The organism is Brucella lupini (genome assembly GCF_002252535.1).
GTDB classification, from domain to species: Bacteria; Pseudomonadota; Alphaproteobacteria; order Rhizobiales; family Rhizobiaceae; genus Brucella; species Brucella anthropi.
Window position 1 is genome coordinate 1 of the sequence record NZ_NNRN01000047.1, and the last position, 115,343, is coordinate 115,343.

Here is a 115,343-nt window from a genome sequence, read left to right on the forward strand (position 1 = left end):
CAAACGGGAATCCCGAATCCGGTTAACAGCGACATGCTTTAGCCAGTTCCAATCCTTGTTCAGCCGATTGCATGGACAGGATGTCCAGTTCGACCGAAGCAGTACAGATTCAGTGCTACGCGACGATGACAGAAGCATGTCACCAATGTGTCAATTCGGATGACTGGACCTTATCCTCTTCAAAAAGCTTTTAATTTTAAGAGATCAAATTATGCGAAAGGCAGGGACTGTTCAACCCGGCGGGTTAGCGGGCAGCCCGTTCGCGCCGCCAGCCGAGGAATTCCTCCAGAATTATGAGACCTGCACCGATTGTAATGAAGGTGTCGGCGAGGTTGAAAACTGCAAATGACCAGGTTGGCAGGTGAAACAGAATATAATCCACGACGTAACCGTGCATCACGCGGTCGATAAGATTGCCGATGGCGCCGCCAACGACAAGTGCAAAACCGTAGCGTGCGAAGATGCGGTCCGGCGCGTTGGTCCACCACAGATAAAGTACGAACAAAATAACTGCTGCGGTGATTGCGACCAGTCCCCAATCATGCAGCCATGCCAGCATGGAAAAGGCGATGCCCTCATTGTGCGTACGAAACAAGGCAAGGAACGGCAGCAGGTCGATCTGCTGGCCGTAGCCCATCCGAGTTTCCACCAGATGTTTGACACCCTGATCGATCAGCATGGTGAGAACAACGACGAACAGTGAGGACCAGACTGCGTGTCGCTTCATCCGGAAACCCTTTCATCGAGCGTGAGTGCGTCGCGACGAATTTCGTAGAGCATGACGCCGGTGGCAATTGCAAGATTGAGGGAATCTGCACGGCCTGCCTGCGGAATGCGAGCAAGCTTGTCGCAAGTATCGGCCAGACTGTCCGGCAGGCCCTGCTGTTCGTTGCCCATCATCAGCACGACCGGCTTGTTGGCATAGGGAATGGTGCGATAGTCGACCGCACCTTTCAGATGGGTGCCGACGACAAGGCCTGAAATGCCCTTGCGCCAGTTGAGGAAGTCGGCTTCCGTCACTTTATAGAGCGGCATGGAAAAGACCGAGCCCATCGTGGCGCGCACGGTTTCCAGCGAATAGGGGTCGGTGGTGTCGCCGATCAAAATGATGCCCTTGGCGCCGACCGCATCGGCGGTACGGATGACAGTGCCCAGATTGCCGGGATCGCGCACGCGGTCGAGCGCGATATAAACATCGTTGTTCTTCGGCTTGAGGTTTGCGAGCGGGCGATATTGCTGTTCGAAAACACCGACCACCATTTGCGGGTTGTCGCGGCGGGTAATGGCAGCCATGATCTTTTCAGTCACTTCCAGCACCAGCCCGCCCTTGGCGAAGGTGCGGGCGGCAACCTGCTCGACCATCTTGTTGCCCTTGCCGGACTTGGCGAAGACCAGCGTCTTGATGCGCCAGTCCTGTTCGAGCGCGTCGATGACGAGCTTCAGCCCTTCGGCCAGAAACACGCCCTGCTGGTCGCGGAATTTTTTCAGCGCCAGCGAGCGGAGATCTTTCACGATAGGGTTGGTGAGGCTGGTGACTTCCTTCACCTGACCTACCTTGGAATATTCGGCACGAGAGCCGCCTTTGGAAAAATCGTCGTCACGGCTCATTTTGCTACCCAGCGGCTGAACATGGATGTGGAAAGCGCGCGTCCTCCCGACTGATCGGCGGACCGTTCGCGCAGAATAAGTTCGCCCGATTCGACTGTACCACCAAGGCCGGTGAAACGGTCGCGCATCAGTTCGTGAATGGCGAAGAAGGATGCGCGGATCGAATAGGCAGTCAGTATGACGGCGAGCGGTTTTGGCGTCAGGATGGACCGGCATGTATCCACCATTGCGGGCAGATGCTCGAACAACTGCCAAACCTCGCCGCTCGGTCCGCGCCCATAGGCAGGCGGATCAAGCAGGATGATGTCATAGAAACTGCCGCGCCGTTCCTCACGCTGAACGAATTTCATCGCGTCTTCACAGATCCATCGGATTGGCTTGTCCGAAAGCCCGGCCATTTCCTGATTTTCACGCGCCCAGAGAATGGCCTTCTTGGAGGCATCCACATGGGTCACTTCCGCACCTGCACGTGCCGCTACCAGCGAGGCGACGCCCGTATAGCCGAAAAGATTGAGCACCTTAACGCTGCGTCCGGACTTTACCCCATCTCGGATAAGCCCATCCATATAAGACCAATGCGCGGCCTGCTCTGGGAACACGCCGACATGGCGAAACGAGGTGAAACGGCCATGAAAGGAAATGCCATCGTGCTGCATTGGCCATGTTTCGCCGAGCGGCACTTTCGGAAAGGCCCAGCGTCCCATGCCTTCCTCGTCGGTGTTGCCGGTGAAGACGGCATCGGCCTGGTCCCATTCCTTCTGCGGCAGGCTCGGCAACCAGATTGCCTGACCTTCCGGGCGGACGATCCGATAGGGACCATATTGCTCGAGCTTCAACCCGTTGCCGCTGTCGAGAAGCGCATAATCGGGCGAGGGTTCCGTTTCGAGAATGAGCGGCAGTCGTTCTCCCGGGCGTGCACCGGCATAAGGCTTGATTTCGCGAAGCGGAGTAGCGGGCTTGTCGTCTAAGGGCTTGGGTGCGGTCTTGGCGAATTGGGGACGCGGCTTTTTGAAAGACGAGCCTTTATTGTCAGACTTGCCATCAAATCGGCCTTCAAATTTGCTTTCTGAACGCGGCGCATCATGTCTTGCGCGCTCGAAACCACGGTCCTGTTTGCCGCCCGACGGCTTTTTGCCTTTTCCCTTTGGCGCTTTCACCCGAAACTCCAATCATCATGATTGGGGTCTAGGTAGGATAAACAGGGCCGGTGTGAAAGGGGAAAACGACGTTCAATCGCGCTTCGACCATGAAAACCCGGAAGTTTTGCCTCCGGGTTTGAGAATAGCAGGTGTTTCAGGAGTTCACGACCGGCATATTGCGCTTTTCGGCGGCGGTGCTCCGTTCAAGCAGGCGCGCAGCTTCCTGCTTGTACATGCGCTCCTTGCGGCGGTGCTTGCCTTGTGTGAGCCACGTCACCAGTGAGCCGATGACAACGCCGAGAAGAAGCGCGCCGAACAGCCACAGAAACAGAGGCGCATTATAGGACAGAGCGGGATTGCCCGGATTGAACGGATCGATCGTAAACTGCACCGATGCGCGATTGGCAACCGACAACGCAATCAGAGCCACTGCAAGCGGCACGAGAACGATGATGGCGATGATGCGTTTTGCCGCCATGATGTTTATCAGACTGCGCCGTTGAGACGGTCGCGCAGTTCCTTGCCGGTCTTGAAGAAGGGAACCCACTTTTCTTCCACGTCCACCGTTTCGCCGGTGCGCGGATTGCGACCGCTGCGAGCAGGGCGGTTCTTCACCGAAAAGGCGCCGAAGCCGCGCAGCTCAACACGATTGCCTTCGGCAAGGGCGTTTGTGATCTCGTCGAATACCGCGCCCACGATGTTTTCGACATCGCGCTGAAAGAGATGCGGATTACGGCTGGCGATAATCTGAACGAGTTCCGATTTGATCACGGCTTTAAACCCCTGTTCTTCTGTTTGTTTCATCCGGTATCTACCGGATATTGTGTAAGTTTACCTAGCTGGCGTCAATTCGCTTCAGGCGTACCGTCAACGTGCCAAACCGAGAGAAGTCCGTCAAGAAAGATGCGTTCCTTGGCGATCTGCTTCAACATGCCGTCTGCTTCCTGCGGCACGCCAAGAAGGCGTGCACCGGCATGAATGATAAGATCGCGCAGCGAGAAACCCGTTTCACTGCTGACCGGCTTCCATTCCAGACGCGGCAAATCTTTGGAAAGCCCCTTGCTCGCAAGCCAGGCGACCGCTTCCTCTTCACCGCCCAATCCGTCGATCAATTTTTTATCGAGTGCCTGTCGCCCTGTAAAAACCGCGCCATTGGCGAGGGCCAGCGCCTGTTCATGTGTGAACGAACGGCGTTTTTCGACAATGTCCACGAACCACGCATAGGAATCCATGATCATATTGCGGATCATGCCCTTGGCTTCTTCGCTGGCCGGGCTGAAATAATTGGGTTCCGCCTTGAGTGGCGAGGATTTGATGGTTTCGACCTTCACACCGATCGTATCGAGAAGCTTTGAAACATCTGGATACTGGAACAGGACACCAATCGAGCCGACGATGGATGTCTGTCGTGCCACGATGTGGTCCGAAGCGCTGGCAATCATGTAACCGGCGGAAGCTGCAAGGGTTCCTACCTGCGTGACGACCGGCTTTTTCTCGGCAATCTTGCGCACGGCTTCGAAAATCGCTTCGCCGCCCACCGTCGTTCCACCGGGCGAATCGAGAACCAGAATCACGCCTTTGACGGCGTCATCCTTGGCGATCTTGTCGAGACGCTTCAGCAATTCCTCATTCTCGAAGATGGTGCCTTCGATACGAACCTTGGCAATGTGCGGCTGGTTGAAGTTGGTGCCGCGCATGGACCATGAAGCGAAGACGGCAATCAGGGCGGCGATCAGAAGCAGGAAGGCCCCACGCCAGATCGTCAGCTTTCTGCGCAATTTCCGGCGTTCGATAATTGCTTCGGCGTCTTGAGCCATTCCCGTCCATCCGTTCGTTCAAATCGCGCGGCTTGCGCCCCGCAGTTCACCTTGTGCCCCGAATGAGGGCACGCGGCAAGTATCTTCGAAAAATAGGTCTGGTTAGAGATAGTGCCTGAAATACATATTGTAATGAAGCTGTCCGAGATTCTTATGTTCGTTGCCAGATCAGCTTTGGCGGCTGCAATACGCACAGCTGTAATTTGACCGAGTTTTGTGGTATCAAAGAGTTGAATAGCATCCTGCTTAATTCGGTGGGGTGTCAATTGGGCTGAATTATCAAAGGCATAGGCCGTTCCTGCTTGCTGTTTGCGAGGCGGGTGCGGTATTTTGCGCGGTATAAAGCTATTGAGCGACCGATTATTTCACCCCAAATAAACCTTATTGAAATGAAAAAGCGCGACACACACGCGCTGATTATCGAGTTTTACGAAAGCCGTTGAGGAATTGAACGCCACATGACCGCCGACACCACAGATAGCCATGCGCCGCAGAACGCGACTGCTCAAGGTCGCGGCACGGGTGGCATGCGTTTTGGTGCGTCGGAGAAGGCCGAGACGCTTTTTCATGCTGCACAGCGCCATTCGATCCGCGTTCGCGTTCTGAAGACAGCCCTCCCTGTCGCCGCAATCATCGTGGGAGCGGTATTCTCTTGGTACACGTTCCTTGCGACGCCGAACGCGCCCGTTAAGGTCGAAGTGAACAATGGCGGCGAAAGCGGAAAGCTTGTCATGACGAGCCCGCACCTGAATGGATATACCAAGGATAACCGCCCCTATTCAATGACCGCTTCCAAGGCGACGCAGGATGCAAAGAACAGCGGTGCGATTTCGCTTGAAGGCATTTCCGCGGAGCTGCCGGTTGGTGACAAGGGCACGGCCAAGGTCGAGGCAACGTCCGGTGTTTACGACAATGCCAATGGGCGTTTGCAACTTGATAAGGACTTTACTGTTACGACAGACGACGGTTTACGTGCGGTGCTGCGTTCTGCGGACGTAAATCTCAAGAGCGGGCAGATCACCACTGACAAGCCCGTGGATATCCGCAGCGGCAGCACGCATATTCTGGCCGACAGCATGCAGGTCAAGGACAACGGCAAGGTTCTGATTTTCGAGAACAAGGTTCGAATGACTGTTGACGGCAGCGTTGTTTCGCCCAACAAGGCTCCCTGAAAAGGGCGCCTGATTTGAGGATAGGGGAAGCGTTCGGACCGATTCATATCTGTGCGACGCGGTTGAGTACAGTCTGAAGCCGGTCCTCGGATCGAAATGTGCTCGAAAACAGATTGTTAGAGCGTGATTCTGATGCAATCGGAATGGTACAGGCTCTAAGCCGCTTTTTTGATCGCATTTTGCGATGCTGAATGTTCCCATTTGGCCGCAAAGTGCTTAATGTTGCGTCTGACCGCATGTCGACCCAGGGATGGTCGAATGCTTCGGGGAGCTGAAATTATATGGAACGCGAGACGGGCAAGATGAACAAGGGTACGATGGCCCGCACTTTGCGGATGGGATTTGCAGTTCTGGCGCTCGGCATTGTCGCGGCTCCGACAGTTTCACTGGCGCAGGAAGGCGCAGCCGTGAACGGGCTGAAGCTTTCCAACAGCAAGGCGCCCGTCAAGATCGACGCTGACAAGCTGGAAATGCGCGACAAGGAAGGCATTGCCATATTCACCGGTAATGTTGCCGTTTCGCAGGGCGACGCCCTGCTGAAGGCAGGCCAGATGACAGTCTATTACAACAAGGCCAAGAAAGACGGCGAAGCACCGGCCCCGGAACCGACAAGTGCTGGCGTGGGCGGCCTCGATTCATCGAGCATCGATCACATCGACATTTCGGGGAAAGTCTATCTCAAGTCCGGGACGCAGGTCGCAACTGGTGATACCGGGCGTTATGATGCGAAAAACCAGGTTATGGTTCTTCAGGGGCAGAAAGTGGTTCTGACCGATGGCGACAATGTCGTGACCGGTTGCAAGCTGACGGCGCATCTCGATACGGGCCGCGCCAATGTCGAAAGCTGCAAGGGCCAGACCAAGGGTCGCGTATCGATCATCATGGCCCCGAAAGATCAACAGCAGGGCGGTGCTGCGCCCAAGCAGAACTGACCGGAGCAGGCGTGGGATTGTTCTGGAACAAGAAGGCCGACGGGCCGCAAGACGCATCGCACAATGTGAACGCACCATCCGATGTCGCGGGCGCTATGCCCGGCCAGCCGGGTAAGTCGACGCGTCTCAAGGGGACGCTGGTGGCACGCGGTCTCTGCAAGAGCTATCGCGGCCGGCAGGTCGTCAATGGCGTGTCGTTCGGTGTGCGTGCTGGCGAAGCTGTCGGTATTCTGGGGCCGAACGGTGCAGGCAAGACCACTTGCTTCTATATGGTGACAGGCCTCGTTCCGGCTGATGCCGGTTCCATCGAGATCGACGGTTTCGACGTCACGTCTATGCCGATGTATCGCCGTTCTCGTCTTGGCATCGGCTATCTGCCACAGGAAGCATCCATTTTCCGTGGCCTTTCGGTAGAAAACAACATCAAGGCTGTGCTGGAAGTTGTGGAGAAAGATCGCTCCAAACGCGCTTCCGAGCTGGATGCGTTGTTGGAAGAATTTCACATCGCTCATCTGCGCAAAGCGCCTGCCATTTCGCTGTCCGGCGGCGAGCGCCGTCGTCTCGAAATTGCGCGTGCGCTGGCATCACGCCCAAACTTCATGCTGCTCGATGAGCCTTTTGCTGGTGTCGATCCGATTGCCGTTTCGGATATCCAGCAACTCGTTCGCCATCTGACAAGCCGCGGCATCGGTGTTCTGATTACCGACCATAATGTGCGTGAGACGCTCGGCCTTATCGACCGCGCCTACATCATTCACGCCGGTCAGGTGCTGACACATGGTCGTCCTGCCGAAATCGTCGCCAATCCCGACGTACGCCGGCTTTATCTCGGCGACCAATTCACACTTTGATATTCGGCATTTTCATATCGTCTCAGGCTCCTATGGAAATGCCTTCATTCTGACCAGCCATCGGTTTGAGCCTGTTATGTTCTGTACAAAGTTACAGAAAGTGCCGCTGAACCGCGACTATTTCCCCTTTTGTCCCCAAACCGCACATTCTGAATTGACAAGCAAGGTTCATACCAGTTTTCATTCAAATGCGCTTTCAGCCTGAAACGGTTGCGAGCGCACGGCTTATTCCTCTGTATGGACTCAGGTCCCATGTCGATGAGTGCCGTCTGAAGGCCAGATTGCTGTCAAGGATATCTCGCGCGTTGACCATGTGTTCCGCGGTTATTGACAGGGTTTAACGGGGGAGAATAACGCGTCGCATGGCTCTGTCGCCCAAGCTTGATTTCCGTCAATCGCAATCGCTGGTGATGACCCCCCAGCTGATGCAGTCGATCAAGCTGCTGCAGATGACGCATATGGAGCTGGAGCAATTTCTCGACATTGAAATTGAAAAAAATCCGCTGCTGGATCGAATTGAGGCAGCGAATGATGATTTTTCGGGCGCTGAATCAGCACGAGACGGTGCTGAAACCGGCGGAGAGGATGCGGCGTCGGACGACTTTTCGGATCGCGACTGGTTCAAAACAGGCGCTTCGGATAATGCCGAAAACCTCTCATCCACCTTCGACAGCTCGCTTGAAAATATCTTTCCGGATGATCCGGGTCGCTTCGACGAGATCGGTCCCGATCTTGCCGCGCAATGGAAATCGTCCGTCGGTGACGGATATGTTTCAGGTGGCAGTTACGACATCGATCAGGTTACGGCCAGCCGGATTTCATTGAGCGAGCACGTGGCGGAACAGATCGCGCTGACTTTTTCCAAAGCGGCAGACCGGTTCATTGCGACGGCGCTCGCCGATGCACTGGACGAGAGCGGCTATCTGCGTGTCGATATTGTCGGTCTGGCCCAGAATCTTGGCGTGGAAACCGTCGAGATCGAGCGCGTTCTTGGAGCGATGCAAGGCTTTGATCCGGCAGGCCTTTTTGCCCGTGATCTGCGGGAGTGTCTGGCGATACAGTTGCGTCTCAAGGATCGGTTCGATCCGGCCATGGAGGCGTTGATCGACAATCTCGATCTTCTTGCACGGCGGGATTTCGCGACGCTCAAGAAGCTGTGCGGTGTCGATCAGGCCGATATTCTCGATATGCTGACCGAAATCCGTATGCTCGATCCAAAGCCCGGTGCTTTGTTCGAAATCTCCGTGGCCGATGCCATCGTGCCGGACGCGCTGGTTACACCGTCGCGTGACGGTGGCTGGACTATTGAACTCAACGCAGCCGCAATGCCACGTCTTATCGTCAACAATGAATATTATGCAGAGGTGAGCATCTCGGTCAAAGCCGAAGAGAAAGCATTTCTCTCGGATTGCATGCAGACCGCGAACTGGCTCGTACGCAGTCTCGACCAGCGCGCGCGCACCATTCTCAAGGTAACGCAGGAAATCGTCCGGCAGCAGGACGGCTTTCTGCGCCACGGCGTGACCCACTTGAAGCCGCTCAACCTGCGCACGGTTGCCGACGCGGTCGGTATGCATGAATCGACCATCAGCCGCGTGACGGCGAACAAATTCATGGCCACGCCGCGTGGCGTGTTTGAACTGCGCTATTTCTTTACGGCCTCCATTGCCTCATCCGAAGGCGGCGACGCTCATTCGTCGGAGAGCGTGCGCCATCGTATTCGGCAGATGATCGACGCCGAAAAGTCCGACGACGTACTGTCTGATGATGCCATCGTGGATGCTCTGAAGAAGGACGGTGTGGATATCGCGCGAAGAACGGTCGCAAAATATCGGGAATCGATGAATATTGCTTCATCGGTTCAGCGCAGGCGTGAAAAGAAGGCAAGATTGTCAGCTTCCTGATTGCGTAGAGCATTTTGCAGTCAGGTGGCATCACCTGACGTTGCATAAATGCGGTAATACAGACAGATAGAGCGGAAGCGCGAACGAATGTGAGCGCATTTCGCTCTAGCCAAAATGGTTCCACAGATTGCGCTGAGAAGGGACCGTTTTAAATCACCGATTGTACCTCTAGGGCCTTATTCCCGTATTCGAATAGGGGAGAATGCTCTAAAATTTTGGATCTGTAGCGCTGCTCTTTCAGAAAAATTCGATCTCGATTTGTGGAAAGATCAGCATTGCAAGAGGACCAACTGGCAGGAGGACCAATTGACAAGCGCCATTTCACCCAATAGAAGCCCGGCTCGCGTTGCGGCACGTGTCTGGACGCCCTCATTTCCAGGGCTTCCTGATAAGTCGTCAGCGTGAATTGGCGAGATGTCAGCAGAAGCACTTGTGTTTCTACGATCGAAAATACGCCAAAGCAGAATTGAAGCATGTCTCCTCAAAGTAGAACCGGTTTGGGGAGGAAGACATGGGTTGGACGTTTCCGCCGAATGCGTTTTGCAGACAACGTCCGATAATATCGCTGTAATTTCTGGAAGAAATTGCGGTTGTCCATATGTTTGAAGGAAGGGCAATGTGGCGTTCCGGGAAAATCGGGCCAGGAAAACCAGGCCAGGAAAACCGGGCCGGAAAAATCCGGGCAACGGACCAGCTACTGGGGCGTTACTTAAAAGAGCAATGTGCGGCAACCATCCCGTAAAGGGGCTATTGATTGGAGCAGTCACGACTTCGACGGCTTTTTGGAAGGTGTTTCAACGCCTCATCGGAAAGTGCGCCTGGCAAGCGTGCATGCACCATGAATTTAGTTGGAAAACGCACAGGACGAAAAGCATCTTTGATGCTGGTTCGCTTTGCGCTTCGCTCGCCTTGTGATTAGACTGAGTCCTGTGGTGTAACGCAAATGAGGTGTGCCAAATGACTCTGCGTGTATCTGGAAAGCATATGGACGTCGGTGAAGCTTTCACAACCCGGATCATTGATCGGGTGAATGAAGCAGTCGGCAAATATTTCGATCATGGCTTTTCCGGACAGGTTACGGTCACCAAGTCCGGTTCGCGTTACAGTGCGGATTGCACCTTGCACCTCGATAGTGGTGCAACTCTGCAAAGCACTGGCGACGCGCAGGATCCGCAGCTGGCTTTTGAAGCGGCCGCGGACAAGATCGAAACCCGCCTTCGCCGCTATAAGCGTCGTCTGAAATCGCGCCCGGCTACGCAGCCAGATGCGATCTATGATGACGTTGCATATCGTGTTATGGCACCGCTGTCGGAGGAAGAGGAGGATCTTCCGGCGGATTACGCGCCGACAATTGTTGCGGAATCGTCCGTCGCCCTGCGCACCATGTCGGTGGCGTCGGCGGTCGTGGAACTGGATCTGATCGAGAACCCGGTTCTGGTATTCCGCAATGCCGGCAATGATGAAGTTAACATCGTCTACCGTCGCGCGGACGGCAATATCGGCTGGGTCGATCCATCGATGGTCACCCGCCAGGCCGCGCCACGCGCCTGACGGCAAACCTGAAGCGCACGCAGCAGATCGCGATTAGGCGGCCGCGTGCGCTTCCCAAAACCGGGCCGCAAAGGCCTGATTGAAGAAGGAACGGAGAGAATGGATCTTAGTGATCTGATTCAGCCTGGGGCGATTATCCCGGCGCTGAAAGCCAGCTCCAAAAAACAGCTTTTGCAGATTCTGTCTGAAAAGGCTGCGGAACTGACCGGTCTCCCTGAGCGTGAAGTTTTCGAAACAATTCTCCAGCGTGAGCGCCTCGGTTCTACCGGGGTGGGCAATGGCGTTGCCATTCCGCACGGCAAGCTGGCGAACATCAACAAAATAGCCGGAATCTTCGCTCGTCTGGAAACCCCGGTCGATTTCGAGGCGCTGGACGATCAACCCGTCGATCTTGTTTTTCTGCTTCTCGCGCCGGAGAATGCCGGCGCGGATCACCTGAAGGCACTCTCGCGCATCGCCCGTATGCTGCGCGATGCCGATACGGTTGCCAAATTGCGCGGCACACATGACGCGCAGGCGCTCTATTCATTCCTGACAGCTCAGCCTGCTTCCAACGCCGCCTGAGTTCAAATAGTTTCTCGTAGACAAAACCGCCGTTCAGCTTGAACGGCGGTTTTGTTTGTTTGCTCGCAGAAACGAATTGGCAGGGAAGGAAAAAACAGTCCGAGCAGAAGCATATTTCTTCTGCCTCAAGACGACTTGCGGCATTTGTATACGCCACGATCTTCCGTACTGATTTCATACGGAAGCGCGATACCGGCGATGGCCGGTATCGCGTCTATCCTTAGTGCAGCATTACCGTGCGCAGTTCATGGTCTTGCGCGCCTTGTAGCGCGGTGGCGCGGACATCGGAGAGCACGATTGGCTCACCGCTGGCGCCAAAAAGCGCCCAGAGCTCAAGGCCCGGCTCTATCGGTGGGAGGGCAGGGAAGCTGCGGGCAAGGTCATCTGAACGGATCTTGCGCACATAGGCAACTTCACCTTCGCCGAGATGGGCGAATTCATTTTCGGTGAATATATGTCTGTTCATGGTCTTAGCCTCCATTTCGTCGGCATGTCATTTGCGACCATGCCGCATCAGAGCTTCACATTTTCAGTATAGCGGTATTGTGCTGAACAAAAACTGAACAAGCTCAGTCTTTCACCGCTATGCTGATTCGTTTAACCAGCCGTTCGGGTTCGGGGCGGTCGAGATCGATGGCCAAAAGGCCGTTTTTCAGGTCGCAACCGAGAACCCGCATACCGTCTGCCAGGACGAAAACGCGCTGGAACTGTCGGGCAGCGATGCCACGATGCAGAAATTCCCGTTCGGTATCGTCGGTCTGGCGTCCGCGGATGACGAGCTGATTGTCTTCCGTCATGACTTCGAGGTCTTCGCTGGCAAAACCGGCCACCGCCAAAGTGATGCGCAGACGTTCGGAACCCGTCTCGCCGCGCAGGCGTTCAATATTGTAGGGCGGATAACCGTCGCCGGATTTTGCGATCCGTTCCAGCGTTTTTTCCATCGTGTCGAATCCGAGCAGCAAAGGGCTCGAAAACGGTGTCATTCTTGTCATTGCATCAGTCCTTGATGAGAAGCGACCGTTATGAAGAGAACCCTTACGGCGTATCTCCTCGCTAACTGATATGGCTTGTGAAAAGCCTGACTTCAAGGGCCAATCCGGATTCCTTCGTTTCAACTTAAAACGAAGGAGAAGTTCAGGATACCCGGCAATATTAGGGTCAGGACCGATTAATTTGATGGAAATGGCACCTGAAATGACAAGGGCTGCTAGGAGAGACGCGAAGAACGGGGTGGTTTCCCCGGTCAAGCGGTTCGACGCAGCAGATCGCCAGTCATTTCGGTGTCCAGAGGATGTGGTCCATCCACCCGGCTACTTTGTCGAAAAAGCTCGAAAATGAACCACATTTCCTTCGTCTTTTCTCCTCGTATCCGAATGGATGGCCTCACACCATTTTCACCAAATTAATAGGTCCTGACCCCAGGGTGTTGCTATCGGCGTGCTTCTGAAAGCGCTGCACCGAAAGCGGTTGCGAAACTTTCGCGATCATCCTGGGAGAGGAAGTTTCCGATCGCGACACTCGCTTCACGGCTCTCCACGCTCATACCGGTAATTCCGATATCCGGCTTTCGTGCAACCTTGAACCGTATCCAGAACGGATTGAAACGATGCGCAGTCATCTTGCCGGACGCTGCATATTTGCGAATATGCAGGGCAGAGCGGGACACGGAGATTTCCTCACGCGCGCGAGCAGACCGGTAATTCCAGCGAAAAGCCAGATAGATCAGCAGTACATCGAGACCGAAAAATCCGAAGATCGGCCATGCGCCGATGGACCAGAAAAGAATACCGACGAACATCCAGCAGCCGATCAGAGCGCTCATCAATATGGTGAAGCCCGTACGTCCCAGCGAACGATAGGGGGTGAGGAGAGCTTCGAAAATGGGTTTGTCGAACCGATCAGGTTCTGCGCCGTCTGGGTGATGCATAGCATTCAGGTCGTCTGGCAGATTGTCCCGGCCTATACTGGCCTGCGGCAAGCTGCTGATTGTTTTGTCGATCAAGAAACTATTATAGAGACGGAATGGAAAAGGCCAAAATCAAATCGCCTGTGAACGTTTCTGCCGCCACCCGCCCTCAACGTCGGGTGCGTGGTACGCTTTATACGGCCGATGAAATCCATGAGATATTTCGCCGTTTCTCCATTCAGAGACCGGAGCCGAAGGGCGAGCTTGAGCATGTGAATGCCTTTACGCTTCTTGTCGCCGTGGTTTTGTCGGCACAGGCCACCGATGCCGGGGTCAACAAGGCGACGCGCGGGCTCTTCGCAATTGCCGATACGCCGCAGAAAATGCTGGCGCTGGGCGAAGAGAAAGTCGGCGACCACATTCGCACCATTGGTCTTTGGCGGAACAAGGCAAAGAACGTCATTCTCCTGTCCGAAGCCTTGATCCGCGATCATGACGGAGAAGTGCCGGGGGACCGGGACGAACTGGTAAAGCTGCCGGGTGTTGGCCGCAAGACGGCCAATGTGGTGCTGAATATGGCTTTCGGCCAGCCGACAATGGCGGTGGACACGCATATCCTGCGCATCGGCAATCGGATTGGTCTTGCTCCGGGAAAAACGCCAGAGGCCGTGGAAGCCATCCTCGTCCGGGTCATCCCCGCAGAATACATGCTTCATGCGCATCACTGGCTGATCTTGCATGGGCGTTACGTGTGCAAGGCGCGCAAGCCGGAATGCGAGAAATGTGTGATTGCCGATATCTGCAAATATCCGGCGAAAACCTGCGACATTCCTGCGCCGCTTATCCCCTTGCCGCCGCAGGCGTGAGCCGGGCTTCGCGTTGCGAGACAGCCTTGTGCAGATGGACCATCATCGTTGCCGCAAAAAGCGGTGTCAGCAGATTGACGATGGGGATAGCCATGAAGCCTGCAATCAGCAGCCCGGCCAGGAAGACGGTTACGCTATAATGTGACCGCAGCGCCTTGGCCTCGGCTTCGGAATGATAACGCATAGCGGCAAACTCGAAGAATTCCCGCCCGAGCAGATAGGCATTGATGACGAAGAAGGCGATCAGATTGACGCCGGGTATGAACAGCATGAACAGGGCGACGATGTTGCCGAGGATGACGATACCGAGGAATTTCAGCGAGACAACGATAGAGCGGCCGGTCGGCAAAGGCGTACCGGGTGGATCGTTCGGATAGTCTTCGCGTTCGACCACTTCGGCGACGTCATCGAGAAAGAGACCTGCCACAAGTGCAGTGACAGGTGCGATCATCAATGCGAGAACAAGCGCCAGACCAAGGCCTGCGACAATAGCGGCAACGATACCAAACCAGCCCGCCCATTCCGGCATGCCGGGCAGTATCTGCTCCATCCACGGCCAGGCAAAAGTAAAAAAGATTTGACGAACTGCCGCCCAAAGACCGATCAGCAGCAACAGCGTCAAACCGAGAGTTTTCCAGAAAACTGCACGCAATTCTGGCGTGGTCAGGCGTTTCAGAGCTTTCAATGCAGCATCTAAGATCATTTTCGACCCAATTCCGACTGTAGACGAAGATGGAAATAGGTATGCCTTCATCTTGGCGCAAGCTGCACTACCCACAATGTGGGAGGCTTGCAGGGTAGCCAAAGGGGTTTCAAACCGCTAAACCGGCACCCACATGACTGCCGCATATCCGGCCCAACGCATGTCGCGGAAAAGTGCATAGCGACTTTTCTGATGACGATCTGTTTTGCCGGATAGGAGACTAATCAAAAGGGGAGCTTCTCGCGCTCATGGCCACATTCGACGTTCTTTGCATCGGCAATGCCATTGTCGATATTCTTTCGCGCACTGATGACTCTTTTCTGGAAACGAATGGAATCGTCAAAGGCGCGATGAACCTGATCGATGCAGAGCGTGCTGAATTGCTCTATGGCCGGATTGCAGGTCCGGCAACAGAAATGTCGGGTGGCAGTGCCGGAAATACCGCAGCAGGTGTGGCAAGCCTTGGCGGACGCTCGGCCTATTTCGGCAAGGTTGCGACCGATCATCTGGGCCGTGTTTTCGCGCATGATATCCGCGCGCAAGGCGTTGCATTCGACACCCGTCCGCTGGAAAAGGGATCGCCGACTGCTCGCTCCATGATTTTCGTGACGCCGGATGGCGAACGCTCGATGAACACCTATCTCGGTGCCTGCGTGGAACTCGGACCGGAAGATGTCGAAACCTCCAAGGTGTCCGATGCGAAGGTGACCTATTTCGAAGGCTATCTGTGGGACCCGCCGCGCGCGAAGGAAGCCATCGTCATGGCATCGAAGATCGCGCACGAAAAGAAGCGCCAGATGGCGATGACGCTTTCCGATCCGTTTTGTGTCGACCGGTATCGCGAAGAGTTTCTGGAACTCATGCGCTCGCGCACTGTCGATATCGTTTTCGCCAATGAGGATGAGGCCAAGTCGCTCTATAAGACGAAGTCGCTTGAAACGGCGATTGCCTCCATGCGTATGGACTGCGCGCTTTCGATCATCACCCGTTCGGAAAAAGGTGCGGTCGTCGTCACACCTGACCAGACCTTGACCGTCCCAGCTATTGAAATCGACGCGCTGGTCGATACGACCGGCGCAGGCGATCTCTACGCAGCTGGTTTCCTTTACGGTTATACGAACGAGCGTTCACTGGAAGATTGCGCCCGTCTTGGTTCATTGGCGGCGGGGCTTATTATCCAGCAGATGGGGCCGCGTCCGCAGCTCAGCCTGCAGGCCGCTGCAGGCCAGGCTGGCCTTGTTTAAGATTTATTCCGGCCTGATGATCCGGTCGCGCTGAAGCTCTTCTTCAGTGCGTCCGGGGCGGCTTTTATAGACGGGCAATGTCCAGCCGAAATAAAGTGCGCCGCCGCGAATGAGAAACGCGGTCAGAGCCGCTGCAATCGCACATATAGCTGGCTCGACCTGCAACCAGGCAAGCAGGACATAGAGACACGCACCGGCAAGCGAAGCCGTGACATAGATTTCGCGACGCATTAGCACGGAAGGCTCGCCCGCCACCATATCGCGCAATATGCCGCCCAGAGTGGCTGTTGAAATGCCGGTCACAATGGCGACGGATGGTCCGAAACCGAGCGCCAGTCCCTTGGCTGCACCTATTACGGTATAGGCGGCCATACCAATGGCATCGAGCCAGAGCAGGACTCGATAGCGCGACTCGACCATGTGTGCGGTGAAATAGACAAAGATAGCCGCCAGCGTACCCGCCAGCAGATAAGTCGGCTCGACAACCCAGAAAACCGGTGCACCGAGGACGAGATCGCGGAACGTTCCGCCGCCAATACCGGTGATATTGGCAAGGAACAGAAAACCGATGATATCGAGCTGGCGTCGCGATGCTGCAAGAGCGCCGGTCGCAGCGAAAACGAAAACGCCTGCGAAGTTCAAAAACTCAGGAATCGTCACGCTGCAGCTCTCCTCCACACTTCCAGTGACAATTTTTCACCGGTTCGCGCCAATAGCAATATGCACCTTAGAGCATAATCCGACCGGAGTGAAACGAGGATCGATAAGATTATGATTAAAATAGAATAGGTTAGACCGCTGATCCGATCCAGTCAGATCGAAATGCGCTCTATCGCAAACTGGACTGCAGATATGAAAAGAGCGGCAGACAAAGCCGCCGCTCCAATACTCATCCGTTATTGCTGATATAATCAGCCATTGCCTTCGGAAGCGCCGTTGTCGGCAGTCGCCTTCGGGCCGCCTTTGGACACACCGACCATGGCCGGGCGCAGAACACGGTCGCCGATGGCGTAACCATCTTGCACGACCTGCACGACGGTGTTGTTCGGCAAATCCGGATTAGGCACTTCGAACATGGCCTGATGGAAGTTCGGATCGAACTTCTCGCCTTCCGGTTCAAGTTTCTTGACGCCGTGACGCTCCAGAGCCTGCAGCATGGCGCGTTCGGTCATTTCGACGCCGTCTGCGAGCGACTTCAGGCTGGCATCGGTCGCCAGAGCATCAGCAGGAATAGCGTCGAGCGCGCGGCGGAGATTGTCAGAGACCGACAGCATGTCGCGAGCGAAGTTGGTCACGGCATAGGTGCGCGCATCTTGCACATCGCGCTGGGTGCGCTTGCGAAGGTTTTCCATCTCGGCTGCAGCACGCAGGAGCTGATCCTTCAGCTCGCCATTGTCAGCTTCGAGCATCGCGATCCGGTTTGCGGTTTCATCTACTGCCGCTTCGGCTTCGTCTTCGGCAACTTCCGCACGAGCTTCAGCCTTGCGCGCTTTCAGAAAATCGTCGGCAGCTCGGTTCAGCGCCTCACGATCCCGGGGATTGTTGATGTCGCGCTGCTCAAGATCGGGGTTCTGGGATTTGTTTTTTTCGTCAGCCATAATGCTACTTCCGTCTTGAATATCTTCTGGGGCGGATATCGAGTTTCATGCCAGTAAAATCAAGGTCTATTTTCAGGGACTTGGTTTGTCCCGGCAAATCTCACAGTTACCGCAGGAGCCGGGAAACGATCTGAGCGGTGTAGTCCACCATGGGAACGATCCGCGCATAGTTGAGCCGTGTGGGCCCAATGACTCCCAGAGCACCAATAACCCTTTGCTCGCTGTCGCGATAGGGGGCGACCACCAGCGATGAGCCGGAAAGGGAGAAAAGCTTGTTCTCCGAACCAATGAAGATGCGGACACCCGAACCGGCTTCGGCGAGATCGAGAAGCTGGACCATGCCGTCCTTGGTCTCAAGATCATCGAACAGATGGCGCAGGCGCTCGATGTCTTCCTGCGCATGGATGTTTTCCAGAAGATTGGCGCGACCGCGAACGATCAGCCGCGCCGGTTGATCCGTTCCAGCCCCGCTCCAGACCGCCAGCCCTTGGGCAACAAGTTCCTGCGATAGCTGATCGAGTTCCTGCCGTGTTTCTTCCGTCAGCTTTTTCAATTCGGCTTTGGCTTCGGAAAGCGTGTGGCCATGGATGTGTGCGTTGAGAAAGTTCGATGCCTCGACCAGCTGCGAATTGCTGATGCCGACGGGCAGATTGACGACGCGGTTTTCGACATCGCCGTTCTGCATGACAAGAACAGCCAGTGCCCGTGTCGGTTCGAGACGAACGAATTCGATGTGCTTGAGTGCCCCTTCCGCTTTGGTGGCAAGCACGAGGCCCGCGCCGCGCGACAGACCTGAAAGAACTTGGCTTGCCTCGGTAAGAACGCTTTCGACCGAATTGTTCATTCCGGCGGAACGAACCTGCGCCTCAATGGAGGAGCGTTCCTCCGGCGGCAGATCGCCCACTTCGAGAAACGCATCGACAAAGAAGCGTAGCCCGATCTGGGTCGGCAGGCGTCCGGCTGAGACATGCGGTGCGTAGATGAGACCCAGATGCTCGAGATCGCTCATCACATTGCGGATCGTGGCAGGTGAAAGCGTGTGTGGCAGCAGTCGTGAGAGATTGCGCGAGCCAAGCGGATCGCCATCGTTCAGATAGGTTTCCACAATCAGCCGGAAAATATCGCGCGAACGCTGGTCGAGCGAACTCAAAAGCTGGTGTTCCGGCGTTTTCATCATAATATGGTCGCGAACCCTAGTGTGGCTTTGAATCCGAAATTCGTTCACAGCGCTGTTCCCAGATGATGCGAATTTCGGATTCGCCACACTGGAAATAGCATACGCCAAATATAAGGTCGCAAGTCAAAGCGTCAAAGCCTTTAGGCTATAGTGACAGGCCTCTCAACATCTCTGACGGTTTTTCGGGCAGAATGGCTTTCTATTTGCGACCGGGAAGCCTAAAAAGCCGCACCGGAAAAATGAATCGAGGAAATTTCTATGCGTCCATCCAAGCGTGCGGCTGACGAAATGCGTGCCGTTTCTTTCGAACGCGGCATCTCCAAACATGCCGAGGGCTCCTGCCTCGTCAAGTTTGGCGATACGCATGTGTTGTGCACCGCAAGCCTTGAGGAAAAGGTGCCGGGCTGGATGCGCAATACGGGCAAGGGCTGGGTCACGGCGGAATACGGCATGCTGCCGCGTTCGACCGGCGACCGCATGCGCCGCGAAGCCGCTGCCGGTAAGCAGGGCGGACGCACGCAGGAAATCCAGCGTCTGATTGGACGCTCCTTGCGCGCCGTCGTGGACATGCAGGCACTCGGCGAAGTACAGATCACGGTAGATTGCGATGTCATTCAGGCCGATGGCGGCACGCGGACGGCAGCCATCACCGGCGGCTGGGTAGCGCTTCATGAATGCCTGCGCTGGATGGAAGCGCGCCAGATGGTGCGCGTCGAGAAGGTTCTGAAAGATCATATCGCGGCGATTTCCTGCGGCATCTACGAGGGCGAGCCGGTGCTTGATCTGGACTACGCCGAAGACTCTGTCGCCGAGACCGACAGCAATTTCGTGATGACCGGCAAGGGCGGAATTGTTGAAATTCAGGGAACGGCGGAAGGTGCACCTTTCTCGGAAGAAGAGTTTGCCAATCTGATGAAGCTGGCTCGCGGCGGCATTGATCGCCTTGTGTCCTTGCAGAAGATGGCCGTCGCCTGATAGGAACGAGGTCTGCTCCATACACCGAGGAGACTTCATCCATGCGCGCAGCACGCATCCTTGAAACGGCGCTCTATGTCCGCGATGTCGCGGAGGCTATAGGGTTCTATCACGGCATTATGGGTCTGGAGCCGGTCGGGAAAGTGAGCGAGCGCAACGCATTTTTCCGGTGCGGCGACGGCATATTGCTTCTCTTCAAGGCCGAAGAGACGTTGAAGCCGCCATTGCCAGAGCACTTGCCCGTGCCGTCCCATGGCACAAGCGGTCCCGGCCATGTATGTTTTGCTGCAAGCCGCGAGGAGATGGAACGCTGGCGCAACCATCTGGCAAAACATGGCATAGCAATCGAGGCCGAGTTCGACTGGCCGAATGGTGCGCATTCGATCTACTTCCGTGATCCATCCGGCAATTCATTGGAGATTGCCGAACCCAAACTGTGGAACTGAAAATGAGAAAACTGGAACAGGGCAAGCTGATCGTCGCTTCGCACAATGCGGGCAAGCTGAAGGAGTTCGACGGTCTGATCGGCCCGTTCGGCTTTGAGGTCAGTTCGGTTGCCGCTCTTGGCCTGCCGGAGCCGGATGAAACCGGTACCACGTTTGAGGAAAACGCCTATATCAAAGCGCTTGCAGCAGCTGAAGCAACGGGGCTGCCAGCACTTTCGGATGATTCCGGCATGATGGTCGATGCGCTCGATGGCGATCCGGGAGTCTACACGGCAAACTGGGCCGAGACGGAAGACGGCACACGCGATTTCGACATGGCGATGCAGAAGGTCGAGAACCTGCTGCAAGAAAAGGCTGCCGTTGCGCCACAGCAGCGCAAGGCGCGTTTCGTATCCGTAATCTGCCTTGCCTGGCCGGATGGGGAGGCTGAATATTTCCGTGGCGAAGTCGAGGGCGCTATTGTCTGGCCGCCGCGTGGCACTACGGGTTTCGGTTTCGACCCGATTTTCCTGCCCGATGGCTATGAAAAGACGTTCGGCGAAATGACTGCCGATGAGAAGCACGGCTGGAAGCCAGGTGATGCTTCGGCCCTGTCGCACCGTGCCCGTGCTTTCAAGCTTTTCGCCGAAAAAGTGCTTAATGTGGAGCCGGCATCCGCAAAATGAACAAGCTGTTTCCCCCTTTGCAGGCAATAGATGCTGCTCGCGCAAATGCCGCCGGGTCGATCCCAATCGCGCGTGCAAATGGGGAAAATGCGTTTGGCGTTTACCTGCATTGGCCATTCTGTCTGGCCAAATGCCCTTATTGTGACTTCAACAGCCATGTTCGTCACAAGCCGGTCGATCAGGCGCGTTTTTCGGAAGCATTTCTTCGCGAGATGGAAACCTTGCGTGAGCGCACCGGCCCACGCACGATCACCAGCATATTCCTGGGTGGCGGCACGCCGTCGCTGATGCAGCCGGAAACCGTGGGTGCACTTCTCAATGGGATCGCGTCCCATTGGTCGGTAGCGCCGGACATTGAGGTGACGCTGGAAGCCAACCCGACCAGTGTGGAGGCTGATCGTTTTCGCGGCTATCGCGCGGCAGGCGTTAACCGCGTGTCGCTTGGCATTCAGGCACTCAACGATCCCGATTTGCGCCGTCTCGGACGCATGCATTCGGTCGAGGAAGCCAAGGCGGCCATTCGGCTGGCACGCGAGATTTTCCCGCGCCTGTCCTTCGATCTGATCTACGCACGCCCGAACCAGACAATCGAGGCCTGGCGGGAGGAACTGAAAGAGGCCATCGGGCTTGCTGCCGATCATCTGTCGCTCTATCAGCTGACGATCGAGGAAGGCACGCAGTTCTATAATCTCTGGAAGGCTGGCAAGCTGACGACGCCCGAGCCGGATCACGCTGCAGCCCTTTATGAGGAAACGCAAAGGGTAACGGCAGAGCACGGCCTTCCTGCCTATGAAATCTCCAACCACGCGGTGCCGGGGCGCGAGTCACAGCACAATCTCGTCTATTGGCGTTACGGGCAATATGTCGGCATTGGTCCCGGCGCGCATGGGCGTTTCGTGGAAAATGATATTCGTACCGTCACCATGACCGAAAAACATCCGGAAACCTGGCTGGATAAGGTCGAGCGCAATGGCCACGGCATTATCGAAGAAGAATATCTCGATGGCGGACAGGAAGGCGACGAATTCCTGATGATGGGCTTGCGTTTACGCGAAGGCATCGATCTTGCCCGCTATGAGCGACTTTCTGGCCATGCAGTTGATGAAAAGCGACTTGCGAAACTGATCGCGGAAGGCATGATCGAACCGATGAGCGGCAGCATCATTCGCGCAACGCCAGATGGTGCGCTGGTGCTCGACGCGCTGGTTGCCGACTTGGCGGCATAAGGAACTTATAATGACGGACGAAGCAGGCGAGGGGCGACGGGAATATGTGGTTGGCGGCACGACAATGCGCGCCCGGCCACTGGAACCTGCTCTTTATATCGTCTCGACCCCCATCGGAAATCTCGGCGATATGACGCTGCGCGGTATCGAAACGCTGGCGTCCGTCGATATTCTGGCTTGCGAAGATACGCGCGTAACCCGCGTTCTGCTCGACCGCTATGGTATAGCGCGCCGCCCCATCAGCTATCACGAACACAATGCCGCCGAAGCCGGTGAAAAGCTGATAGCGGCTCTGTCAGCGGGCAAAAGCGTTGCGCTGGTGTCCGATGCCGGAACGCCGCTCGTCTCCGATCCCGGTTTCCGTCTGGTGGGCGAAGCGCGCGAGGCGGGCATTCGTGTCGTACCTATTCCGGGTGCTTCCGCCGTTCTGGCCGCACTTGCCGCTTCGGGCCTGCCGACCGACGCCTTCATGTTCTGCGGCTTTCTGCCCTCCAAGCATGGGCAAAAACAGTCGAAGCTCGAAAGCCTCAAAGGCATCGACGCAACGCTGGTGTTCTATGAATCGCCAAACCGGACAGCGGCAACGCTGGCGGAAATGGCTGAAGTGTTCGGGCCGGATCGTATGGGCGCGCTCTGCCGCGAACTGACCAAGGCCTACGAGACCATTCGCACTGCACCGCTGGGCGAGCTTGCAGCCGAGTTTGACGGCGAAGATCGCATTCGCGGTGAAGTCGTTCTGCTAGTGGGGCCGCCAACGGGCAATGCCGTTCCGCAAAGCGAGGAAGACATCGACAAGCTGCTGCTGTCGCTTGTCGCAGAGTTGCCGCCATCCAAGGCCGCAGGCGAGGCAGCACGTATGACCGGCGGACAGAAATCGGTTCTCTATCAGCGTCTCATGCAATTGAAATCGGATCAGCGATGACAGACCTCCGCGAGAAGAAGCGAACTGCTTTCTTTCGCGGACACAGTGCCGAACGTTTTGCTTCCGTGCTTCTTCTTCTGAAAGGTTTTCGGATCGTCGCCCGGCGCTATCGAACACGGCTCGGCGAAATCGATCTGATCGCCCGGCGTGGCAATCTGATTTTGATCGTTGAGGTCAAGGCGCGGAGCAGTCTGGAAGCAGCGCACCTCGCTGTCACGCCGCAGGCCATGCGCCGCATCGAAGCCGCAGCCGATCTCTGGCTGCAACGCCAGCCCGACCATGCCCGCCTGTCGCTGCGTTTCGATCTGATTGCCGTGCTGCCGCGACGGTGGCCAAAACATGTTCCGGCATTCTTCACGAGCGGCAACTACTGATAAGTCTATGTAAATCCTATAAAAATTGTGGGGTATATTTCCGGCATTACGGGAAATTAAAATCCCGTATTCCTCTGTTTTGAGGAAAAGTGATGCTCGCCGTCATTTTCACGCGCAAGCCCATTTCTTATAAAATCACGCCGCTCAACGGATAATGGCACCAACTTTTACAAGACGCATTTCCGCACGCGAAACCAGTATCCACTTTCGCTGGAAATGCTCCCAAGGATGGTGCCGTGTCTCTATCGCAAAAGCGTTTACTGGCTGATTTTCCTGCCTTCTTCCGGGTCTCGGAAGAGGTGGTTGTCGTCGTTGGCGGCGGCGAGGAAGCTTTGAACAAGGCGCGCCTCGTGGCGCAGACGTCAGCACGCCTTCGCATCGTTGCTGAAGAAACAGAACATCATCTGGCCGATTTCATTGCAAACCATGGCGCGGAGCATGTGGCTGTACCTTTTGCGCCCGAACACGTTGAAGGCGCAAAGCTTGTTTTCGTGGCGACTGGCGATGAGGCGCAGGATCGCGCCATTGCTGCCGTGGTCAAGGCCGAGAGGGTTCCGGTCAATGTTGTCGACCGTCCCGCACTTTGCGATTTCCTGACACCCGCCATTGTCAATCGTGCGCCGCTGACGATTGCGATTGGTTCGGAAGGGACGGCCCCCGTTCTGGCACAGATGGTTCGCGCGCGTATCGATGCCGCGTTCTCGCCGCGTCTGGGTGAGCTTGCGCATTTTGCCGAAAGCTGGCGTCCGCTGGTCGAGCGCGCCTTGCCGAAGGGGCTGGCGCGCCGCAGCTTCTGGCGCGGGTTCTTTTCGGGCCGCGTCGCCCATGCCATCGAGAATGGCGACCGGGAGGAAGCACAGAAAGCCGCGAGCGACCTGATCAAGCAGCGCGACAATGCCGCCGGTTATGTCTGGCTGGTCGGTGCCGGTCCGGGTGCCGAAGACCTGCTGACCCTGCGCGCCCATCGCGCCTTGATGGAAGCCGATGTGATTGTGCATGATGCGCTGGTGCCGGAAGGCGTCATCGCCATGGGGCGCCGCGATGCCGAGCGTCTTGCCGTCGGCAAGCGCAAAGGCTGCCATTCCAAGAGCCAGGAAGAGATCAACCGCCTGCTGGTAACGCTCGGGCGGGAAGGCAAGCGCGTTGTGCGGCTGAAATCCGGCGATCCGCTGGTGTTCGGACGCGCAGGTGAAGAAATGGCCGCACTGCGTGCCGCCGGTATCGGGTTCGAAATCGTGCCCGGCATCACTTCTGCCTTTGCCGCCGCAGCCGACATGGAACTGCCGCTGACGCTGCGCGGTGTCGCCTCGTCGCTGGTGTTCACCACCGGCCATGACATGACCGGCGACGTGCTACCGGGCTGGGCGAAGCTCGCCGTCTCCGGCGCAACCATTGCCGTCTATATGGGCTCGACCGTCGCGGCATCGGTTGCCGCGCGGCTGATTGGTGCGGGCCTGCACGAAGATACCGCCGTGGCGGTGGTGGAAAATGCGAGCCGGCAGGACAAGCGCCTGTTCCACGGCACGCTGAAAGATTTGCCGGATCTGGAAAGCCGCAAGGAACTTTCCGGTCCGGTCATGGTGATCATTGGCGATGCGGTCGCCGGTGCCGCCATCGACAAAGCCGAAGCGCTGGCCCTCAGGCCGGTTTCCGTCGCAGCCTAAACCCGCAGGATGCGCGGTTAACAAAAGTTTGGAGTTTGGAAATGGTTGTAAAAGTTCTCACTGCAAACCGGCTGATCGACGGGCAGGCTGTATGGCTCGGTGCCGACGGCTCCTGGCAGGAAACCATCGACGGCGCGCTGGTCGCTCGTCACGTAGAGGCCGTCGAAGCGCTTGAAGACGCGGGCAAGGTTGCAGCAAAAGCCAATCTGGTTGTCGATGTGAACGTGATCGATGTCGAGGAGCGCGAGGAGGGACTTTACCCCATCCGTCTGCGCGAGCGCATCCGTCTTTCCGGCCCGACCATCGTGACCTTTGGCGATTTGCCCCTCGAAAAGCCTGAATTGAAGCGCGCCTCCTGATTGTGGATTTGGACCTAGCCTATGTATCGTTACGATGAATTCGACCGCGATTTTGTTGCGGCCCGCGTTGCCCAGTTCAAGGATCAGGTCGAGCGCCGTTTGACCGGGGAGCTGACCGAAGACCAGTTCAAGCCGCTGCGTCTGATGAATGGCCTCTATCTGCAACTGCACGCCTATATGCTGCGCGTGGCAATTCCCTATGGCACGCTTTCGAGCCGCCAGCTTCGGAAGCTCGGCCACATTGCCCGCGTCTATGACCGCGGCTTCGGCCATTTCACAACACGCCAGAATATCCAGTATAACTGGCCAGCATTGAAGGACGTTCCGCGTATTCTGGAAGAGCTGGCAGAAGTCGAGATGCACGCCATCCAGACCTCCGGCAATTGCATTCGCAATGTGACGGCCGATCATTTCGCGGGCGCTGCCGCCGACGAAGTGGCCGATCCGCGCCCATTCGCCGAAATTTTGCGCCAGTGGTCGTCGCTGCATCCGGAGTTTTCCTATCTGCCGCGCAAGTTCAAGATTGCCATCGTCGGCTCGGACCATGACCGCGCCGCCATTCAGGTGCATGACATCGGCTTGCAGTTGAAGAAGAACGAGGCGGGCGATCTGGGGCTGGCTGTCTATATTGGCGGCGGTCAGGGCCGCACGCCGATGGTGGCCAAGAAAATCCGCGACTTCCTGCCCATCGAGGACATGCTGACCTATGTGACGGCCATCGTGCGCGTTTATAATCTGCATGGCCGTCGCGACAACAAATACAAGGCGCGCATCAAGATTCTCGTCCATGAAACGGGCGTTGAAGAGCTGACCCGCGAGATCGATGCCGAGTGGGACGAAATCCGCAATGGCGAATTGAAGCTGCCGCAGCGCGATATCGACGCCATCGAAAGCTATTTCCGCATGCCGAACCTGCCGCAACGGCCGGAAGGCTGGGAAGTGCTGGCCGTCACGCAGAAGGCCGATGCGGAATTTGCAAGCTGGGTGGCGCGCAATGTCACGCCGCACAAGAACCCGGATTATGCCGTCGTCACCATTTCGCTCAAGCCCATTGGTGGCATTCCGGGCGATGCGAGCGCCGAGCAGATGGAACTGGTGGCGGATATTGCCGAGACCTATTCCTTTGATGAAATCCGCGTCAGCCACGAGCAGAATCTGGTTCTGCCGCATGTGGCCAAGGCCGATCTCGCAGCCGTGTACGATCTGCTGCAATCGGACGGTCTGGTGACGCCGAATGCCGGTCTCATCACCGATATCATCGCCTGTCCCGGTCTCGATTATTGCGCCCTTGCCAATGCACGCTCCATTCCGGTGGCGCAGCGCATTTCCGAGCGCTTCGGCGACCAGCAGCGCCAGCTTGAGATCGGCGATCTCAAGATCAAGATTTCCGGCTGCATCAATGCCTGCGGTCATCACCATGTCGGCCATATCGGCATTCTGGGTGTCGAGAAGAAGGGCGAAGAGCTTTATCAGATCACGCTTGGCGGTTCGGCGGACGAGCATTCGACCATCGGTGACATCACCGGTCGCGGCTTCTCCTCGGAAGAAGTGGTGGATGCCATCGAAACGGTCGTGGATACCTATCTGGGCTTGCGCGAAAGTCCGGAGGAAAACTTCCTCGCCGCCTATCGCCGGGTTGGCATGGAGCCGTTCAAACGCGCGCTTTATGGAGAAATAAGCCGTGCAGCTTGATGCTGAAGAAAGCGCTGCCGCCGAAGCCCGCCTTTTGGAGGCAAGCCACGGTGCGTCTTCCCCGCAGGATGTGATCGCGCTCGTCACGCGTGAACTCTATGAGGGGCAGATCGCGGTCGTGTCTTCCTTTGGCGCGGAATCGGCTGTGCTTTTGCATATGATTTCGCAAATCGATCCGGCGACGCCGGTTCTGTTTCTCGATACGGGCAAGCATTTCCGGGCGACACTTGATTATCGTCATGATCTGGTGGACCGGCTGGGATTGACCGATGTGCAGGATATTCTGCCGCTGGAAGACAGTGTCAGGACGGAAGACCCGTTTGGCGCTTTGTCGATGACCGATAAGGATCGCTGCTGCTTCATCCGCAAGGTCGAGCCGATGGCGCGCGCCGTGGCCCCTTATCGGGCCTGGATGACGGGCCGCAAGCAGTTTCAGGCATCGACCCGCGAAAGCCTGCCGGTATTCGAATCGGTCGGTTCGCGCATTCGTATCAATCCGCTGGCGCGTTTGCAGGCAGCCGATCTCAAGGCCTATGCCGAAAAACACGACCTGCCGCCGCATCCGCTGATCGCGCAGGGCTATCGTTCCATTGGCTGCATGCCCTGCACACGGCCCGTGAGCGAGGGCGAGGATCAGCGAGCCGGACGCTGGGCCGGATCGGAAAAGACAGAATGCGGCATCCATCTGTCGGGTCTGTCCGATAGTTTGAAGAATTTGGGAGCAGGTGACCGGAAATGAGCGATATCAACGAAACCAAACTCTGGTCTGCCGAGGGCTTTCGCGAAGACGACTATGTCTTTGCCGACGATCTTGAAACGGCGGGCGATGCCCCGGCAATCATCATTCCGCTGGCCGTCTGGCTCGGACTGGATGAGGAGCGCCGCCGCGCCTCCAATCGCCGGATCGGCGTTTCGGTGGCGCCGGGCGAAGCCATTGATCCGCTTCGGGATGATCTGGGCAGCGTGCCGCTGATCGCCTTGCAGTTTCCGGCCTTTAATGACGGGCGTTCCTATTCCAAGGCGGAGATTTTGCGCCGCGAAGGCTTTGCGGGCGAGTTGCGCGCCGTTGGCGACGTGCTGATCGATCAGGCCGCCCTGATGCTGCGCACCGGTTTCGACAGCCTTCAGGTGAGCAACAAGGTGGCGCAGGGCCGTCTTGGCGAAAATCGTCTGGTCGATACGCCCGGCTATTATCAGCCGGGACGTGGATCAGTACCGGAGGAAGCCGGGTTTGCCTGGCGGCGTGTCAAGGCAAGTTAGGCACATCGCTCAAATTTGCCATTTTTCTGCACGCCTTGATGCGCTAGACACGCCTCACCAAATTCAGGGAGTCGCGGCGTGATCCGGCATATTGTTTTCTTCAGCGTCAAAGAAGGTCAGGATATAGAGACTGTCAAAAAGGGATTGGAGCAACTTGGCACCATTCCCCATGCTGACCTTTTTGAAGTTCTGCCAAATTCCAGGGTCGATCCGATGTGCGACCGCATTGATCTCGTGGTTTATGCCGAGTTCAAAGATGAGGAAGCGCTTTTCGCTTTCAAGAAGCATCCGACCTATGACGCGACGACGCAACTGGTGCGTCCGATGCGCGAATTGCGCTTTTCAGCTGATGTTATGACAGACAAGCGCTAAAGCATTTCCAGCAAAAGCGCGAAGCGGTCTTGCGTGCGGAAATGCGTAAAATAACTACCAGTCGGCCTGTGGTCTTTCCTGTAGCGGCAGGCCGCCGAAAAGATCGGGCTCGCTGGACGTTTTTGCTCGCTCGATATTGAGAAGCTTCAGTTTGGTCGCCGTGCCACCTGCCGCCGAAAAGCCGCCGACCTTGCCATTGGCGCCGAGCACCCGGTGACAGGGCACAATGATCGGAAACGGGTTCTTGCCCAGTGCATAGCCGACAGCCTGTGAGAGACTCACATCGCCGATCCTTCGGGCAATCGCACCATAGGTCGTTGTCTCGCCCGGTTTCAGCTCAAGAATGATTTCATAGACCTGCCGGTTGAGATCTGGTTGGGCATCCAGCGCCAGCGGTGTACCTGAAAAATCGACATCGGCGCCTGCCAGAAGCGCGCGCACACCCTGGATTGCATTGCTGACGAAGGAGGGCATGTCGACTTCTTCGGCACCGGGGAACCGCTCACCGAGCCGATAGCGGGTTTCCTTCTCGTCAGCATCCCCGATCTCGACGCCCACAATCTTCTGGCCGCGCCAGGCAATGCCGCACGGTCCGATCTCTGTTTCGAAAATGGTGACGCCTGACGATTCCATGGAAGTCATATTAACATGGTTTTGAACGGGACAAATGCCGGTTATCGGGCAACGATAGGAACGTTCACGTGAAAAGTCGCAACAATTGCGAAAAATGGCGCAGCGAAATGGTTGAAGAACGACACGAATAATGATTGTGTGATGGCGACCGGCCAATGCCCTTAAATGGCCAAACGGATTGACGAGAGTTTCCGGCACCTGTCACGGCGGGAGCGGAACCAAGGAATTTAAATGGACGATTACGAGCGATATGCCACAGGGTTGATGATCGTTTTTGGCGCGCTGATTATCGGCGGCCTCATGGCGGCTAACCTGTACCACGGCGACAAGCCGGGCTTTTTATTCGCGCTGGGCGCTGCGGTTGTCAGCTGGTTCGCGGCCTTTGCCGTCCTGTTTGACAAGCCACGCGTTTATGGCGTGATGATTGCGGTTGCGATCGGTCTGGTCGCGGCTTCAATTGGTGCTTATGTAACCTGATTTTTGAACCGTATGATTAAGAAAAAAGCCCCGGTTTTCCGGGGCTTTTTCGTTTTAGAGATATGGCGAGTAGCACTGGCGCCGTGGCCCATAATTGGGCTGGAACGTATTATCGTAGGCTCGGTAGGAACGATAACGGTTGTAGCACCACCGCACATGCGGGTTGCCGCCGCGATAGACCGGTGCCGGACGGTAGCGATAAGCAGGCGGCGGTCCCCAGTAACGGCGATCATAGCGATAGTATGGGCGGTAACGCGGACGATCATGCCGCCAGTGTCGACGATGCTCCCGCCAATAGCGGCGGTCACCACGATAGTCGTAATACTGAACGTTCTGAACATTCGGTGCTGGAGCCTGGGCGGACGGTGTCGCCATCAAAGACGGCTGCGCCGCATTCGCAGTTCCGGCAGCAGCGGATAGTCCCATGCCGAGTGACAAACATGCGGCAAACAGGGAATAAGCAAACCTTTTCATCGGTCTCTCCTCACAGCGCATACCGAAAAATGTGAAACGGCTTTCGGATAAGATGCGCGTAAAAATAAACAACACATATCGTCCCTGCCGTTATTTTAGGCCGGACATTGTGGCGGAGCAGTGGCCCTGCGCAGTCACGATTTCTTCGTTGCGGCAACAGATGGGTGATGCTCTGATTTTGGGGTAGGAATTAGTCTCCCCGAATTGACATAAAGATATGTTTATGTCATTAAGCGACTTCCGTGATGTACGTATAAAGGGCGATTCAGGTTTATGTGTCCGAACAGACCTGCTGCCTGGTAACAGATTGAATATAGGCGGTGTTTTATGGCCTCTTCCCTCGATGGTCTTTTTGGTGCAACGGCTGCGCAGCCGGATGGCTCAGAAGTGCTCGCAGCTCTCACCAAGGCAGCGCGTGAGCGCATCCTGATCCTCGACGGCGCGATGGGAACCCAGATTCAGGGACTTGGTTTTCATGAAGAGCATTTCCGCGGCGAGCGCTTCGGCGCCTGCGACTGCCAGCTTCAGGGCAATAACGACCTTCTGACCCTGACGCAGCCCAAGGCTATCGAGGAAATCCATTATGCCTACGCCATTGCGGGCGCGGATATTCTCGAAACCAATACGTTTTCGTCCACGACAATTGCCCAGGCCGATTATGGCATGGAAGAGCAGGTCTATGAATTGAACCGCGACGGTGCGCGTCTGGCCCGTCGCGCCGCCTTGCGCGCCGAGCAGAAGGACGGTCGCCGCCGTTTCGTTGCGGGCGCTCTTGGACCGACAAACCGCACCGCTTCCCTGTCGCCGGATGTGAATAATCCTGGCTACCGCGCTGTTACCTTCGACGATCTGCGCATCGCCTATGCCGAGCAGATCCGGGGGCTGATCGACGGCGGTTCCGACATCATCCTGATTGAAACCATCTTCGATACGCTCAACGCCAAGGCTGCCGTCTTCGCCTCGGAACAAGTGTTCGAGGAAAAGGGCATCTTCCTGCCGGTGATGATTTCCGGCACGATCACCGATCTTTCCGGCCGCACCCTGTCCGGCCAGACGCCAACGGCATTCTGGCATTCGTTGCGTCACGCCAAACCATTTACCATCGGCCTCAATTGCGCGCTCGGCGCCAACGCTATGCGTGCGCATCTCGACGAATTGTCGACCATTGCCGACACCTTCATCTGCGCCTATCCGAATGCCGGTCTGCCGAACGAGTTTGGCCAGTATGACGAAACGCCGGAAGCGATGGCTGCCCAGATCGAAGGCTTTGCCCGCGACGGTATGGTCAATGTGGTCGGCGGCTGTTGCGGTTCCACGCCCGAACACATCCGCGCCATTGCCGAGGCCGTCGCAAAACATCCTCCGCGCAAGCCTGCCAAGGTCGCGCCGCTGATGCGCTTGTCGGGCCTTGAGCCCTTCACGCTGACCGAGGATATTCCTTTCGTCAATGTCGGCGAACGCACCAACGTGACCGGCTCGGCACGCTTCCGCAAGCTGATCAAGGCTGGCGATTTTGCTGCTGCACTCGACGTCGCGCGCGATCAGGTTGTCAACGGCGCCCAGATCATCGATATCAACATGGATGAAGGCCTGATCGATTCCGAAAAGGCCATGGTCGAATTCCTCAATCTGATTGCTGCCGAGCCGGATATCGCTCGCGTGCCGATCATGATTGACAGCTCCAAATGGGAAGTGATCGAGGCTGGCCTGAAATGCGTTCAGGGCAAGGCGGTGGTCAATTCCATCTCGATGAAGGAAGGCGAGGAGGCCTTTATTCATCATGCGAAGCTCGTCCGCGCCTATGGTGCGGCAGTTGTCGTGATGGCTTTCGATGAAACCGGGCAGGCCGATACCGAGGCGCGCAAGATCGAAATCTGTACCCGGGCCTACAAGATCCTGACCGAACAGGTCGGTTTCGCACCGGAAGACATCATCTTCGACCCGAACATTTTTGCGGTGGCGACCGGTATCGACGAGCACAATAATTACGGCGTCGATTTCATTGAAGCGACACGCAAGATCATGGCGACCTTGCCGCATGTCCATGTCTCGGGTGGCGTGTCGAACCTTTCCTTCTCGTTCCGCGGTAATGAGCCGGTGCGCGAGGCGATGCATGCCGTGTTTCTCTACCACGCCATTCAGGCGGGTATGGATATGGGCATCGTCAATGCCGGTCAGCTGGCGGTTTACGATGCCATCGATCCGGAACTGCGCGAGGCCTGCGAGGATGTGGTGTTGAACCGCCGCTCCGATGCGACCGAACGTTTGCTGGAAATCGCCGAACGTTTCCGCGACTCCGGCTCGAAAGAAGCCAAGGTGCAGGATCTGACCTGGCGCGAATGGCCGGTGGCAAAGCGCCTCGAACATGCGCTGGTCAACGGCATTACCGAATATATCGAAGCCGATACGGAAGAGGCGCGCCAGTCTGCCGAACGTCCGTTGCACGTCATCGAAGGCCCGCTGATGGCCGGTATGAACGTGGTTGGCGACCTGTTCGGTGCCGGCAAGATGTTCCTGCCACAGGTGGTCAAGTCGGCCCGTGTGATGAAGCAGGCCGTGGCCGTTCTCCTGCCATATATGGAAGAAGAAAAGCGCCTCAATGCTGAAAAAGGCATTGGCGGTGGTGAACGTCAGAGCGCCGGCAAGGTGCTGATGGCGACCGTGAAGGGCGACGTGCATGATATTGGCAAGAATATCGTTGGCGTTGTGCTGGCCTGCAACAATTACGAGATCATCGATCTCGGCGTCATGGTGCCATCGCAGAAGATTTTGCAGGTGGCGCGCGACGAAAAGGTGGATATCATTGGCCTTTCCGGCCTCATCACGCCTTCGCTGGATGAGATGGCGCATGTGGCAGCAGAAATGGAGCGCGAAGGTTTCGATATTCCGCTTCTGATCGGCGGCGCGACCACGAGCCGTGTCCATACGGCGGTGAAGATTCATCCGCGCTATGAACGCGGACAGGCAGTCTACGTCATCGATGCAAGCCGTGCCGTCGGTGTGGTTTCGAGCCTGCTGTCACCGGAAGGCAAGCAGGCCTATGTTGACGGTCTGCGCGGGGAATATGCCAAGGTGGCAGCCGCTCACGCGCGCAATGAAGCGGAAAAGCAGCGCCTGCCGATCGCTCGTGCTCGCGCCAATGCGCATAAGCTCGACTGGGATAATTTTGTTCCGGCAAAGCCGACATTCACCGGCACGAAGACCTTCGACGATTACGATCTGGCCGAAATCGCCCGCTATATCGACTGGACGCCGTTCTTCCAGACCTGGGAGTTGAAAGGCCGCTATCCGGCAATTCTTGAAGACGAGAAGCAGGGCGAGGCAGCCCGGCAACTCTGGGACGACGCTCAGGCGATGTTGAAAAAGATCATCGACGAAAAGTGGTTCACGCCGAAAGCTGTCGTCGGTTTCTGGCCCGCCAATGCGGTCGGCGACGATATTCGTCTTTTCACCGATGAAAGCCGGAACGAGGAACTTGCCACTTTCTTCACACTGCGCCAGCAATTGAGCAAGCGCGATGGTCGTCCGAATGTGGCGATGTCCGACTTCGTAGCACCTGCCGAAAGCGGAAAGCAGGATTATGTCGGTGGCTTCGTTGTGACGGCAGGTATTGGTGAAGTGGCCATAGCCGAACGTTTCGAACGCGCCAATGACGATTACTCGGCCATTCTGGTGAAGGCGCTGGCCGACCGTTTTGCCGAAGCCTTTGCGGAACTGATGCATGAGCGCGTGCGCAAGGAATTCTGGGCCTATGCGGCGAATGAGACCTATTCGCCGGAAGAACTGATCGGTGAGCCCTATCAGGGTATTCGTCCTGCGCCGGGCTATCCGGCACAGCCCGATCACACGGAAAAGACGACGCTGTTCCGCCTTCTGGACGCGACTGCGAATACGGGCGTGGAATTGACGGAAAGCTATGCGATGTGGCCCGGCTCTTCCGTATCGGGTCTCTATATCGGCCATCCGGAAAGCTATTATTTCGGCGTGGCCAAAGTCGAACGGGATCAGGTCGAGGATTACGCGAGCCGCAAGGGAATGACGATAGAGGAAGTCGAGCGCTGGCTCGCACCGATTCTTAATTATACCCCAGGTGCAGCTCCCGAAGAGGCTGCGGCGTGACAAATGCCGCAACTCGATTAGCTTAATCTCATATACTCGTATTTCTGACAGATGTATTGGGTGCGTTTGACTGGTTTGTAGTTGCTTGTTGACTACAAACCAGCAGACGTAACTGCATCGGCTCGGCATTCCATGTTCCAGAACCGTTGATTTATTTGGCGTTTTAGAGCTGGCCTTGCTTCATGTAATAATTAAGTATTTATTAAAGTAATTTATAATTTAGATTACTGTAATATTTAACCGGTGGAGATGTATGCATTTCTGATTAGTATATAGAGAAAAGTACATAGATGTGTTACTGATTTGTTGGCGTTTTATTTAAATGCTTCGAATTTCAATAATCATCAATAGTTATATTTTTCGTTGGGAAGTCTGCAATGAAATGGGAACAAATTTATGAATCCATGCAATCTGCTGACGATGCCGGACAGCTCCTTGAATATATAGGCACCTATGCCAGGCAGTGCGGATTTGCACATACGGCGTATGTCATGCGCGTTCCCTTGTTGAACGGCGTGGTCAAATGGCTCAGCTTTGGGTCGTTGCCGCAGGAATGGACCGATCACTATACAGCCCGAAAATATGCGGATGTTGACCCATTGGTTCGCAAGGCACTGAACAGCATAGAGCCATTGGTCTGGTCGTCGAAGCTCTTTGCGGAAGCACCACAGATATGGGCGGATGCACAGCGCTTCGGCCTCAAGGTCGGGATTTCCCAGCCGTGTTGGGCTGCTCAAGGCGTGTTCGGAATGCTGTCTTTCCTGAGAACTGGCCCGGCATTATCTTCCGGCGAGATTTCAATGTTGCGGCGCCAGATGCAGATCGCAGCCAATCTGCTGCATTTGTCCATGTATGAACATCTTGATGTTCCGACGATGAACTGCGTTTCTGAAGTGAACCTGACAATGCGCGAGCGGGAAATCCTGCGCTGGACGAGTGAGGGAAAGACTGCCGAGATCATCGGCACGATCCTCAATATTTCGACGCGCACGGTGAATTTCCATATCAGCAACGTGCTCACAAAGCTTGTTGCGGTGAATAAGGTTCAGGCCGTCGCCAAGGCCCGCACTTTCGGTCTTCTGTAAATATCTTCCAAGTCCCTCGGCGGTTTGATCCGAAGGGCATTTTTCAGCGGCTTTCCGGTTTGCGCTTTTTCTGAAACGGGCTACAAATTCATTATCTTTCCCGGAGGATCAATGAATGACTGCTCAGCCAAACTCTCTTGAAGCTCGCGATATCCGTTATCATCTCCATTCTTATACCGATGCTGTCCGCCTCGAAGCGGAAGGTCCGCTCGTCATCGAGCGTGGCGATGGCATTTACGTCGAAGATGTATCGGGCAAGCGCTATATCGAAGCGATGTCAGGACTGTGGAGTGTTGGCGTGGGCTTTTCCGAACCGCGTCTGGCCGAAGCAGCTGCACGACAGATGAAGAAGCTGCCTTTCTACCATACATTCTCCTACCGTTCGCATGGTCCTGTCATTGATCTGGCAGAAAAGCTTGTCTCAATGGCTCCTGTTCCGATGAGCAAGGCCTACTTCACAAATTCAGGTTCCGAAGCCAACGATACGGTCGTCAAGTTGATCTGGTATCGCTCCAATGCGCTGGGTGAACCGGAGCGCAAGAAAATCATCTCACGCAAGCGCGGCTATCACGGTGTGACGATTGCCTCTGCCAGCCTGACCGGCTTGCCCAACAATCACCGTTCTTTCGATCTGCCGATCGATCGTATCCTGCATACGGGCTGCCCGCATTTTTATCGCGAAGGACAGGCTGGCGAGAGTGAGGAACAATTCGCAACGCGGCTGGCGGATGAGCTGGAACAGTTGATCATCGCGGAAGGTCCTCACACCATCGCTGCTTTCATTGGCGAGCCGGTGATGGGGGCTGGCGGCGTAGTCGTGCCGCCCAAAACCTATTGGGAAAAAGTGCAGGCTGTTCTCAAGCGCTACGATATTCTGCTGATCGCCGACGAGGTTATTTGCGGCTTCGGACGGACAGGCAATCTGTTCGGCAGCCAGACTTTCGATATGAAACCGGACATTCTGGTGATGTCGAAGCAGCTTTCGTCATCCTATCTGCCGATTTCGGCCTTCCTCATCAACGAGCGTGTGTACGCGCCAATTGCCGAAGAAAGCCACAAGATCGGCACGCTTGGCACGGGCTTCACGGCATCTGGCCATCCGGTGGCGGCAGCGGTAGCGCTGGAAAACCTCGCCATTATTGAAGAGCGTGATCTGGTCGCCAATGCGCGCGACCGCGGCACCTATATGCAGAAGCGCCTGCGTGAGTTGCAGGATCATCCTCTGGTCGGCGAAGTGCGTGGCGTTGGTCTCATAGCCGGTGTCGAGCTTGTTACCGACAAGCAGGCCAAGACGGGCCTTGAACCAACCGGCGCTTTGGGCGCAAAGGCAAACGCCGTTCTTCAGGAGCGCGGCGTCATTTCCCGCGCAATGGGCGATACGCTTGCCTTCTGCCCGCCGCTCATCATCAACGATCAGCAGGTTGATACGATGGTGTCCGCGCTCGAGGCGACGCTGAACGATGTTCAGGCAAGCCTCACCAGGTAATAATTTGCTCTGGAGCTGTCCGAATAACGGGCAGCTTCAGAGCAAAACCCCGTTAAATATCACAAAAATTGTATGATTTTCCGTGACTTGGCCAAAAAGCGGCTTTTCCCGACGCGCGCAAGTTTGTTCCGGCCCCGCGCGCAAATACGGTAAGTTTTTCGCGCAAGCGAGTTGCAATACGCGATAGGTTTCTTTCACTTTTCCGCATCATTTCACGACAATGCGCGCATCGTGGCTTTTGCCACACCTGCGCCGGATGAAGGCATTCGCCATCTCTCCCGCCAGTATCGAGTCCCCATCCGGTTGCCGGGAGTAAGTAGTCGTGCATCATGCATCCCTGACCAAGAACCTGACGCATCTTCAGCGCCTTGAGGCGGAAGCTATCCATATTTTTCGCGAGGTTGCGGCAAGTTTTTCCAACCCGGTAATGCTTTATTCGGTCGGTAAGGATTCGTCGGTGATGCTGCATCTGGCGATGAAGGCATTCTATCCCGCTCCGCCGCCTTTTCCCTTTCTGCATGTTGATACGACATGGAAGTTTCGGGAGATGATTGAGTTTCGCGATGCGCAGGCGCGTGAAAAGGGTTTTGAGCTGCTCGTGCATATCAATGAGGATGGTGTGCGCGAGGGGGTTGGCCCCTTTAGCCATGGATCGAATGTCCACACTCATGTGATGAAGACGGTCGCCTTGCGGCAAGCGCTCGACAAGTACAGGTTCGATGCTGCTTTTGGTGGCGCCCGTCGCGACGAGGAGAAATCGCGCGCCAAGGAGCGCATCTTTTCCTTCCGTAACGCGCAGCATGGTTGGGACCCCAAGAACCAGCGTCCGGAAATGTGGAAGATCTACAATACGCGGGTTTCCGCAGGGGAATCGATCCGCGTCTTTCCGCTGTCGAACTGGACTGAACTCGATATCTGGCAATATATCCTGCAGGAGAATATCCCCATCGTCCCGCTTTATTTTGCAGCGCATCGTCCGGTGGTCGAACGTGACGGCATGCTGATCATGCTCGACGACGACCGCATGAAGTTGCGTCCGGGCGAAACGGTGGAAAACCGACTGGTGCGGTTCCGCACGCTTGGCTGCTATCCGTTGACCGGCGCTATTGAATCCAGTGCGGCTGACCTCTCCGATATTGTCGAAGAAATGCTGATTGCCCGTACATCCGAGCGGCAGGGCCGCGCCATTGACCGTGACGAAGCCGGATCGATGGAAAAAAAGAAGCGCGAGGGCTATTTCTGATGAATGCGATAATCAAGCCTGTTGCGACCAATGCTGTAGTCAGCGACTTCCTGGCCGATCAGGAGCGCAAGACACTCTTGCGCTTCCTTACTTGCGGATCGGTGGATGACGGCAAGTCAACGCTCATCGGACGCCTGCTCTATGACACGAAACTGATCTTCGAGGACCAGCTCGCATCGTTGAAGAACGACAGCCGCAAGTTCGGTACCACGGATGACGATTTCGATTTCGCATTGCTGGTTGACGGTCTGGAGGCTGAGCGGGAGCAGGGCATCACCATTGATGTCGCCTATCGCTTCTTTTCGACACCACGTCGCAAATTCATTGTCGCTGATACACCCGGTCATGCGCAATATACGCGCAACATGGCGACTGGTGCCTCGACAGCCGATCTTGCTATCGTGCTCATCGATGCTCGTCAGGGTGTACTGACCCAGACACGACGCCATTCCTTTATTGCCGCTGCACTTGGTATTCGTCACATCGTTCTGGCCGTGAACAAGATCGATCTGGTCGATTTTTCGCAAGAGGCTTTCGAGCGCATCGTTGCCGATTATATGAGTTTTGCCAATGAATTAGGCTTTGTCAGCATCCAGCCGATCCCGCTTTCGGCGCGTTTCGGCGACAATGTCACCCTGCCGTCGCCACGCATGGACTGGTATGAAGGGCCGCATCTGCTCGAACATCTGGAGACCGTGCGCATCGACACGGAGGCAGCGGCCAAGCCGTTTCGTTTTCCGGTGCAATATGTGAACCGGCCCAATCTCGATTTTCGCGGTTTCTCCGGCACTGTGGCATCCGGTTCGATCAGCGCTGGTGATGCCGTGGTGGTTGCCAAATCAGGCAAAACCTCCCGCGTAAAACGCATCGCCACCTATGACGGTGATCTGCCACGTGCTTCCGAAGGACAGGCTGTCACACTGGTGCTGGAGGACGAGATCGAGGTTTCACGCGGCAATATGCTGGTCGGGACAGAGGCCCGGCCTGAAGTTGCTGATCGGTTTTCAGCCAATATAGTCTGGTTCGGCGAGGAGGCATTGCATCCCGGCCGTTCCTATATCCTGCGTACCGAGACCGATCAGACGCCGGTAACGATCAACGAGATCGTATACAGAACCGATATTGACAGTTTCACCCGTCAGGAAGCATCCCGCCTCGACCTCAACGAAATTGGACTTTGCCATCTCCAGACGGTGGATCAGATTGCGTTCGATCCTTACGCGGATAATCGTGTAACCGGCGCGTTCGTCTTGATCGACCGGCTTACCAACGCGACTGTGGGCGCTGGGATGATCGATAGTGCTCTTCGTCAGGCGACGAATGTGCATCTGCAGTCCTTCGACCTCGACAAGCAGACACGCGCAGCGCAGAAATTCCAGAAACCGGCTGTGCTCTGGTTTACGGGGCTGTCAGGCTCCGGCAAATCCACCATCGCAAACCGGCTCGAACAGCGGCTCCACGCGCTTGGCAAGCACACCTACCTGCTGGACGGTGATAATGTCCGTCATGGCCTCAACAGCGATCTGGGCTTCTCCGATGAGGATAGGGCGGAGAATATCCGCCGTGTCGGCGAAGTCGCCCGATTGATGACCGATGCGGGGCTGGTGGTACTGGTCTCCTTCATCTCGCCATTTCAAGCTGAGCGTGATCGGATTCGCGCTCGCCTGCCTGAAGGCGAGTTTGTCGAGATTTTCGTGGATACACCGATAGAGGAATGCATCGCGCGTGACCCGAAGGGGCTCTATGCGCAGGCTTTGCGTGGCGAGATCAAGGCTTTCACCGGGATCGATTCTCCCTATGAGGCGCCAGTTTCACCGGAATTGCGCCTGAGCACGACAGGTCGTGACGTTGACGAACTCGTCGCAGAAGTAGAAAAGTATCTTGCCGAACGTGGTATCATCGGCAGTTATGGCAGCGATTCCTGGTCAATCTGAGCAATGAAGATTTCAGCCTCCCCGAAAGCCGATCCGAACGACGAAGCAATGCTGGCCGTCCTGCAGGAAGCTGCACTCGAGGCGGGGCGCGTTATCATGAAGCACTATGCCAATGGTTGCGCGGTTCAGAGCAAGAAAGATTCTTCCCCGGTCACGGAAGCAGATCGTGACGCGGAAGCCATCATTCTTGCGGCACTCGCTTCCGTTGTTCCGGATATTCCGGTTGTGGCTGAAGAAGAAGTGGCAGCGGGACGTTTGCCTTCACATTTGGGGCGGCGATTTTTATTGGTCGACCCTCTCGACGGCACCCGTGAGTTTCTGTTGCGAAACGGCGATTTCACAGTGAATATCGGCCTGATCGAGGATGGCGCTCCGGTTCTCGGCATCGTTTATGCACCAGTTCGCAATCGCTTGTTTATTGGAAACAGCAATGGTGCTGAAGAAATAACGACGACCAAAGATCATGCAATCGGAACAAGGCGCGGGATAGCGGTGCGTGTTCACGGGCCAGAGCGGGTGGCCGTCTGCAGCCGGTCACACAAGAACCCGGAAACGGAAAAGTTCCTGAACGACAACAGGATCAACAGCTGTGTTTCCATCGGTTCGTCGCTGAAATTCTGCCTGATTGCCAGTGGAGAGGCCGATATTTATCCACGTTTCGGCCCGACGATGGAATGGGATACGGCGGCGGGCGATGCCGTGTTACGCGCCGCTGGTGGCCTCACCACGACTTTCGAGGGAACGCCGCTCTCTTATGGTCAACGCGCCAATGAAGGTGTTGCGGGTTTTGCAAACCCCAATTTCGTGGCTTTTGGCGGTGGTACGAAGCCTGTTTTTGCTATGCTTTAATAGATTTTGGAAGCAAACGGATAGCGCCGTCCTGCTCTCATATGCAACTCGTCTGAAACCATTTCCAACTTTTGGGGTTAGGCATTAAAAAAACGACAGGATGCTCTTGCAGCTTGAAATTGGGGGCGTTATAAGCCGCCTCAATGGTCAAGACCACGTGGTCACGGAGTGTAGCGCAGCCTGGTAGCGCACCTCGTTCGGGACGAGGGGGTCGGAGGTTCGAATCCTCTCACTCCGACCATTTTCCTGAGAGCGAAGGCTCCTCTTTCATCCGATTTTTAGTATCAGACAGAGTATATCATCGCCGATGATGGGCAATTGCTTGTGTGTCAGGCGATGCTTTTTTCCTTCAGAACATCAGTATTGGCTACCTCCTAAACGGATACTGTGGTAAGTGCCTTTTCGAAGAGCATTGGCGCATTGAGGTAGACTTTGCCTAACTAATACCGGTCTCAACCCAGTTTCACCTACGCGACCTGACAGCAGAGAGCTGTCGGGCGTGTGAACTTGTTCATTGGGTGGCGGCTAGAGACCGGTTTGGCATTGTCAAATGTGCCGGAACAGCTTGCGCTGTCTCTGCTCTTCAGCCCCTTGAAATATCGCCATGCCGCGCCCGGATTGGGCACCTCATTCGCCATCTTGGTGAACTTCCAAAATGGAAGACCGAGATATTATGAGCGATACTCTTCGGGTGCGGTGGATGATCACACCGAATATTGCCCCCCAGCCTTGGATCGCGTGCAGCGGATGCGGCAAGCTGAAGCCTTTTCAATCAAGTGGAAAGGTTCGGTTGAATGCCAACGGTCGCAAGCTTGATGCGTGGCTGATCTATAAATGCCTGACATGCGACAAGACATGGAACCGGACGATCTTCGAACGACAGAATATCCGCGAGATCAATCCCAGGATACTGGAGGCACTTCATTCCAACGATCCGCAATGGATTTGGGTCGAGGCGTTTAATATGCAGGCACTGAAACGGAAATCGCAGCGCGTCGATGAGTTCCCGGAGTACGATGTTGCTAAACGTATCGTGTGTGGGGCTGCCAGCTGCAAGGCAATCGAGATCGAATTGCAAATTGCCCTGCCGGTCAGCATTCGCCTTGATCGTCTGCTTGCAGCTGAGCTTAAATTATCTCGTGCTCGCCTTCAGGCACTTAGCGATGGAGGTGTAATTCGGATTGTACCGGATGAAAACGACATGCTGCGACGACGCCTCAAAACCGGTGTCATGATCTCGATAAATCCGGGAGAACCGGGTCAAGAGACTGGTTGGCAGTCGCTGCTTACGGCAGTCACGTCCTGACATAAAAAGGAGGCCCGTTTTCGGGCCTTCTATCATCCTCAATGGGTCATGATTGAACGTTGTTGCGCTCACTTAGTCCGTTTTCCCGAAAACCGACATGCGCATGAACTCCCCATCATATTGGGCGAGGGCGACCACGCGTTTGCGATCCAGTATCTCCACTCGGTTTGAGCGAAACAGGATCAGCCCTTCCTCGCGCAGGTCACGCAGCATCCGATTGAGATGTATCGGTGTCAGCCCAAGAGCATCGGCAAGCTGATATTGCGTCAGCGGGCAGTAGAACGAATTCGGATCGCCCATTCCGCTCGATTTCACGCGGTCGGAAAGCTCCAGAAACAGATGCGCAGTTCGGACGAACGCCGCGCGGCATCCGATATTGGTGAGATGTTCGATCAACATCGACCGCTGCCGCGCCAGAAGTTCGATAAGGATCAGACTGAGACGTGGCGCGCGTTCGATAGAAGCTTCAAGTGAGGCAAGCGGAATCTCGAAAGCCGACATAGGCGTAATTGCCGCGATTGTGTTGTAGCTGTAGCCATCGGCGGTTCGGAGTCCGAGAAAATCGCTTCGCATGGGAAAGTCGATGATCTGCCGCTCGCCGCTTGAAAGATCGCGATATACGCACCCCCAACCGGACCGCACGAGATGGATGCTTCTGACACGTGCCCCCTGTTCAATGATGGTGGCATCGGCCGCATAATCGTTTTCGATAACAGTGAGAGAAGAAAGCGCATCTGTTTCCCGCGCTTCCAGCTTGGCAAGAATTGGAGGTGCCTCCAATAAACCAATAAGCGCTTCAATCGATGGGTCTGTGATCTGCTTGCCACTATGCATTTCTAACCCACTAGAGCGTATCCCGAAATTTGTGAAACAGCCTTTCGGAAAAGATGCGCGTCAACATGAACAGTTAGGGCGCTCGTTCGATTCAATCAAATCGATATGCAATTTAAAGCACTTCCACCATACCGCATGGCGGTTTTGCGCGGAAATCGAATAAACAACCAGTTGAACATTTCAGTTGGAAGTCTGAGTGCCCCTGAGCTTTGGAACGCGCAATTGCCCCCCTTTGCGCTGACGAATTCAGTAAAATCGAAAACCAACTAAACGAAAGATATAGAGGCTATATCCTACCTCTCTCCAAGTCGTTCTTATGGACGGTCATAAATTTTCTGCATTGCTAACATAAGTTAATGACACGATTATTTCCCGATAGCAATATTTACCCCAGTCAAGGCTACAGGTCTATCCAGACAAGCACCGGAAATCACTCGTCTCTGACGAAAGTAATAGTTGGATGCATAAACATAGAGCAACTTGAGTAGCGCCGGGAGTATCACATGTTGGAAACAAGAGGGGATAGCCTTTGGGCTGCTTCGGAAAGCATGGGCGACAGGGGAAACGCCGCAAGCATTGAGGCAACACGTGGTCGGCGTTTGTTGCTCGTATGCAAGAGCAATCTTGAGCGGCAGTGCCTTTATAACGGGCTTGTGCTGAACGGACTCAAGCTTCCCGTGGAAACACAAGCGGCGGTTGAACTCGCAGATCCAACGGACGATATTGCTGTTGTTCTGATCAATATCGGCTCAAAGCGTTTGGCCGATCCGTTTTTTTCGGAGAAGTTGCAGGCTGTGATCGAACTCTGGCGTCCGGTTCCGGTCGTTTTTCTCGCCGAACGCGAGGAGTGGTCCCAGGTTGTGCGCGCCATGGAAATCGGTGCTCGTGGCTACATTCCCACTTCAGTCGATATCAAAGTTTGTGTTGAAGCCATCCATCTTGCCACCGCTGGCGGTATGTATGTTCCGGCCTCCATGGTTTTCCAAACCGCGCCGACCGATATCGACGACGATGTTCTGGGTGAGTTGCTCACAGCACGAGAGATCGAGGTCGTCCATGCCATCCGAATTGGCAAATCGAACAAGATCATCGCGTTCGAACTCGGTATGAGCGAAGGCACGGTAAAGGCACACGTGCATAACATCATGAAGAAGATCGGTGCCGCGAACCGCACGGAAGTAGCGTGCAAACTGCACAGAATGTACGGCGAGAAGTTCGATTTCGACTGACTATTTCGATTTTCGTTGGTCTGGCTCAGCGCCTGTTGCCCACAAAATATGGAGGGGCGAACTGGTGATCCGCTCCTCCATAATAAGGATGGATGTTCTTTTGTTGGGCTCTCAGTCCAGTCTCCCCTGAAATACCAGCCTTCCAGAGCCCGATTACATGTTCGATCTGCTACGCTATAACGCTACTCATTCCCCACATTCTTCGACCAAAGCTAAACAACATCATTAAACGGCTCGATGGTTTTGTTTTTTAGTTACATCGAACCGGGATAAATGCGCTATGCGAAGTTTTTACCATACCAGTAACTCTTGCTTTGCTTCAGTCTTTCATGTGCAAGAGATGACTGAAAGAATACAACTGTTCGATTTTCAGTGAATATAGATATTGGATTCTCTATTAACGATTAGGTTTATGAGAGTTGCATCGGGCCGTTCGAAGGGGCGGTCGAGCTTTAGACATTGATCGGCGAAATATGCGTTTCGTTTGAAATGTAAACGAATGTTTATACTTGAATTTATGCTGTTTTTGTTGGCCATTGAGCGAAAGCGACAAATATCGAAAATTGCTGAAAAGCGAATGCTATTCGAAGCCATTCGAACTGAAATGGTTGCTTTCTATTGAAAAAACGCGAAATTACCCGAACGTAATCAGAATAATGCCAGATCCGGGATAAAAATGCAGCTCACTCCCCGTCACAACGCAATTCTTGAGCTCGCTCGCAAGCAAGGGCAGGTTCTGGTGGATGATCTGGCTGCGGCTTTCGAGGTGACGCCGCAGACGGTCCGCAAGGATTTGAATGATCTTTGCCGCGCCCGGATGTTGCGCCGCATCCATGGGGGTGCGCTCTATCCATCCGGCGTCGAGAACATGGAGTATGAAGCACGACGCCGCATCGCCGCGCATGAAAAGGAATCGATCGGGCGCGCTGCCGCAGAAATCATTCCGGACGGTGCTTCCTTGTTCATCAATATCGGCACCACAACCGAAGCCGTCAGTCAAGCGCTGGTCGACCACAACAATCTGATGGTCATCACCAATAATATCAATGTTGCCAATACGTTGCGTGTTCACCCCTCTATAGAGGTGGTGGTGGCAGGTGGCGTCGTGCGCCCGTCTGATGGAGGGATTGTTGGCGAGGCCGCCGTTGATTTCATCCGCCAGTTCAAGGTCGATTACGCAATCATCGGCGCTTCGGCTATGGACGAAGACGGTGCTTTGCTCGATTTCGATTTCCGCGAAGTGAAGGTGGCGCAGGCCATCATCGCCAATGCCCGGCACGTAATCCTTGTGACTGACGCCACAAAGCTGGAGCGGACAGCTCCGGTGCGTATCGGCCACATATCGCAGATCAATACCTTCATTACCGACCATTGTCCGTCGAACCAGTTGCGGGAGCTGTGCCACGAAAGTGAGGTAGAGCTGATTGAAACCCTTGGAGAAAGCCGGGCGGCAGAAAAACAAGCATAGTTTCGTTTATTTTCGATTTGCTTTCGTATGAAATGATTTATATTCGCTTTGGTTTTCGGAGAGTGGTCTTCGGGGTTCGCCATGGCGCAAGAGAAACTATTTGATATTTTTGTAATCGGCGGTGGCATCAACGGCTGCGGTATCGCACGTGATGCGGTTGGTCGGGGATTTTCAGTTGGCCTTGCCGAGATGAACGATCTGGCAAGTGGCACCTCATCGCGGGCAACCAAACTCATTCATGGTGGTTTGCGCTATCTGGAGCACTATGAATTTCGTCTGGTGCGCGAGGCGCTGATGGAGCGCGAGGTGTTGTGGGCCAATGCACCGCACATCATTCATCCGATGCGATTTGTGCTGCCTTATCATAAGGGCGGAATGCGCCCTGCATGGCTGTTGAGGCTCGGGCTGTTCCTCTATGACCATCTGGGCGGGCGTAAAAAGCTCCCCGCCACGCGTACGCTTGATATGCGCTCGGACCCGGCTGCGCAGTCCTTGAAACCGCTTTTTGCCAAGGCATTCGAATATTCGGACTGTTGGGTGGATGACGCGCGTTTCGTTGCCTTAACTGCCCGTGATGCAGCGGATCGCGGAGCGATAATCCAAACCCGAACCAAGGTCGTGGCGGCGCGCCGTGACAGGGAATACTGGACCATTACGCTCGAAGATACCGGTACACATGAGCGCGAGGAAGTTCGGGCTCGTCTGCTGGTCAATGCTGCTGGTCCCTGGGCAGACAAGGTTCTGCAGGGTGTCGAAGGAGATCGACAGCTTCACAATGTCCGGCTTGTTCAGGGCAGCCATATTGTGGTGCGCAAGAAGTTCTCCGATCCCCGTTCCTATTTCTTCCAGAACAATGACGGGCGTATCATATTCGCCATCCCCTACGAGGATGAGTTCACCCTGATTGGCACAACCGATCAGGACTATCAGGGGGACCCGGCCAAGGTTGCGATCACCGATGGTGAGACCGACTATCTCTGCGCGGCAGCCAGCGAATATTTCAAGGAGCCGGTCAGACGCGCGGATATCGTCTGGACCTATTCCGGTGTGCGCCCGCTTTATGATGACGGTGCAAGCAAGGCACAGGAAGCAACGCGCGATTATGTCCTGAAAGAAGATGCACCCGATGGGCTTGCACCTCTGATCAACGTTTTTGGCGGCAAGCTGACCACTGCGCGGCGACTTGCCGAACATATGCTGGAGAAGATCGAGCATAGGCTGGGACAAAAAGGTGCGCCGTGGACCCATGCTGCTCCGTTACCAGGTGGCGATTTCGTGGATGTCGAGTTCGAGCGTGAGCTGCAGAAGGTGAAAGTTGCATATCCTTTCCTGACGCCTGCTCATGCGCGGCGCCTGTTCCGGCAATATGGAACGCGTATTCGTGTTCTGCTTGGGGAAGCCACTTCACTTGCCGACCTTGGACAGCATTTCGGTGCCGATCTTTATGAAGCCGAAGTGCGGTATCTGCTTGAGAATGAATGGGCGGTGAGCGCCGAGGATATTTTGTGGCGGCGTACGAAACTTGGTCTTCGCCTGAATGCGGCGGATGTTTCCTCGCTTGAGGAATATCTGAAGCCTGCTCGCGTCGCCTAAGCCCTCTCAATCTGTAGCCGCACTTGCCAGTTGTGTTTTGAGCGGTCATTATCCTCCCAGACAGCGGGTTCCAGCCTTCCTGGGAGGAAAAGATGGGCACACCGCAAGACCGAACACATGCCGATCTGATTCAATCCGCGATCATGACAGCGGGAGGGGCAGCGCGATCTGCTCTGGTCGCCTCATGGCGACGCTCGTCGGAACTGCACGGGCTTGATCCTGCCGAATTGGGGTCGGTGCGCACCCTTTCCGATGGTGAATTCAGGACCGCTCATCAACGTATCGAACGTCTTGTCAGCATAGCGCAAGCCAGTATGGATCGCCTTTATCTGGCCGTCGGTGGTGTGGGTTGTTGCGTGCTTCTGGCTGACAGCGAGGGCGTTCCCGTTGAACGTCGTGGTGCGCCGGGCGATGATGATACATTCTATCGCTGGGGGCTTTGGACCGGTGCTGTCTGGAGCGAACAGAGCGAAGGCACGAACGGGATCGGCACCTGCATTGTTGAACAGCGCCCGCTGACAATTCATCGCGACCAGCATTTTCATACCCGTAATATCGGGCTTTCCTGTACGGTCGCCCCGATCCATGATCATCAAGGGCGTTTGATGGCAGCGCTTGATGTTTCCTCGTGCCGCGCCGATCTGACGGAGGCTTTTGCGCAGCTTATATCTGTCGCTGTGATCGATGCTGCACGGCGCATCGAGGCTGAAAATTTCCGTCAGGCTTTTCCCGAGGCTCGTATCATGCTGGCGCCAAGCCCCGACAGAACCGGCGGCGCACTGATCGCGGTCGACAAGGATGATCTGGTCATTGGCGCCACACGTGCGGCGCGTCTGGCAATGGGGCTTGACGATGCCGCTATTGCAGTTCCGTTGCCTGCAGCCGATCTTCTCGGCTGGCATGCTGACCCTCGTGAAGATATGGCAGAGTCAGAGCGCAGCGTTATTCTGCGCGCTCTTGCGCGCGCAGAAGGGAATATTTCGGCCGCAGCCGGCCTTTTGGGCATCAGTCGCGCCACGCTTCATCGCAAGCTCAATCGCCTGAAGATCATTCGTCCGCACTAATCAGCAATAAGCGGGCGCAACTGTCTCAATATTGCGACACATAACCTTGCGAGCTTGAATGCGCGGGATGACTCTTTCGTGCTGCCGCGCGATCCTCACTCATGAAACGCTGTAGGAGCAGCGTGGTTTTGGGAGGAATGTCATGAACAAGGTTGAATTCAGCCGGACCGTGAAGCCGGCTTTCGCAAAACGCTACGGAAACTTCATCGGGGGCAAATGGGTCGAGCCCAAATCGGGTCGCTATTTCGAAAACACTTCGCCGGTCAATGGTCAGGTGCTTTGCGAAGTAGCCCGCTCGGATGCCGCCGATGTCGAAGCGGCTCTTGATGCAGCGCATGCCGCCAAGGATGCCTGGGGCAAGACGAGCGCGGCTGAACGCGCGCTCATCCTCAATCGCATTGCTGACCGGATTGAGGAAAACCTGCCTGCGCTCGCTGCCGCCGAAACCTGGGACAACGGCAAGCCAATCCGCGAAACTACCGCTGCCGATCTTCCTCTGGCCATCGACCATTTCCGCTATTTCGCCGGTGTGATCCGCGCCCAGGAAGGCAGCATTTCCGAAATCGACCACGACACGGTCGCTTATCATTTCCATGAACCACTCGGTGTTGTCGGGCAGATCATTCCGTGGAACTTCCCGCTTCTCATGGCGACATGGAAGCTCGCTCCGGCCCTTGCGGCGGGCAACTGCGTCGTCCTGAAACCGGCTGAACAGACACCGGCATCGATCCTCGTGCTCATGGATCTGATCGGCGATCTTTTGCCCCCCGGTGTGATCAATGTCGTCAATGGTTTTGGTCTTGAGGCAGGCAAACCGCTCGCGTCGAGCCCGCGCATCGCCAAGATCGCCTTCACCGGCGAAACGACGACGGGTCGATTGATCATGCAATATGCCAGCCAGAACCTCATCCCGGTTACACTGGAACTCGGCGGCAAGTCGCCGAACATCTTCTTCAAGGATGTCGCAGCGGAAGACGACGATTTCCTCGACAAGGCCATCGAAGGCTTTGTGATGTTCGCACTCAATCAGGGCGAAGTCTGCACGTGCCCAAGTCGCGCGCTCATCCATGAATCGATTTACGACAAGTTCATGGAAAAGGCGCTCAAGCGCGTGAATGCAATCGTGCAGGGCGATCCCCTCGATCCTGCCACGATGATCGGTGCACAGGCTTCCAGTGAGCAGCTGGAAAAAATCCTGAGCTATCTCGATATCGGCCGCCAAGAAGGTGCTGAAGTGCTGGCAGGTGGCGAGCGCAATATTCTGCCGGGCGATCTGGCTGGCGGTTATTACGTCAAGCCAACCGTATTCAAGGGCACTAACAAGATGCGCATTTTCCAGGAGGAAATCTTCGGACCGGTCGTGTCTGTTGCAACCTTCAAGGACGATGCGGAAGCGCTATCGATTGCCAACGATACGCTTTACGGTCTGGGTGCCGGTATATGGACGCGTGATGGCACGCGTGCCTATCGCTTCGGGCGTGCCATTCAGGCCGGTCGTGTGTGGACCAATTGCTACCATGCCTATCCGGCACATGCGGCATTTGGCGGTTACAAGCAATCGGGTATCGGTCGCGAAAACCACCTCAAGATGCTGGATCACTATCAGAACACCAAGAACATGCTGGTGAGCTACAGCCCGAAGAAACTGGGTTTCTTCTAACCGAAGCTGACCCCGGAACTGCAATACGGAGAAAACATCTTCGTATTGCGCTCAATCAAGGGATGGAACCGTTCCTCATGCCAGTATTGCGTCGAGCATAACGGTTTCCAATACCCCTCCCAAGGGGGCCTGGGCGGAAACGCCCGGGCGACCTTCTTCTAGTGCCTCCGGAAAGCATTCAGTTTTCGACATTCATTTCTTCCCTCCCCCAGGAAGCCAGCTCAGTTCGACAACGAAGGAGAAACTTCATGGCAAAGACAATGAAAGCCGCTGTGGTGCGCGCATTCGGAAAGCCACTGACAATCGACGAAGTGCCGATACCCGAGCCCGGACCGGGACAGATACAGGTTGCCATCCATGCGTCCGGCGTTTGCCATACCGATCTGCATGCAGCCGAAGGCGACTGGCCGGTAAAGCCCAACCCGCCATTCATTCCGGGGCATGAAGGCGTCGGTTATGTTTCGGCTGTCGGTAGCGGTGTCAAACATGTGAAGGAAGGCGACCGCGTCGGCGTTCCATGGCTTTATACCGCATGTGGCCACTGTCGTCATTGCCTGGGCGGCTGGGAAACACTCTGCGAAGAGCAGCTTAATACAGGCTATTCGGTCAATGGTGGCTTTGCCGAATATGTCGTCGCCGATCCGAATTTTGTTGGTCACTTGCCGAAGAACATTGATTTCAACGAAATCGCGCCGGTTCTCTGTGCTGGCGTGACGGTCTACAAGGGTCTGAAGGTAACGGATACCAAACCCGGTGACTGGGTTGTGATCTCCGGTGTCGGTGGTCTCGGCCATATGGCGGTGCAATATGCCAAGGCAATGGGGCTTAACGTTGCCGCTGTCGACATCGACGACAGAAAGCTTGATCTCGCGCGGAAACTTGGCGCGACGGTTACCGTCAATGCCAAAACGCATAATGATCCGGCGGCCTATATCAAAAAAGAAACCGATGGCGGTGCGCAAGGCGTGCTGGTTACGGCTGTTTCGCCGATCGCATTCGAACAGGCCTTGGGCATGGTATCGCGTGGTGGGACTGTATCGCTGAACGGTCTGCCACCCGGTGACTTCCCGCTCTCTATATTCAACATGGTATTGAATGGCGTCACAGTACGCGGTTCGATTGTTGGTACGCGGCTTGATCTGCAGGAGTCGCTGGATTTTGCCGGTGATGGCAAGGTGCGCGCCACTATCCGAACCGAAAAGCTCGAAGATATCAATTCCATCTTCGATGATATGCGCCAAGGCAATATTGAAGGTCGCGTAGTCGTGGACCTGACTCAGTAATGTCCAGACGCTAGAGCAGCGCATCCCGAAAAGTGTGAAACGGCTTTCGGACAAGATGTGTGCTACAACATATAATCGAAGCGGGCATCCTATGAGCGCCCGCTCATTTTCTTGGGAGGAGAATGTGGAGGAGAAAATCCCGCATGAGGGCAGAGGTCAGGTTAGCGCCACGGCGGCAGCGCTTGACCTCATCCGTGAATTGCAGGCCGAATATGGGCCGATCATGTTCCACCAGTCGGGCGGTTGTTGTGACGGGTCATCACCGATGTGCTATCCGCAAGGAGAATTTATTGTCGGCGATACGGATGTAAAACTGGGCGAAATCGGTGACGCTCCGGTCTATATCAGCGGCCCGCAATATGAGGTCTGGAAGCATACCGAACTCATCATCGATGTCGTTCCGGGGCGCGGAGGCATGTTCTCCCTCGACAATGGGCGCGAAGTTCGGTTTCTGACGCGTTCGCGGGTCTGTTCGGTTCCCTGATTTCTCTTTTCGTTTTGTGGCGAAGCGGTTAGTTAGATCGGAGAGGGAGGGAGACGATCCAACATGGCCGCAGCAGGAAAACGAGCAACCATTCATGATGTGGCACGCCTTGCCGGTGTGTCGATCAAGACAGTTTCACGCGTCTACAATGACGAACCGAATGTGCGCGAAGCCATTCGCGAAAAAGTCAGGCAGGCGGGGAGTGAGCTCCGTTACCGCCCCAATGCTGCAGCGCGCAACCTTGTTGAACGGCGTTCTCACCTGATCGGACTTTTCTTCGAGAACCCCAGCGCCAGCTATGTCACCGAACTGCAGATGGGCGCACTGGAACGGCTGCGCGACACGCGATACCGGCTGCTGATCTTCCCCGTCGAAAATCGTGAAGACATCCGTGGTGCGCTGATCGAAACAGCCCACGCTTCCGGTCTCGACGGCATCATCGTGACGCCCCCCATGTCGGACGATCCTGAAATTCTGGCCGAACTGACGGCTTCCGCAATGCCATTTGCCCGTGTCGCGGGCGACGCGAACGTGCACCCGACCGATAGCGTCACGATCGATGACGAAGCGGCTGGCGTCGATCTGATGGAGTATCTTCTGAAACTCGGCCATCGCCGGATTGCGATCGTGATTGGCGATCCAACCCATCGCTCGGCAGAGCTGCGCCTCGCGGGCTATCGCCGCGCACTGGAAAAGGCAGGGATCAAGCGCAATCCCGATTATGAGGTGCAGGGTGGCTTCAGTTTTGCGAGCGGTCTCGCCGCCGGAAAGAAGCTGCTTTCGCTTGAGGGACCACCCACCGCTGTGTTTGCGTCAAACGACGATATGGCCGCCGCCGTCATGCAGGTCGCCTATGACCGCAACATTGCGATACCTGATCAGCTAACGGTGGTTGGCTTCGATGACAGCGCGATTGCCAGCATGGTTTCGCCGCAGATCACCACCGTCCGCCAGCCGATTTTCGAGATGACCCGCGATGCGGCGGACATGCTTCTCAACCAGATCGAAACCGGTCATTTGTCGGCTTCCCGGCGAATTGAGTATAAACTCATCATCCGCCAGTCATCGGGAAAAGCGCCGGTATAGGCCTGTCTAACTCTGTGCTGGACGCGAGGGGAAGAACCGCTCGCGGGCGAAATTGCTGCCGAAGATCATGTCATATTGCAGCATCTGATAGTCACGCAGGAGAGGAGGAAATGGCGGCCTCTGTTGCCAGCCTTCCTCGACTTTCTCCGAACGGTCGAAAACCGCATGATTGTCAACGACCTGGTAGCGCTCATGCAACTGACGCAGGAAGCCTGTGTAATAGGGATGCTGCATCCCTGCCATATCCAGAATGTGCAGGGGCAGGAAGGCAGGGCTGATCGTACCGGTTCCCCGCTCGGCGCCACGCTTATTCGACCAGAGAACAAGCGGCGTTTCGTGTTGCAGCATCATATCGGCGGCAGGCGCTGTGCGGCTCGCGACCCGGTTTGCCATGAACCCGGTCTCGACATAGACGGGGCCGAGTGGTGGCAGATGGTCACCGAAGAAGACGAGAATGGTTTCGCGGTCGCGCTTCGACGCCCACTCCATCAACCGTGCAAGGCTCGCATCGGCATCCATGGCGCCTTGCGAATAGGAACGGATCGACTGGCGCGTGTGCTCGCTGGCGTCAGTCTGCACCTCAAGTTTGGAATCCGGGTAACGATTGGCTTCGTAGGGGCCATGTCCCTGAAGTGAGACGGCAAAGAAGAAGAACGGCGCATCCATGGAATCTGCTTCGCGGATGATTTCGTCGGTCAAAGCAGCGTCGGAAGCCAATGAGCCGCGCTTTTCCAGCGGTGGCATGTTTTCTTCTGACATGAACTTGTCAAAGCCCATGCTTTCATAGACGGGGCCGCGGTTCCAGAACCATTGGCGATAGGGATGGATGGCGCGCGTCGCATAACCCTGATCCTTGAAAAAGCTTGCAAGCGAGGGAAGCGGGCGACGGATATATTGCTGATAAGGGATACTGCCGGAGGGCAGGAAGGCTTTGGAAAAACCGGTCAGAGCCTCGAACTCGACATTGGCAGTCATGCCACCGAATTCTGGCGAGAAGACATGGCCGGATTGTTCCGCCCGAACTGTCGGAATCGGGTCGGCGCTGAAAGCCACGCCCGGGAGGCGGGTCGGATCCCAGAAGGATTCGCTCATCACCATAATGACGTCAGGCTTGCTGGTATCGAATGCAGCAGGGATCAACTGCGCCGGCGGTTCGATGGCGGCAATTGCTTCGGAAGAATAGCCTTCCGGAGCGAAGACGGTAGCCATTGGTACATTCAGGATGAAGGCCATGGTAAAGCCGTTATGGGCGTAGTTTTCCTTTTGGTCCCACATGATCGGCAGGATGCGCAGACGGTCGCGCGCCAGCGAAAAACTGGCATAGTCGGAAATCACTGCGAACCAGGCGAGCAAGGGCAGCGCGAAGGCAATACGCAGCATCCGACCCTTCCATGGGATTGGGTCAAAGCGCCGCCACCAGAACAGCGTCACGGTGATCATCACCGCTGCCGAAGCGATGAGAAGCAGGGCTATGCCGACCGCACTCCACGGGCGGTCACGCACCAAAAGCGGCAGAAGATCGACGATCTGACGGGCATAGAGAAAATCGCTCGGATAAAGCGGGTCACCGAGATAAAGGCTCTTTTCGCGTGCAGTTGTGGCCGCAATCAGTGCCAGCGGGCCGACAACAAAGAAGCCATAGTGAATGCGTCCGAAAATAGCGTCGCTTGCTGTCAGGACCACGACGAAGAGCGCAACGGTCGTCCATGCAGGCTTATGCGGTGTGCGGAAGAACTGCATCGTGTCGGTGAACGAGCCGCGCACGATCCATTCGACAGCGAAAACCAGCAGCGTTGAAAGTACAATGGAAGCGAGCGCAATTGCGGCGAGGCGCAGCGGCCAGGCAACACGGGCAGGCCCGAAAATCGCGGCATCGCTCCAGCGACGCGCAGCGGTATTTTCCATCACACCCGGCATGTTTTACTCGCTAACTCCCGCACTTCTACAAAAAGCCTGTCACATTTCTGTCATGGAAATGTCAAGGCACGCTTGGGCCGCGAGTGATACGCACCGTGATCTGAATGGATGATGAATGGAGCATGTCTCCCGAAAGCGGGAACCGGTTTCGGGATAAAGACATGCCTGAAAACAAACAGATAGAGCATTTCTAATGATTCAATCAGAGCAGGGAATGCTCTAAAATGAAAACGGGGCCGGAACTAATCCGGCCCTGTCCATGGCATTATAGCGGATTGGATTACGAAAAGACGTCTTCCAGTCCCTTGGTCAGTTCCAGCGCCTGCCGCTCGAACAGGCGACGATAGATACCGCCCGGCTTGCGGATAAGCGCATCATGATCGCCTTCTTCAAGGATCTTGCCCTTGTCGAAAACCAGCAACCGGTCAAGCGCACGAACCGTCGAAAGCCGGTGCGCAATGACAAGCGTCGTACGACCGACCATCAGCCGTTCCATTGCCTGCTGGATCAGCACTTCCGATTCTGAATCGAGGCTCGATGTGGCCTCATCCAGAATAAGGACTGGTGCATCTGCCAGAAAGGCACGGGCAATCGCCACACGCTGACGCTCGCCGCCCGAAAGCTTCACACCCCGTTCACCGACAAGCGTTGCATAGCCTTTCGGCAGGCGGCTGATGAAGTCATGCGCGCTTGCGAGGCGTGCAGCCTCTTCGATTTCCGGCTGTGTCGCACCGGGGCGGGCATAGGCGATGTTCTCGGCCAGCGTCCGGTGAAACAGGATTGGCTCCTGCTGCACGATGGCGATCTGCGATCTGAGCGATGCCTGTGTGACTTCGGCAATGTTCTGTCCGTCAATCTTGATGGCGCCGCCACTGACATCGTAGAGACGCTGGATCAGCTTGACGAATGTCGTCTTGCCCGAGCCCGAATGACCGACCAGACCAACCCGCTCGCCTGCCTCGATCTTGACTGAAAAGTCGCGATAGAGGGCTGCTTCGTGGTTGCCATAGTGGAAAGTGACGTGATCGAAGGTGATCTCGCCATTTCCAATCTTGATCGCCGGTGCACCTGGCTTGTCGGCAATGCCGTAAGGCTGTGCCTCGATGTCGACCAGTTCTTCCATGTCGTTGACAGAACGCTGCAGGTTGCGGATATGCATTCCTACATCGCGCAGATAACCTTGCAGCATGAAGAAGGCTGTCAGGACGAAGGTGATATCACCCGCCGTTGCCTTGCCCTGGCTCCACAGATAGAGCGCAAAGGCGATGACCACGCCGCGCATCACCAGCAGGTTCGCGCCCTGAATGAAGCCATTCAGCGTACCGATCAGCCATGTGCGGCGTGTGCGACCGCGCCACTTGGAAACGACCTTTGCAAGACGTGCATCTTCACGGCTTTCCGCGCCAAATGCCTTGACAACGGCATTGCACGAAATGGCATCGGCCAAAGCGCCGCCCATGCGCGTGTCCCAGCTATTGGCAAGCGTTGCCGCAGGCGCAACAAAGCCAAGCGAAATCACGATCGTGCAGACGATGAACAGCACCGAACCGATTGCAACCAGCAACCCCATCAGCGGCCAGTACCACGATAGAAGTACCACCGAACCAACCAGCATCAGGATTGACGGCAACAGTGCCACGATCAGCGTATCGTTGAGCAGGTCGAGCGCCCACATGGCACGCGAGACCTTGCGCACGGTCGATCCGGCAAAGGCGTTGGCGTGCCAGTCTGTCGAAAACCGCTGCAGCTTACGGAACGAACTTGCTGCCATGTCGCTCATGATCTTCAAGGTGAAGTCCGTGATGACATAGAAGGTCAGCTGACGCGTAATCAACGCCAGCGCACCCAGCGCAAGCAGGATGATCAGGGCATGAATGGCGGCATCCCATCCACTGTCGCCGCCAAGCGACAATGCGTCGACCAACCGACCGGAATAGAGCGGTGTCAGAACATCTGCGGCTGTTGCAAGCAGCATGCCGATTATCATCAGCGTCAGCCGCAAGGGCTGACTTCGCCAATGGCCGAAAGTGTAGCCGAGGACGTTGCGGAAGGCAGGCCCCCGGAAATCTATGCGAAACCGAGTCATATCTATAATACCAGGCCGTGTTTAAACGGATTCTGGTTCCTTTAAAGAAGACAAAACAAGCAGCCGGTGAGGGCTGCGGCAAATTTGGAAGTTTTGGAATCTGCCCTTTTAGGGAGGGCGTTCAGGCCTCAGCCTGCAATGCGGGCCAAAGACTTAAAGCTTGGAAGCGCCCGCGCAAACACTGGGCACCATGGGGAATGGGTAATAGACACGCATCTCATACCTCTTGCCAGTGTTGCAGATGCGTGCACAATAAATGAGCAGAAAATTTTGCCAAGACGCAAAATGGCGATTTTGCCATCCAACCATTTGACTGTGATATATTTGCAAGCCTTGTTTAAAGGGCGTTGTTAGCTTTCAGCCCTTTGCCGACCGGATATTTTCACTTTTTCCGTTACAGGACGGCTCCGGCCTTGCAATTCTGCCGCTCATGGGTGAAGGGTCGTCCTGAGATATATCAGAGCCGTGCGGCGCACAGGGAGAGTTCATGACAGTCCATCAAAATCTGATCGCGGGCGAATGGGTCGGCGGTGACGGGATCGCCAACATCAATCCTTCGGATACGAATGATGTCGTTGGGACCTATGCGCGGGCAACTGCCGAAGACACCAAGGCAGCCATTGCCGCCGCGAAAGCCGCTTTCCCGGCCTGGTCGCGTTCCGGCATTCTGGAACGCCACGCCATCCTGCGCAAAACTGCCGATGAAATTCTGGCGCGCAAGGACGAGCTTGGCCGTCTCCTGTCGCGCGAAGAAGGCAAGACGCTGGCTGAAGGCATCGGCGAAACCATTCGCGCCAGCCAGATTTTTGATTTCTTCGCAGGCGAAGCCCTGCGTTTGGCTGGCGAAGTTCTGCCTTCTGCACGTCCGGGTATCGGTGTGGAAATCACCCGTGAGCCGATTGGTGTCGTGGGCATCATTACCCCATGGAATTTCCCGATCGCTATTCCGGCCTGGAAGATTGCGCCGGCACTTTGCTACGGCAACACGATTGTGTTCAAACCGGCTGATCTCGTGCCGGGCTGCTCCTGGGCGATTGTCGATATCCTGCACCGTGCGGGATTGCCAAAGGGCGTTCTCAATCTCGTCATGGGCAAGGGTTCGGTTGTCGGTCAGACCATTCTGGACAGTGCGGACGTTCAGGCCGTCACCTTCACCGGCTCGACCGGTACGGGCAAGCGCGTTGCGGCGGCATCCATCGAGCACAACCGCCGCTTCCAGCTCGAAATGGGCGGTAAGAACCCGGTTGTCGTCCTGGATGACGCCGATCTCGATGTCGCTGTCGAGTCCGTGGTCAATTCGTCCTTCTTCTCGACCGGCCAGCGCTGCACGGCATCGTCGCGTATCATCGTGACGGAAGGTATCCATGACAAGTTTGTCGCTGCTGCAATCGAAAAGCTGAAAAGCGTTGTGGTCGACAATGCCCTGAAGCAGGGCACGCATATCGGCCCGGTTGTTGATGAAAGCCAGCTTCAGCAGGACATGGATTATATCGAGATCGGCCGCAAGGAAGGCGCAAAGCTTGCTTTTGGCGGCGAACGTCTGAACCGCGAAACGCCGGGCTTCTACCTCCAGCCTGCGCTTTTCACTGAAGCCACCAACCAGATGCGGATCAGCCGCGAGGAAATCTTTGGCCCGGTCGCTTCGGTCATCCGCGTCAAGAATTATGAAGAAGCGCTTGCTACCGCCAACGATACGAGCTTCGGCCTGTCGTCTGGCATCTGCACGACGAGCCTGAAATACGCCACGCATTTCAAACGCAATTCGGAAGCGGGCATGGTGATGGTCAATCTGCCGACCGCCGGTGTCGATTTCCACGTGCCATTCGGCGGGCGCAAGGGTTCGAGCTACGGTCCGCGCGAGCAGGGCCGCTATGCCGCCGAGTTCTACACGACGGTCAAGACAGCCTATACGCTGGCCTGATAGCAATGTGAGTGGATGCAAAAACCGGCGGGAAACCGCCGGTTTTTTTATGCGGCTTTTTTAGGCCAGGCAGCAAGCTTGCGGGCGAAATGCGACACGGTGCCGTGCAGCAGCATGGTGAATGCCGCCAGCACGAACAGGCAGGCGAACATCAGATCCACCTTGGCGCGTCCATTGGCGAGCAGCATCAGATAGCCGAGACCTTTCGATGCGCCCACCCATTCGCCGACTACAGCGCCGATGGGCGCATAGACTGCGGCGAGGCTCAGACCCGACGCCAGCGAAGGAAAGGCGGATGGGATGCGGATGCGAAACAGGATCGCCATGCGTCCGGCACCGAGAATTTCCGCTGCGTCGATAAGGCTGCTGTCGGTCCGCCGCATGCCGTCGAAGAATGTCGAAACGACGGGAAAGAAGATCATCAGCACTGTGACTGCAATCTTCGATGCGGGACCGTAGCCAAGCCACAAAGTCAAAATGGGGGCGAGCGCGAAGATTGGGATCGCCTGACTGAACACCATGGCGGGCATGACGAGCCGCTGTGCTAGCGGTGACATCATCAGGCAAATGGCGGTTGCGATCCCAACCGCGCAGCCGAGCGCCAGACCGCCCAGAACTTCGCCGATAGTGGCGGCAGCGTTTTCGGCAATCAGCCCGGCATTGCCGATCAGTGACCGCACCACATCCAGCGGGCCGGGCAGGATGAAGCGCGGCATCTGGCCGATGCTCACCACCGCCTGCCAGATGGCAAGCGCTATGGCTGCCGACAGTAAACCGTCGGCAGCACGCTTTTTTCGACTTCGGTTCGGGAGTGCTTCGTTCACTATCCGGCCTTCAAGCCCATAGACCAGAAATCGGCTTCGAGCCTGCTTGCCGTCGCGAAAATCTGGCAGAGCCTTGGCCAGCGCGGGCTTTTCTCAAAGTCGTCGCCGATGCGGTCCTTTGCGGCTTGATCGAACAGCTTGCCGACCGTGTGGCACATGTCCTGATAGTCAGGCCCCGCATAGGTGTCGATCCATTCTTGATAAGGCGTACCGGGCAGGGCGGTCACGGCAAGGTTGAGGCCGATCTCGCCGTAGCCGTGTGCGCAGGGCACGAGCGCCGTCAGCAGGTCGAGGAAATCGCCCGCCTGTCCGCAGTCGAGCACATAGCGCGTATAAGCGAGGTTTTCCGGCTCCTCCCGCGTGGCGTAAAGCTCGTCCTCGCTGATCCCTTCGCGGGCACAAATGCCGACATGGAGCGGCAGTTCCGTGACGGCCAGACCATGCATGATTTGGGCGCAGAGCCGTGTTTCCTGCAGTGTGTTGGCCTTGACGACGCCGAGCGCAAAGGCGCGGGCATAGTGGTGCAGATAGACATAATCCTGACGGAGATAATGCAGGAAGGCCGCCTTGGGTAACGTGCCGTCACCCAATCCGCGCACGAATTCATGATCGATGTAGGGCTTCCAGTCATCAAGCGTCGCGGCGCGCAGGCGCGTGAACAGTTCGGATGAATAATGCGGTTGCGGCTGGCTCATGACTTGCTCCCTTCCGCGTTGACGTCGATGGCGAATTTTTCGACCGGAAGGACCGAAGGCACGAGACCGTTTTCCTTGAGATAGGTTTCGTAGCGGCTCCAGCGTCCGTAATCGAGACTTGCAGGCGAGCGGGAGAAACGGGCGACCGTGTCTTTCCAGGCGCGCTGGTTCAGCTCGTCCTTGAGTTCGGAACTATAGGATGCGAAGACGTCGTAGCTCTTCTCCGGGTGATTGACGATATACTGCGCGGCCTTCTCGGTAGCCGAGAGGAAGCGTGCGATCTTGTCCTTTTCCGCCGCGTCCAATTTGTCGGAAGCTGCGACATAGACGAGCTCGTCATAAACCGGCACGCCTTCTTCCTCGACGAAGAAGCATTTTCCGGGCACGCCTTCGACAGCCATCTGGTTCAGTTCGACATTGCGATAGGCACCCATTACCGCATCGACCTGCTTCGACATCAGCGATGGCGCGAGCGAGAAATTCACATTGATGAGCTCGACATCCGAGAGTTTGACGCCGTGCTGGCCGAGAATGGTGCCGAGCAATGTTTCCTCGGTTCCGGCGACCGAATAGCCGATCTTCTTGCCCTTGAGATCGGCGATGGAATTCACCGATCCATCGTCTCTGGTCATCAGGCAGTTGAGCGGCGAGTCGATCAACGTGCCGACGCGGATAAGCGGCAGGCCTTCATGCACCTGAAGATGCACCTGCTGCTGATAGGAAATGGCGAGATCCGCCTGTCCTGCCGCCACCATCTTGGTGGGCGTCGAGGCGTCAGCAGGTGCGACGATGTCCACATCCAACCCGGCATCCTTGAAGTAGCCAAGCTTGTCGGCGACGATGATGGGGCCGTGATCGGGGTTCACATACCAGTCGAGAATGAGCTTCAGCTTGTCGTCAGCGTGAGCCGAAGTGGCAGCCGTGAGGGCGAGGCCGAACAGGGCGGCGAAGGCGGTCTTTTTCATGTGGTCTGCTCCAGAGCATGGCCTGCATAAGCGCGCGTGGTTTCGATCCATTGGCGCAGGCGGCTTTCGGGGTCGGCATTGAGGGTGATGTCGGTGACGACGGAAACGATATCGGCGCCTGCTTCGAAAACACCGGGCGCGCGTTCAACGCTCATGCCACCGATGCCCACCAGCGGAATGTCGCCGATGCGCGCTTTCCATTGTCCAAGGCGCGGCAGGCCCTGCTCGTGCCACTTCATCTTTTTCAAAATGGTCGGATAGATGGGGCCGAGTGCGATATAGTCAGGCTTCACCGACAAGGCACGGTCCAGTTCGGCCTCGTCATGGCTTGAAACACCCAGTTTCAAGCCACCGTCGCGAATGGCACTGAGATCGGCATCGTCGAGGTCTTCCTGCCCGAGATGGATGAAGTCGCAGCCTTCCTCCAGCGCGAGCTTCCAATAGTCGTTGACGATCAATTGGCAGCCATGTGCAAGGCAGATTTCCCGTGCGGCACGGATTTCACTGCGCAGCTCCGGCTCGCTCTTATCCTTGACGCGCAGTTGCACCAGCTTGACGCCGAGCGGCACCATGCGCTCCAGCCATTTTGCGCTGTCGAAGATCGGGTAGAACGGATCGAGGGCCATCACAAAAATGCCTTTCCGAGAAGAGGGGTGGATGGCGCGGCCATGTCACGCGCCTCGATGGCGTCGGCTTCAAAGGCAAGCCGCCCGGCCTCGACTCCAAGCGCGAAACCGCGTGCCATGGCGACGGGATCACCAGCCTTGGCGACGGCGGTGTTGATGAGTACGGCGTCATAGCCCAACTCCATCGCCGCCGCCGCATGGGACGGCACCCCGATGCCTGCATCGACGACCAATGGAATATCGGGGAAATGCGCCCGCATAGTTTTCAGCGCATAAGGGTTGTTGAGGCCACGGCCTGAGCCGATGGGCGCGCCCCAGGGCATCAGCACCTTGCAACCGGCTTCAATGAGCCTTTCCGCGACGACCAGATCGTCATTCATATAGGGAAAGACCTCGAAGCCGTCGTCGCAGAGTGCACGCGCTGCCTCGACCAGTCCGAACGGGTCTGGCTGCAATGTGTCGGTATCACCGATCACCTCCAGCTTGATCCAGTTGGTGCCGAAGATTTCGCGCGCCATTTTTGCCGTGGTCACCGCTTCGCGCGGTGTGTGGCAGCCTGCCGTGTTGGGCAGAACGGCCACGCCCAGCTCCCGGATCAGCGCCCAGAAATCCTGTCCGGCGCGGGCCTCGCCACTTTCGCGCCGCAGCGAGACGGTGACGATATCGCTTTGCGAAGCGCGCACCGCATCGGCTAATATGGCCGGCGATGGATATTGCGCCGTGCCGAGCAGCAGGCGGCTTTCAAATTTTTGTCCGTAGAATTCCAGCATCTCAGCCTCCCTGCATCGGGGCCAGAACTTCGATGCGGTCGCCAGCCGACAGAGTCGCGGCTGCGCGCTCGTCGCTGGCCACGAATTCGCCGTTCAGCGCGGTTGCAACAACCGCTTCATCCAGTTCGATTTCGGCGAGCAGCGCCGCCAGATTGGCGGCTGCCGTGGTGATGACCTCACCGTTCAGCACGATCGTCATGCATAGTCCTCCACAAATTCTGGCATAGGTTCCGGCGCATCCTCCGGCATGGTCGCGCTCGCAACCGCCATGCGCGCTATCGCCGGCGAAAGCAGGAAGCCGTGGCGGTAAAGCCCGTTGACATAGACGGTTTTGCCCCGCCGTCTTACGCGGGGCAGATTGTCGGGAAAGGCCGGGCGCGCATCGACGCCGGTTTCGAGGATTTCCGCCTCGCCGAAGGCCGGATGCAAGGCATAAGCGGCGCTCAAGAGTTCCAGCGTCGAGCGCACGCTGATGCCGCCCCGCTCATCGCTTTCGATCATCGTCGCGCCGATCATGTGCACGCCGTCGCCGCGTGGCACGATGTAGAGCGGAATCCGCGGATGCAGGAGGCGTATGGGTCGCTTGAGATTGATATCGCGCGAGCGGACAACCAGCATTTCACCCTTGACGCCACGCAGGTCCTGCAACTGATCACGCGCTGCAAGACCGCGTGCATCGACGGTAATGTCGGCCTCGACTTTGACGTCTTTCGCATCTTGCCCCAGATGAAAGACCACGCCTTTCTTCTGCAGTTTTTCGGCGAGCTCGATCAGTGTCTGGCGCGGGTTGAGATGGCCTTCTGCCGCAAAGAAAAGTCCCTGCCGAAAACGGCCGGCAAGGTCTGGTTCCAGCGTATCGATCTGGTCTTGATCAATGGTGTCAAATGCTTCCGTCCGGCGGGCGAAGCGGCGCAGTTCGGTCGCATCGCGCGTGTGCGAGAGTACAAGCGTACCCTTGCGATGGACTGTCGAAACGTGCCGCTCCCACCAGCCGATCGCTTCCTGTCCCAAACGAACGACCGGCTCTTCCGCGCTCTCGCCTTCGCACCATGGTGCCAGCATTCCGCCTGCAAACCATGAGCAGCTGTCGGAACCGATCTCAGTGCTTTTGGCAATGACAGTGACGGCATGTCCCTGATCGTGAAATTCTGCCGCGCACACTAGACCGGCGACACCTGCTCCGATGATGGTGACGCGCATCACACGGCCTCCTCTGAGGGAACTTTCCAGAGATTATGGAAGTGATGAACAGGCCCATGGCCTTGTCCGATCTTCAACGCATCGGCGGCGCGGATTGCCCCTTGCAGATAGGCATGGGCTGCAATGACTGCTTTTTCGAGCGGCAGGTTCTTGGCAAGCTCTGCAGCAATGGCTGAGGAGAGCGTGCAGCCCGTGCCATGAGTGTTACCGGTCCGGATACGCGTCGCCTCGACACGCAACGTGGGCTGATCGCGGCGAACCAGCAGGTCGACGCAGATTTCGCCTTCCGCATGGCCGCCCTTCATCAAAACAGCTTTCGCGCCGAGTTCGAGCAAGGCACGCCCCTGTTCTTCGGCGTCTACATCGTCGCGAGCCAGATCGCTGTCGAGCAGGCAGGCCGCTTCAGGCCGGTTGGGCGTCAGCAGCGTGGCCAGCGGAACCAGTTTCTGGCGCAAAAGCGCAATGGCGTTTTCGCTCAAAAGCCGGTCGCCGGATTTTGCAACCATCACCGGGTCGAGTACGACAGGGCCGGAGAAATGCGCAAGGCCCCGCGCAATGGCCTCGATGGTTTCGGGCACGGAAACCATGCCGATCTTCACCGCCGCTACATCGAGATCGCTGAAGACGGCATCGATCTGCCCTGCGACGATGGCGGGCGGGATGTCGTGCACCGCGCTCACCGTGCAGGTGTTCTGCACGGTGACAGCGGCAATGACGCTCGCACCATAGACGCCGAGCGCCGAGAATGTCTTGAGGTCGGCCTGAATGCCAGCTCCGCCACCACTATCGGAACCGGCAATAGTCACGCATATGGGCACGAATGCCGCACTGCCGTTTGATGTGGTTCGGGAGAAACTGTTTTTTTGGTCCATCATCACGTCTCTCATTCCGAACGGAAAAATGAGACGTCATGAACCTGTTTGGAGCTTGAACTCCGATGAGGGAAACCCTCGGCTGCGACGCGTCAAACTCCGTTCCCTACGCAGGTATTACCCGGATCAGGTTCAATGGGTTAACGCGATCAGCGTCTCTCAGCCTTTTGTGTCGCAACATCGGACGGAAAACCGCTTGGCACTTTTCCTGATATTGCTTCGAAGGCACCCCAACGAATTTTGCGTCTTTAGGCATAGGCTGGAAGTTGAAGCCGGTCAAGCGATGGAAAAATGCAGTTTTAAAGAAAATCCTTAAATCGACCCTCAATTTGTATATGGTTTATTAAAATTCTCGGCTTTAATCTATGTTCGGGGTGCATCTTCCGCGTGTTACTCATGGTGCCATGAAACTTGACGGTCCACTTGTAGGGTGGATCGAGATTATCCAGTAGGATCAGTTGGATGAGGGATTTACGATGAGGAAGCGGAGGGGCGCTTCAGCTTCGACGGAAGGCACGATGGCGCGCACGTCCGAGCAGGACTTCCGCATCCTTTTCACAACCCATCCGACACCGATGTGGGTTTATGACCCGGAGACGCTGCATTTCATCGTGATGAATGACGCTGCCTATCGGCTCTATGGATACACTGCTGATGAAATTCCGGGCATGACAGTGCTCGATATTCGACCCCAGACAGAACGGGATCGAATGCTGGCTGCCATTCGTGATCGCAGCGACCTTGAACGACCGGAGCGCTGGCAGCATCTGCGCGCGAATGGTGAAATCATTGACGTTCTGACTTACGGACGTCAGGTGCTGTTTGACGGCAAGGAAGCGATTCTCGCCATTGTTCAGGACAGGACAGAGTTGGCAGAAGCCAATCGTCAGGCAAACCACGCCCAAACCTTGCTGGACAGCCTCGTCAACAATCTGCCGCTTGGTGTCTTCGTCAAGGATATGCACGATGACGGTCGGTATGTGCTCTACAATCAGGCCGCATCGGCGGCGAGCGGACAGCCGGTAGAGGAAGCCATCGGTTCGACCGACCTCGATCTTTTCCCTGAACGCGAGGCAACCGTCATCATCCAGCAAGATCGCACGGCGATGCGGCGTCGGGGCGTGTTGAACGTCGAACGCAAGATCGAGCGCAAGGACGGAACGTCACGAACGATGCGGATCATAAAATGTTCGATCCCACCGGTCGAGGGCAACGAGCCTCGCTATTTGATCGGGCTCGTTGAGGATATAACCGAAAGGCGTGAGATTGAGGAACGCATGGCACATATTGCCATGCATGACAGTCTGACAGGCTTGCCGAACCGCGCCTATTTTGCTCACCATGTAGAGAGTTTGTTGAAAAAGGGCGGGGATTCCGAGCCTTTTGCCTTGTTCTACCTTGATATCGATCATTTCAAGAACATCAACGACAATATCGGGCATCAGGCTGGCGATCAGCTTTTGCAGGAAGTGGCGCGTCGACTGAAGCAGATCACGACTTCGGATGAATTCATTGCCCGGCTGGGAGGCGACGAATTTGCCATTGTCTACCGGAGCGGGACACTGGCACAAATTGCAATGTTCGCTGACCGTATCCTTTCTGCTTTTCAGGATCCGTTCGAACTGGTGCGCAATTCAGAATTCGTCGCCTGCAGCATGGGCATCGCCCAGGCGCCATTGCATGGAGACAATCCCGACGTGCTGATGCGCAATGCCGATCTCGCGCTTTATGCTTCAAAATCAGGTGGACGCCGTACATTCCGGTTCTATCAGCACTCCCTGCGCCTGGCGGCGGAGAAGCGTTATGTCATGACCGGCGAACTTCGTCAGGCTCTGCTGGATGAACAGTTTGAACTGCATTATCAACCGATTTTCAATCTTGAGAGCGGCAAGATTTCCGGCTTTGAAGCGCTGATCCGCTGGCGTCATCCTGATCGCGGTATGGTTTCACCGGCGGAATTCATTCCACTGGCAGAAGAAACCGGGCTCATCGGACCGATCGGCGACTGGGTTTTAAGGACTGCATGTCGGGAAGCTGTGCTCTGGCCGGAGGACATAAAAGTCTCGGTCAATCTTTCACCGGTCCAGTTCAGTCAGACCACGCTCTTGCATTCCGTCACGGATGCGTTGGAAGCAGCGCGTCTTTCACCCGACCGGCTTGAGCTTGAAATCACGGAGTCGGTCTTCCTGTCGAACAGCAAGAACAATATCGAGTTGCTGTTCGAACTTCGCCGATTGGGTGTTCGTATCGCGATGGATGATTTCGGGACCGGCTATTCCTCTTTGAGCTATTTGCGATCATTCCCATTTGATAAGATCAAGATTGATCGCAGTTTCGTTTCAGGGATCGAAGTCGATACGCGCGATCTGGCCATCATTCAGGCTGTGGCAACGCTCGGTGCTGGCTTCAATATTGTCACGACGGCCGAGGGCGTGGAAACCGCACAACAGTTGGAACGTTTGAAGACCGAGCGTTTTGGCGAAGTGCAGGGTTTTCTGACCGGGCGGCCAATGCCTGCCGGAGACGTGCATTCCTTTATCCAGAATCGCAGCAATGTCGGTCTGGAAATGCCTGCAGCACACAACAGATTACCGATTTAGGGCATCGCCCACTTGTTATTGAGCGGCGCTCGAAAAGCCATAACACCAAACGAAAAGTCCAAATCGAACCTCGCCTTAAAAAGGGCTTGACCTTCCAACGGTGGGAAGGCCTATCTAAGGAGCAACTCTCGAATTATGCCCTTTCCGGGCGATGAAAGGGATTGCCATGAACAGGCCTGTTAATCACGAAACCATCAGTTTTCCAGTACCCGTCGAAGGGATGAGTTGCGCGTCTTGCGTGTCATCCGTTGAAAAAGCCGTGTCCAAAGTTCCGGGCGTCGACAAGGTTTCCGTCAATCTTGCAACGGAACGCGCCGACGTGACTTTCAAGGGCGAACCGGATTTGCCGTCGGTGATCGATGCCATTCGCAAGGCGGGTTATGATGTCCCGGCAGGGAGCATCGATCTCGCTATTGAAGGCATGACTTGCGCTTCCTGCGTCAGCAAGGTTGAGAAGGCGCTGAATGCTGTGCCGGGCGTAACACGCGCCAGTGTTAATCTCGCAACTGAACGTGCCCATGTGGAACTGGCCGGGCCGGTACAGTCATCCGAACTCATCAAGGCGGTTGAACAGGCAGGTTATGAGGCGCGTTCGCTGGATGACGCGCAGAGCGACGTCAAGCAGGAAACGCAGTCCGAGAAGCGGGATGCTGAAGCGGCAGAACTGAAGAAAAGCGTCATTCTCTCTGCCGTTTTGACCTTGCCTGTTTTCGTTATGGAAATGGGTTCGCATCTGATCCCGGCGGTTCATATGTTCGTCATGGACAGGATCGGTATGCAGAACAGCTGGTATCTGCAGCTTGTGCTCACCACGCTGGTTCTGTTCGGTCCGGGATTGCGCTTTTTCAAGAAAGGCATTCCGGCGCTGTTGCGCGGCACGCCTGACATGAATTCGCTCGTCGTGGTTGGCACGCTCGCGGCATGGGGCTATTCGGTGGTCGCGACTTTCCTTCCCGGTGTGCTGCCGGAAGGCACGGTGAATGTTTATTTCGAGGCCGCCGCCGTCATCGTCACATTGATCCTGATCGGGCGTTATCTGGAGGCGCGTGCCAAGGGACGCACCAGTGCGGCTATCAGCCGGCTGGTTGGCCTGCAGGCGAAATCGGCGCGTGTGGTGCGTAATGGCGAGACGATCGATGTGCCGCTGGAAGATGTTCGCGCTGGTGACGTCGTGCAAGTCCGCCCCGGCGAGAAAGTGCCGGTCGACGGCGAGGTGATCGAAGGTTCGTCCTATGTGGATGAATCGATGATTACCGGCGAGCCTGTGCCTGTTGCCAAGGAAAAAGGCGCGGAAGTGGTTGGCGGTACGATCAACAAAACCGGTGTCTTCACCTTCCGTGCCACCAAGGTTGGCCGCGATATGGTGATCTCGCAGATCATCCGCATGGTTGAGGACGCTCAGGCTGACAAGCTGCCAATTCAGGCAAAGGTCGACAAGGTGACCGGCTGGTTCGTACCCGCTGTGATGGCGGCTGCCGCTTTGACCTTTGCATTGTGGCTTGTGATCGGTGGCACGGGCATGCTGGGTTACGCGCTGGTGAACGCCATTGCGGTTCTCATCATCGCCTGCCCGTGTGCCATGGGCTTGGCCACACCAACGTCCATTATGGTTGGCACTGGCCGCGCAGCCGAGTTCGGCGTCCTGTTTCGCCGCGGTGACGCATTGCAGACCTTGCGCGATGCTTCCGTTATTGCCGTGGACAAAACGGGGACACTGACACAGGGAAAGCCCGCTTTGGCTCATTTCGCGACCGTCGAAGGCTTTGAGAAGGACGAACTTCTGGCGCTTGTCGCGGCTGTGGAGGCACGTTCCGAACACCCGATTGCCGACGCGATTGTGGAAGCAGCGAAAGAGAAGGGATTGAAGCTTGCGGATGTATCGGCTTTCGAAGCCGTTCCTGGATTTGGACTGAAGGCTCATGTGTCCGGCCATGAGATTGCCATCGGCGCTGATCGTTACATGGCAAAGCTTGGTCATGACGTTGCTGTCTTTGCCAATGATGCGAAGCGTCTCGGCGATGAGGGGCAGTCTCCGCTCTATGCAGCTGTCGATGGTAAGCTGGCAGCAATCCTGACTGTTGCCGACCCGATGAAGGAAACCACGCCAGCGGCGATTGCTGCCCTGCACGAGCAGGGGCTGAAGGTCGCCATGATCACCGGCGATAACCGCCGCACGGCGGAAGCCATCGCAAAACGTCTCGGCATCGATGAAGTCGTTGCAGAAGTGCTGCCGGACGGCAAGGTTGAAGCGTTGAAGCGGCTTTCGGCAGGTGGCAAGCGGATTGCCTTTGTCGGTGACGGTATCAACGATGCGCCTGCACTGGCTGCTGCCGATGTCGGTATTGCGATTGGCACCGGCACGGATATTGCGATCGAAAGCGCAGATGTGGTGTTGATGTCGGGCGATCTTCGCGGCGTGGTCAATGCCATTGCCATATCGAAGGCGACGATCCGTAATATCAGCGAAAACCTGTTCTGGGCCTTTGCCTATAACGTCGCGCTGATCCCTGTCGCGGCGGGTGTCCTCTATCCGTTCACTGGCACGTTGTTGTCACCGGTTCTGGCGGCAGGCGCCATGGCTTTCTCCAGCATCTTCGTGCTGAGCAATGCCTTGCGGCTCAAGGCTTTTAAAAGCCCGATAGAGGCCTGAGCAAAAGAAAGGCGCGGTGTTGACCGCGCCTTTTTGTTTCAGAGCATTTCCAGCAAAAGTGCGAAGCGGTTTTGCGTAGGATAATGCGTACAAACAAAGACATAGAGCGGTTCCGTTTCAACCGGAACCGCTCTAATGAGTTCCGACAGCCTTGCCGTATGTCCGGACCACATTGCGGACGGCCTCCACCATCAAGGCGTGGGGCGTCGCTTCAATCTCACCCGAGGCGACTGCTGGATAAAGCGTGCCCAGATACTGACTGATCAGCGTTTCCGGTATCTTGCGCCCTTCCAGACGGTTCAAAAGCGCATCGACGGCAGCAGTTGCGACCGGATGCGGCCAGTAATAGCGAATGCGGTCGCTATAGGAGAAATGGCGTTGCAGGCGCAGTTCTTCCGCATCACCGTGATAGTATTTTTCCCAGTTCTTCGGCTCTGCGAGAAGTAGCGCTTCCATCTTACCGCGCAGGGTTTCTTCTTCCGGCAGTTTGTCGAGGAAAGCTGCAATCTGGTCGAGACCGTAAAGCGCCTCGCGCAGTGCAAAAGTCAGGCCGGGGCCGACTTTCAGAACGGTGAAACCGTCATCAACCAGATCGGAAAGCGCTTCCACCGGCTGATAGTCGGTGGAGTGGGCTTCAAAGACGAATTGCGCCATTTCGCTGAGAACACCGCTTAACGCCGTCGCCTTTTCACTGTTGTAGAAGACGACATTTTCGTTGCCGAACTCGACGCCCGGCTGCACCACGACGCCGATGGCGCGGGCGAATGCGTCTTCCAGTCCGAGTGCTGCGAAAGCCTTGCGGTGAATGGCGACGGTTTCAACTGCCGCGCCCGGCTTGGTCAGCTCCAGCTCTTCGATTTCTTCCATCGCTCCGCCGGGGATAGGGACTTCCGTGCCGATGATATAGACCGGCAGGTCGTATCCGGCTTCGTGGGCTGCTGCTTCCGAAACCTTGGCCAGGCGCGCTGCGCGCTCGGCGGTCACGGCATCGGGCAGTGCGACCGGCTCGCCAGCACAGCCCATCGAGGTATCGAGATGGATTTTGGTGAAGCCAGCGCGCACGAAGGCGTCGATCATCACATCCGACTTCGCAAGGGCTTCTTCGGCGGGCAGATGCTTCCACGGGTTGGGGCCGAGATGGTCGCCGCCCAGAATAAGCCGCTTGGTGTCGAAGCCGACACGGGCGGCGATGTCTTCCACAAAGCGGCGGAAGTCGGCAGGCGTCATGCCTGTATAGCCGCCGTCCTGATTGACCTGATTGCAGGTGGCCTCAATCAGCACGTCCGTGCTGGTCGCGATGCCTTCAAGAAGCGCGGCCTCGATCACCAGCGGATGCGCAGAGCAGATCGACGTGATGCCGCCGCGAACGCCGCTTGCATAACGGGCGGGAAGTGCGCTCAGAACATTCGTGCTGCTCATGCTGGAACTCCGTTTTTCTGCAGGAAGGCTTCAATTTCGGCCATGGTCGAGGTGCCTTCCATCGGTCCCTTGACGCCGACGGCGCGTGCGCCGGTGGCGTTGGCGATGACGAGGGCTTCTTTCGGTGCCATGTCGCGCAGCCAGCAGGTGACGAATGCCGCGCCAAAACTATCGCCCGCTCCGGTCGGGTCGATCTCATCGACCTTGAAAGCAGGCGCGAAAACTTCGCCGGACTGATCGAAATAGCTTGCGCCTTCCGCGCCGCGCTTGACCACGACGGCCTTCACGCCCCGCGCCAGCAGTTCTTCCACGGCTGCCTTTTCCTCGGTCGCCTTGGTGAAGAGGAAAATTTCCGGGCCGCTCGGCATGAACAGGTCGGTGTTTTCCAGCGCATGGGCCAGTGCCTGGCGCATGCCCGGCAATTCCAGCATTTCCTTGCGGATATTCGGGTCGAAGGACACGGTGCCACCCTTCGCCTTGATACGGATCGTCGCCTCGTGGATTGCAGAAACAATGCCTTCGGAGAACAGGGCGGAGCCCATGATATGCAGGTGATCGGCGGTCTCGATCAGCATTTCAGCTTCCGGCGTCAGGCCGATGGCGCTGCATGCGCTGTGCTTGATGTTGAAGATGAAATCGCGATTGCCATCCGGGCGATAACGCACGAAAGCGCTGCCGGTGGCGGCTGTCGGATGTACGCCGATGGCCGAAATATCCACGCCGTCCTTCTGCAAGCGCTCGATATTGAGCGCGCCGAAGTCATCATTGCCGACCGCGCTGACCATGCCGCAAGACTGGCCCATCTTGGCGGCCTGATCGATGAAGATTGCGGGCGCGCCGGAGGCGAACGGCCCGATCAATGGGATGGCGGTCTTGAAACCGTTGCCGGTTTCCACGGCCATGATTTCGACGACGATCTCGCCGATGGTGATGATCTTTTTCATAAGGTGCACCGCGATTACGTACGCATGGATTTCGAGCGCACGTCCAGCCAGACGGCAACCAGAATGACCACGCCCTTGACGATGAGCTGATAGAAATAGGGCACCGACAGCATGTTCATGCCGTTGTTGATGACACCGATGATGAGCGCGCCCAGAATGGTGCCGACCATGGTGCCGACGCCGCCGGCAAGCGAGGTGCCCCCAAGCACGACCGCCGCAATGGCGTCGAGTTCATAGCCCATGCCTGCATTGGTCTGTGCTGAGGACAGGCGCGAGGAGAGGAGAATGCCGCTGATGGCTGCCATGACGCCGGAGAGCATGAAGACGATGATCTTGATGCGGTCGACGCGGATGCCCGAATAGATCGCTGCTTCCTTGTTGCCGCCCGACAGATAGATGCGGCGGCCGAAAACGGTCTTCGACAGCAGGATATAATTGAAGATGAACAGGATGCCGACGATCCAGATGATGATCGGCAGGCCGAGCCAGTTTTCCGAGCCGATGGCAAGCCAGGTATCGTTTTCGATGATTTCAGGCGCGCCATTGGTCGGCAGACTGACCATGCCGCGATAGATGCCCATTGTCGCAACGGTCACGATGAAGGATGGCAGCATCAGCTTTGCCGAAAGCACACCGTTCAGCCCGCCCATGATGGCGCCCGCCGCAAGGGTGAAAACGACGGTCGGCACGAAGCCGAAGCCCATGGCGAAGGCTTGCGCTGCCACCATGCCGGAAACTGCGATGATCGAACCGATGGACAGGTCGATTTCACCAAGCAGGATCACATAGGTCATGCCATAGGCGGCAACGGCAATCACCGCCACCTGCTGCATGATGTTCATGAAGTTGTTGAAGGCGAGAAAGCGCGGGTTCAGCACCGCAAAGACCACGCAGAGCACGGCCAGCGAGATGATGATACCGCCATACTGGCGAACCAGCGGGGAGCTGAAAAGCGAACGGCGGACTTCCGCGTCCACGGCTTTCTTCTGAATATTTTGTGCGTTGCTCATAGGTGCATTCCTGCTGCGTAGCTCATGACGGTTTCTGGCGTGAGGCCATCGGCATCGACAATGGCGGCGACATGCTTGTTATGCATGACGGCCACGCGGTCGCTCAGGCCCAGCACTTCCGGCAGTTCGGAGGAAACCATCAGGATCGCCGCGCCATTGGCGGCAAGTTCACGGATGATGCGATAGATTTCGAATTTCGCGCCGACATCGACGCCGCGTGTCGGCTCATCGAGAATGAGGATGCGCGGCTTTGTCTGCAGCCACTTTGCCAGCACGATCTTCTGCTGGTTGCCGCCGCTGAGTGACCCGGCAACCGTGTCGATGGATGCGGTCTTGATGGCCAGACGCAGCACTTCCGCCTTGGCGGCGGAGCGCTCCGCTTTCGAGCGCATGAGGCCGAAAGGCCCTGCAAGCTGGCCGAGCGCCACCATGTTGATATTGCGCTCAACGCTGTGTGGCAGAACGAGACCTTCTTCCTTGCGGTTCTCGGTCACGAAAGCAATGCCGTTGCGAATAGCATCGGTCGGTGAGGAGAGGGTGATGACCTCTCCGTCGAGCCTGATTTCACCCGTGGGCCGCAGCATACCGAACAATGCCTTCATCACGTCCGAACGGCCAGAACCGACCAACCCGAAAAGCCCCAGAACTTCGCCGGGTTTCACGTCGATGGAAACATCGTTGAATTTGCCCGCAACCGAGAGGTTCTTCGTTTCAAGTATGGGCGGCACGCTTGCCGATGGTCTCGGCGCTTCGCGCGGCGGATAGATGTCGTTCATCTCACGGCCGACCATCAGGGCGATCAGCCGCTCGATTGTGGTCTCGCTCTTTTCCGTGGTCGTTACATATTCGCCATCGCGAACGACCGTAATGTCGTCGGAAAGCCGCATGATTTCTTCCATGCGATGCGAAATATAAATAACGGCTGTGCCCCTGGCTTTCAGGCGCTCGATAATCGAAAACAGGATTTCCGCTTCGCTGTCGGAGAGCGATGAGGTCGGCTCATCCAGAATGACGACGTCAGCAGGCTGGCTCAGGCCCTTGGCGATTTCGACGAGCTGGCGCTGGGCAATCGACAGGTCGCCAACCTTTGCGCGTGCATCGACAGGCAGACCAAGCTCATCGATGAGCTTGTCGGCAGCGGCGTTCAGTTCGCGCTCCCGCACAAAACCGAAGCGGCTTGGCTCATGATTGGCGAAGATGTTCTCGGCCACGCTGAGATTGCGCGACAGGCTCAATTCCTGAAAGACGATGGCGATGCCATTTGCACGGGCATCGCGCGGGTCTTTCGGCGTATAGGTCGCGCCCTTGAGCAAAATGGTGCCGGAGGTTGGCTTGAAAACGCCAGCCAGAATCTTCATTAGGGTGGATTTTCCGGCGCCGTTTTCGCCAAGAAGCGTATGCACGCGGCCGCGACGCACGGTCAGGTTCATGCGCTTGAGCGCGATGACCGGGCCGAAGGATTTCGCCACATCGCGAATTTCAAGCACCGTATCCGGCAGGGCGTTTCGTTCGGATTTGGTGGCTGTCTCGGTATCTGTCACTTTGGGGGCCTCCACTCTCCGTTATTCAGTTTCGCAATGGATTTTAAGATCGATCCCGAGCGAAGTCTGCAATTCAAAAGGGTTGCGGCGGCGGCAAGGCGCGTGGTGTTCGCCGGGCCGCCGCACGCAGATAGGAAACAGCGACTGGGAGGAGTGTCGCTGTTTCACGCGGTGTTACTTGGTTTCGCCGTCCTTGGTGACGACGCCCGGAACGATTGGCTGCTTGGCTGGAACTTCCTCGCCCTTGATGACTTTGGCAGCGGTTTCAACTGCAACCTTGCCCATCTGGTCCGGGTACTGGGCGATAACGCCGACCATGACCGGGTCGTTTTTGACGGCATTGCGGGCTTCTTCCATGCCATCGAAGCCGATCACCTTGACCTGGTTTTCAAGCTTGGCCGACTTTACTGCCGAGGCAGCAGCCAGCGCAGCATCGTCACCGAAACCGAAGATGCCGACAATATCCGGATTGGCCTGAAGGATGTTCTGGGCAGCCGAAAGAGCTTCCGGACGGGTGATGCCCGGCTGGATCGCCACGATCTTGATGTCGGGATATTTGGCAATGCCCTTCTTGAAGCCTTCAATACGGTCCACAACCGACTGAACCGTCGGGTAATCGATCACAGCGACGTTGCCCTTCTCGCCGATGGACTTTGCCATCAGTTCGGCAGCCTTTTCGCCGCCTGCGAAGTTGTCCGTGCCCACAAAGGAGGTCACATCGACATTGTTGGCCGGTACGTCGACGGTAATGACCTTGATGCCAGCCTTTTCAGCCTTGTTGATGGCCGAGCGAACGCCCTTGCTGTCAACCGGCGAGATGATGATGACGTCAACGCCCTTGGTGATGAAATCTTCCACATCGGCAAGCTGCTTGCTCAGGTCCTGATTGGCGATGGAGACTTCCAGCGGCACATTCTCTGCCTGCGCTTCCTTTTTCATCGCGTCTGCGAGCGCGATGTAGAACGGATGCTGCTGGGTGAGAAGCGATGCGCCGATGCCTTCGGCAGATGCAGCACCTGCCATCATTGCCAGAGCTACACCGGAAAAGAGAATACGGCTGAGCGATTTGCGAAACATGATTTCCTCCGAATGACCGGCGCTCGCCGGGGCGTCCTTCTATGGGACATGAACAACGGTTTTCCTGCTGGTCCGTCAGTTGTCGCCAACTTCAAACCTCCCGAAGGGCAGGGCCTTCAGCTCGTGATTGAGCTCCCCTAGACATGCTAGAGCTTGTTCAGTGTGTCAATATAAAATTTTTCACGTGTAAAAATTATAACGATTGAATTTGGGCAGGTTACATAGGCGTGAACTGCATCAAGCACGTGAAGGCGTGGACTACTGATCACTGTTGTGTTGAAATTTGTTGCTTCTGGGCGGAAATAAATTTACGCATGAAAAGAAAAGTGGGTGGCGCCGAAAAATCGCTTCGATACCCCAATGGGAAAAGCAGGGCATGACCGAACAGAAGATCAGGACGATGGAAGAGTTCGCGGCGGCAAGCGGATTGTCTCGTCCTACGGTCTCGAAATATTTCGACAATCCTGAAAGCGTAAAGCCTTCCACGCGAGCTCGTATCGAAAAGGCGTTGAAAGACTATAATTATCAGCCCAACATTTTTGCAGTCAGCCTCAATCGCAAGAAGCCGAAGAACATCGGCGTTATCGTCCCGCATATATCCGATCCATTCTACGCGGAAATCATTCGCCAGATCGAGATGCGCTGTCTGGCGGAGGGCTACTGGACTATCGTGCTGTCATCTCATGGTGAGAGAAAACTCGAAGCGCGGGCGATGCGCACCTTGATGTCTCTCAAGATTGCGGGTGTTCTGATGGCTCCGCTCGGTTTCGATACGGATGAGAAGCTTCTTTCCAGTCTGTCGAACTCGACGCCTGCAGTTTTCCTGGACAGCCGTATCAGCGACGATCAGCCGTTCGTCGGCACGGATAATCGTCAGAGCATCGGGAATATCACCGAGTATCTCTATCGAACGGGGGAACACCCCTGTTTCCTCGAAATGCCGGCTGTAAACCAGAATGCGCTGGAACGGCGTTCGGCCTATATCGAAACCATGGAAAGGCTTGGCGTTGAACCAATCGTCCTTCCCATAGCCGCAAAGAACTGGAATTTCGAGGAACTGGGCTATCAGGAGGCAGGCCGGATTTTTGATCGCGGCGGGTTTCCGACGCGCACGGTTCTGTGTGCCAATGATCGTCTGGCTTTCGGCGTGATTTCCGCGGCATTCGAGCGTCGGCGCCATGTCGGGCGCGAGGAGGGCTGCGATCTCCGTGTCGCCGGTCATGACGACCATCCTCTCAGCCGCTTCACCTGTCCGCCGCTGACAACGGTTGCGCAGGATTATCGGCAAATCGCGCAACTGGGTCTCGATATGCTTTTCTCGCGGATCAATGCGCAGGAAAGCGGGGCAGCCGTCGAGAAGGAAATTCGCCGTCTCGATAGCCACCTCATCATGCGCGGCTCTGCGTGATGCCACCGAAAAGCCTCCTGAAAGCCGAAATATACACAGTTTTGCCATGCGTTCGCCGCAATTGATGGGCGAAAATACGCCTATTCGCGCAACGTTTCGCGTCTTCTGACGGCTCAAAGCTTCTTTTCGGCACTCTGCCTTAATTAAGGATGCCGTTTGGACTGAAACCAGTCCCTCCCGACCTTTCCGGCGAAAGAATTACTCTGCCGCTCCCTAGATTTTTTCCATGCTCGCCTATGTGGATATGTAGGCAGCAGGGAGTTGTGCGGCACACGGATTGCTGCAAGACTTGCAACCTATATCTGACCATATCTGGCCATATCTGGAATGCCTCGAAATTGGTGAGCGGTTAATCCGCCCGGCTTCCCTGCACATATGACGGGATGCCGGTTGTGCTAGAAGGGGGTAATGTCTTGCTTATCTGGTTAACTTCTATTGTTCTTTTCCTGATCGGGCTTGCGCTCGGCGCGGGAGGCATCTGGCTCGCCGCACTCGGCGGTAGCTGGTATTACATACTCGCAGCGATCGGCTTTCTGCTGACCGCCGTTTTGCTTTCCCGGCGCAGCGCTTCAGCATTATGGGTCTATGCGCTTGTCATTCTTGGATCGCTCGGCTGGGCCGTTTATGAAGTCGGCTTCGATTGGTGGCAGCTTGGCGCACGCGGCGGCATCATCGTGCTGCTCGGCTTCTGGATGCTGACGCCCTGGATCAGGAAACCATTGAATAACGGAGCAGGCGATAGCGGTCTGCCGCTGGCCGCAGCCTCGGTGATCGCAGTTGTGGTCGCAGGCTATGCGATAACACAGGATACCTACAATATTGCCGGAGACCTGCCGACGGAGAAGGTCGCTGCAACGCCCGATCTTGGCGGCAACATGCCCGATGGTGAATGGCATCAATATGGTCGAACGCCTTACGGTCAGCGCTATTCGCCACTGGCACAGATAACGCCGGAGAATGTCTCCAAGCTTCAGGTTGCCTGGCAGTATCAGACCGGCGATGTGAAGCAGCCGCAGGATGTGGGCGAAACGACCTATCAGGTCACGCCGCTCAAGATCGGCGATTCCCTTTATCTCTGCACGCCGCATAACTGGGCTATTGCGCTGGATGCGGCGACCGGCAAGGAAAAGTGGAAATTCGATCCCAAGGTCGGTTTCAATACAGACCGCCAGCACCAGACCTGCCGTGGTGTGAGCTACTGGAAAGATGCGACCGCAACAGCTGGAGCGAAATGCGCCGAGCGTGTCTATCTACCGACATCTGATGCACGATTGATTGCACTGGATACGGCCACCGGAGAAATCTGCACGGATTTCGCCAATGGTGGAACTCTCGATCTGAGCCACGGCATGAAATACAATCCGGCAGGGTATTACTACTCCACTTCGCCCCCTGCGGTCGTCGGCGACAAGATCATCGTTGGCGGTGCCGTCAACGATAATTATTCGACGGAAGAACAGTCCGGCGTCATTCGCGCATTCGATATCCGCACTGGCCAACTGCTGTGGAACTGGGATTCGGGCAATCCGGATGTCACCACGCCGCTGCCGGAGGGGGAGCACTACACGACCAACTCACCCAACAGCTGGTCCGTTTCAAGCGTCGATGAGAAGCTTGGGCTGATATTTGTTCCGCTCGGCAACAAGGTGCCCGACCAGCTTGGTATGGACCGCAGCGAGAATGTGGAGAAGTTTTCCTCGTCCATCGTCGCTCTCGATGTGAACACTGGACAGCTTCGCTGGGTGCGCCAGACTGTTCACCATGATCTGTGGGATATGGACGTTCCAGCCCAGCCGGTCCTGCTGGAAATCAACGGGGTTCCGGCACTGGTCGGACCGACGAAGCAGGGCGACCTCTATGTTCTGGATCGACGCACTGGCGAGCCGATCATTCCAGTCAGGGAAATTCCAGCTCCGACAGGCGCGATACCCGAGGACCATACTGCGCCGACGCAGCCGATCTCCGATCTTACTTTCAGTCCGCCGCCCTTGCGCGAAAGCGACATGTGGGGTGTGACGATGTTCGATCAGCTCGCTTGTCGTATCAAGTTCCACGAGCTGTTCTATGAAGGCCGATATACCCCGCCTTCGCTGCGCGGAACGATTGTCTATCCAGGCAATTTCGGTGTGTTCAACTGGGGCAGCGTTGCTGTCGATCCGGTGCGGCAAGTCATGTTCGGTATGCCGACCTATCTCGCCTTCACCTCGCGCCTCGTTCCACGCGCGGACATTCCGCCGAAAGGACAGGATGAAAAAGGAAGCGAGCAGGGCTTGAACCGCAACGACGGCGCGCCTTATGGCGTCTTCATGGGGCCGTTCCTGGGCCCGCTTGGCATTCCCTGCCAGACGCCGCCATGGGGTTATGTCGCTGGTGTTGACTTGCGAACCGGTAAGATTGCCTACAAACATCGGAATGGAACGATCCGCGATATGTCACCGGTTCCACTTCCGCTGAAGGTCGGCGTTCCGGGCATTGGCGGACCGATGATTACCGCAGGCGGCGTTGCCTTCCTTGGTGCAGCCGTGGATGATTATCTGCGCGCCTATGACCTGACTTCGGGCAAGCAGCTCTGGGAAGCACGGCTTCCTGCTGGCGGGCAGTCGACGCCAATGAGCTATACGGTCGGCGATCAGCAATTCGTTCTGATGGTTGCCGGCGGGCATGGTTCTGTTGGCACCAAGCCCGGCGATTATGTGATCGCCTATACTCTGCCGAAAGGCTGAGCTGGTGATGCGAAAGAAAAGCGCCGGGAGTGATCCCGGCGTTTTATTTGCAGACCTCAAATTTTACCGTGCAGCAATTCGCCTTTGCGTGGAGCCGGGCGTTTGCGGCTTTCCACGCTGTTTTCTGCAAGCTGGTGAATGATCGGGCAATCGGGGCGGTTGTCCCCGTGGCAGTTCTTCGCGAGGTAGCGCAGCGTATCAGCCATTTCCTGCAACTGACGCATCTTGGCTTCCAGCTCCTCGACATGGCCAAGCGCTACTTTCTTGACGTCAGCCGATGCGCGGTTGCGATCGCGCCAGAGCGTCAGCAGTTCCTTGATCTGTTCAACCTGAAAACCGAGATCGCGGCTGCGGCGGATGAAGCGCAGCGTCTCAACGTCTTTCTGCGTGTAGACGCGATAGCCCGAACCGGTTCTCTCGGCAGCTTCAATCAGTCCGATTGTTTCATAATGGCGGATCATCTTCGCCGATATGCCAGATGCTGCAGCTGCCTGCCCTATATTCATCCCGTTCCTCGCTGGCTGGTTATTTGCAAGGATATAGGGATGCAGAGACGTCTTTCAAAGAGGCTTATGCTGTCAGATGGCTCGTCCGGAACGTTTCATAAGGTAATGTTCAATTGCCTGAAACCCATCAAAGATGAGTATTGCAAGTGCGGCCACGACGAGCCCTCCTTGCAAAACAAAAGCAAGATTGTTGGAAATGAGCCCGGCGATGATGACCTCACCAAGCGTTCTGGCAGCGACAGTCGAGCCGATGGTAGCCGTTGCAAGGCCGATCACAACGGAAAGTCTGATACCCGCCAGAATAACCGGCATGGCAAGGGGAACCTCGACTTTCACGAGCCGTTGCGCGCTGGTCATCCCCATGCCGCGTGCAGCTTCGACAACCGGAGGCGGCAAAGTCGTTAGTCCCGTCAGCGTATTTTCAAAAATCGGAAGCAGACCATAGAGGAAGAGTGCAATCAGGGTCGGCTTGTCTCCGAAACCGAAGACCGGCACTGCAAGTGCCAGCACTGCAACGGGAGGAAAGGTCTGGCCGATATTCACAAGGCTGCGTGAGAGCGGCAGAAACTCCGCACCCTGCTTTCTGGTAACAAAGATTGCCATCGAGACGGCTACAATCGTGGATGCCAGTGCGGCCAGAGCGACCAGACCGAGATGCTGCAAAGTCAGTGTCACGAAATTTGCACGATCATAAATGACCGGGACGCCCTCATCGACAAGCGGTCGAAACAACGGCTCGAAAAGATGGGGCCGCCACAGAAATAGCAGCAGAACGCCCAGAAGCAGCGCACGCGGAACAAGGGACAGGAACAATTTCATGCCGGACGCTCTGCCTGATGCAGAAGCCTGTCGAGCGTGACTTGTCCAAGTGGCCTTCCATCATGGTCAAGAACGGGAAGGGCTTTGCGCCCTGACCACAGAAGCTCGGCAAGGGCATCGCGTTGCGACGCTGTTACCGGCATTGTTGCACCGCTTGCATCACCGGGCTGGAGCACGGTTTTAAGGTCCATGAGAGAGAGGAGGCGGAAAGGCCGTTCGCCCGTACCGACAAGACGTTCGACGAAATCGGTTGCCGGACGGGCAAGAATTTCTGCCGGTGGACCATATTGCAGCAATTTTCCGTCATCCATGACGGCGATACGATCACCCAGCGATATGGCTTCCTCCATGTCGTGCGTGACAAGGATTATGGTCGTGCCGAGCCGCTTCTGGATCGCCTTCAGATCTTCCTGCGCCTTGGCCCGGATTACCGGATCGAGTGCCCCGAATGGCTCGTCCATGAGAAGGATGTTCGGCCCGGCAGCGAGTGCGCGTGCCACACCGACGCGTTGCTGTTGCCCGCCGGAAAGTTCATGCGGGTAGCGGTCGCGATAGTCTGCCGGTTCAAGCTGGAAGAGGTCAAGCAGTTCATCCACGCGAGCATCGATGCGCTGTTTCTGCCATCCAAGCAGAAGGGGAACCGTCGCTATGTTTTCTGCGACAGTGCGATGCGGAAACAGTCCGTTCTGCTGGATGACGTAACCGATCCGCCGCCGCAGAACATGACCGGGTTCGTCCATGATGCTGCGGCCATCGATGCGGATTTCTCCGTCGGTCGGCTCGACCAGACGATTGACCATCCGCAGGAGGGTCGTCTTGCCGGAACCTGACGTCCCGACAATGGCAGCAATACTGTGGGGTTCGATGGTGAAGCTCACCGCGTCCACCGCTGCGCGTCCGTTATAGCGCTTCGTGATATGGTCGAATTCGATCATTGGGAGCTGCCTTTCCCGGTGATTTCTATCGCTGCATCGAGAATGACAGCAGCCGCAAAGGCGAGGAGAACGGTAGGCAAGGCACCCAGCAGAACAAGATCCATGGCCGTTTGCCCAATGCCCTGAAAGACGAATGTTCCGAAGCCGCCGCCACCAATCAATGCCGCGATGGTCGTCAGGCCGATATTCTGCACCATGACGATACGTATGCCGGTGAGAATAACGGGAAAAGCGAGCGGAAATTCCGTTTTGAAGAGGCGTTGCAGGCGCGTCATGCCCATGCCGCGGGCTGCGTCCGTTACCGGCTCCGGCACCTGTGCCAGCCCTGCGACGGTATTCGCCACGATAGGCAGCAGCGAATAGAGGAAAAGCGCAACGAATGCCGGTGCAGCGCCGATACCACGAATACCGATAGCACCCGCCCAGGGAAACTGCGTGGCGACCCAGCCGAGTGGCGCAATCAAAATACCGAACAGGGCCATTGACGGAATGGTCTGCACGATATTGAGGCTGTTAAGAACGAAAGCCCGCAACCCGGCCAAGCGATGGCAGACAAGCCCCAGCGGAATACCCACTGCGGTCGCCGCTGCAAGCGATCCCAATGCCAACGATATATGCCGCTCCGCTTCGTTCCAGAAGCTGTCCGCGCGGCTTTGATATTCCTTCATGAATGAGATGCTGTCCCAGAGGCCTGAGGAAAGCAGCGCGGCCAGGAGCAATCCTGCAATGACCAGCAGTCCGACCCGTAAAAACGGACCGGCACGCAGCCGGACCAGCCCATCCGCGACATAAAGTGCGCTCGCAAAAAACAACAGCCAAAAGCCGGAAGCCGGAGAAACGCGCGCATATCTGTTTCCTTCGGGCGACAGATATGACGCGGCCAGGCCGATTGCCAGCATGACGGATGCGAGGCAGAACAGAGCCGCGAACAGCCGCAACAAATTGTTGCTGCGGACAAAGCCGATCAGCAGTCCTGTCGCTACGACAGCGGCGAACAGCAGCGCCAATGAGGCCGGCAGGGCATCCAAAAGATAACGAGGCTCGCCTTGAACAATGCGGTTTGCCCGAAAGTTTGCGAATGGCAGAAGCAATCCCGATAAGGCGATTGCCGCAATGACCAGTCCGAGCTTGTCGATATATGCAAACAAGCCCCTCGTGCCATTTGCCTGGATCGTCTGGTGTGTTGCACTCATGCCCGGCAATTATCCGTTATCGCGCTCTCTACTTGAGAAATCCGTTGGCTTTAAGAAAATCCTCGGCAACCGCCTTTGCCGGTTCGCCACCCAGTTGCACGCGACCGTTGAGTTCCTGAAGGGTGGTCAGGTCGAGTTTCTCGAAGACGGGTTTCAGAAGTTCCTCGATCTTCGGATTTTTCTTCAAGACTTCCTCACGGATGATCGGGGCGGGCTGGTAAACCGGCTGCACATGCTTGTCGTCTTCGAGAACGACAAGTCCGGAAGGCGCGATGCCCCCATCGGTGCCATAGACCATGGCCGCGTTGGCGCCGCTGGTCTGGTTGGCAGCGGCAGCAATGGTTGCAGCCGTGTCCCCGCCGGAAAGTGTGATGAGCTGGTCGGGTTTCAGGGTGAAGCTATAGGCGGTCTGGAAAGCTGGCAGGGCTGCTGCCGAGTTCACGAATTCCGAGGATGCGGCCAGAATGACCTTTCCACCGCCTGAAATGTACTTTCCGAATTCGCTCAGGTTCGTAAGCTTGTTTTCGTCGGCGACATCCTTGCGCACTGCAATGCCCCAGGTGTTGTTTGCCGGTGAGGGCGCCAGCCAGACGATCTTGTTGGCATCGTAATCGAGCTGCTTTGCAGTCCCATAAGCTTTGGCTGGGTCTTTCCAGAGCGGATCGTCAGCCTTGTTGAAGAAGAAGGCGGCATTGCCCGTATATTCGGGATAGATGTCGATTTCGCCAGCGATGATCGCCTTGCGGACGACCGGCGTGGCGCCGAGCTGGATACGATCAGTGGTCTGGATACCATTCGCATTCAGAATGGCCAGAATGATGTTGCCAAGGACGCCGCCCTCAGTGTCGATCTTGGAAGACACGACCACCTGTGCCTGCGCGAGGCTGGAAAACTGAACTGCGCCTGCAAAGAGGGCAAGTGCGATGGCACTTCCCTTGAATAGGTTTCTGTACGACATGCTCATCATCCCATCGCGCTGGTTTTTCCTTGTGAAGGTAAACTATAGCGCCAACGGGAAAAGGAAACCGCCGTTCGACACCCCTCCTGACAGCAGGCTGGCAGGAGGGGTAATGTCAAAAGGCTGGATCAGGCAGCAAAATCGTTTTGCGTGCCGTGTGCTTCAATAGCCTGTGCAAGACGCTGCAGCGCATGGACATAAGCTGCCGAGCGAACCGTCACATTGTGCTGCTTGGCATGGTTCCAGATGGCGCGCCCTTCACGTTCCATGATGGTTTTCAGGCGCTCATGGATTTCTTCAAGCGTCCAGTAATAGCCCTGACGGTTCTGCACCCATTCGAAATAGGAAACCGTAACGCCGCCTGCATTGGCGAGAATATCCGGCAGAACGATGACGCCGTTATTTGCAAGGATTTCGTCTGCTTCCGGTGTCACTGGACCATTTGCAAGCTCGACAATAAGCTTGGCCTTGATGGAAGCTGCGTTGTCGGCATGGATCATGTTTTCCATGGCGCTCGGCACCAGAACATCGCAGTCGGCTGCAAGCAACTCATCGGGAGTGATGGCTTCATGGCCGTTCTTGCCAGCTGTCGAGACAACCGACTTGTTTTGTGCTTTCGCTTCCAGAAGCGCATCGAGATCAAGGCCGTTGGCGCAATAAACAGCACCGGACGAATCCGATACGGCAACGATCTTGTGACCATCGCTTGCCATCAGCTTGGCGATGAACTGACCGGCATTGCCGAAGCCCTGAACCGTGACGCGAAGCTGCGCAGCAAGGCCCAGATCGTGCGACAGATGGCGCACGAGATAGAAGCCGCCGCGCGCCGTGGCATCATTGCGTCCAAGCGAACCGCCAAGTGCCAGCGGCTTGCCGGTGATGACGGCAGGCGAGGATTGTCCGACGATCTGGGAATATTCGTCTGCCATCCAGCCCATGATCATGGAATTGGTATAGACATCCGGTGCCGGAATGTCGCGATCCGGCCCGATAATGCCGGAGAAAGCCTGGATATAGGCGCGCGAAAGACGCTCCAGCTCAGCCTTTGAAAGTTGACGTGGATCGACCTGAATTGCACCCTTTCCGCCGCCATAAGGCAGGTTCATGACGGCGCATTTGAAAGTCATCCAGAAGGCCAGCGTTTCAACCTCTTCCGCGGTCGATTCCGGATGATAGCGGATGCCGCCCTTCGTCGGTCCGCGCGTGTCGTCGTAGCGGCAGCGCCATGCAAGAAAGGATTTGCGCGAACCATCATCCATGCGGATCATCAGTCGCACTTTCATGGTCTCACGTGCATATTTCAGCTTCTCGATGACGTCCGCATCGATGTTGATGTGGCCTGCAGCCTCGTCCAGACGGACAAGTGCACTTTCGAGTAGATTCTCCTTAGTCACGGAATCACCTTTCTTGCGTTTCTTTTATTTTGGACGCGATTTTACGAAAGAATGCGTAGTCCTTTGCGCAATAAAAGAAAAGAGAAAAGGACAATAATGTTGTCCTATTTTACAGGGGCGATTTTTGAAACTGCTTTGCCGTCAGGTTGCAGACGCGGGCCCACTTGTATGAGGTGGGCGAGATGTCGCGAAATGGTGGGCATGTCGTATTTGTGGCGTCTTTTGACGCAAGCCTGCTGTCGGGTTTGAAACGGAAACAATAGAAATATCATCAAAGGCTTCGCTTGTGCCGACAGGGCGCTTGCGGTCGCGAAACTGGTGGTTGTCTATGTCCCGTTTTTCTGCAGCTTCTATTATTAAAAATGCGCTTTCCGGCAACAAGAACTGGAAGCCGCAATGGCCGAATGCCGAACCCAAGGCCGAATATGACGTGATCATCGTCGGCGCTGGCGGGCATGGTCTGGGTGCCGCCTATTATCTGGCCAAGGAACATGGCATCACCAATGTCGCGGTCATCGAAAAAGGCTGGCTTGGCGGCGGCAATACCGGGCGCAACACCACGATTATCCGCTCCAACTATCTCTATGATGAAAGCGCGCATCTTTACGAACATGCGATGAAGCTGTGGGAAGGCTTGAGCCAGGACCTCAACTACAATGTCATGTTCTCGCAGCGCGGCGTGATGATGCTGGCGCATACGGTGCATGATGTGCAGAGCTTCAAGCGTCACATCCATGCCAATCGCCTCAATGGCATCGACAATGAATGGCTGACCAAGGAGCAGGCGAAGGAATATTGCCCGCCGCTCGATATTTCAGCCAATGCGCGCTATCCGGTCGTCGGTGCCACCTTGCAGCGGCGCGGCGGCGTGGCCCGTCACGATGCGGTTGCATGGGGCTATGCGCGTGGTGCGACTGAGCGCGGCGTTGATATCATCCAGAACTGCCCGGTTACGGCCATCCGTCGCGATGTATCGGGCCGTGTGACCGGCGTTGATACGCCACGCGGTTTCATCAAGGCCAAGAAAGTGGCGGTCTCCGCTGCTGGCAGCACTTCCATTGTCATGGATACGGCAGGCGTGCGTATGCCGCTTGAAAGCTTCCCGCTACAGGCGCTGGTGTCCGAGCCGGTCAAGCCGATCTTCCCATGTGTGGTCATGTCCAACACGGTTCATGCCTATATCAGCCAGTCCGACAAGGGCGAGCTGGTGATCGGTTCCGGCACTGACCAATATGTGTCCTACAGCCAGCGCGGCGGCCTGCCGCTGATCGAGCATACGCTTGCGGCCATCTGCGAAGTCTTCCCGATCTTCACCCGTATGCGGATGCTGCGCAAATGGGGCGGTATTGTTGATGTCACGCCGGATCGTTCGCCGATTATCGGCAAGACGCCGGTGCCGGGCCTCTTCGTGAATTGCGGCTGGGGCACGGGCGGCTTCAAGGCGACACCGGGTTCGGCGCATGTTTTTGCGCATACAATTGCCTGCGACGAACCACACTGGATCAACGCACCGTTCACGCTTGAACGCTTCACCACCGGTCGCCTGATCGATGAAGCGGCTGCTGCCGCCGTGGCTCACTAAGGAAATAGGGGAAACACTAATGCTTCTTATCCGTTGCCCTTATTGCGAGATGGAACGCCCAGAGCTGGAATTCGCCTATGCGGGCGAAGCGCATATTGCGCGTCCAGCCGACCCATCGACACTGACCGATGATGAATGGCGCGACTTCCTGTTCACGCGCTCCAATCCACGCGGCACCCATTATGAACGCTGGCGGCATATCAATGGCTGCGGTCGCTTCTTCAATGCGGTGCGCGACACGGTGAGCGACAAGTTTGTCACCACCTACAAGGCCGGTGAACCCCGTCCTGCTTTGGCAGAAACTCCGGCTGCGGAGACAAAATAATGACCGATATGCGCATTCATAACAAAGGCCGTGTCAACAAGGCCAAGTCTGTTCGGTTCACCCTCAATGGCAAGACCTATTCCGGCTTTGAAGGCGACACGCTGGCTTCCGCCATGCTTGCCAATGGCGAACATCTGGCTGGTCGTTCATTCAAATATCACCGCCCGCGCGGCATTCTTTCTGCCGGTTCCGAAGAGCCAAATGCGCTGATGGGCGTCTCGCGTGGACCCGGCCGGTTTGAGCCGAACACCCGCGCAACGGTGCTGGAACTCTATGATGGCCTCAAGGCTGAAACCCAGAACCACTGGCCGTCGCTGAAGCACGATGTCGGCGCGATCAATGATGCGTTCTACATGTTCTTCTCGGCAGGCTTTTACTACAAGACCTTCATGTGGCCGAAAAGCTTCTGGAACAAGGTCTATGAGCCTTTCATCCGTGGCGCTGCCGGTCTTGGCAAATCGCCATCCGAACCGGACCCGGATACGTATGCCAGCCGCTATGCTTTCTGCGATGTGCTGGTTGCCGGTGGTGGACCTGCCGGTCTGGCCGCCGCCCTTGAAGCCGCAAAGAGTGGCGCGAAGGTCATCCTCGTCGACGAGCAGGCTGAATTTGGCGGCTCGCTTCTGTCGGAACCGGAGCCGGTCATCAATGGCCGCGCAAGCTGGGACTGGCTGAACGAAACCATAGAAGTGCTCAAGGCTAATCCGAATGTCACGCTTTTGCCGCGCACGACGGCCATTGGCTACTACCATCAAAACATGGTTGGCCTTTGCGAACGCCTGACCGATCATCAGGCCAAGCCTGCCTCCAATGCGCCGCGTGAGCGTATGTGGCGCGTGCGCGCAAAACAGGTGGTGCTGGCGCAGGGCGCGATTGAAAAGCCGCTGGTCTTTGCAGGCAATGACCGCCCCGGCGTGATGCTGGCATCGAGCGCACGCACCTATCTCAATCGCTATGGCGTCAAGGTCGGCAATCAGGCAGTCGTCGTCACCTCGCATGACAGCGCATGGCTTGCGGCTTTCGATCTCGCGGTCGCAGGCGTCAAAGTTCCAGCCATCATTGATGTGCGTTCAAACGTTGCGGACAGCCTCGTCAATCGCGCAAAAATGCTTGGCATTGAAACACTGACCGGCTGGACTGTGACGGATACTGGCGGGCGCCATCGCGTGTCGTCGGTTCGCGCTAATCCGGTTTCCAATGGCTCGGTCGGTGCTGCGCGCACGATTGCTTGCGATGTGCTGCTGATGTCCGGCGGCTGGAATCCGAGCGTGCATCTGTTCTCGCACACGAAAGGCTCTCTCGTCTGGGATGAGGCACGCCAGATTTATCTGCCGGGCGAACGCACCGAGGAAAGCCGCTGTGCCGGTGCAGGCAATGGCAATTTCGACCTGCAGGCTGCATTGCACGAGGGTGCGGAAGCGGGTGCCGCTGCTGCCAATGATTCCGGACACAAAGCCAAGGCGTCTGAATATGCGGTCGCCGGTGATTTTGTCTGCGACGGCGTAAGCTGTCGTGAACTGCCGACGGATCGGGATCCGGGCAAGGCCAAAGCTTTCATCGATTTCCAGAACGATGTGACTGCCAAGGATATTCGTCTGGCCGTGCGCGAGGGTTTCCATTCCATCGAGCACGTCAAGCGCTATACCACCAACGGCATGGCGACCGATCAGGGCAAGACCTCGAACATTAACGGTCTGGCGGTTGCAGCCGATGCGCTCAAGCGCCCAACGCCGCAGGTAGGTCTTACAACCTTCCGCCCGCCTTACACGCCGACGACCTTTGGCGCTTTCTGCGGTTACAATCGCGGCAAGCTGTTCGATGTCACGCGCAAGACACCGATCGATAGCTGGGCTGAACAGCATGGCGCAGCTTTTGAGCCGGTCTCACTGTGGCGTCGCGCATGGTACTTCCCGAAAACCGGCGAAGACATGCATCAGGCCGTGGCGCGTGAATGCAAGGCGACCCGCCAGTCGCTCGGCATGTTCGACGCTTCCACCCTTGGCAAGATCGAAGTGGTTGGCCCGGATGCCGCGGAATTCATGAACCGCATGTACACCAACCCATGGACGAAGCTTGGCATTGGGCGCTGCCGTTATGGTCTGCTGCTTGGCGAAGACGGCTTCATCCGCGATGACGGTGTTGTCGGTCGCCTGACGCAGGATCGCTTCCATGTGACGACCACAACCGGCGGCGCCGCGCGTGTTCTCAACATGATGGAAGACTATCTCCAGACCGAATGGCCTGACCTGAAAGTCTCATTGACCTCGACCACCGAACAGTGGGCCGTGGTGGCAATCAATGGTCCGAATGCGCGCAAGCTCATCGAGCCAATGGTTGAAGGTCTGGATATTTCCGATGAAGCCTTCCCGCATATGTCGGTGGCGGAATGCACATTCCTTGGCGTGCCAGCGCGTCTGTTCCGCATGAGCTTCACCGGCGAGCTGGGTTATGAAATCAACGTGCCTGCGCGGTATGGCCTGTCGCTCTGGAAGGCGCTCTATGAGGCCGGTCAGCAATATGACATCACGCCTTACGGCACCGAAACCATGCACGTTCTGCGCGCTGAAAAGGGCTATATCATCGTCGGTCAGGACACTGACGGCACGGTAACGCCGGATGATGCCAGCCTTGGCTGGGCTGTAGGCAAGCAGAAGCCGGATTTCGTCGGTAAGCGTTCGCTGGCGCGTCCAGATATGCTGAAATCGGATCGCAAGCATCTCGTGGGTCTGTTGACCAACGATCCGAAGCTGGTGCTGGAAGAAGGTGCGCAGATTGTTGCCGATCCAAAGCAGGCGCTGCCGATGACCATGCTCGGCCATGTCACCTCGTCCTATTGGAGCGAGGCGCTTGGTCGTTCCATCGCCATGGCTGTGGTATCAGGCGGCAAGGATCGTATGGGTGAAACGCTTTATATGCCGATGCCGGATGGCAGCGTACACGAAGCCACCGTTTCGGGCATGGTCTTCTATGATCCCGAAGGAAAGAAACTGAACGGATAAGTATTGAACCATGCTTGTTGAGACAAAACCTTATTCGAACCGCAAGGTCGTCATTCCCGGTCGTCTGGAAATCCATGCAGCGGATGACGCCGCCCGTTTCATCCTGCGCATTGCCCCGGCAAAACTCGCCTTGGCTGAAAAGGCGCTCGGCGCAAAAATCCCGGCCAAGATCGGTGGCCTTACGCGCACGGATGATATTGCTGTCAGCTGCATCGGACCGGATGAATGGTATATCTGGGCCGAGGAAGCCAAGGGCGCTGCCATCACGCAGGCCTTTGCCAAGCTTTATGAAACCGAACCGCACAGCCTGACGGAAGTCAGTCATCGCGAAACCGGCATCGACATTTCCGGCCCCCAGGCCGAATGGCTGTTGAATGCTGCTTCCCCGCTTGATCTTTCGCAGATGAGCTTTCCGGGTGCTGCCCGCACGATCTTCGATCATGCCCAGATCATTCTGTTGAAGTGGGATGCCGATCACTACCGGATCGAAGTGTGGAACTCATTCGCTGATCACGTCTGGACCTTGCTGGAACTGGCCAGCAATGAGGTCTAACACACCATTCCATTCATCAAATCGAGACTGAAAACGCCGCCCAACCGGGCGGCGTTTTTGCATTCAAAGCCCAAATTCGGTCTTGCCTTCCATAAATCCATATGTGAAGACTATATTCACATAAGAAATTCATGAGGAGGGAATTTCCCGATGTCGGAAAGCGAACTGCCGCTGAGCGGGCTTGTCGTTGTCGATATGAGCCAGTTTCTGTCGGGGCCTTATTGCTCGTTGCGTCTGATGGATCTGGGCGCGCGCGTCATCAAGATTGAACGGCCCGATGGTGGCGATCTCTCGCGCAGGCTTTATCTGAGCGACACGGAGATCGGCGGTGATTCCACGATTTTTCATGCGATCAATCGCGGCAAGGACAGCCTTGCGATCGACCTCAAAAATCCTGACGATCTGGCAGCATTGAAAAAGCTTCTCACACAGGCCGATGTGCTGATCCAGAATTTCCGCCCCGGTGTCATCAAGCGTCTTGGCCTTGATTACGAGGCAGCCAAAGAAATCAACCCGCGTCTCGTCTATGCATCGATCAGCGGCTATGGCGAAGAAGGGCCATGGGTCGGGCGGCCCGGGCAGGATTTGCTGGCGCAGGCGCGCTCGGGCCTCATGTGGCTCAATGGTGATGAGGGCCAAGGACCGGTGCCATTCGGTCTGGCGGTTGCCGATATGCTGGCGGGGGCTGCTGCGGCACAAGGCATTCTTGCAGCGCTGGTTCGCCGCGGCATCACCAATAAAGGCTCGCATGTCGAAACCAGCCTTCTCGAAGCGCTGGTTGATTTCCAGTTTGAAGTGCTGACCACCCACCTTAACGATGGTCGTCGCCTGCCAAAACGGTCCGATTTCCGAAGCGCCCACGCCTATCTTGCAGCGCCCTATGGCGTCTATCCGGCAGCGGACGGCTATCTGGCCATCGCCATGATGCCGATTGCGAAACTGGCGCCACTGTTGGAAGCGGACACGCTCGCCCCATTTGCGGATGATCCCAAAAGCGCCTTCGCAAAACGCGATGACATCAAGCGCCTGATCGCTGACCGCATTGCCGAGAAGACTGTCGATGAATGGCTCGCCATTCTGGAACCGGCTGATATCTGGTGCGCCCGCGTTCTCAACTGGGAAGAATTGCTCGCAAGCGAAGGTTTTTTGACCCTCGACATGCTCCAGACGGTGACGCGTGAAGATGATGTTTCCATCACCACGACACGTTCCCCACTGCGCATCAACGGACAACGCCCAAAGGTGGCACGTGCCGCACCGCGCATTGGCGAAAACAGCAAAGAAATTCGCGAGGAGTTCGGTCTATGAGCACGATCAAGCTTAAAGGCATGACCTGGAGCCATCCGCGCGGCTATGATCCGATGGTTGCAGGTGCCGCACAATGGCTCGCGGACAAAGGCGTCGAAATCGAGTGGGAAAAGCGGTCGCTACAGGATTTCGAGACCTTTCCGGTTGAGGAACTGGCACGCAATTTCGATATGATCGTGATTGACCATCCGCATGTGGGCCAGATCACCAAGGAAGGTTGTCTGCTGCCGCTTGATGTGCCGGGCCGCGAAACGGAACTGAAGGCGCTTGCCGATGGCTCTGTGGGCCAGTCCTTCCCAAGCTATAACTGGCAGGGGCGGCAATGGGCGTTTCCGCTCGATGCAGCAACACAGGTTCAAGCATGGCGTCCGGACCTGATGGATAAACCAGCCACTTCATGGAGCGAGGTGCTGCGTCTTGCCCGCGCCGGGAAAGTTCTGCTTCCACTGCGCTCGCCGCATTCGCTGATGTGCTTCTATACTCTCGTTGCCAATGCTGGAACGCCGTGCGCGGTCGAAGGCGAGCTGATCTCTGTTGAGGATGGTGTCAAAGCTTTCGAGCAACTGCGCGAGATCGCTTCGCTGGTAAAGCCGGAATGCTTCGGCATGGATCCGATTGCCGTGTTTGAAGAAATGGCAGAGCTGGAATCCGAAATCGCGTGCTCACCGCTGATCTACGGCTATGTGAATTATGCCATGCCGGGTTTCCGCGACCGCCTGATCCGCTTTGCCGATATTCCAGCGGGCGCGGCAGGTGTTGCGGGTTCGGCTCTGGGAGGCACGGGCATTGCCGTTTCAGCCTTCAGCAAGCATCCGGAAGCTGCTATCGATTTTGCCTATTGGATTGCAAGCGGTGACGTACAGAAGGGGCTTTATGCGGCTTCCAACGGTCAGCCGGGACATGCGGATGCATGGGAAGACGATGCTGTGAATTCGTCGACGTCTGACTTTTATCGCGACACGCGCGCGACGCTGGAAGGCGCATGGGTACGTCCGCGTCACGATGGCTATATGCCGTTTCAGGAAGCGGCGTCGGAACGCATCAACAAAGGCTTGCTGGACAATGAGAAGGCGGAAGATGTCGTTGCCGATCTCAACCGGCTTTTCCGCGAAAGCTTCTGATTTATATGGAAAGGCTGGCCGCTGCCGCCAGCCTGATGAATTTTACAGTTTCCAGAGGCGCGTTGCATTCTCGGAGAGAAGCAGCGCTTTTTCGTCTTCGCTGCATCCTTCAAGAAGCGCATGGGTTGTCGCCACCCATGTCGAAAGCCCGGCATCGACATTGCTTGCTAGCGTGCAGACGGGCCAGTCGCTGCCCCACACAATCCGCTCCCAACCGAAGGCCTGAATGACGTGCTCCACATAGGGGCGCACGGTGTCGACGGTCCAGCTTGTCTGCTCGGCATAGGCCACTACGCCGGAAATCTTTGCCGTCACATTGTCGCGCTGCGCAATCTCGGTAATGCCCTTCTGCCAGACTTCCAGCGCACCTGACTTGATGTCTGGAACGCCGCAGTGATCGAGCACGAATTGCACGTTCGGCGCTAGATCGGCCAGCGCAAGTACCTTGTCGATCTGATGTGGGAGTGTGCAGAGATCAAAGGTCAGGCCAGTGCCTTGCAACCGCTTGATATTCTCGCGGAAAAGAACACCCTCGGAAACGTCATCAGGTACGACATGCAGCACACGACGAAACCCTTTGACAAAAGGATTGCCAAGCTGCAATTCGAGATATTCCGCAAATCCCGGCTCTTCCGGGCGGCACGAGGCGATTGCACCCTTGATGAAACCGCCCGATCTTCTGGAAATCTCCTGAACGTGGTCCGTTTCAGCCTGAATGGCATCGGCTGCCACATCCACTTCCATATGCAGTGCTGCTGTAATGCCGCAGCGCTCAGCCTGCTTCCGATAGGTCTCGAACAGAAAGTCGTGGTTGAGCGCCGGGACATCCCCCAGCCATGGGTAAGTCAGTGCGCTTTTGTCTATCAGATGCAGATGGGTATCGATAATCATGAAAACTCTCCTCCATTGACATACTTTCAAAAAAGAAGAGAGTTTTCAAATAAGAATTACCGGCATTGCTTAGTCGGCTGTCCCTATGTCGGAGCCGACCAGTTTCGACAGGTCTTTGACGGTCTTTTGCAGTAAGCTGATGGTCTGCGTAATGTCGGGTGCTGAAGCCGAATTGACGAGTGTCACATAGGGACAGGTCAGTGATGCAATGCAAGTACCATCCGGGCCGAGAATCGGGGCCGAGAGATTGTAGACGCCTGCCACCTGAGCGCTGGGCATCATTTCATAGCCACGTTCGCGAATCTGGTCGAGGCGCTCGTAGAAACTCTCATCGAGCTTCACGCTTTCACCGTCTTTTGCATATTCGGCAATCATCATCTTGCGTTCTTCCGGTGACCGGAAGGCGAGAAGCACATGGCCGGAACCGGTATCGAACAGGCTGATATGCGAACCGACGCGGATTGAGATGCCCCAGTAATCCGGAGCCTCCTGCTGTGCAATGACAACGACGGAACCACGATCAAACACGGCAAGCTGGTTGGCCTGCTTTGAGCGGTCGGCAAGTTCACGCATGAAAGGCGTGGCAAAGGATGCAAGTCTGCGCACCGGTGCATGAAGGTGTGCAAGACCGAACAGCTTGAGCGTCAGTGAATAGCGGTCGCCCTCGAGCTTGGTCACGTAACCGCGCTTCACCAGGCGATCCAGCATCCGGTAAAACTCGTTGGGGCTGCGGTCGAGGTGTTTGGCAATTTCTGCCTGTGTCAGCCCGCCATCCACGCTCGCAAGCAGTTCCAGAATATCCAGTCCCTTGTCCAGCGCGGGGGCGCGGTAGCGATCGTCTGTTTCCAAGTTGGCTCCCCTCATGAATATCCCTCTTCATATACGAACAACCCGGAATGCGAAAGTCGCAAATGTGCGGAAACTCGCCTTGACCGGTTTTGAATAATATGTTTGCATATAAATACCAAATTCACAATTGGGGGCGGACCGGGGAAAAGTCCGTCGTGAGGAGGAGAAGCATGATGAGTTTCAAAACGTCCTGCCTGGCGGGAACGGCTCTATTGGCATTGGCAGTGGGTTCCGCTGGTGCGGCCGATTTGCCGGGTAAATTTGAAGGCGTGACGGTAAACGCCAAGCTGATCGGCGGTCAGCAGTATGAAGCGCTGTATTCGCGCATTGCCGAATGGGAAAAAGCGACCGGTGCCAAGGTCAACATCCTGTCCAAGAAGAACCACTTCGAACTGGACAAGGAAATCAAGTCGGACATCGCGTCGGGCTCGATCAACTGGTGCGTCGGCTCCAACCACTCGTCTTTTGCGCCGCAATATCCTGATCTCTATGCCGACCTCAATGGTTTGCTTCCGAAAGAAGAAATCGAAGGTTTCGTGCCATCGGTGATCAAGGCTTCGACGCTTAACGACAAGCTGGTCATGCTGCCGCGCGCGCAGTTCGACGTCTCGGCGCTCTACTATCAGAAGAGCCTTTACGAAGACGACGCCAAGAAGACTGCGTTCAAGGAAAAATACGGCTACGATCTGGCGCCGCCAAAGACCTGGAAAGAAGTTTCCGATCAGGCTGTGTTCTTTGCCGATCCACCGAATTTCTACGGCACGCAGTTTGCGGGCAAGGAAGAAGCCATCAATGGCCGCTTCTATGAAATGCTGGTCGCAGAAGGCGGCGAATATCTCAAGGACGGCAAGCCAGCTTTCAATTCCGAAGCCGGTGTCCGTGCGCTCGACTGGTTCGTCAATCTTTACAAGGCCAAGGCCGTTCCTGCAGGCACCACCAACTATCTGTGGGATGAGCTGGGCGCGGGCTTTGCATCCGGTACCATCGCAATCAATCTGGATTGGCCGGGCTGGGCGACCTATTTCAACGATCCAAAGTCGTCGAAGGTCGCAGGCAATGTCGGTATCGTTCCGCCTCCGACAGGTTCTTCCGGCAAGCGCACCGGCTGGTCGGGCCATCACGGCTTCTCGGTCACCGAATCCTGCGGCACCAAGGAAGCGGCTGCTTCGCTCGTCTGGTTCCTGACCAATGAGGATTCGCAGAAGCAGGAATCGGCTGCTGGCACGCTGCCAACCCGTACGGCTGTCTGGGATTATGTCATCGAACAGGCTGCTTCCGATCCATACAAGAAGGAAGTGCTCTCCGTGTTCCAGGAAACGGCAAAGACCGCTTTCCCTGTTCCGCAGACCCCATCCTGGATCGAGATTTCCAACGCTGTTTATCCCGAACTTCAGGCAGCTATTCTTGGCGACAAGACCTCGCAACAGGCGCTTGACGATGCAGCCAAGAAGGCAACGCAGATCCTTGAGGATGCTGGCGAACTCTAGTCTCGCTTTGTGACTTCATGGCCCGCCTTTGGGAAACCAATTGGCGGGCCGTTTTGACAGGTTTTCTGGCTGATCCACCGCTTCGGAAGAACAATGTTTAAACGAATTTCCCCGCCGGTTCTGCTTTTGCTTCCGGCCATTATCATCCTCGCAGCGGTGGTTCTGTTTCCCCTCGCGCTTTCGCTTTATTCAAGCTTCACGCCATTCCGGCTGACGCGCCCTGACAGCCTGTTCAACTTCATCGGCTTGCGCAACTATCAGCGCATCATGAGTGATTGGGTGTTCTGGGCTGCATTCATCCGCACGGTGATTTTCCTCACCATCGCGCTCAATCTGGAAATGCTGCTCGGCCTTGGCTTGGCGCTGCTCATCAATAAGGCCACCCACGGTCAGCGTGTTTTGCGCACGCTGATGATGTTCCCGATGATGTTTTCGCCGGTTCTCGTCGGCTTCCAGTTCAAGTTCATGTTCAACGACAATATCGGTCTCGTGAACAATGCGCTGCAATCTCTGGGCATCACCAGCCAGGCTATTCCATGGCTGATCGACGGCAATCTGGCGCTGTTTGCGATTTTGCTGGCAGAAGTCTGGATGTCGACCTCGGTGTTCGCGATCCTTATTCTGGGCGGTCTTCTGTCCATGCCGCAGGACCCGGTTGAAGCCGCGCGCGTCGATGGCTGCACGCCATGGCAGACATTCCGCTATGTCATCTGGCCTTATCTGATGCCGTTTGCTTTCATCGCAATGACTATCCGTTCGCTGGATGTGGCCCGTGCCTATGACATCGTGAAAATCATGACCGATGGTGGCCCGGCACGCCGAACCGAGCTGATCTGGACGCTGGTTGGACGCACCGCCTATTCGGATGCGCAGATGGGCTTGGCCAATGCCATGGCCTATGTCGCGATCCTGCTCTCGATCCTCTTCACCGTAATGTTCTTCCGCAAGCTTGCAGCCGCACGCGCGCAAATTGGAGCGGAGTGGTAATCATGGCATCAACAACGCTCTCCAATAACCAGCATCGCCTGCTGCGTCGCGTCAAGAAAGTCGCCTATCTTATCGGCCTGTTTCTCGCGATGGCGATCATTTGCCTGCCCGGTCTGTGGATCGTGCTGTCCTCGCTGCGTCCGCCGGTTGAAATCATGGCAAAGCCGCCGGTCTGGATTCCGCAGGAAATCACCTTCGAGGCTTATCGTGCGATGTTCTCAGGCGCAGGCGGCGGCGGTATTCCTGTCTGGGATTATTTCCGCAACTCGCTGATTATCTCGGTCACATCCACCATCATCGCACTGATTGTCGGCGTTTCGGGTGGCTATGCCTTCGCGCGCTTTCGCTTCTGGGGCAAGTCGACAACCTTCCTCGGCCTCATGCTGACGCGCTCGGTGCCGGGCATTGCCCTGTCGCTGCCGCTCTTCATGCTCTATTCGCGCATCGGCATCATCGACACGCATTTTGGTCTCATCGTCACCTATGTGGCGCTCAATGTGCCATTCACGATCTGGCTGATCGACGGTTTTTTCCGTCAGGTGCCGAAGGATCTGGCGGAAGCAGCCCAGATTGACGGCTGCACACGCTGGCAGGCCTTCTGGCAGGTGGAGTTTCCACTCGCTGGTCCCGGCATTGCGACCGCAGGCATCTTTGCCTTCCTCACTTCATGGAACGAATATGCGCTGGCTTCCCAGCTCACCCGCTCGGTCAATTCCAAGACCCTTCCTGTTGGTCTTCTTGATTACACCGCTGAATTCACCATCGACTGGCGCGGCATGTGTGCGCTGGCGGTCGTGATGATTATTCCGGCGCTGACCCTCACATTCATCGTCCAGAAGCATCTTGTTGCTGGTCTGACGTTCGGCGCGGTTAAAGGTTGATATAAAATGGCTCAGCTTTCCATCAAAAATCTCGTCAAGCGTTACGGCAATGTCGGCGTGGTGCATGGCATCAATCTCGAAATCGCCGACAAGGAATTTGTAGCGCTGGTCGGTCCGTCCGGCTGTGGCAAGTCCACGACGCTGCGCATGATCGCAGGTCTTGAAAGCATTTCCGACGGTGCGCTCGAAATCGGCGGCAAGGTGGTCAACGATCTGCCGCCGCGTGATCGCAATATCTCGATGGTGTTCCAGTCCTATGCGCTTTATCCGCATATGTCGGTGCGCGAGAACATGGGCTTCTCGCTCAAGATCGCCAAGCAGCCACAGGCGGAAATCGACCGACGCGTCAATGAAGCGTCAGCCATTCTTGGCCTTGAAGCCTTGATGGAGCGCCGTCCGGCACAGCTTTCAGGCGGTCAGCGCCAGCGCGTTGCCATGGGCCGCGCCATTGTGCGCAATCCGGAAGTGTTTCTGTTCGACGAACCGCTTTCCAATCTTGATGCGAAACTGCGCACACAGATGCGCACAGAGATCAAAAAGCTTCACGCCAAGGTGCAGTCCACCGTCGTTTACGTGACGCATGATCAGGTCGAAGCCATGACGCTGGCCGACCGCATCGTCATCATGCGCGATGGCCATATTGAACAGGTCGGAACGCCGGATGAAGTGTTCAAGCGTCCGGCTACGCAGTTTGTTGCTGGCTTCATTGGCTCGCCGCCGATGAATATGGCCGAGGCAACCGTGCAGGGTTCGGAACTGGTTTTTGCCAGTGGTGACCGTCTGCCAGTGCCTGCACAGTTCAAGGCCAAGGTCACGGATGGCTCCAAGGTCACGTTCGGCCTGCGCCCGGATGATCTGTTTCCGAAAGGCCATGGGCTTTCATCGGGAGACGCCGTTCATGAGGGCGAATTGCGCGTTTCGATCACCGAGCCACTTGGCAATGAAACGCTGGTCTTTGTCGAATTTGCCGGCAAGGAATGGGTGGCGCGTATGCTGAACCCACGTCACCTCAATTCCGGTGAAGCGATCTCCATGCATTTTGATCTGTCGCAGGCGCATCTGTTTGATGCAGCAAGTGGCAAGAGCTTGGCGGTGTAGTTATGGCACGGATTGAAAAAGTCGAACTGCGCATGGTCGACCTTCCACCGAAGGTCAAGCGCACCGATGCGATCCAGAGCTTTGTCAGTCAGGAAACGCCAATCGTCACCATCACCGACAGTGATGGTGCGGTGGGTACGGGCTACAGCTACACCATCGGCACCGGCGGCTCGTCCGTCATGCGCCTGTTGAGCGATCATCTGGTGCCGCTTATCCTGAATGAGGATGCGGATTGTATCGAGGCGATCTGGCGCAAGCTCGAATTTGCTACCCACGCTACAACCGTTGGCGCGATCACGGCTTTGGCGCTTGCTGCGATTGATACGGCGCTGTGGGATTTGCGTGCGAAAAGGCAAAACCTGCCGCTGTGGAAGCTTGCCGGTGGTGCCAAGGATCGCTGCCCGCTTTACACGACCGAAGGTGGCTGGCTGCATATCGAGAAAGAAGCTCTGGTCGAGGATGCTCTAGCCGCCAAAGCCAAGGGGTTCTCCGGCTCCAAGGTCAAGATCGGCAAGCCGCATGGTTCGGAAGATTATGCGCGTCTTTCGGCTGTTCGCGCAGCGGTGGGAGACGGCTTTGAGATCATGACCGACTGCAATCAGGGCTTTACGGTGGACGAAGCCATTCGCCGCGCCGAACGCCTGAAAGAACTTGATCTCGCTTGGATTGAAGAGCCGCTTCCGGCGGATGATCTTGATGGCCATATCCGCCTGACCCGTTCCACCCCGACGCCGATTGCAGTGGGTGAATCGATCTATTCGATCCGCCATTTCCGCGAATATATGCAGAAGGGCGCTTGCTCCATCGTGCAGGTGGATGTGGCGCGTATCGGCGGCATCACGCCATGGCTGAAAGTGGCACATGCCGCAGAAGCTTTTGATATTCCCGTCTGCCCGCACTTCTTGATGGAACTGCATGTCAGCCTCACCTGTGCCGTTCAGAACGGGCGCTATGTCGAATATATCCCGCAGCTTGATGACCTGACCACCAAGGGCATGGAAATTCGTGATGGCCACGCCATTGCACCATCAGAACCCGGCATTGGTATTTCGTGGGATTGGGATGTCGTGCGCGCGCGCTCCGTTTCCGAATTCACCCGCGAGATCGTGAGATCGTAATGGTTCAGAGAATGGGCATGGTGATCGGGCTGAAGCCTGAAAAGATCGCAGAATATAAAAAGCTGCACGCGAGCGTGTGGCCGGAAATTCTGGCACTCATTTCCGAGTGCAACATCACCAATTATACGATCTTTCTCAAAGAGCCGGAAAACCTGCTTTTTGGCACATGGGACTATGTAGGCGCCGACTTTGAAGCCGACATGAAGAAGATGGCCTATAACCCGAAAAATCAGGAATGGTGGTCCGTCTGTATGCCATGCCAGAAACCGCTTGAAACCCGTAAAGAGGGTGAGTGGTGGGCCATGATGGAGGAGGTTTTCCATCATGACTGAGGCCTTTGATCCGAAAACCCTGCGTCAGTGGTGGGCCAAACCCACACAGCCAAAGCCTATCGTGATTTTCGGTGCAGGCAGTATCGTCTGTGACGCGCATCTGCCCGCTTATCAAAAGGGCGGCTTTGCGGTTGCTGGTATTTTCGATCCCAATCTGGACAAGGCATCGGCACTTGCCGACCAATGGGGCGTGAAGGTTTTTGGAAGTCTTGAAGAGGCGCTTGCGGTTGAAGGCGCGATCTTCGATCTGGCAACGCCGCCTTCTGCTCATGCTTCGATCCTCGCGCAATTGCCGGAAGGTGCGGCTGTTCTGATCCAGAAGCCGATGGGCAGCGATCTAGCCGCGGCAACGGAAATTCTGAAAGTTTGCCGTGCGCGCAATCTCAAAGCTGCGGTCAATTTCCAGCTACGCTTTGCGCCAATGATGTTGGCACTTTACGATGCCGTCGATAAGGGCTTGCTCGGTGAAGTCGTGGATTTCGACGCATGGCTCGCGCTTGCCACGCCTTGGGGCCTTTGGCCGTTCCTGAAAGGTCTGCCACGCATCGAGATTGCCATGCATTCGATCCATTATCTCGATTTCGTGCGCGGTCTGCTCGGCAATCCGCAAGGTGTTCACGCCAAGACCATCGGGCATCCAAACCACGAAGTCGCCCAGACGCGCACGGCCGCAATCCTCGATTATGGCAACCGCGTGCGTTGTGCATTGTCGATCAATCATGACCATGATTTTGGCCGTAAATTTCAAGCCTGCGAGTTCCGTATCTGCGGCACCGAAGGTGCTGCCTATGTGAAACTTGGCGTCAATCTCGATTATCCGCGTGGCGAACCGGACGAGCTTTGGATCAAGCCAAAGGGCGCGGACGACTGGGTGCAGGTCGTGCTTCAAGGCGCTTGGTTCCCGGATGCATTCTTAAACCGCATGGCACAGTTGCAGCGTTTCGCGACTGGCGAAGACGCTGAACTTATCGGCTCGGTCGAAGATGCGTGGCACACCATGGCGCTGGTCGAAGCGGCCTATCAGTCGAGCGCTGCGCCTGCCACGCCGCTTGCCGCAAAACTGGAGGTCTGATTATGGCCGAACAGAAAATCTACTACGAAGATTATGAAATGAACCATGTGCGCCTCACCACGGGCCGCACCATCACCGAAACGGATTTCGTGGTTCATGCCGGGCATACGGGTGATTTCTTTCCACACCATATGGATGCGGAGTTTGCCAAGACCCTGCCGGGTGGTCAGCGCATTGCCCACGGCACAATGATCTTTGCAATTGGTGTCGGATTGACCGCAACGCTGATCAATCCGGTTGCATTTTCCTATGGTTATGATCGTCTGCGGTTTATTCGCCCGGTTCATATCGGAGATACGATCCGCACGCGCGTGACAATCAGCGCCAAGGAAGATGACCCGAAGAGGGCCAATATGGGCCGCGTTACCGAGCGGTGCGAAGTGCTTAATCAGCGGGATGAAGTGGTGCTGGCTTGCGACCACATCCTGCTTGTCGAACGGAAGGCTTGAAAATGACGATACGATTTGATGGAAAAACCGCACTGGTGACAGCCGCCGCTCAGGGCATTGGCCGTGCAAGTGCGCTGGCTTTTGCGGAAGCTGGCGCCAAGGTCTATGCGACCGACATCAACGAGGCCGCACTCAAGGAAATCGAAGGCGTTTCGGGCATTATCACCCGCAAGCTCAACGTGCTTGACGAGGCGGAAGTGAAGGCAGCGGTCGCCGAGATCGGTCAGGTCGATATCCTGTTCAACTGCGCGGGCGTTGTCCATGGCGGCTCAATCCTTGAGATGAAGGACGAAGACCTCGACTTTGCCGTCAATCTCAACGTCAAGGCCATGATCCGCACCATTCGCGCCGTGCTGCCGGGAATGCTGGAACGCAAGGACGGTTCTATCGTCAACATGGCGTCGGTCGCTTCGAGCGTGAAGGGCGTGCCGAACCGCTTTGCCTATGGCGTCACCAAGGCGGCGGTCATAGGCCTCACCAAGGCTGTCGCTGCCGACTACGTTGCCAAGGGCATCCGCTGCAACGCCATCTGCCCCGGTACGGTTGAAAGCCCGTCGCTTCAGGACCGTCTGCGTGCGCAGGGCGATTATGAAGAACAGCGCGCAGCCTTCATCGCGCGTCAGCCAATTGGCCGTATCGGCCAGCCGGAAGAAATCGCCGATCTCGCGGTCTATCTCGCAGGTGCCACGTACACCACCGGTCAGGCTTATAACATCGATGGTGGCTGGACGATCTAGAGCTATCGCTATTCAGGCTCTGGCGGCCTGCAAACGGTATTCTTCTGCGCTTCCGGTGCTCATGTACCTTTAAGTACATTCCGCTCCGGTTCTCGAAAAACACCATTTTCGGCACGCCATAACCTGAATTTCGACAGCTCTAGGCATTCCACCGCCACCAATTCCATCCCCACAAGGAGTAATCTCATGAAATTTCTTCGCTATGGCGAAACCGGTCAGGAAAAGCCGGGCCTTCTCGATGCGGACGGCAATATCCGTGATCTTTCCGCCCATGTAGGCGATCTTTCCGGCGCGGCTCTGACCCCGGATGCACTGGCCAAGCTCGGTGCGATCGATATCAATTCGTTGCCGAAGGTCGAAGGCAACCCACGTCTCGGTCCATGCGTTGCAGGCACCGGCAAGTTCATCTGCATTGGCCTCAACTATGCTGATCACGCTGCAGAATCCGGCATGGCCGTTCCGCCAGAACCAGTTATCTTCATGAAGGCCACCTCGGCCATCGTTGGCCCGAACGACGATCTGCTCATCCCGCGCGGTTCGGAAAAGACCGACTGGGAGGTCGAACTCGGCATCGTTATCGGCAAGACCGCGAAATATGTTTCGGAAGATGATGCGCTTGATTATGTCGCGGGCTACTGCACACTGCACGACGTCTCGGAACGCGCTTTCCAGATCGAGCGCGCCGGTCAGTGGACCAAGGGCAAATCCTGCGACACGTTCGGCCCGACCGGCCCATGGCTGGTGACGAAGGACGAGGTTGCCGATCCGCAGAACCTTGGCATGTGGCTCAAGGTCAATGGCGAAACCATGCAGGACGGCTCGACCAAGACCATGGTCTATGGCGTACGCCACCTCGTTTCCTATCTCTCGCAGTTCATGTCTTTGCAGCCGGGCGATATCATCTCCACCGGCACGCCTCCTGGCGTTGGCATGGGCATGAAGCCACCGCGCTATCTCAAGGCTGGCGATGTTGTCGAACTCGGCATTGAAGGTCTCGGCACGCAGAAGCAGAACGTGCGCGCTGACGTTTAATTTTTTTGAGCATGCTCTGATCACGGATAAATCATGACGAAAATCACTGATCTGCGCGTCTTCGATCTCCGCTTCCCGACTTCGCAAAGTCTGGACGGCTCTGACGCGATGAACCCGGACCCGGACTATTCGGCAGCCTATGTCATCCTCGATACGGATGACGAGGCGCTGAAGGGCCATGGCCTGACCTTCACCATTGGACGCGGCAACGACATTTGCTGTCAGGCGATTCTCGCCATGCGTCATCTGGTCGTGGGTGCCTCGATGGATGATTTCCTCGCGGCCCCCGGCAAGTTCTGGCGTTACCTGACCGGTGATAGCCAGCTGCGCTGGATCGGCCCGGACAAGGGCGCGATGCATCTTGCCACCGGCGCTGTCGTCAACGCCTTCTGGGATTTGGCTGCAAAGCAGGCTGGCAAGCCGGTATGGCGGCTTGTCGCCGACATGTCGCCGGAAGAGATCGCCGATATCGTCGATTATCGCTACCTCACCGATGCGCTGACCCGCGACGAAGCTGTCGAAATTCTGCGTAAAGCGGAAGCCGGCAAGGCCGAGCGTATCGCGAAGCTCGAAGCCAAGGGTTATCCTTGCTACACGACGTCTGCTGGCTGGCTCGGCTATGATGACGACAAGCTGCGTCGTCTGTGTCAGGAAGCCATCGACGAGGGTTTCAATCATGTGAAGATGAAGGTTGGCCGTGATCTCGAAGACGATATCCGTCGTCTGACCATCGCGCGCGAAGTGATCGGCCCTGATCGCTATCTGATGATTGATGCCAATCAGGTATGGGAAGTCGATCAGGCAATCGAGTGGGTCAATAAGCTTGCCTTCTCCAAGCCGTTCTTCATCGAAGAACCAACCAGCCCGGACGATGTTGCAGGCCACCGCAAGATTCGCGAAGCCATTGGCGACGTGAAGGTTGCGACTGGCGAAATGTGTCAGAACCGCATCATGTTCAAGCAGTTCATCGCGGAAGGCGCTATCGACATCGTTCAGATTGATTCATGCCGCATGGGTGGTCTGAATGAAGTTCTGGCTGTGCTGCTGATTGCTGCCAAGTTTGGTAAGCCGGTTTGGCCACATGCGGGCGGCGTTGGCCTGTGCGAATATGTACAGCATTTGTCGATGATCGACTATGTGGCCGTTTCAGGCACCAAGGAAGGCCGTGTGATCGAATATGTCGATCACCTGCACGAGCATTTCATCGAGCCATGCATCATCAAGGATGCGGCCTATATGCCGCCATCGCTGCCGGGCTTCTCGATTGAAATGAAGCCGCAGTCGATTGCGGAATATACGTTCAAGGGTTGAGAGCCAGTTTTCGGCTTATCGTAAAATAAAAAGCCGCGCTGAAAAGCGCGGCTTTGCTTTTAGAGAAAGCGGATCATCAATGCGCCGGAAAGCAACAGAACCGCACCAACAATGCGCCCGGCGGTGATTTCACGCACCGCAACGCCCATGAAGCCGATGCGGTCAGCAGCCAGTCCGGCCATCAATTGTCCAGCAACAGCAAGCCCCATCACGGCAGCAGCCCCGATGCGCGGCGTCAGCAACACCGATGCGGTCACATAGATACAGCCAAGCGCACCGCCAGCCACGAAAAGCCAGCCCGCAGGCACGTTGAACGCTGGCATTGCACCCGTCGCGCGCGCGGTAATTCCGGCGATAACGGCAAGGATGACAGCACCGGAAAGGAACGAAATCGCAGCAGCTGTTACCGGCGATCCCAATCCACGAGCCAAGGCTGCATTGATAGGTGCCTGAATAGCAATACAGGCACCGGAAAGGATGCCGAACAACGTCCAGAGCATGGAGATTTCCTCGCTTGGTGAAGAACCTGGAAGGAACAAATGGAATGATTAGTCCTTGCAGAGGATAATCGTCAGGTCAATATTTCGAGTATGATCACGCCGAATACAGAAGCCTGATTGAACAAGTATTTTTGCGACGACTATTGAAGGGTTTAGAGTGGTGCCCGGAGGCGGATTCGAACCACCGACACGCGGATTTTCAATCCGCTGCTCTACCAACTGAGCTATCCGGGCATCCGTAACAAGCAGTTAGCTCGTTCGAGGCGGTGTTGGTTCCCGCCGGAAGTGGGTGGGTTATAGCATTAAATTTCGCGCTGTCCAGCACCGTATCGCAATTTTTATCAGCTTTTCTCACATCTTTGATAAATAACTGATTTTATTGGAGGAAGCCGCTTTGGGAGAGGCCTAGTTTCCTTCTTCTTCCTCTTCATCGATCGGCTTTCCCGGCAATACATAGCTGCCCGACAGCCAGCGATTGAGATCGATGCTTTTACAGCGTGGCGAACAGAACGGATAGGATTCGCGCGATGAAGGCTTTCCGCATTCCGGGCAGGGGCGCGTCGGACGCAATGGCGTCACTCGTGCACCTGCTGCGGTCGATATGTCCTTCTTGTCGCTCATACCTGCTCTCAGACTTTCCCGCTGTTCCAGTTAGCGTAAACCGGGTAGTCGACGTCGTTCAGCAGGCTGATAGTTTCCTGCAGCGGCAATCCCACGACGTTTGTATAGGAGCCAACCAGCTTCACAACGAAACTACCGGCCAGCCCCTGGATTGCATAGCCGCCCGCTTTCCCTCGCCATTCACCAGACGAGAGATAGGCATCCATCTGCTGGCGGGATAACCGTTCAAAACGCAATCGTGTTTCAACCAGTGTCTGGCGCAAATTCCCGTTCGGCAAGACAAGGCTCACTCCTGTGAAAACCTTGTGCGTACGCCCGGAAAGCAGCCGCAGACATTCTCTTGCCTCGTCGGCAATCTCCGTTTTGGGGAGAATGCGCCGGCCCACGGCCACAACAGTATCGGCAGCAAGAATGAAGGCACCGGCGAAATTCGCATCGTCCTTCAGCTGTTCTTGTGCCTTGCGCGCCTTCTCCCGCGACAGACGTCGCGCCAGCGAGCGCGGGTGTTCCGCGCGCTGCGGCGTTTCATCTATATCGGCCGGATGAATGTGGTCCGGTTCGATGCCTGTCTGCCCCAGAAGCTCGATCCTGCGTGGAGAACCGGAGGCAAGAACCAGCTTGTGTTGCGCGCTCATCGAATAGACATTTCCTGGAACGGGAACGGATTGCTTACTTGAAGCGGTAGGTGATGCGGCCCTTGGTCAGATCGTAAGGGGTCATCTCAACCAGAACCTTGTCGCCAGCCAGAACGCGGATGCGATTCTTGCGCATACGGCCTGCCGTATGGGCGATGATTTCATGTTCGTTCTCGAGCTTCACGCGGAACATAGCATTCGGCAGCAGTTCCGTAACAACACCCGGAAATTCTAGGACTTCTTCTTTCGCCATGCGATACCTGTTTCTTTCTTTGATAAAATGCCGCTCTCGAGCGGTCTTTAGGTCGGAATTTGCGCGGAACCTATATGATTAGGCGGCATTTGTGAACAACGGAATTCCGTGAACTCAATGCTCATTAAAACGCTGCATGATTTGCCGCTTCAGACGGTCCCGCACATCGCGATACGCCGCCATGATCTGGCTTCGGCTGCCGGTTACCAAGGTCGGGTCCGGCGTTGGCCAATATTCGACATCAACCGAGAAACCCCGCATTCGCTCCAGCACAGTATGATGAGCGAGTGGCGTCAGCGTTACAATCAGGTCGAAATAGCCATCCGCAAGTTCTTCGAGGCCACGTGGTTGCCGGTTGTCAAGCGACAAGCCTTCTTCCTGAAGGACAGCATCGACAAACGGATCACGTTCGCCCCGCTTCACACCTGCAGAAGCTAAATAAATATTGGGTGGCAGGGCCTGTCTTGCAAGTAACTCCGCCATGGGTGAACGAATTGCATTCTTGCCGCAGACAAAAAGCAGGGACTTGGGCAGGCTCGATTTATGATCTTCGTCGCCGTCGGCGCCAAAATTCACGGGAGGGGCATCGGTGATGACCATCAATGATCAGCCTCTCCAGTGCAGGACGCAGACAAGTGTAAAAAGCCGCCGTGCCGTGTTGAAATCAACCTCGATCTTGCCCTGCAGCCTGTTCTGGAGCGTCTGCGATCCTTCATTGTGCAGGCCGCGCCGTCCCATGTCGATTGCTTCGATCTTGCTTGGTGTGGCCGACCGGATCGCCTGATAATAGCTTTCACAAATCATGAAGTAATCCCGCACGACGCGCCGTAAGGGCGTGAGCGAGAGAATATGAGTTGCGACGTCTTCACCGGCCTCCCGGGTGATGGCGAAGATCAGTCGCGATTCCATCAGCGAAAGCTTGAGACGGTACGGCCCTCCCGTGTCGTCTCCGATCGGGTGGAAGGAATTCTCTTCGATGAGGTCAAAAATGGCTACCGCGCGTTCATGCTCGACGTCAGGCGTCGAGCGCCCGATGGATTCATCGAGCTCGACGTCAACAAGGCGCGCATTTGGAACAGCGGCGGTCATGTCACCTCATAGATTCAGCCGGATAGCGACAGACTGCGCGTGTGCGTCAAGGCCTTCGGCGCGGGCAATCTCGATTGCCGCAGGTCCGAGCACGCGTAGTTGATCAGGGCCGAGTTTGAGAAGCGACGTGCGTTTCATGTAGTCGAGAACCGACAAGCCGGATGAAAAACGCGCTGAGCGCGCCGTCGGCAGAACGTGGTTACAGCCGCCGACATAATCGCCGATCACTTCCGGCGTATAGCCACCGATGAAGATCGATCCCGCATTACGGATTTTGGGCAGCAATGCTTCCGGATCGGCCGTAGCGATTTCCAGATGCTCGGCTGCAATGCGATTGGCAAGCGGAATGGCTGCCTCGAAATTCTCGACCAGAATAACCGCGCCGAAATCACGCCAGCTCGCGGCGGCAGTTTGCGCGCGCGGGAGGTTGCGGAGCTGTCGTTCGACAGCTTCTTCGACAGCCGAAGCGAGAGCCCCATCATTGGTCATAAGGATCGATTGCGCAGCGGTATCGTGCTCCGCTTGAGCAAGGAGGTCAGCGGCGATCCAGTCGGGATTGTTGTCCTTGTCAGCGATGACCAGCACTTCTGACGGGCCAGCGATCATGTCGATGCCGACCGTGCCGAAGACGATACGTTTGGCCGCTGCAACATAGGCGTTGCCGGGGCCGACGATCTTGGCAACCGGACTAATTGTTTCGGTGCCATAGGCGAGGGCTGCGATAGCCTGTGCGCCGCCGACACGATAAATCTCGGAAACGCCAGCCAGACGTGCTGCCACCAGAACCAATGGATTGAGAATGCCGTCAGGTGCTGGAACCACCATGACAATGCGCTCTACACCTGCCACCTTGGCTGGAACAGCGTTCATCAATACGGAACTTGGGTAGCTTGCCGTGCCGCCCGGAACATAGAGCCCCACAGCTTCGATAGCGGTCCAGCGCGAACCGAGCTCAACGCCAAGCGCATCCGTATAACGATCATCTTTCGGCAACTGCCGCGCGTGGTGTTTCTCGATGCGCTCGTGAGCAAGCTTCAGCGCTTCGATCGTCGATGCCGGGGCTATGTCGAATGCGGCATCGATTTCAGCTTCAGTGACCGCAATTCCGGTTTTTTCGAGATCGATCCGGTCAAAGCGCCGGGAATAGTCGATGAGCGCACTGTCACCTTCACGACGCACCCGTTCAACGATCTCGCGGGCCGCACGATCGACATCCTCGGACGCCTCGCGTTTGCTGGCCAGAAATGTCGCGAAATTATTCTCGAAATCGGGATCGGTTTGTCTGAGCGTCTTGACCACGCTTCTGTTCCTTCAAATATGCTTTGCCAGACTGGCGTCTGGCTGACGAAAGACGGTTTTGTATAACCCTCTCTTATGCCAGGGCGCTAAGATGCTGACGCTATCCAAGCCCTGAAAATGCTCAATCGCCACACGGGCTTTCCAAATCTCGATGATTCAGCTCATCAAGGGTTGGTATTAGACGTTATGGCGAGGAAGTGATTCTGTTTCCCATGCCGCGCCAAGGTCCGTCATTTGCGCTTCGATACATTCCACTTCAAAACGGATAGCCGCATTTGCTGAGAAAGTCAGTTCTATTGTTCCGGCAGGTGTTTCACCGGCCGTGAACTGAATGGCCATCAGGGAAAGCACTTCATCCGGTTTCTGGCGGTCAATGCCGACTGCCTTGGCTGCGATCACACGGTTGAAGTGCAGAGCGGTACGCCTGCGTTGATATTGCGGCTTGCGCAGGAACTTCGGCTTGCTTTCTTCCCAGACAAAGCGGTTTGCCGTGAGAACGAAGCGCTTCTCGTTCCCGAGATACTGAAGGTCGGATACTTTCAAAACTGCGTCCTGAAGATGAGCGGACAGGACCTGCAAATCCTCCTCATCCAGCGCCACAAGCTTCAACATCTCCATACTCCAGCACCACTTTCCGTTGTCGGTTAATAACTGCTCCCAACAGGCAGAAAATCAATCACCCGCTCGGCCAATTATCAACTTGGCATGTCAAAACAAAAAAATCGACAGGCTTTTCAAGCCTGTCGCCCTTCGATTGGAATCTTTAGCCTAGCGCAAGAAAAAGCCGGAGCGATGAATGTCACTCCGGCTTGGTCAGATCAGCCACTGATACGTTCTACTGTCGCGCCGCAGCGTGACAGTTTTTCTTCCAGACGCTCAAAGCCGCGATCCAGATGATACACGCGGTTGACCATGGTTTCGCCCTCAGCAGCAAGGCCAGCGATCACAAGCGAAACCGAAGCCCGAAGATCCGTTGCCATTACCTGCGCGCCTTTGAGGCGTTCCACGCCTTCGACGGTTGCAGTCTGGCCGGACAGAGAAATCTTTGCGCCAAGACGTGCCAGCTCCTGCACGTGCATGAAGCGATTTTCAAAAATGGTTTCCGTGATGCGCGACGTTCCCTTGGCCTTGGTCATCAGGCCCATGAACTGCGCCTGCAAGTCGGTCGGGAAACCGGGGAAAGGGTCGGTAGTAACGTCAACGGGATGGATACCATGACCGTTACGGACAACGCGGAGGCCGCTGTTGGTCTCGGTGATTTCAGCTCCGGCCTGTCGCAGCGTTTCGAGAGCGGCGGAAAGCTGGCTTTCCTGAGCACCTTCCAGAAGCACATCGCCGCCGGTCATGGCGACGGCCATGGCATAGGTGCCGGCTTCGATACGGTCTGGAATAACACGAACGCGCGCACCCGACAGGTTGGTGACCCCATCGATATGGATAGTGCTGGTTCCGGCGCCGGTGATCTTGGCGCCCATTGCATTAAGGCAGTCGGCGAGATTGACGACTTCCGGTTCGCGGGCGGCATTTTCGATGACGGTTTCGCCCTTGGCGAGGGCTGCTGCCATCAGCATGACATGGGTCGCGCCGACGGAGACCTTCGGAAACTTATAGCGTGCGCCGACGAGACCGTTCCTGGCTTTCGCCTTGGCGTAGCCGTTTTCGATTTCGATGTCGGCTCCAAGAGCTAATAAGGCTTCGAGGAGAAGGTCGACCGGGCGTGTCCCGATAGCGCAGCCGCCCGGCAGGGAAACATTTGCTTCGCCCATGCGGGCGAGAAGCGGCGCAATAACCCAGAAACTCGCACGCATCTTGGATACGAGTTCATAGGGTGCAGTGGTGGTGACGATATTACGGGCAGTAAAATGGATCGTACGCGAATAGGCCCCATCCTGATGTTCGCGGCGTCCGTTAACCGAATAATCCACGCCGTGATTGCTGAGGATGCGGATCAACTGTTCGACGTCAGCCAGATGCGGCACATTTTCGAGCGTCAGCGTATCGTCGGTCAGAAGCGAGGCGATCATCAACGGCAGAGCGGCATTTTTTGCGCCGGAGATTGGAATGATGCCGTTGAGCTTGTTGCCACCAACGATTTTGATGCGATCCATGCTGTGTCACCTTCTGGGCCGATACCTTGCCCGATAAATTTTCACCAAATCCGGCAGCCCTTACGGCGCGGTGGCGTTGCGTCATGAAATTACGAGTCTTGCGGCCAAATTACGTCAAATACGAATCACAATAGGACGACATCGCTGCGAAGAACAGAAATGAGCTTTTACCGCAGAGCCCCCCTATCTTCAAGGAAGGCTTTGATGGTGCGATTCTCAGTCTGTGTCGTCGCTGGCGGCGGTGATGCCGTCGTTTCGTTCATCCGCTTCGCCTGCGCGACGTGATCTGGATTGTGCTTTGCGGCGCATCAGATTCGCGCGCAACTCCTCGGCCCGGCGTTTTTTGCGCTGGTCCGATTGGGTTTGTTTCTCTTTGTTGGTCGTATTTTCGCTCATGGCGGTCTTCTACTACGGGAAAAAGGGCCGGAAAAGCTGCTTTCAAATGCGTGTCCGGCAGATTTCCACATTATGTGAAAAGAAATGCAATTGCTTGCTTGCGATTTGCGTAATGATGTGGCAGAAGTCCGCCGCACTCAAGAGATTGCTGCGGTAGCTCAGTGGTAGAGCACTCCCTTGGTAAGGGAGAGGTCGAGAGTTCAATCCTCTCTCGCAGCACCATTATTTTCCAATAAAATCCAGAAACTGGCTTTGCCGTGCTTTCATTAAAGCGCGTTTCGATCTGATTGGATCAAATCGGCGCTCTAATCATTTGTTGTTACGCGCATCTTTTCCGAAAACCGTTTCACACTTTTCGGGATGCGCTCTAATGGAAAGTGCGTGTGGTTGCTGATTTGAGATCAGTTCACGCAGGGGTTCAATCTCATTGAGCCGCTTTTCTTTCGCCACCAGTCTTTTCGATGTATACTGTTCGCCAGACCGTCAGGCTCTGGTCTGACGAATTGGCGTCACGAAATCGGATTTGTCCGGTGACCGGTTGAAAGCCAGAAATTGCGTGCAGGCCATGTCCTGACCGTTTCCTTGCCGTCAGGACTGCTTAATCCGCAGGAGGAGCGTCATGGCACAGTTTCATGTTGTTGCAGGTCGAGACCAATCAGCCTTTTATCCTGAAGTTAAGCGCATTCGCATGGCAGATGTATTTGATGCCCTGCGTCTGGGCTTCAACGACTTCTGGGCAAAGCCATCGCATTACGTTTTCCTTTGCCTCATATACCCGCTGGCGGGGTTGTTCATCACTTACTGGAGCACGAACGCAAACGCGTTACCGCTCTTGTTTCCCCTGATGTCCGGCTTTGCCCTGATCGGGCCAATTGCTGCGCTGCCGCTTTATGAGATGAGCCGCCGCCGTGAAGAAGGGTTGGATACATCCTGGAAACGTGCGCTCGATGTGAGCCATTCCCCGGCATTGCCGTCCATCGTGGCTGTCGGTGCTTTTCTGTTCGCAATCTTTATTGTCTGGCTGCTGGTGGCGCAAAATCTCTATGTTCACTATTTCGGGCCGATGCCGCCCGAGAGCTTCTCCATGTTGATGAATCAGGTGTCGTCAACGGAAGAGGGACGCAGTCTGATTTTTGCCGGTTGTGGCATTGGTTTGCTTTTTGCAATCGTTGTCCTGTGCTCGACGATTGTGACTTTCCCGATGCTGCTTGATCAGGATTGCGGCGCTGCGGCAGCGGTTGCGACATCGTTGCGTGTTGTCATGCGCAACCCCATGGAATCGCTGCTCTGGGCTGCAATCGTAACTGCGATGCTGGTCGTCGGTTTTGCCACGATGTTTGCCGGGCTGGCGGTAGTAATACCCATCCTTGGGCATGCGACCTGGCATCTCTATCGAAAGACGGTCACGCACCCGGCGGCAATGCGTATTTGACCGAGGAACTGATCGATAAATCCCATCCGAAACATTGCTTCGGGTGGGATTGCCGTGGCTTTTGATGAAACATTTTCAAGCTTTCCAATATGTGGCGGCGTCCTGCCGCACCCCCACCCCCCTTTATTATGCGGTCAGTTCTGCTTTAGAAGAGCAAGACGAGATTCGCGCAGATGATAATAAATAACAATAAGTTAGCGGAGCTCTCCTCGCAGCGCGTCAACGGGCTGGGTGGGCTTTCGATACATTTCAAGGACGGGCGTTCGCGCATTTCCAGGCTTTACCAGGAAGGCGCAGCCAAGATCCGCATGCCGCAAGTCGGAGGCGATCCGCTGGAAGCAATCCTGATCAACACATCAGGAGGGCTGACGGGCGGTGACCGACTGCAATGGGATGTGGAGCTTGGCGAAAACGCTTCGGCTGTCATTACCACGCAGGCCTGTGAGCGTATCTATCGCTCAGGGGGCGGCGAGGCACGCATTGCCACGCGTTTGAAGGCGGCAAAAGGCACGCGTCTTGCTTGGCTTCCGC

The 115,343-nt window shown here is 56.3% G+C and carries 109 protein-coding genes, 3 tRNA genes and 1 riboswitch (1 of these 113 running past the window's edge); of the genes, 62 read left to right on the top strand and 50 right to left on the bottom strand.

Annotated elements, in window-relative coordinates; all coding sequences use genetic code 11:
- Nucleotides 1-244: 244 nt before the first annotated feature.
- The 6 genes from lspA to sppA form a co-directional block, all read right to left on the bottom strand.
- Nucleotides 245-727 (bottom strand): signal peptidase II, encoded by a 483-nt coding sequence (lspA, locus tag CES86_RS13900; protein WP_094514681.1) that lies wholly within the window; start codon nt 725-727, stop codon nt 245-247.
- Nucleotides 724-1,608, bottom strand: coding sequence for a TrmH family RNA methyltransferase (locus tag CES86_RS13905; protein WP_094514682.1), 885 nt, complete (start codon nt 1,606-1,608; stop codon nt 724-726). Before CES86_RS13905 ends, lspA begins: the two co-directional genes overlap by 4 nt.
- Nucleotides 1,605-2,765, bottom strand: a complete 1,161-nt coding sequence (locus CES86_RS13910) for a class I SAM-dependent rRNA methyltransferase (protein ID WP_094514684.1) — start codon at nt 2,763-2,765, stop codon at nt 1,605-1,607. Before CES86_RS13910 ends, CES86_RS13905 begins: the two co-directional genes overlap by 4 nt.
- A gap of 136 nt (nt 2,766-2,901) precedes the next feature.
- The gene (locus CES86_RS13915; RefSeq protein WP_010657999.1) at nt 2,902-3,225 is read right to left on the bottom strand and encodes a lipopolysaccharide assembly protein LapA domain-containing protein; all 324 of its coding nucleotides are present in this window, start codon (nt 3,223-3,225) and stop codon (nt 2,902-2,904) included.
- An 8-nt stretch (nt 3,226-3,233) separates the two neighbouring features.
- A complete protein-coding gene (locus CES86_RS13920; RefSeq protein ID WP_004687882.1) occupies nt 3,234-3,518 on the bottom strand; it encodes an integration host factor subunit beta in 285 nt (94 codons plus the stop codon).
- Nucleotides 3,519-3,592: 74 nt separating this feature from the next.
- Nucleotides 3,593-4,564, bottom strand: a complete 972-nt coding sequence (gene sppA / locus CES86_RS13925) for a signal peptide peptidase SppA (RefSeq protein ID WP_010658000.1) — start codon at nt 4,562-4,564, stop codon at nt 3,593-3,595.
- Nucleotides 4,565-5,022: 458 nt separating this feature from the next.
- On the opposite strand from sppA, the gene lptC reads away from it, so the two are divergent.
- The 6 genes from lptC to ptsN all read left to right on the top strand — a co-directional run bounded on the left by lptC (nt 5,023) and on the right by ptsN (nt 11,538).
- Nucleotides 5,023-5,736 (top strand): LPS export ABC transporter periplasmic protein LptC, encoded by a 714-nt coding sequence (gene lptC / locus CES86_RS13930; RefSeq protein ID WP_011982369.1) that lies wholly within the window; start codon nt 5,023-5,025, stop codon nt 5,734-5,736.
- A 281-nt stretch (nt 5,737-6,017) separates the two neighbouring features.
- The gene (locus CES86_RS13935; protein WP_011982370.1) at nt 6,018-6,668 is read left to right on the top strand and encodes an LptA/OstA family protein; all 651 of its coding nucleotides are present in this window, start codon (nt 6,018-6,020) and stop codon (nt 6,666-6,668) included.
- Between the two features lie 11 nt (nt 6,669-6,679).
- The gene (gene lptB, locus CES86_RS13940) at nt 6,680-7,519 is read left to right on the top strand and encodes an LPS export ABC transporter ATP-binding protein (protein WP_094514685.1); all 840 of its coding nucleotides are present in this window, start codon (nt 6,680-6,682) and stop codon (nt 7,517-7,519) included.
- A gap of 362 nt (nt 7,520-7,881) precedes the next feature.
- Complete coding sequence (gene rpoN, locus CES86_RS13945) at nt 7,882-9,423, top strand: RNA polymerase factor sigma-54 (protein ID WP_094514687.1); 1,542 nt, start codon at nt 7,882-7,884, stop codon at nt 9,421-9,423.
- 957 nt (nt 9,424-10,380) lie between these two features.
- Entirely contained in the window at nt 10,381-10,974 is a 594-nt protein-coding gene (gene hpf / locus CES86_RS13955) for a ribosome hibernation-promoting factor, HPF/YfiA family (RefSeq protein ID WP_010658005.1), read from the top strand.
- Nucleotides 10,975-11,073: 99 nt separating this feature from the next.
- Nucleotides 11,074-11,538, top strand: coding sequence for a PTS IIA-like nitrogen regulatory protein PtsN (gene ptsN, locus CES86_RS13960; protein ID WP_006465889.1), 465 nt, complete (start codon nt 11,074-11,076; stop codon nt 11,536-11,538).
- 220 nt (nt 11,539-11,758) lie between these two features.
- On the opposite strand, the gene CES86_RS13965 is transcribed toward ptsN, so the two are convergent.
- From CES86_RS13965 to CES86_RS13975, 3 genes are all read right to left on the bottom strand, one after another.
- A complete protein-coding gene (locus CES86_RS13965) occupies nt 11,759-12,004 on the bottom strand; it encodes a BQ00720 family protein (protein WP_010658006.1) in 246 nt (81 codons plus the stop codon).
- Between the two features lie 103 nt (nt 12,005-12,107).
- Nucleotides 12,108-12,530, bottom strand: a complete 423-nt coding sequence (locus CES86_RS13970) for an Hsp20 family protein (RefSeq protein WP_010658007.1) — start codon at nt 12,528-12,530, stop codon at nt 12,108-12,110.
- Between the two features lie 437 nt (nt 12,531-12,967).
- A complete protein-coding gene (locus CES86_RS13975; protein WP_011982372.1) occupies nt 12,968-13,465 on the bottom strand; it encodes a DUF2244 domain-containing protein in 498 nt (165 codons plus the stop codon).
- A gap of 95 nt (nt 13,466-13,560) precedes the next feature.
- On the opposite strand from CES86_RS13975, the gene nth reads away from it, so the two are divergent.
- Nucleotides 13,561-14,310: an endonuclease III gene (nth, locus tag CES86_RS13980; protein ID WP_094514689.1), complete on the top strand. Its 750-nt coding sequence runs from the start codon at nt 13,561-13,563 to the stop codon at nt 14,308-14,310.
- On the opposite strand, the gene CES86_RS13985 is transcribed toward nth, so the two are convergent.
- Nucleotides 14,285-15,013, bottom strand: coding sequence for a sulfate transporter family protein (locus CES86_RS13985; protein WP_011982374.1), 729 nt, complete (start codon nt 15,011-15,013; stop codon nt 14,285-14,287). The two genes, nth and CES86_RS13985, sit on opposite strands and share 26 nt — an antisense overlap.
- Nucleotides 15,014-15,261: 248 nt before the next feature.
- Here CES86_RS13985 and CES86_RS13990 point away from each other — a divergent pair, with 248 nt between their 5' ends.
- Nucleotides 15,262-16,257 (top strand): adenosine kinase, encoded by a 996-nt coding sequence (locus tag CES86_RS13990; protein ID WP_010658011.1) that lies wholly within the window; start codon nt 15,262-15,264, stop codon nt 16,255-16,257.
- A 3-nt stretch (nt 16,258-16,260) separates the two neighbouring features.
- Here CES86_RS13990 and CES86_RS13995 read toward each other — a convergent pair whose 3' ends face one another.
- The 3 genes from CES86_RS13995 to hrcA all read right to left on the bottom strand — a co-directional run bounded on the left by CES86_RS13995 (nt 16,261) and on the right by hrcA (nt 19,032).
- Nucleotides 16,261-16,917 carry a trimeric intracellular cation channel family protein gene (locus CES86_RS13995; protein ID WP_010658012.1) on the bottom strand — a complete coding sequence of 219 codons (657 nt, stop codon included), beginning with the start codon at nt 16,915-16,917 and terminating at the stop codon, nt 16,261-16,263.
- A gap of 251 nt (nt 16,918-17,168) precedes the next feature.
- Entirely contained in the window at nt 17,169-17,855 is a 687-nt protein-coding gene (gene grpE, locus CES86_RS14000) for a nucleotide exchange factor GrpE (RefSeq protein ID WP_010658013.1), read from the bottom strand.
- 106 nt (nt 17,856-17,961) lie between these two features.
- The gene (gene hrcA / locus CES86_RS14005; protein WP_010658014.1) at nt 17,962-19,032 is read right to left on the bottom strand and encodes a heat-inducible transcriptional repressor HrcA; all 1,071 of its coding nucleotides are present in this window, start codon (nt 19,030-19,032) and stop codon (nt 17,962-17,964) included.
- A 258-nt stretch (nt 19,033-19,290) separates the two neighbouring features.
- Between hrcA and rph the strand changes: the two genes are divergently transcribed.
- The 12 genes from rph (at nt 19,291) to CES86_RS14065 (ending at nt 28,987) form a co-directional block, all read left to right on the top strand.
- Entirely contained in the window at nt 19,291-20,007 is a 717-nt protein-coding gene (rph, locus tag CES86_RS14010; RefSeq protein WP_010658015.1) for a ribonuclease PH, read from the top strand.
- A gap of 41 nt (nt 20,008-20,048) precedes the next feature.
- Nucleotides 20,049-20,453 carry a VOC family protein gene (locus CES86_RS14015; RefSeq protein ID WP_094514691.1) on the top strand — a complete coding sequence of 135 codons (405 nt, stop codon included), beginning with the start codon at nt 20,049-20,051 and terminating at the stop codon, nt 20,451-20,453.
- A 2-nt stretch (nt 20,454-20,455) separates the two neighbouring features.
- Entirely contained in the window at nt 20,456-21,118 is a 663-nt protein-coding gene (gene rdgB / locus CES86_RS14020; protein WP_010658017.1) for an RdgB/HAM1 family non-canonical purine NTP pyrophosphatase, read from the top strand.
- Nucleotides 21,115-22,344, top strand: coding sequence for a radical SAM family heme chaperone HemW (gene hemW / locus CES86_RS14025; protein ID WP_094514693.1), 1,230 nt, complete (start codon nt 21,115-21,117; stop codon nt 22,342-22,344). Before rdgB ends, hemW begins: the two co-directional genes overlap by 4 nt.
- A gap of 10 nt (nt 22,345-22,354) precedes the next feature.
- Nucleotides 22,355-23,266, top strand: coding sequence for a 16S rRNA (cytidine(1402)-2'-O)-methyltransferase (gene rsmI, locus CES86_RS14030; RefSeq protein ID WP_094514695.1), 912 nt, complete (start codon nt 22,355-22,357; stop codon nt 23,264-23,266).
- Nucleotides 23,263-23,640 (top strand): YraN family protein, encoded by a 378-nt coding sequence (locus CES86_RS14035; protein WP_011982379.1) that lies wholly within the window; start codon nt 23,263-23,265, stop codon nt 23,638-23,640. The genes rsmI and CES86_RS14035 overlap by 4 nt, the downstream gene beginning before the upstream one ends.
- Before the next feature lie 236 nt (nt 23,641-23,876).
- Complete coding sequence (gene cysG / locus CES86_RS14040; protein WP_094514697.1) at nt 23,877-25,304, top strand: siroheme synthase CysG; 1,428 nt, start codon at nt 23,877-23,879, stop codon at nt 25,302-25,304.
- 41 nt (nt 25,305-25,345) lie between these two features.
- Complete coding sequence (locus tag CES86_RS14045) at nt 25,346-25,663, top strand: DUF2849 domain-containing protein (protein WP_011982381.1); 318 nt, start codon at nt 25,346-25,348, stop codon at nt 25,661-25,663.
- A gap of 21 nt (nt 25,664-25,684) precedes the next feature.
- Nucleotides 25,685-27,355 carry a nitrite/sulfite reductase gene (locus CES86_RS14050; RefSeq protein ID WP_094514699.1) on the top strand — a complete coding sequence of 557 codons (1,671 nt, stop codon included), beginning with the start codon at nt 25,685-25,687 and terminating at the stop codon, nt 27,353-27,355.
- On the top strand, nt 27,345-28,094 hold the full coding sequence (locus CES86_RS14055) for a phosphoadenylyl-sulfate reductase (RefSeq protein ID WP_010658024.1): 750 nt from the start codon (nt 27,345-27,347) through the stop codon (nt 28,092-28,094). Before CES86_RS14050 ends, CES86_RS14055 begins: the two co-directional genes overlap by 11 nt.
- The gene (locus tag CES86_RS14060) at nt 28,091-28,615 is read left to right on the top strand and encodes a DUF934 domain-containing protein (RefSeq protein WP_011982384.1); all 525 of its coding nucleotides are present in this window, start codon (nt 28,091-28,093) and stop codon (nt 28,613-28,615) included. Before CES86_RS14055 ends, CES86_RS14060 begins: the two co-directional genes overlap by 4 nt.
- A gap of 78 nt (nt 28,616-28,693) precedes the next feature.
- Nucleotides 28,694-28,987, top strand: coding sequence for a Dabb family protein (locus CES86_RS14065; protein WP_011982385.1), 294 nt, complete (start codon nt 28,694-28,696; stop codon nt 28,985-28,987).
- A 54-nt stretch (nt 28,988-29,041) separates the two neighbouring features.
- Here CES86_RS14065 and CES86_RS14070 read toward each other — a convergent pair whose 3' ends face one another.
- A complete protein-coding gene (locus tag CES86_RS14070; protein ID WP_094514748.1) occupies nt 29,042-29,620 on the bottom strand; it encodes a methylated-DNA--[protein]-cysteine S-methyltransferase in 579 nt (192 codons plus the stop codon).
- A gap of 231 nt (nt 29,621-29,851) precedes the next feature.
- On the opposite strand from CES86_RS14070, the gene CES86_RS14075 reads away from it, so the two are divergent.
- Nucleotides 29,852-30,097: a hypothetical protein gene (locus CES86_RS14075; protein ID WP_010658028.1), complete on the top strand. Its 246-nt coding sequence runs from the start codon at nt 29,852-29,854 to the stop codon at nt 30,095-30,097.
- 54 nt (nt 30,098-30,151) lie between these two features.
- Here CES86_RS14075 and CES86_RS14080 read toward each other — a convergent pair whose 3' ends face one another.
- Complete coding sequence (locus tag CES86_RS14080) at nt 30,152-30,571, bottom strand: BA14K family protein (protein WP_010658029.1); 420 nt, start codon at nt 30,569-30,571, stop codon at nt 30,152-30,154.
- A gap of 327 nt (nt 30,572-30,898) precedes the next feature.
- Here CES86_RS14080 and metH point away from each other — a divergent pair, with 327 nt between their 5' ends.
- From metH to CES86_RS14120, 8 genes are all read left to right on the top strand, one after another.
- Nucleotides 30,899-34,690: a methionine synthase gene (metH, locus tag CES86_RS14085; protein ID WP_094514701.1), complete on the top strand. Its 3,792-nt coding sequence runs from the start codon at nt 30,899-30,901 to the stop codon at nt 34,688-34,690.
- Nucleotides 34,691-35,067: 377 nt separating this feature from the next.
- Nucleotides 35,068-35,775: a LuxR family transcriptional regulator gene (locus CES86_RS14090; protein WP_010658031.1), complete on the top strand. Its 708-nt coding sequence runs from the start codon at nt 35,068-35,070 to the stop codon at nt 35,773-35,775.
- A 115-nt stretch (nt 35,776-35,890) separates the two neighbouring features.
- Nucleotides 35,891-37,261 carry an aspartate aminotransferase family protein gene (locus CES86_RS14095; RefSeq protein ID WP_011982390.1) on the top strand — a complete coding sequence of 457 codons (1,371 nt, stop codon included), beginning with the start codon at nt 35,891-35,893 and terminating at the stop codon, nt 37,259-37,261.
- 322 nt (nt 37,262-37,583) lie between these two features.
- Complete coding sequence (cysD, locus tag CES86_RS14100; RefSeq protein WP_094514703.1) at nt 37,584-38,504, top strand: sulfate adenylyltransferase subunit CysD; 921 nt, start codon at nt 37,584-37,586, stop codon at nt 38,502-38,504.
- Nucleotides 38,504-40,438, top strand: a complete 1,935-nt coding sequence (cysN, locus tag CES86_RS14105) for a sulfate adenylyltransferase subunit CysN (protein WP_094514705.1) — start codon at nt 38,504-38,506, stop codon at nt 40,436-40,438. Before cysD ends, cysN begins: the two co-directional genes overlap by 1 nt.
- Before the next feature lie 3 nt (nt 40,439-40,441).
- Nucleotides 40,442-41,287 (top strand): 3'(2'),5'-bisphosphate nucleotidase CysQ, encoded by an 846-nt coding sequence (gene cysQ / locus CES86_RS14110; RefSeq protein ID WP_010658035.1) that lies wholly within the window; start codon nt 40,442-40,444, stop codon nt 41,285-41,287.
- A gap of 164 nt (nt 41,288-41,451) precedes the next feature.
- A tRNA-Pro gene (locus tag CES86_RS14115) sits at nt 41,452-41,528 on the top strand.
- Nucleotides 41,529-41,960: 432 nt separating this feature from the next.
- On the top strand, nt 41,961-42,593 hold the full coding sequence (locus tag CES86_RS14120) for a DUF1062 domain-containing protein (RefSeq protein WP_040128988.1): 633 nt from the start codon (nt 41,961-41,963) through the stop codon (nt 42,591-42,593).
- Between the two features lie 72 nt (nt 42,594-42,665).
- Here the strand turns inward: CES86_RS14120 and CES86_RS14125 are convergent, their stop codons facing one another.
- On the bottom strand, nt 42,666-43,427 hold the full coding sequence (locus tag CES86_RS14125) for a Crp/Fnr family transcriptional regulator (protein ID WP_094514708.1): 762 nt from the start codon (nt 43,425-43,427) through the stop codon (nt 42,666-42,668).
- Nucleotides 43,428-43,930: 503 nt separating this feature from the next.
- On the opposite strand from CES86_RS14125, the gene CES86_RS14130 reads away from it, so the two are divergent.
- From CES86_RS14130 to CES86_RS14165, 8 genes are all read left to right on the top strand, one after another.
- The gene (locus tag CES86_RS14130) at nt 43,931-44,656 is read left to right on the top strand and encodes a response regulator transcription factor (protein ID WP_094514710.1); all 726 of its coding nucleotides are present in this window, start codon (nt 43,931-43,933) and stop codon (nt 44,654-44,656) included.
- A gap of 676 nt (nt 44,657-45,332) precedes the next feature.
- Nucleotides 45,333-46,124 carry a DeoR/GlpR family DNA-binding transcription regulator gene (locus CES86_RS14135; protein ID WP_010658039.1) on the top strand — a complete coding sequence of 264 codons (792 nt, stop codon included), beginning with the start codon at nt 45,333-45,335 and terminating at the stop codon, nt 46,122-46,124.
- 81 nt (nt 46,125-46,205) lie between these two features.
- Nucleotides 46,206-47,717 (top strand): glycerol-3-phosphate dehydrogenase, encoded by a 1,512-nt coding sequence (gene glpD / locus CES86_RS14140; RefSeq protein ID WP_094514712.1) that lies wholly within the window; start codon nt 46,206-46,208, stop codon nt 47,715-47,717.
- A 92-nt stretch (nt 47,718-47,809) separates the two neighbouring features.
- A complete protein-coding gene (locus CES86_RS14145) occupies nt 47,810-48,781 on the top strand; it encodes a GAF domain-containing protein (protein ID WP_010658041.1) in 972 nt (323 codons plus the stop codon).
- Between the two features lie 142 nt (nt 48,782-48,923).
- Complete coding sequence (gene adh, locus CES86_RS14150) at nt 48,924-50,441, top strand: aldehyde dehydrogenase (protein WP_011982458.1); 1,518 nt, start codon at nt 48,924-48,926, stop codon at nt 50,439-50,441.
- 248 nt (nt 50,442-50,689) lie between these two features.
- Nucleotides 50,690-51,724 carry an alcohol dehydrogenase AdhP gene (adhP, locus tag CES86_RS14155; protein WP_010658043.1) on the top strand — a complete coding sequence of 345 codons (1,035 nt, stop codon included), beginning with the start codon at nt 50,690-50,692 and terminating at the stop codon, nt 51,722-51,724.
- 124 nt (nt 51,725-51,848) lie between these two features.
- Nucleotides 51,849-52,208, top strand: a complete 360-nt coding sequence (locus CES86_RS14160) for a DUF779 domain-containing protein (protein ID WP_373418734.1) — start codon at nt 51,849-51,851, stop codon at nt 52,206-52,208.
- 63 nt (nt 52,209-52,271) lie between these two features.
- Nucleotides 52,272-53,294, top strand: coding sequence for a LacI family DNA-binding transcriptional regulator (locus CES86_RS14165; protein WP_094514716.1), 1,023 nt, complete (start codon nt 52,272-52,274; stop codon nt 53,292-53,294).
- Nucleotides 53,295-53,300: 6 nt separating this feature from the next.
- Here the strand turns inward: CES86_RS14165 and CES86_RS14170 are convergent, their stop codons facing one another.
- Both CES86_RS14170 and CES86_RS14175 read right to left on the bottom strand, forming a co-directional pair.
- Nucleotides 53,301-55,211: an LTA synthase family protein gene (locus CES86_RS14170; RefSeq protein WP_094514718.1), complete on the bottom strand. Its 1,911-nt coding sequence runs from the start codon at nt 55,209-55,211 to the stop codon at nt 53,301-53,303.
- Nucleotides 55,212-55,491: 280 nt separating this feature from the next.
- Complete coding sequence (locus CES86_RS14175; RefSeq protein WP_040128969.1) at nt 55,492-57,297, bottom strand: ABC transporter ATP-binding protein; 1,806 nt, start codon at nt 57,295-57,297, stop codon at nt 55,492-55,494.
- A 487-nt stretch (nt 57,298-57,784) separates the two neighbouring features.
- Here CES86_RS14175 and CES86_RS14180 point away from each other — a divergent pair, with 487 nt between their 5' ends.
- A complete protein-coding gene (locus tag CES86_RS14180) occupies nt 57,785-59,218 on the top strand; it encodes an aldehyde dehydrogenase family protein (protein ID WP_010658048.1) in 1,434 nt (477 codons plus the stop codon).
- Between the two features lie 47 nt (nt 59,219-59,265).
- Here the strand turns inward: CES86_RS14180 and CES86_RS14185 are convergent, their stop codons facing one another.
- From CES86_RS14185 to thiD, 8 genes are read right to left on the bottom strand one after another with little or no spacing between them, the layout of a single operon-like run.
- Nucleotides 59,266-60,042, bottom strand: a complete 777-nt coding sequence (locus CES86_RS14185) for an ABC transporter permease (protein WP_011982464.1) — start codon at nt 60,040-60,042, stop codon at nt 59,266-59,268.
- Nucleotides 60,042-60,737, bottom strand: a complete 696-nt coding sequence (gene tenA / locus CES86_RS14190) for a thiaminase II (protein WP_011982465.1) — start codon at nt 60,735-60,737, stop codon at nt 60,042-60,044. Before tenA ends, CES86_RS14185 begins: the two co-directional genes overlap by 1 nt.
- A complete protein-coding gene (locus tag CES86_RS14195; protein ID WP_011982466.1) occupies nt 60,734-61,702 on the bottom strand; it encodes an ABC transporter substrate-binding protein in 969 nt (322 codons plus the stop codon). Before CES86_RS14195 ends, tenA begins: the two co-directional genes overlap by 4 nt.
- Entirely contained in the window at nt 61,699-62,331 is a 633-nt protein-coding gene (locus CES86_RS14200; protein ID WP_181834078.1) for a thiamine phosphate synthase, read from the bottom strand. Before CES86_RS14200 ends, CES86_RS14195 begins: the two co-directional genes overlap by 4 nt.
- On the bottom strand, nt 62,328-63,098 hold the full coding sequence (locus CES86_RS14205) for a thiazole synthase (protein WP_040128964.1): 771 nt from the start codon (nt 63,096-63,098) through the stop codon (nt 62,328-62,330). Before CES86_RS14205 ends, CES86_RS14200 begins: the two co-directional genes overlap by 4 nt.
- Before the next feature lies 1 nt (nt 63,099).
- On the bottom strand, nt 63,100-63,297 hold the full coding sequence (gene thiS, locus CES86_RS14210; protein WP_010658054.1) for a sulfur carrier protein ThiS: 198 nt from the start codon (nt 63,295-63,297) through the stop codon (nt 63,100-63,102).
- A complete protein-coding gene (locus tag CES86_RS14215; RefSeq protein ID WP_040128960.1) occupies nt 63,294-64,298 on the bottom strand; it encodes an FAD-dependent oxidoreductase in 1,005 nt (334 codons plus the stop codon). Before CES86_RS14215 ends, thiS begins: the two co-directional genes overlap by 4 nt.
- Nucleotides 64,298-65,170 (bottom strand): bifunctional hydroxymethylpyrimidine kinase/phosphomethylpyrimidine kinase, encoded by an 873-nt coding sequence (gene thiD, locus CES86_RS14220; RefSeq protein WP_094514750.1) that lies wholly within the window; start codon nt 65,168-65,170, stop codon nt 64,298-64,300. The genes CES86_RS14215 and thiD overlap by 1 nt, the downstream gene beginning before the upstream one ends.
- Before the next feature lie 86 nt (nt 65,171-65,256).
- A riboswitch (TPP riboswitch) is annotated at nt 65,257-65,413 on the bottom strand.
- A 233-nt stretch (nt 65,414-65,646) separates the two neighbouring features.
- On the opposite strand from thiD, the gene CES86_RS14225 reads away from it, so the two are divergent.
- A complete protein-coding gene (locus tag CES86_RS14225; protein ID WP_094514722.1) occupies nt 65,647-67,770 on the top strand; it encodes a putative bifunctional diguanylate cyclase/phosphodiesterase in 2,124 nt (707 codons plus the stop codon).
- A gap of 166 nt (nt 67,771-67,936) precedes the next feature.
- Nucleotides 67,937-70,420, top strand: coding sequence for a heavy metal translocating P-type ATPase (locus tag CES86_RS14230; protein WP_094514751.1), 2,484 nt, complete (start codon nt 67,937-67,939; stop codon nt 70,418-70,420).
- Nucleotides 70,421-70,552: 132 nt separating this feature from the next.
- Here the strand turns inward: CES86_RS14230 and CES86_RS14235 are convergent, their stop codons facing one another.
- The 5 genes from CES86_RS14235 to CES86_RS14255 form a co-directional block, all read right to left on the bottom strand.
- Nucleotides 70,553-71,839 carry a D-tagatose-bisphosphate aldolase, class II, non-catalytic subunit gene (locus CES86_RS14235; RefSeq protein WP_094514724.1) on the bottom strand — a complete coding sequence of 429 codons (1,287 nt, stop codon included), beginning with the start codon at nt 71,837-71,839 and terminating at the stop codon, nt 70,553-70,555.
- Nucleotides 71,836-72,783 carry a tagatose kinase gene (locus CES86_RS14240; protein ID WP_011982474.1) on the bottom strand — a complete coding sequence of 316 codons (948 nt, stop codon included), beginning with the start codon at nt 72,781-72,783 and terminating at the stop codon, nt 71,836-71,838. The genes CES86_RS14235 and CES86_RS14240 overlap by 4 nt, the downstream gene beginning before the upstream one ends.
- Nucleotides 72,784-72,797: 14 nt before the next feature.
- Nucleotides 72,798-73,793 (bottom strand): ABC transporter permease, encoded by a 996-nt coding sequence (locus CES86_RS14245; RefSeq protein WP_029925857.1) that lies wholly within the window; start codon nt 73,791-73,793, stop codon nt 72,798-72,800.
- Nucleotides 73,790-75,334: a sugar ABC transporter ATP-binding protein gene (locus tag CES86_RS14250; RefSeq protein ID WP_011982476.1), complete on the bottom strand. Its 1,545-nt coding sequence runs from the start codon at nt 75,332-75,334 to the stop codon at nt 73,790-73,792. Before CES86_RS14250 ends, CES86_RS14245 begins: the two co-directional genes overlap by 4 nt.
- A gap of 174 nt (nt 75,335-75,508) precedes the next feature.
- On the bottom strand, nt 75,509-76,411 hold the full coding sequence (locus CES86_RS14255) for a substrate-binding domain-containing protein (RefSeq protein ID WP_071631883.1): 903 nt from the start codon (nt 76,409-76,411) through the stop codon (nt 75,509-75,511).
- 376 nt (nt 76,412-76,787) lie between these two features.
- Between CES86_RS14255 and CES86_RS14260 the strand changes: the two genes are divergently transcribed.
- Nucleotides 76,788-77,819, top strand: coding sequence for a LacI family DNA-binding transcriptional regulator (locus CES86_RS14260; protein WP_094514726.1), 1,032 nt, complete (start codon nt 76,788-76,790; stop codon nt 77,817-77,819).
- 413 nt (nt 77,820-78,232) lie between these two features.
- Nucleotides 78,233-80,542, top strand: a complete 2,310-nt coding sequence (locus CES86_RS14265; RefSeq protein ID WP_094514754.1) for a glucose/quinate/shikimate family membrane-bound PQQ-dependent dehydrogenase — start codon at nt 78,233-78,235, stop codon at nt 80,540-80,542.
- 56 nt (nt 80,543-80,598) lie between these two features.
- Here CES86_RS14265 and cueR read toward each other — a convergent pair whose 3' ends face one another.
- From cueR to CES86_RS14295, 6 genes are all read right to left on the bottom strand, one after another.
- A complete protein-coding gene (gene cueR / locus CES86_RS14270; protein ID WP_010658066.1) occupies nt 80,599-81,048 on the bottom strand; it encodes a Cu(I)-responsive transcriptional regulator in 450 nt (149 codons plus the stop codon).
- A gap of 72 nt (nt 81,049-81,120) precedes the next feature.
- Complete coding sequence (locus tag CES86_RS14275) at nt 81,121-81,867, bottom strand: ABC transporter permease (RefSeq protein WP_040128950.1); 747 nt, start codon at nt 81,865-81,867, stop codon at nt 81,121-81,123.
- Nucleotides 81,864-82,802, bottom strand: a complete 939-nt coding sequence (locus tag CES86_RS14280; RefSeq protein WP_094514728.1) for an ABC transporter ATP-binding protein — start codon at nt 82,800-82,802, stop codon at nt 81,864-81,866. Before CES86_RS14280 ends, CES86_RS14275 begins: the two co-directional genes overlap by 4 nt.
- Nucleotides 82,799-83,995 carry an ABC transporter permease gene (locus tag CES86_RS14285; RefSeq protein ID WP_094514729.1) on the bottom strand — a complete coding sequence of 399 codons (1,197 nt, stop codon included), beginning with the start codon at nt 83,993-83,995 and terminating at the stop codon, nt 82,799-82,801. The genes CES86_RS14280 and CES86_RS14285 overlap by 4 nt, the downstream gene beginning before the upstream one ends.
- A gap of 28 nt (nt 83,996-84,023) precedes the next feature.
- Nucleotides 84,024-84,953 (bottom strand): glycine betaine ABC transporter substrate-binding protein OsmF, encoded by a 930-nt coding sequence (gene osmF / locus CES86_RS14290; protein ID WP_011982482.1) that lies wholly within the window; start codon nt 84,951-84,953, stop codon nt 84,024-84,026.
- A gap of 128 nt (nt 84,954-85,081) precedes the next feature.
- Nucleotides 85,082-86,347, bottom strand: a complete 1,266-nt coding sequence (locus CES86_RS14295; protein WP_011982483.1) for a Glu/Leu/Phe/Val family dehydrogenase — start codon at nt 86,345-86,347, stop codon at nt 85,082-85,084.
- 328 nt (nt 86,348-86,675) lie between these two features.
- Between CES86_RS14295 and CES86_RS14300 the strand changes: the two genes are divergently transcribed.
- From CES86_RS14300 to CES86_RS14325, 6 genes are all read left to right on the top strand, one after another.
- Nucleotides 86,676-87,929 (top strand): sarcosine oxidase subunit beta family protein, encoded by a 1,254-nt coding sequence (locus tag CES86_RS14300; protein WP_094514731.1) that lies wholly within the window; start codon nt 86,676-86,678, stop codon nt 87,927-87,929.
- Between the two features lie 19 nt (nt 87,930-87,948).
- Nucleotides 87,949-88,254, top strand: coding sequence for a sarcosine oxidase subunit delta (locus CES86_RS14305; protein ID WP_010658073.1), 306 nt, complete (start codon nt 87,949-87,951; stop codon nt 88,252-88,254).
- Nucleotides 88,254-91,253, top strand: coding sequence for a sarcosine oxidase subunit alpha (locus tag CES86_RS14310; RefSeq protein WP_094514732.1), 3,000 nt, complete (start codon nt 88,254-88,256; stop codon nt 91,251-91,253). The genes CES86_RS14305 and CES86_RS14310 overlap by 1 nt, the downstream gene beginning before the upstream one ends.
- Nucleotides 91,254-91,263: 10 nt before the next feature.
- Nucleotides 91,264-91,806 (top strand): sarcosine oxidase subunit gamma, encoded by a 543-nt coding sequence (locus CES86_RS14315; protein ID WP_094514733.1) that lies wholly within the window; start codon nt 91,264-91,266, stop codon nt 91,804-91,806.
- A 150-nt stretch (nt 91,807-91,956) separates the two neighbouring features.
- Nucleotides 91,957-93,114, top strand: a complete 1,158-nt coding sequence (locus tag CES86_RS14320) for a CaiB/BaiF CoA transferase family protein (RefSeq protein ID WP_094514735.1) — start codon at nt 91,957-91,959, stop codon at nt 93,112-93,114.
- Nucleotides 93,111-94,235, top strand: coding sequence for an extracellular solute-binding protein (locus CES86_RS14325; RefSeq protein WP_094514736.1), 1,125 nt, complete (start codon nt 93,111-93,113; stop codon nt 94,233-94,235). The genes CES86_RS14320 and CES86_RS14325 overlap by 4 nt, the downstream gene beginning before the upstream one ends.
- 42 nt (nt 94,236-94,277) lie before the next feature.
- Here CES86_RS14325 and CES86_RS14330 read toward each other — a convergent pair whose 3' ends face one another.
- A complete protein-coding gene (locus CES86_RS14330; protein ID WP_094514738.1) occupies nt 94,278-95,126 on the bottom strand; it encodes an amidohydrolase family protein in 849 nt (282 codons plus the stop codon).
- A gap of 69 nt (nt 95,127-95,195) precedes the next feature.
- On the bottom strand, nt 95,196-95,990 hold the full coding sequence (locus tag CES86_RS14335; protein WP_040129995.1) for an IclR family transcriptional regulator: 795 nt from the start codon (nt 95,988-95,990) through the stop codon (nt 95,196-95,198).
- 155 nt (nt 95,991-96,145) lie between these two features.
- Here CES86_RS14335 and CES86_RS14340 point away from each other — a divergent pair, with 155 nt between their 5' ends.
- The 11 genes from CES86_RS14340 (at nt 96,146) to CES86_RS14390 (ending at nt 106,479) form a co-directional block, all read left to right on the top strand.
- On the top strand, nt 96,146-97,462 hold the full coding sequence (locus CES86_RS14340; RefSeq protein ID WP_094514739.1) for an ABC transporter substrate-binding protein: 1,317 nt from the start codon (nt 96,146-96,148) through the stop codon (nt 97,460-97,462).
- A gap of 93 nt (nt 97,463-97,555) precedes the next feature.
- Entirely contained in the window at nt 97,556-98,449 is an 894-nt protein-coding gene (locus CES86_RS14345; protein WP_010658081.1) for a carbohydrate ABC transporter permease, read from the top strand.
- 2 nt (nt 98,450-98,451) lie between these two features.
- On the top strand, nt 98,452-99,330 hold the full coding sequence (locus tag CES86_RS14350) for a carbohydrate ABC transporter permease (protein WP_040129991.1): 879 nt from the start codon (nt 98,452-98,454) through the stop codon (nt 99,328-99,330).
- Nucleotides 99,331-99,336: 6 nt separating this feature from the next.
- The gene (locus CES86_RS14355) at nt 99,337-100,428 is read left to right on the top strand and encodes an ABC transporter ATP-binding protein (protein WP_010658083.1); all 1,092 of its coding nucleotides are present in this window, start codon (nt 99,337-99,339) and stop codon (nt 100,426-100,428) included.
- Nucleotides 100,429-100,430: 2 nt separating this feature from the next.
- Complete coding sequence (locus CES86_RS14360) at nt 100,431-101,546, top strand: mandelate racemase/muconate lactonizing enzyme family protein (protein ID WP_094514741.1); 1,116 nt, start codon at nt 100,431-100,433, stop codon at nt 101,544-101,546.
- Nucleotides 101,546-101,878, top strand: coding sequence for an L-rhamnose mutarotase (locus tag CES86_RS14365; protein ID WP_094514742.1), 333 nt, complete (start codon nt 101,546-101,548; stop codon nt 101,876-101,878). The genes CES86_RS14360 and CES86_RS14365 overlap by 1 nt, the downstream gene beginning before the upstream one ends.
- Nucleotides 101,871-102,950 (top strand): Gfo/Idh/MocA family protein, encoded by a 1,080-nt coding sequence (locus CES86_RS14370; RefSeq protein WP_011982495.1) that lies wholly within the window; start codon nt 101,871-101,873, stop codon nt 102,948-102,950. Before CES86_RS14365 ends, CES86_RS14370 begins: the two co-directional genes overlap by 8 nt.
- Nucleotides 102,951-102,952: 2 nt before the next feature.
- Nucleotides 102,953-103,399 carry a MaoC/PaaZ C-terminal domain-containing protein gene (locus CES86_RS14375; RefSeq protein WP_010658087.1) on the top strand — a complete coding sequence of 149 codons (447 nt, stop codon included), beginning with the start codon at nt 102,953-102,955 and terminating at the stop codon, nt 103,397-103,399.
- A gap of 2 nt (nt 103,400-103,401) precedes the next feature.
- A complete protein-coding gene (locus CES86_RS14380) occupies nt 103,402-104,136 on the top strand; it encodes an SDR family oxidoreductase (RefSeq protein ID WP_011982496.1) in 735 nt (244 codons plus the stop codon).
- A gap of 186 nt (nt 104,137-104,322) precedes the next feature.
- On the top strand, nt 104,323-105,168 hold the full coding sequence (locus CES86_RS14385; RefSeq protein WP_011982497.1) for a fumarylacetoacetate hydrolase family protein: 846 nt from the start codon (nt 104,323-104,325) through the stop codon (nt 105,166-105,168).
- A gap of 33 nt (nt 105,169-105,201) precedes the next feature.
- Entirely contained in the window at nt 105,202-106,479 is a 1,278-nt protein-coding gene (locus CES86_RS14390; RefSeq protein ID WP_094514744.1) for an L-fuconate dehydratase, read from the top strand.
- Between the two features lie 59 nt (nt 106,480-106,538).
- Here the strand turns inward: CES86_RS14390 and CES86_RS14395 are convergent, their stop codons facing one another.
- From CES86_RS14395 to CES86_RS14445, 11 genes are all read right to left on the bottom strand, one after another.
- Entirely contained in the window at nt 106,539-106,979 is a 441-nt protein-coding gene (locus CES86_RS14395) for a DMT family transporter (protein WP_010658091.1), read from the bottom strand.
- A gap of 158 nt (nt 106,980-107,137) precedes the next feature.
- Nucleotides 107,138-107,213: transfer RNA gene (locus CES86_RS14400), tRNA-Phe, on the bottom strand.
- Nucleotides 107,214-107,384: 171 nt separating this feature from the next.
- The gene (gene yacG / locus CES86_RS14405; RefSeq protein WP_010658092.1) at nt 107,385-107,600 is read right to left on the bottom strand and encodes a DNA gyrase inhibitor YacG; all 216 of its coding nucleotides are present in this window, start codon (nt 107,598-107,600) and stop codon (nt 107,385-107,387) included.
- 8 nt (nt 107,601-107,608) lie between these two features.
- The gene (locus tag CES86_RS14410; protein WP_010658093.1) at nt 107,609-108,235 is read right to left on the bottom strand and encodes a Maf-like protein; all 627 of its coding nucleotides are present in this window, start codon (nt 108,233-108,235) and stop codon (nt 107,609-107,611) included.
- Between the two features lie 34 nt (nt 108,236-108,269).
- Nucleotides 108,270-108,488, bottom strand: a complete 219-nt coding sequence (gene infA, locus CES86_RS14415) for a translation initiation factor IF-1 (protein WP_002965531.1) — start codon at nt 108,486-108,488, stop codon at nt 108,270-108,272.
- Between the two features lie 114 nt (nt 108,489-108,602).
- On the bottom strand, nt 108,603-109,088 hold the full coding sequence (locus tag CES86_RS14420; protein WP_235819921.1) for an arsenate-mycothiol transferase ArsC: 486 nt from the start codon (nt 109,086-109,088) through the stop codon (nt 108,603-108,605).
- Nucleotides 109,089-109,094: 6 nt separating this feature from the next.
- Entirely contained in the window at nt 109,095-109,577 is a 483-nt protein-coding gene (locus CES86_RS14425) for a UPF0262 family protein (protein ID WP_010658095.1), read from the bottom strand.
- A 6-nt stretch (nt 109,578-109,583) separates the two neighbouring features.
- Nucleotides 109,584-110,876 carry a histidinol dehydrogenase gene (gene hisD, locus CES86_RS14430; RefSeq protein WP_040129976.1) on the bottom strand — a complete coding sequence of 431 codons (1,293 nt, stop codon included), beginning with the start codon at nt 110,874-110,876 and terminating at the stop codon, nt 109,584-109,586.
- A 177-nt stretch (nt 110,877-111,053) separates the two neighbouring features.
- Nucleotides 111,054-111,494: a DUF2948 family protein gene (locus tag CES86_RS14435; protein WP_094514745.1), complete on the bottom strand. Its 441-nt coding sequence runs from the start codon at nt 111,492-111,494 to the stop codon at nt 111,054-111,056.
- A 200-nt stretch (nt 111,495-111,694) separates the two neighbouring features.
- Entirely contained in the window at nt 111,695-112,984 is a 1,290-nt protein-coding gene (gene murA, locus CES86_RS14440) for a UDP-N-acetylglucosamine 1-carboxyvinyltransferase (protein WP_010658098.1), read from the bottom strand.
- 216 nt (nt 112,985-113,200) lie between these two features.
- A complete protein-coding gene (locus CES86_RS14445; RefSeq protein WP_010658099.1) occupies nt 113,201-113,380 on the bottom strand; it encodes a hypothetical protein in 180 nt (59 codons plus the stop codon).
- A 147-nt stretch (nt 113,381-113,527) separates the two neighbouring features.
- Between CES86_RS14445 and CES86_RS14450 the strand changes: the two genes are divergently transcribed.
- The 3 genes from CES86_RS14450 to CES86_RS14460 all read left to right on the top strand — a co-directional run.
- Nucleotides 113,528-113,602, top strand: a tRNA-Thr gene (locus CES86_RS14450).
- A gap of 397 nt (nt 113,603-113,999) precedes the next feature.
- Nucleotides 114,000-114,812 carry a DUF2189 domain-containing protein gene (locus tag CES86_RS14455; protein WP_010658100.1) on the top strand — a complete coding sequence of 271 codons (813 nt, stop codon included), beginning with the start codon at nt 114,000-114,002 and terminating at the stop codon, nt 114,810-114,812.
- Between the two features lie 173 nt (nt 114,813-114,985).
- Nucleotides 114,986-115,343 carry the 5' portion of an urease accessory protein UreD gene (locus tag CES86_RS14460; protein ID WP_010658101.1) on the top strand. Its footprint extends 494 nt past the window's final position, so only the first 358 of its 852 coding nucleotides appear in the window; the start codon lies at nt 114,986-114,988; its stop codon lies beyond the right edge, outside the window.

Bases quoted from the DNA above. Each gene is read 5' to 3' on its own strand.
- murA (WP_010658098.1), bottom strand. From the start codon at position 112,984: ATGGATCGCATCAAAATCGTTGGTGGCAACAAGCTCAACGGCATCATT.
- CES86_RS14070 (WP_094514748.1), bottom strand. From the start codon at position 29,620: ATGGAATCGTCAGGCGTCACCATTTTCGAAACAGAGATCGGACCGTGC.
- CES86_RS14060 (WP_011982384.1), top strand. From the start codon at position 28,091: ATGAGCGATATCAACGAAACCAAACTCTGGTCTGCCGAGGGCTTTCGC.
- CES86_RS14360 (WP_094514741.1), top strand. From the start codon at position 100,431: ATGGCACGGATTGAAAAAGTCGAACTGCGCATGGTCGACCTTCCACCG.
- osmF (WP_011982482.1), bottom strand. From the start codon at position 84,953: ATGTCGTACAGAAACCTATTCAAGGGAAGTGCCATCGCACTTGCCCTC.
- CES86_RS14135 (WP_010658039.1), top strand. From the start codon at position 45,333: ATGCAGCTCACTCCCCGTCACAACGCAATTCTTGAGCTCGCTCGCAAG.
- CES86_RS14015 (WP_094514691.1), top strand. From the start codon at position 20,049: ATGCGCGCAGCACGCATCCTTGAAACGGCGCTCTATGTCCGCGATGTC.
- CES86_RS13905 (WP_094514682.1), bottom strand. From the start codon at position 1,608: ATGAGCCGTGACGACGATTTTTCCAAAGGCGGCTCTCGTGCCGAATAT.
- cueR (WP_010658066.1), bottom strand. From the start codon at position 81,048: ATGAATATAGGGCAGGCAGCTGCAGCATCTGGCATATCGGCGAAGATG.
- sppA (WP_010658000.1), bottom strand. From the start codon at position 4,564: ATGGCTCAAGACGCCGAAGCAATTATCGAACGCCGGAAATTGCGCAGA.
- thiS (WP_010658054.1), bottom strand. From the start codon at position 63,297: ATGACGATCGTGCTGAACGGTGAGGTCATCACCACGGCAGCCGCCAAT.
- CES86_RS14275 (WP_040128950.1), bottom strand. From the start codon at position 81,867: ATGAAATTGTTCCTGTCCCTTGTTCCGCGTGCGCTGCTTCTGGGCGTT.
- CES86_RS14310 (WP_094514732.1), top strand. From the start codon at position 88,254: ATGACCGATATGCGCATTCATAACAAAGGCCGTGTCAACAAGGCCAAG.
- thiD (WP_094514750.1), bottom strand. From the start codon at position 65,170: ATGGACCAAAAAAACAGTTTCTCCCGAACCACATCAAACGGCAGTGCG.
- CES86_RS14255 (WP_071631883.1), bottom strand. From the start codon at position 76,411: ATGTTTCGCAAATCGCTCAGCCGTATTCTCTTTTCCGGTGTAGCTCTG.
- CES86_RS14410 (WP_010658093.1), bottom strand. From the start codon at position 108,235: ATGAGCGCGCAACACAAGCTGGTTCTTGCCTCCGGTTCTCCACGCAGG.
- adh (WP_011982458.1), top strand. From the start codon at position 48,924: ATGAACAAGGTTGAATTCAGCCGGACCGTGAAGCCGGCTTTCGCAAAA.
- CES86_RS14080 (WP_010658029.1), bottom strand. From the start codon at position 30,571: ATGAAAAGGTTTGCTTATTCCCTGTTTGCCGCATGTTTGTCACTCGGC.
- metH (WP_094514701.1), top strand. From the start codon at position 30,899: ATGGCCTCTTCCCTCGATGGTCTTTTTGGTGCAACGGCTGCGCAGCCG.
- CES86_RS14305 (WP_010658073.1), top strand. From the start codon at position 87,949: ATGCTTCTTATCCGTTGCCCTTATTGCGAGATGGAACGCCCAGAGCTG.
- CES86_RS14300 (WP_094514731.1), top strand. From the start codon at position 86,676: ATGTCCCGTTTTTCTGCAGCTTCTATTATTAAAAATGCGCTTTCCGGC.
- nth (WP_094514689.1), top strand. From the start codon at position 13,561: ATGGAAAAGGCCAAAATCAAATCGCCTGTGAACGTTTCTGCCGCCACC.
- CES86_RS13935 (WP_011982370.1), top strand. From the start codon at position 6,018: ATGGAACGCGAGACGGGCAAGATGAACAAGGGTACGATGGCCCGCACT.
- hpf (WP_010658005.1), top strand. From the start codon at position 10,381: ATGACTCTGCGTGTATCTGGAAAGCATATGGACGTCGGTGAAGCTTTC.
- CES86_RS13990 (WP_010658011.1), top strand. From the start codon at position 15,262: ATGGCCACATTCGACGTTCTTTGCATCGGCAATGCCATTGTCGATATT.
- CES86_RS14095 (WP_011982390.1), top strand. From the start codon at position 35,891: ATGACTGCTCAGCCAAACTCTCTTGAAGCTCGCGATATCCGTTATCAT.
- CES86_RS14335 (WP_040129995.1), bottom strand. From the start codon at position 95,990: ATGAGGGGAGCCAACTTGGAAACAGACGATCGCTACCGCGCCCCCGCG.
- cysN (WP_094514705.1), top strand. From the start codon at position 38,504: ATGAATGCGATAATCAAGCCTGTTGCGACCAATGCTGTAGTCAGCGAC.
- CES86_RS14370 (WP_011982495.1), top strand. From the start codon at position 101,871: ATGACTGAGGCCTTTGATCCGAAAACCCTGCGTCAGTGGTGGGCCAAA.
- CES86_RS14445 (WP_010658099.1), bottom strand. From the start codon at position 113,380: ATGAGCGAAAATACGACCAACAAAGAGAAACAAACCCAATCGGACCAG.
- tenA (WP_011982465.1), bottom strand. From the start codon at position 60,737: ATGAGCCAGCCGCAACCGCATTATTCATCCGAACTGTTCACGCGCCTG.
- CES86_RS14205 (WP_040128964.1), bottom strand. From the start codon at position 63,098: ATGCTGGAATTCTACGGACAAAAATTTGAAAGCCGCCTGCTGCTCGGC.
- CES86_RS14130 (WP_094514710.1), top strand. From the start codon at position 43,931: ATGTTGGAAACAAGAGGGGATAGCCTTTGGGCTGCTTCGGAAAGCATG.
- CES86_RS13915 (WP_010657999.1), bottom strand. From the start codon at position 3,225: ATGGCGGCAAAACGCATCATCGCCATCATCGTTCTCGTGCCGCTTGCA.
- CES86_RS14285 (WP_094514729.1), bottom strand. From the start codon at position 83,995: ATGAGTGCAACACACCAGACGATCCAGGCAAATGGCACGAGGGGCTTG.
- CES86_RS14315 (WP_094514733.1), top strand. From the start codon at position 91,264: ATGCTTGTTGAGACAAAACCTTATTCGAACCGCAAGGTCGTCATTCCC.
- CES86_RS14120 (WP_040128988.1), top strand. From the start codon at position 41,961: ATGAGCGATACTCTTCGGGTGCGGTGGATGATCACACCGAATATTGCC.
- CES86_RS14225 (WP_094514722.1), top strand. From the start codon at position 65,647: ATGAGGAAGCGGAGGGGCGCTTCAGCTTCGACGGAAGGCACGATGGCG.
- rdgB (WP_010658017.1), top strand. From the start codon at position 20,456: ATGAGAAAACTGGAACAGGGCAAGCTGATCGTCGCTTCGCACAATGCG.
- CES86_RS14230 (WP_094514751.1), top strand. From the start codon at position 67,937: ATGAACAGGCCTGTTAATCACGAAACCATCAGTTTTCCAGTACCCGTC.
- CES86_RS14035 (WP_011982379.1), top strand. From the start codon at position 23,263: ATGACAGACCTCCGCGAGAAGAAGCGAACTGCTTTCTTTCGCGGACAC.
- cysQ (WP_010658035.1), top strand. From the start codon at position 40,442: ATGAAGATTTCAGCCTCCCCGAAAGCCGATCCGAACGACGAAGCAATG.
- lspA (WP_094514681.1), bottom strand. From the start codon at position 727: ATGAAGCGACACGCAGTCTGGTCCTCACTGTTCGTCGTTGTTCTCACC.
- grpE (WP_010658013.1), bottom strand. From the start codon at position 17,855: ATGGCTGACGAAAAAAACAAATCCCAGAACCCCGATCTTGAGCAGCGC.
- CES86_RS14075 (WP_010658028.1), top strand. From the start codon at position 29,852: ATGGACGATTACGAGCGATATGCCACAGGGTTGATGATCGTTTTTGGC.
- CES86_RS14180 (WP_010658048.1), top strand. From the start codon at position 57,785: ATGACAGTCCATCAAAATCTGATCGCGGGCGAATGGGTCGGCGGTGAC.
- CES86_RS14165 (WP_094514716.1), top strand. From the start codon at position 52,272: ATGGCCGCAGCAGGAAAACGAGCAACCATTCATGATGTGGCACGCCTT.
- CES86_RS14235 (WP_094514724.1), bottom strand. From the start codon at position 71,839: ATGAGCAGCACGAATGTTCTGAGCGCACTTCCCGCCCGTTATGCAAGC.
- CES86_RS14425 (WP_010658095.1), bottom strand. From the start codon at position 109,577: ATGACCGCCGCTGTTCCAAATGCGCGCCTTGTTGACGTCGAGCTCGAT.
- CES86_RS14340 (WP_094514739.1), top strand. From the start codon at position 96,146: ATGATGAGTTTCAAAACGTCCTGCCTGGCGGGAACGGCTCTATTGGCA.
- rsmI (WP_094514695.1), top strand. From the start codon at position 22,355: ATGACGGACGAAGCAGGCGAGGGGCGACGGGAATATGTGGTTGGCGGC.
- CES86_RS14050 (WP_094514699.1), top strand. From the start codon at position 25,685: ATGTATCGTTACGATGAATTCGACCGCGATTTTGTTGCGGCCCGCGTT.
- rph (WP_010658015.1), top strand. From the start codon at position 19,291: ATGCGTCCATCCAAGCGTGCGGCTGACGAAATGCGTGCCGTTTCTTTC.
- CES86_RS14175 (WP_040128969.1), bottom strand. From the start codon at position 57,297: ATGACTCGGTTTCGCATAGATTTCCGGGGGCCTGCCTTCCGCAACGTC.
- CES86_RS14435 (WP_094514745.1), bottom strand. From the start codon at position 111,494: ATGGAGATGTTGAAGCTTGTGGCGCTGGATGAGGAGGATTTGCAGGTC.
- CES86_RS14395 (WP_010658091.1), bottom strand. From the start codon at position 106,979: ATGCTCTGGACGTTGTTCGGCATCCTTTCCGGTGCCTGTATTGCTATT.
- CES86_RS14195 (WP_011982466.1), bottom strand. From the start codon at position 61,702: ATGAAAAAGACCGCCTTCGCCGCCCTGTTCGGCCTCGCCCTCACGGCT.
- CES86_RS13975 (WP_011982372.1), bottom strand. From the start codon at position 13,465: ATGCATCACCCAGACGGCGCAGAACCTGATCGGTTCGACAAACCCATT.
- CES86_RS13970 (WP_010658007.1), bottom strand. From the start codon at position 12,530: ATGACAAGAATGACACCGTTTTCGAGCCCTTTGCTGCTCGGATTCGAC.
- adhP (WP_010658043.1), top strand. From the start codon at position 50,690: ATGGCAAAGACAATGAAAGCCGCTGTGGTGCGCGCATTCGGAAAGCCA.
- CES86_RS14045 (WP_011982381.1), top strand. From the start codon at position 25,346: ATGGTTGTAAAAGTTCTCACTGCAAACCGGCTGATCGACGGGCAGGCT.
- CES86_RS14215 (WP_040128960.1), bottom strand. From the start codon at position 64,298: ATGCGCGTCACCATCATCGGAGCAGGTGTCGCCGGTCTAGTGTGCGCG.
- CES86_RS14320 (WP_094514735.1), top strand. From the start codon at position 91,957: ATGTCGGAAAGCGAACTGCCGCTGAGCGGGCTTGTCGTTGTCGATATG.
- CES86_RS14330 (WP_094514738.1), bottom strand. From the start codon at position 95,126: ATGATTATCGATACCCATCTGCATCTGATAGACAAAAGCGCACTGACT.
- ptsN (WP_006465889.1), top strand. From the start codon at position 11,074: ATGGATCTTAGTGATCTGATTCAGCCTGGGGCGATTATCCCGGCGCTG.
- yacG (WP_010658092.1), bottom strand. From the start codon at position 107,600: ATGAGCGACAAGAAGGACATATCGACCGCAGCAGGTGCACGAGTGACG.
- CES86_RS14125 (WP_094514708.1), bottom strand. From the start codon at position 43,427: ATGCATAGTGGCAAGCAGATCACAGACCCATCGATTGAAGCGCTTATT.
- rpoN (WP_094514687.1), top strand. From the start codon at position 7,882: ATGGCTCTGTCGCCCAAGCTTGATTTCCGTCAATCGCAATCGCTGGTG.
- CES86_RS14090 (WP_010658031.1), top strand. From the start codon at position 35,068: ATGAAATGGGAACAAATTTATGAATCCATGCAATCTGCTGACGATGCC.
- CES86_RS14385 (WP_011982497.1), top strand. From the start codon at position 104,323: ATGAAATTTCTTCGCTATGGCGAAACCGGTCAGGAAAAGCCGGGCCTT.
- CES86_RS14380 (WP_011982496.1), top strand. From the start codon at position 103,402: ATGACGATACGATTTGATGGAAAAACCGCACTGGTGACAGCCGCCGCT.
- hemW (WP_094514693.1), top strand. From the start codon at position 21,115: ATGAACAAGCTGTTTCCCCCTTTGCAGGCAATAGATGCTGCTCGCGCA.
- CES86_RS14355 (WP_010658083.1), top strand. From the start codon at position 99,337: ATGGCTCAGCTTTCCATCAAAAATCTCGTCAAGCGTTACGGCAATGTC.
- CES86_RS14280 (WP_094514728.1), bottom strand. From the start codon at position 82,802: ATGATCGAATTCGACCATATCACGAAGCGCTATAACGGACGCGCAGCG.
- CES86_RS14390 (WP_094514744.1), top strand. From the start codon at position 105,202: ATGACGAAAATCACTGATCTGCGCGTCTTCGATCTCCGCTTCCCGACT.
- infA (WP_002965531.1), bottom strand. From the start codon at position 108,488: ATGGCGAAAGAAGAAGTCCTAGAATTTCCGGGTGTTGTTACGGAACTG.
- CES86_RS14365 (WP_094514742.1), top strand. From the start codon at position 101,546: ATGGTTCAGAGAATGGGCATGGTGATCGGGCTGAAGCCTGAAAAGATC.
- glpD (WP_094514712.1), top strand. From the start codon at position 46,206: ATGGCGCAAGAGAAACTATTTGATATTTTTGTAATCGGCGGTGGCATC.
- CES86_RS14375 (WP_010658087.1), top strand. From the start codon at position 102,953: ATGGCCGAACAGAAAATCTACTACGAAGATTATGAAATGAACCATGTG.
- lptC (WP_011982369.1), top strand. From the start codon at position 5,023: ATGACCGCCGACACCACAGATAGCCATGCGCCGCAGAACGCGACTGCT.
- CES86_RS14345 (WP_010658081.1), top strand. From the start codon at position 97,556: ATGTTTAAACGAATTTCCCCGCCGGTTCTGCTTTTGCTTCCGGCCATT.
- CES86_RS14455 (WP_010658100.1), top strand. From the start codon at position 114,000: ATGGCACAGTTTCATGTTGTTGCAGGTCGAGACCAATCAGCCTTTTAT.
- CES86_RS14145 (WP_010658041.1), top strand. From the start codon at position 47,810: ATGGGCACACCGCAAGACCGAACACATGCCGATCTGATTCAATCCGCG.
- CES86_RS14245 (WP_029925857.1), bottom strand. From the start codon at position 73,793: ATGAGCAACGCACAAAATATTCAGAAGAAAGCCGTGGACGCGGAAGTC.
- hrcA (WP_010658014.1), bottom strand. From the start codon at position 19,032: ATGATGAAAACGCCGGAACACCAGCTTTTGAGTTCGCTCGACCAGCGT.
- CES86_RS13985 (WP_011982374.1), bottom strand. From the start codon at position 15,013: ATGATCTTAGATGCTGCATTGAAAGCTCTGAAACGCCTGACCACGCCA.
- CES86_RS13965 (WP_010658006.1), bottom strand. From the start codon at position 12,004: ATGAACAGACATATATTCACCGAAAATGAATTCGCCCATCTCGGCGAA.
- CES86_RS14240 (WP_011982474.1), bottom strand. From the start codon at position 72,783: ATGAAAAAGATCATCACCATCGGCGAGATCGTCGTCGAAATCATGGCC.
- CES86_RS14260 (WP_094514726.1), top strand. From the start codon at position 76,788: ATGACCGAACAGAAGATCAGGACGATGGAAGAGTTCGCGGCGGCAAGC.
- CES86_RS14350 (WP_040129991.1), top strand. From the start codon at position 98,452: ATGGCATCAACAACGCTCTCCAATAACCAGCATCGCCTGCTGCGTCGC.
- CES86_RS14325 (WP_094514736.1), top strand. From the start codon at position 93,111: ATGAGCACGATCAAGCTTAAAGGCATGACCTGGAGCCATCCGCGCGGC.
- CES86_RS14420 (WP_235819921.1), bottom strand. From the start codon at position 109,088: ATGGTCATCACCGATGCCCCTCCCGTGAATTTTGGCGCCGACGGCGAC.
- CES86_RS14170 (WP_094514718.1), bottom strand. From the start codon at position 55,211: ATGCCGGGTGTGATGGAAAATACCGCTGCGCGTCGCTGGAGCGATGCC.